The organism is Promicromonospora sp. NPDC050249 (assembly GCF_040656015.1).
In the GTDB taxonomy this organism is placed as follows: domain Bacteria; phylum Actinomycetota; class Actinomycetes; order Actinomycetales; family Cellulomonadaceae; genus Promicromonospora.
This window is the reverse complement of sequence record NZ_JBFAKY010000005.1, coordinates 57,672-173,014: the sequence shown is the minus strand read 5'-3', so window position 1 is coordinate 173,014 and position 115,343 is coordinate 57,672. Positions and strand designations below refer to the sequence as shown.

Genomic DNA, 115,343 nt, shown 5'->3' with positions numbered 1-115,343 from the left:
TCTCGAACAACCTCGGCGACGCGAAGTCGCTCATCACGCATCCCGCGACGACCACGCACCGCAAGCTCGGTGCGGTGGGGCGCGCCGCCGTCGGCATCGCGGAGACCACGGTGCGGCTCTCGATAGGCCTGGAGGACACGCTTGATCTGATCGAGGACGTGGAGCAGGCGCTGGCTTCGGCGCGCTGAGCTCCGCTGGTCGGGTCAGTCTTCGCGCGCCTCTGTCAGGAGGCGGAGGGCTTGGGCCTCCTTGCCCTCCAGCTCGGCCACGTCGGACTTGGCTATCGCCTTTGCGGCCTGCGGCGGGACGCCGTGGGTCGGGTCCAGGACCGTGTTCTGGAGGGCTTGGCGGTGCTGGTCGAGGGTCGACGTGCGGCCGCCTGTCGAGAGGCCCCAGCCGAACGGGAAGAGCGGGTTGTAGTTCTCGTCGCCCACGTTGACCACCGGGTCGTCCGCCGAACGGGGCCAGGAGAGCGGCAGGCGACCCGTGAATCTGCGCTCGCCGAAGAGCACGTCGGCTACGCCGTCACCCTCGCTGCCCGGCAGCCAGGAGGCGACCAGGGCGTCGATCGAACCGAGCTGCTCGGTGATCACCTGCGGCCTTCCCGACACGATCAGGACCACGCAGGTCTTGATCTCGGCGCAGACCTTCTCGACGATCTCTGCGTCGCCGGGCTGGAGGGACATCGACTTCTCCTCGCGGGGTACGCCGCCGTCGGCCGGGTCCCAGGCCCACTCGGGGCCACCCACGTCGCCGAAACCCTCGGCATACGGGGTCTCGCCTACTACGACGACGCCGACGTCGGCCCCGTCGGTCGGTGCGGACGCGTCCTCGCTGAAGGTGACGTCGTCGGCCGCGGCCTCGATGCCCTCCAGGATCGTGGTGCCCTCGGTGACGTCGCCCGAGAAGCCCTGCCAGGTACCGGTCCAGCCGCCGGCCTGGTTGCCGAGGTCGTCGGCGTTGCGGCCGGCCACGTAGATGCTGTCGTCGTCGTCCAGCGGCAGCGCGCGCCGGCTGTTCTTGAGCAGCACCTGCGACTCCGCCACCGCCTTGCGGGCGATCTCGCGGTGCGCGGCCGAGCCGATGTCGTCCGCGTGGGACCGGTCGGCGAAGGGCTCCTCGAACAGCCCCAGCTCGAACTTGGCGGCGAGGATCCGGGACACGGCGTCGTCGATGCGCTCCGGCGTCACCGCGCCGTCCTGCACCGCCGCGACCAGGCGCGTGTGGAACCGCTCGAACTGCGACGGCTCCATGAACATGTCCACGCCCGCGTTCACGCTGGTGACGATCTGGTGGGTGGTGGGAGAGTCGGTCGCGAGCGGCGGGATCTGGTGGATGCCCTGGTAGTCGCTGATGACGAACCCGTCGAAGCCGTGGTCCTGCTTGAGCCACCCGTTGATCAGCTCGTCGTGGGCGTGCATCTTCACGGGGTTGCCGAGGCCGTCGTCGGTCCAGTCCATGCTGGAGTAGCTGGGCATGACCGAGCCGACGCCGGCCACGATCGCCGTGGCGTACGGCGGCAGGTCCACGGCCTCGACGTGCCTGCGGCTCTGCTCGGTGATGCCCTGGTCCACCGTGTACTCGCCCTCGCCCGTGCCATAGGCGGTGTCGCCGTCGGCCACGAAGTGCTTGGCCGTCGCGAGGACCGACCGGCTGCTGTCCAGGCGCGTGCCCTGGAACCCGAGCACCGCTGCCGCGCCGAGCACGCTCGCCAGCGCCGGGTGCTCCCCGAACGACTCGTAGGTCCGGCCCCAGCGGTCGTCACGCACGACGCACAGGCAGGGCGCGAACGTCCACGGGATGCCCGTGGCCCGCGTCTCGGTGGCGACCATGCGCTCGGCCCTGGCGACGAGCAGCGGGTCGCGCGTAGCGCCGAGCCCGATGTTGTGGGGCAGGATCGTCGCGCCGGCCAGGTTGCCGTGCCCGTGCACGGAGTCGACGCCGTAGAGCAGCGGGATCTGCAGGCGGGTGGCGAGCGCACGCTCCTGGAAGCCGTCTATCGCGTCGGCCCAGCCCTCCGGTGTGTTGTCAGCGGGTGTGGAGCCACCGCCACTGAGGATCGAGCCCAGACCGAGCTCCGTGATCACCGCCGGGGAGCCGGCCACGTTGCCGCGCTCCGCCTGCGTCATCTGCCCGACCTTCTCCTTGAGCGTCATCCGGCTCACGAGGTCGGCGACCCGCTCGTCGACGGGCAGGCGCTCGTTCAGGTAGGGCAGGCCGTGCGCCCGGACGACGACGGTGGGGTCGGTCGAGACCTCCGCGTCACGCGACGCCAGCACCAGGGGGACGGTCTCCGCCGTCTCCCCCGCCTCGGACTCCCTCGTCCGGACGGTGATCGTGCGTTCGGTGCCCGACGGCGTACCCGCCGCGAACTCGAGGGTGCCCGCATCTGCCTCGTAGTCCGCGTCGGCGGTCGCGGTGCCGGAACCCGTGCGCCAGTCGACACTGACCGGCTCGGCGAGGACCGCGCCGTCCGCCTGGACGGTGACGGTGACGGTCGCGGTGTCGCCGTCCTCCACGAAGACGACCGGACCCGCGCTCACGACCACCTCGGCGTTCGCGGCGGCGGACGCCGCACCCGAGACGGGCGTGGGCACGAGCAGGGGCGTCACGGCGAGTGCCGTCACTGCGAGGAGTGCCGTTGCTGCGCGGAGCACCGTTGTGCGGGCGCTGGGGTGCTGCGCTGTGGCGTGGATGGCGAACATCCTGGGGTTCCTCTCGACCTTGGGAGGTGATTTACCGATCTCACACCGGAGTCCGTCCTCGCACAACCCCTGTTGACCACTGGATAAGGTGATGCGGTGGACTCCGTTGCCCCCTTCGTGTGGATGCTGCGCGCCGACAACCCCGGCCCGATGACCCTCGACGGCACCCGGTCGTACGTGCTGCGTGCGCCCGGCGCGTCGGGCTGTGTGGTGGTGGACCCCGGCCCGCTGCTGGAGCCGCACCTGGCCGCGCTGGCCGGGTCCGGCCCGGTGGAGCTGGCGCTCGTGACCCACCGGCATCCGGACCACACGGGTGGACTGGCCAGGTTCCGGGAGCTGACGGGGGCGCCGTCGCGGGGTGGGCTGCCCGAGTTCAGCGTCGGTGGCGGCGCGGGTGTCGACTCCCTGGCCGACGGCGAGGTGCTGGACATCGCCGGCCTGCGCATCGAGGCGCTGGCCACGCCCGGCCACACTGCGGACTCGGTGTGCTTCGTGGTGTCGGACGGGTCGTCGTCAGTGGTGCTCACCGGCGACACGGTGCTGGGCCGCGGGACCACGGTGCTGGCCGAGCCGGACGGCTCGCTGCGCGACTACCTGGCCTCGCTCGACCGGCTGAGCGCGCTGGACCTGCCGGGTCCGGTCCTAGGCCTGCCCGGGCACGGGCCGGTGATCCAGGACCTCGGCTCGGCGGTGCACGCGTACCGCGAGCACCGCCTGGAGCGGCTGGGTCAGGTGCGCTCAGCGCTCATGGGCCTCGGGGCGGAGCTGCCCGACGCCGGGTCACCGCTCCCGGACACGCTCCTGGACGTGGTGACGGGTGCCGTCTACGCCGACGTCGACCCGTCCGTCCTGATCGCGGCCCGCTCGTCGGTGCGAGCGCAGCTGGAGTACCTGCGGGGGCGGTGAGCCCGCTGACGAGTCGGCACCGGGGAAACAGGGACACCCCGAGCCGTGTTGCTGACAGTAGACAGCGTCTACTGTCAGCAACACAGCTCCGGAGTGTGGTCTCTCCCTGACACACTCCGTCCGAGCCGACCGTCACTTACACGAGCTTCTTGCCCAGGAAGAGGAGCAGCGGGTCGCCCGGGGCGTCGTGCGGCGGGAACGGCAGCACCGGCCGGTAGCCGAGCCGCACGTAGAGCCGCAGCGCCTCGGGCTGCCGGACGCCCGTCACGAGGTACAGCGCGAGCCCGCCCCGGCGTCGGGCACTCTCCTCGACCTGCCGGACCAGGGCCTTCGCGACACCTGCCCGCCTGGCGGACGGGTCGACGAACACGCTGCGCATCTCGAAGCCGTGCGGGTCCTCGGCGCCGAGTGCGTCGCCCGACTGCGCGAGCCCGGCATAACCGATCAGCGGGTCGGTCGTGAGGTGCGCGGGCCCCACCTGCGCCGTAGCGAGCGTCGCGCAGCCCGCCGGCTGCCCGTCGAGCGTCGCCAGGAAGGTCGCCCGCGCGTCGCGCCCTCGCTCGGCATCAAAGATGTCGTACCCGCCGCGCGCCTCGACGTCGCGTACGAGCTCTGGATAGCGCTCCTGGTGGAAGGCCCACATGCCGCGGCGCAGCGCTGCGGCGGCGGGGTCGTCCCAGGGCACCTCGCGAATCTCCGGGGTCCCGACAGGCTCGGGCAGCGACGAGGGCTCGACCGACGAGCGCGAGGGATCCGGCACCAGCCACTTGCCGAAGCACCGCGAGTCGGGCTCGTCCGCGAACACGCCGAACGGCTCGACGGGGTCGTAGCCCAGCCGCAGGTACAGCCCCAGCGACTCGGGCTGCATGAGCCCGCTCTCCAGGATCAGGTGCCGCACGCCCGCGGCGCGGGCCACGTCCTCCGCCGCCGTCATCAGGGTGCGGGACAACCCGCGACCGCGGAAGCCCGGCGCCACGTACACGCGCTTGACCTCGGCGGTCCCGTCGGGGTGCAGGCCGCCCTGGTGGTCGTCGCGGCCCGACAGGTCGCGCATCGCGGCATGCCCGGCAGGTTCGCCGTCGACGCGCAGCAGCAGGGTCGCGAACACGATCGAGGGATCCACCTGGTCGCGCGGGTCCGGTCCGGACGCCACCGGAGGCATGCCCGGCTGCGCGTACCGTGCGTCGATCTCACGCTGCTGCTCGGCACGCAGCCGGACGGCTTCGCCGTGGTCCCAGCCGACACTCTCGATGCTGATCCCCGCGAGGACCTCAGCGGCCATGCACGCCTGCCCGGACCGGACCGACGGTCACGCGTGGACCAGCGAGGACAGCACCGACGTGAAGAACGTCAGCCCGTCGACGCCGGCGCGCGGCCCTTCGACGGACGCCGGACCGAAGCCGGCCTCGACCGCGTGCTCCGGGTGCGGCATGAGCCCCACCACGTTGCCGCGGTCGTTGGTGATGCCCGCGATGTCGCGGCGGGAGCCGTTCGGGTTCGAGCCGTCGTAGCGGAACACGACGCGGCCCTCACCCTCGAGCTCGTCGAGCGTGCGCTCGTCCGCGACGAACTGGCCGTCCTGGTTCTTCAGCGGGATCTTGATCTGCTGCCCGCGGCGGAACTCGTTGGTCCAGGCCGTGCGCGCGTTCTCGACGATCAGCGACTGCTCCCGGCACACGAAGTGCAGGTGGTCGTTCTTGACCATCGAGCCGGGCAGCAGGTGCGCCTCGGTCAGGACCTGGAAGCCGTTGCAGATGCCGAGCACCGGCATACCGCCGTTGGCGGCGTCGACCACAGCGGCCATCGCCGGCGCGAACCGGCTGATCGCACCGGCGCGCAGGTAGTCGCCGTACGAGAAGCCACCGGGCAGCACCACGGCGTCGACGTCCTGCAGCGACGCGTCGGCGTGCCACAGCGACACGGCCTCGGCACCGGCCAGGCGGATGGCGCGCGCCGCGTCACGGTCGTCGAGCGTGCCGGGGAACGTGATGACGCCGATGCGGGCGTCCTCGATCCCGGGCATCGGCGTGGCGGCCGACGTCGGCTCGGTCGCCGACATCAGGCGTTCACCGGCGCGCCGCTCGCCTCACCGGCGACGTCGGCGTCCTCCGTGGCCTCGGTGACGGAGACCACGTCCTCGATCACCGGGTTGGACAGCAGGGTGGCTGCGGCTTCCTGAGCGGCCGCGAGGATCTCGGGCGTCACTTCACCGTCCACCTCGAGCTCGAACCGCTTGCCCTGACGCACACCGGAGAACTGGGTGAAGCCGAGGCGCGGCAGCGCTCCGACCACAGCCTTGCCCTGGGGGTCCAGGATCTCGGGCTTGGGCATGACCTCGACGACAACGCGTCCCACGAAAGCTCCTAGCTGACTGGCGAAAGGCGATGGGGATTCCGGGAAGAGTCTACGTGTGCGCCGGAGCGCCCCGCTGCCCAGGAGCAGTGACCTGCGCCGCGCCGTCAGAGCGTCAGGTACTGGTCCGCCCAGGCGCTGATGATGCGGGCCGCGCGCTTGGCCTGACCCGGCGCGGTGAGCAGGTGGTCCGCGCCCTCCAGCGACACGAACGAGCGCGGGTGCCGCGCCTCCCGGAAGATCTCTCCCGCGTTCGAGATGTCGACCGTGCTGTCGGTGGGCGAGTGCATGACCAGCAGCGGTGAGCCCATCTCGCGGATCTTCGAGCGCAGCTCGGCCCGCCGGACGTCCTCGACGAAGTGCCGCTTGAGCGTCAGCGCCCGCCCGCCCACCATCCACTGGGCGTGCCCGTCGTCGAAGACACGGCCCAGGACGGCGTCGTAGTTGTGCTCGGCGTGCCGCGGCTGGACCGGTGCGCCGATCGTCGCGACCGCCTGCACGCCCGGGACCTCCCCGGCGGCCGCGATCACGGCCGCGCCGCCGAACGAGTGCCCCACCAGGAGGTGGACCGGCCGCCCCTGGTCGGCCATGAACCGGCACGCCTGCACGGTGTCGGCGACCTTGTGCGTGAACGAGCCGTCACCCCAGTCGCCCTCGGAGTCGCCCAGGCCCAGGTTGTCGAACCGGAGCATCCCGATGCCCTCGACCGCGAGCTGCTTGCAGATCCTTGCGGCAGCCGGCGAGTCCTTGCCCAGCGTGAACCCGTGGGAGAACACTCCCCAGCCGCGGACCTCGCCCTCGGGCAGATCGACGATGCCCGCGAGGCGCGGCCCCGTGGTGCTCTCGAACGTGACGCGCTCAGCCACGACAACTCCCCTGTCGACAGGCGGCGATATTAACGTCACCCGAGTTTCGTGGAGATGACTCCGACACGCAGCGAGACGGTCTCGGCAGGCTCGACCACCGTTGGTCGAGCCTGCCGAGACCGCTTGTCAGCGAACGTCCCGCGTCAGCAGGCGCCCAGGTCCTGCCACACACCCCACTCGGACGGCGCGGGCGCCTGGCCCTGCGTCCACCACTTGGCGCGCCACTCGTGGCCGTTGTGCGAGACGGTGTTCCCGCCCACGTAGACGGCCGACGCGCTCCAGGCCGCCGCCGTGCACTCCTCGACCGGCGGGTCGGTCGGGTCGGTCGGGTCCGTCGGGTCCGTCGGGTCCGTCGGGTCCGTGGGATCGGTCGGGTTGATGGCCGGGTACGCGTTGGCGACCAGCATCTCGAACTGTGCCTGGAACCAGTGGCCCGACAGGGGCGCGCCCGCCAGTGCGCCCGTGAGCTTCCCGCCCAGCTCGCTGGACTGGTACGTCGGGTCGCACATCCGGTCGAGGCGCTTGCCCTCGTCGTTCGGGATCTCGGTCGAGGCGCCGTCCGACTCACCCGGGGGCTTCACCCAGACGTAGGCGTCGAGGTGGGACTCGGGGTGACCCGACGGCGTGACGGTGGGCCGCTCGCCGATTCCCGCGCCCGACGGGTTGCACCAGGCGCCACGGTGGTTCCGGCGGTCCACCTTGGACTGGTTCACGTAGGTGTTGAGGTCGGTGGAGGTGCTGGCCGCCGTCGGACGGGCCGAGCCGCCCCAGCCGTTGCGGCCGGTGTCGATGAGCATGCCGATGCTGGAGGGTGCGCCCTGCGCGACCATCAGGTCGTAGAGGTGCGCCGTCCAGTCGGTCTCGTCGAAGTCCGGGTTCCACTCGAACCAGCCGGCCGACTTGATCGGGCTGCCGCCGACCTGGAGCTCGGGGTTGGGCAGGAATGGCTCCTCGAGCGGCGTGGTGTTCGCCGTGTTGGTGATGAAGCCGGACACCGCGGACCACCCGTAGGTGCCGCCCTCGATGACGTTGGCGAACTCCTGCGCGGCGCCGCTGGAGTTGTTCGGCCAGCCGAGCCAGCCCGAGTGGCCGGCGTCGATGTAGGAGTACACGTTGCCGACCTCGTACAGCTCGGTCAGCGCGTACCGCACGCCCTCGCGGTAGTACGGCGCCGAGGCCGCGCAGTCGGCGTCGGACTGGTTGGTCACGAGGTTGGGGAGGGAGTCCGGCTCGATCGTGGCGACGATCCGCAGGTTCTCGTACTCCGGCTGGTTCAGCAGCGCGGCGATCGGGTCGATGTACTCGGTCTTGTACCGCTGCATCCCTGCCGCGGTGGCCGGCAGCTCTCCGTTCGAGGCGAGGGCGTGGCAGTCGCGGCCCGGCAGGTCGTAGATGACCACGTTGAACACGAAGGGCGAGCCACCGGACTGGGCATCCGCCTGGTCGAGGTGCCACTCCAGGCCGTGCTGGCGTTCCGTGCCCGCGATCGCCGCTATCCGGTCCATCCAGACCGACGTCGGCTCGTCGGCGATCGCCAGCATGTCGGCGGCGACGCCCGCGTTGCCGACCTGACCGGCGGCCGTCTCGACCAGGTCCGCCCAGTCCGGGTTGACGTACTGCCCAGCCCCGACGAACGGGTTGTCCTCGAGCGCGACGGCCGGCGCACTCCCGGCGACCAGTGCTGGCGCTGCGAGGAGTGCACCCACTGCTGCCGCCGCCACGGTGCGGGACCTGCGTGGGGATGTGCCGCGCGTGCGGCGTTGTGCTGTGGACACGGTGACCTCCGTTGGCCGTACCGAGCGCGTCCGCACCGGCACAGGAGGCCGTTGGCGACACGCGCACCGCGGCGGCTCGTTCCGCCGTGGCATGTCGCTACTTTGCCTACCGTTTGGCTGCGGCAGAACCGCCTTAAACGATTAGTCTCCGGCCGGAGGCGCGGTCGAGCCGCGCACGACGAGCCTGCCGACCGGCACGGTGCCCGACGGCGGCGCCTCGCCCTCCGTCGGGTCCACCCCCACCGCACGCCGGGACACGGCGGTACCGAGCGCCGCGCGCAGGGCCCAGCCGGTGGCCCGGCCGAGCTCCTCGACGGGGTACGGCACCGCGGTGAGCGACGGCGTCGTCAGGTAGCACGCCGGCGAGTCGGTCCCTGCCACCACCGACAGGTCCCACGGCACGCCGAGGCCCAGCCGTCGGGCGACGTCCAGGACCAGCCCGGCGGTGGCGTCGTCGTCGGTCACGATCGCCGTGGGGCGGTCGCTCGCCGAGAGCAGCGGGCGCAGCGCCGCCGACGCCCGCTCGGGGCCATCACCCGCGACCGTGCGCAGCTCTATGCCGTACCGCACGAGGGACGCCTCCAGGGCGGCGGCGCGGCGGACCGGTGCGAGGAGATGCTCCGACCCGGCGACCATCGCGATCCGCCGGTGCCCCAGCTCGGCGAGGAAGACACCCACCTGCGCGAACGCGTCGCCGTCGTCCAGGACCACGTGCTGCCAGGTGGCGGGGGCGCCGTCGGCGACAGCACCCACCACCACGGTCGGCGCAGGGAGGGTGCGCAGGGCGGCGAGCCGGGCGTCGTCCCTCCGGACACCGGTGACGACGAAGGCCGCGTAGCGGCGCTCGGTCCACCAGCGGTCCATGAGCTGGGCGGCGTCCGCCGGCGACTCCGCGACGTGCACGGCGAGCGTGAGCGTGTCCGGCCCGAGGGTCTGGAGCGCCCCCGCCACGAGGTCGAGCGGGAACGCCGCACGCGTGCCGAACGGCTGGTCGTGCACGACGACGAGGGCCGCCGCCGCCGGGCCGCTGCGGAGCGACCGGGCGGCCGTCGCAGGACGCCAGCCCAGCTCGTCCGCGACCCGGAGCACCCGTTCACGGGTCGTCGGCGAGACCCCGCTGCGCCCGTTCAGGGTGTACGAGACGACCGCCGTGGACACGCCGGCAGCCCTGGCGACGTCAACAATTGTCGGCCGGCGCCGATGAGTTGAAAATTCTGACAGTTCAGGATCATTCGGTCGCGACGTTGGGACCATAACCACGTAGCATGCACCCTCGGGTGAATTTTGCACAGCGTCAACGAAGACGGGTGTATTTGCATGTTCATTGGAAAGCGCAGGTATGTGATCGGGGTGCTGTCCCCGGTGGTCGGCGGCTACTACTTCGGCCGGGTGCTCGCCGGGATCGCACGCACCGTCCGGCCGGACGGGCACCGCGTGGTAGCGGTGCAGACCTACCCGGCGGACCTGGAACGCGAGCAGTTCCCGGACCGGCCACCGGGCACGGCGTCCGTGAGCCTCGGGCAGGTCGACGGCGTCATCGTCATCACCTCGGCAGTGAACGAGGCGACGCTGCTCCGGATCGAGGAGGACGGCACGCCGGTCGTGCTGATCAGCGGGCGTACGACGAGCATCGACGCCCCGGTGGTGACCCCGGACAACGAGGGCGGCACACGCGCCGCCGTCGAACACCTCATCGCGCACGGACACCGGCAGATCGGGTTCCTCGGCAGCCTGCGGCAGGCCGACATCGTCCAGCGCCACGAGGCCTACCTCGCCACGCTGCTCGCGCACGGCATCACGCCACGGCCCGAGTGGCTCTACCGCACCGCCGACAACCAGGAGGCGAGCGCCGCCACCGTCGCGCAGGCCGTCGTGGGCGGTCCGGGGCTGCCGACGACGGCGACGTTCGCCGCGACGGACCGCAACGCGATCGGGTTCTCCCGTGCGCTGCAGGCCCAGGGCCTGTCGCTCCCGGGTGACCAGGCGATCGTCGGGTTCGACCACTCCGAGGCGGGCGCCCGCGTGCGGCCCCGGCTCGCGTCGGTGGACCCGCACCACGACCAGGTCGGGGAGCTCGCCGTCTCGCTGCTGCTCGCCCGGATCCGGGGCGAGCGCGTAGCGGGCCAGCACCTGTCGCGCTCGACCCTCGTGACGCGCGAGTCGTGCGGCTGTCTCGACGCGCGCACGGGCGCGCTCCTCGAAGGGCCGCCCGCGCAGGAGGGTTCGACGGCGTGGCGGCGGCTCGGCGAGGTGGCGCGCGCGACCTTCGACGGCGCGGAGGCCCGCCTCGGGCCCGGCGCCGACCTCGACTCGTGGCTGCGCGGCGTGCAGCGCGTGTTCCGCAGCGCGGCAGCGCTGGGCCAGCCGCCCACGCAGGCCACGCTCACCAGTCTCGCCGAGAGCACACGTGCGCTACGGCCCCATCCAGAGGCGATCGAGCAGCTCATCCCCGCGCTGCGGTCGGTGGAGGAGGAGTTCCGCCAGCAGGTCAGACGGGGCGAGGTGCCGGCGGTCCCCGGCGAGCGGACGAGCGCGGTCGGCGGGAGCGGCGAGCGGACGAGCGCCGTCGGCGGGAGCGGCGACCCCGCGGCCAAGGCACCCCGCGCCCCCAGCCGCGCCGCCCGCGCCCGCGCGGTCACGCAGACCGGGACCGACGTGCTGGTCGCCTTCAGCGCCGGGTGCACGCAGACCCTGCTGGCCCGGTCCGGCCGGCTCGAGCGCACGATCACCGACCAGTACGAGCTCGACCTCGACCTGCTGCACGCCGACGGCCGGGCGATCCGCGCGCTCACCTGGCTCCCGCGCGGGCACACCGGTCCAGCCACGCTGGCCCTGTGGACAAGCTCCGAGGGTGCGCCGGCACCCGGCGCGTCGCCGGCGTCCGGACCCGTGAACGGGGCACGGACGCTCGAGATCGTCGGCACCACCGCGGCCTCCCGGAAGGCGACCGCCCTGGTGGGCACGCACGTGCCGGTGAGCAAGTTCCCGCCCCCCGCTCTGGCCGGCGAGGGCGTGGTGTTCGTCGTGCCGGTGACGTTCGACCAGAGCGACTGGGGGATGCTCGCGATCGGGGGCGGCGTGGACATCCATGCCACCAGCTCCCGCGACAAGTTCGACCACTGGGCGGCGATGGTCGCCGTCGCGCTCGACCGGGAGGACCGCCTCACCTCGCTGCAGCGGCAGCAGGCGGCGCTCGCGGAGGCCGCGTACCGGGAACGGGCGCTCGTGCTCGACCTGCGCACCGAGGTCGAGCGCAACGCGCTGGTCCAGGACGTGGCGCTGGAGGGCACCTGGGACTGGGACATCGCCACCGGCCAGGTCTTCTACTCCCGCACCTGGCGTGCCCTGGTCGGCCTGCCCGACGACACCGCGTGCACCGGCATCGAGGAGTGGACCGGACGGGTGCACCCCCAGGACGTACGGACCGTGCAGACGGCCATCGCCCGGCAGCTCGCCGGAGCCGCCGAGCCGCTCGACCTGGAGCACCGGCTGCTCGCCGCCGACGGCCGCGAGATGTGGGTGCGCTGCCGCGCCACCACCGTCACCGATGACGCGGGCGTCCGCGCCCGCATGATCGGCGTCCTGATGGACGTCACGGGCATGCCGGCGCGGGAACGCCGGGGGGTGGCGCGCTAGGGCCGCACGACCCGCAGAACTGCCGCGCAAGGGAACCGGGACGGAGGCAGGTCCTTGCGCAACTGCGGATCGGCGTGCGATGTTTGCGCCAACATAGGCATCGGGCCGGCACAGTCGCCCCGAGGCCTCGGACGGCGGCGCAGCGACGCGTCCCCAGATCGGAGTCCCCATGACACGAGCAATCCGGACCGGCGCCCTTGCGGTCGCCGGCCTCCTCATAGCGGCGGTGGCGGTGGTTCCCACTGCGGCTGTCGCCGCCCCCTCGGTCGGGCCGTCCGGCACCGGTGAGTTCCGCGGGGTCAACTGGGCGGACCCGCGCGACAACTACGCGGACGACGAGGTCGTGCCCTCCGGCCTGAGCACGGAGGACGACTACGACACGACGTACGCCAAGGCGACCGACATCCTTCTCGAGTTCCGGCACGAGACGCGCGCCAACACGGTGCGGCTGCCGATCAACCCGTCGAGCGTCGGCACCGACTGGTGGGACTCGTACCAGGGCGCCATCGACTCCGCCACGGACCACGGGTTCAAGGTCATCCTCAGCTACTGGGAGGCGGACAGCGCCAAGGACGGCCTGGCCGACGACCCCGCCGCCTTCGACGCGATGTGGGACACGGTCGTGACGGAGTACCGGCGCAACCCGAAGGTGTACTTCGAGCCCATGAACGAGCCGTTCGGCTACACCCTCGACGCGTGGGTGGACCTGACCGCCGGGTGGCTGGACGACCACGACGACGTGCCCCGCCGTCGCGTGATCGTCTCGGGGACCGGCTACAACGACGACGTCACCGGTGTCGGCGCGGCCAGGGAGCTGAAGGGGACGCTGCTCTCGCTGCACTTCTACGGGTTCTGGGCCGACCACACGACCGAGGACGAGTGGAAGGCGAACCTGCTCCCGCGTATCGGCGAGTACGGGTGGCGCACGGTCGTCAGCGAGGCCGGCTCACCGATGACGACAGGCCTCAACTACGGCAACCACGAGGGCGACGTCTACACGTCGTACCTCGGCGCGCTGACCGAGGTCGCACGGGACCAGGGCATCGGGATCGTCTACTGGCCCGGCCTTCGGACGGGGGACGCGTACACGCTGACGGAGGTCGTCGGCGACGGCGACCTCGAGGTCACCAACGCCTCGGGGCTGGCCCAGATCCAGTGGGGCTGGCGGCTGCTCAAGAAGGAGGCCCTGAACGACCTGCCGCCCGCACCGCCGGGTGAGCCGCTCGTCAGCGTCCAGCACGGCGTGTGCGTCGACGTGCCGGGCTTCTCGACGACGGCCGGCACGCAGCTCGGCCTGTGGAACTGCAACGGGGGCGGCAACCAGTCGTTCGACTGGACCGCGGACCGGCAGCTCACGGTCTACGGCGACATGTGCGTCGCGCCGGGCGGCGCACTCGCCGCCGGTGGCAAGCTGGTCATCGCCGACTGCACGGGCACGCCCGAGCAGCAGTGGGAGCTGGGCGCCGACGCGACGATCAGCAGCGTCGTCGACCCGACCCTGTGCCTCGCCACCCCGGCGGACTCCTGGGATCTCGCGCTCGCGACCTGTGACGCCGCGGCCGCCACCCAGCAGTGGCGGCGCACGGCGTAGCGGAGCCTGACGCGGGCGGCTGCGCCGGACCTCCGGCGTGGCCGCCCGGCCCTGCGGCCCTGCTACGGAACCGTGACCTCGCCGCGCTCCGCCTTCAGCGCGATGTCGGTGCGGTGGTGCGAGCCCTTGAGCTCGATCTTCGCGACGCCCTCGTAGGCCCGACGTCGGGCGTCGGCGAGGTCGGTGCCCAGGGCCACGACGGACAGCACGCGTCCACCGGCGCTGACCAGCTCGCCGGTCTCGGAGAGGCCGGTACCGGCGTGCAGCACGTGCACGCCGGAGAGCGCCTCGGCGTCCTCGATGCCCGTGATCGGGTCACCCGACCGGGCGAGCTCGGGATAGCCCTCGGACGCGACGACGACCGTCACCGAGGCCTCCCGGCGCCAGCGGAGCGGCTCCAGCTCGGCGAGCCTGCCGAGGGCCGCCGCGAGCATGACCTCCGAGAGCGGCGTCAGGAGCCGGGCCAGCACGGACTGGGTCTCCGGGTCACCGAAGCGCGCGTTGAACTCGACCACGCGCGTGCCCCGGCTGGTGAGCGCCAGCCCCACGTACAGGACGCCGGAGAACGGCGTGCCGCGCCGTGCCATCTCGTCGACGGTCGGCTGGGCGACGCGCGCCATCACCTCGTCCACGAGGCCCTGCGGCGCCCAGTCCAGCGGGCTGTAGGCCCCCATGCCACCGGTGTTGGGGCCTTCGTCCTCGTTCCCGACGCGCTTGAAGTCCTGCGCGGGGACCAGGGGGACGACCTTCGAGCCGTCGGAGATGCAGAACAGGGAGACCTCGGGTCCGTCGAGGTACTCCTCGACCACCACGGTGCCCCCGCCGGCGAGGCACGCCTCGCCGTGGGCCAGTGCGGCCGCGCGGTCGTCGGTGACCACCACGCCCTTGCCCGCCGCCAGGCCGTCGTCCTTGACCACGTACGGGACACCGAACGCGTCCAGGGCGGCGGCAAGCTCCGTGACGTCGGTGCACACGTGCGCCATGGCGGTCGGGACGCCCGCGGCGGCCATGACCTCCTTGGCGAACGACTTGGAGCCCTCGAGCCGGGCGGCCTCGCCGGACGGCCCGAACACCGGGATGCCGGCCGCCCGGACCCCGTCCGCGACACCCGCCACCAGCGGCGCCTCGGGGCCGACGACGACCAGCTCGGCGCCCACCTGCTCGGCGAGCGCCGCCACTGCCGTCCCGTCCAGCGGGTCGACCTCGTGGAGCGTGGCCAGCCCTGCGATGCCAGGGTTCCCGGGCGCCGCGTGCAGCTCGTGGGCAGCGGACCCGGACGCGGTCTCCCGGTGCAGGGAGTGGATGATGGCGTGCTCGCGGGCGCCGGTCCCGATGACGAGGATCTTCACGTGGCAGAAGGCTCTCTTGGTGGGTTCTCTGAGTGGGTTCTCTGAGGGGGATACGGACTCAGCGGCTGTGGATGAGGTCGTGCACAGGGATGATCTCGTCGCGCTTGGGGCCGACGCCGATCGCGGAGATCCGCGTGCCCGACATCTCCTCGAGCGCCTTCACGTAGGCCTGGGCGTTCGGCGGCAGGTCCTCGAAGGCGCGGGCCTTGGAGATGTCCTCCCACCAGCCGTCGAACTCCTCGTAGATCGGCTTCGCGTGGTGGAACGCCGTCTGGTCGGTGGGCATCTCATCGTGGCGGACGCCGTCGACGTCGTACGCCACGCAGACGGGCACTTTCTCCATGCCGGTGAGCACGTCGAGCTTGGTGAGCACGATGTCGGTGAGCCCGTTGATGCGGGTCGCGTAGCGGGCGATGACGGCGTCGTACCAGCCGGTGCGCCGCGCACGGCCCGTGGTGACGCCGTACTCGCCGCCGGTCTTGCGCAGGAACTCGCCCTTGTCGTCGAACAGCTCCGTGGGGAACGGGCCCTCGCCGACGCGGGTCGTGTAGGCCTTGATGACACCGATCACGGAGTCGATCCGCGTGGGTCCGACGCCGGAACCGGTCACCGCGCCGCCCGCCGTCGCGCTGGACGACGTGACGAACGGGTAGGTGCCGTGGTCGATGTCGAGCATGGTCGCCTGACCGGCCTCGAACAGGACCGTCTTGCCCGCCTGGATGGCCCGGTCCAGCTCGACGGCGGTGTCCGTGACCATGGGCCGCAGGCGCTCGGCGTACTGGAGCAGCTCGTCGAGCGTCTCGTCCACCGTGATGGCGCGCCGGTTGTAGATCTTCACGAGCAGGTGGTTCTTCTGGTCGAGCGAGCCCTCGATCTTGGCGCGCAGGATCTTCTCGTCGAACAGGTCCCACATGCGGATGCCGACGCGGTTGATCTTGTCGGCGTACGCCGGACCGATCCCCCGCCCGGTGGTGCCGATGCGGCGCTTGCCGAGGAACCGCTCGGTCACCTTGTCGATGGTGCGGTGGTACGGGGCGATGATGTGCGCGCTGCCCGACACGAGCAGCCTTGACACGTCCACACCGCGCGCGATCAGCGCGTCGAGCTCCTGGAACAGGACCTCGATGTCGACCACCACGCCGTTGGCGATGACCGGCACGACGCCCGGCGACAGGATCCCGGACGGCAGGAGGTGCAGCGCATACTTCTCGTCGTCGATGACGACCGTGTGCCCCGCGTTGTTCCCACCGTTGAACTTGACCACGTAATCGACGCGGGAGCCCAGGAGGTCCGTCGCCTTTCCCTTGCCCTCATCGCCCCACTGGGCCCCGACGAGCACGACGCCTGGCATGGATCTCCACCTTCTCGGATTGCTCGGGTTGCCCGCGTCGTGCGCCACGGTGGCGCCCGCGGGCCGCGCCCGAGTCTACTTCGTGGTGAGCGTGAGGGCGCGTACCTCGTCCACGGACGTGCCGGAGTCGACCAGGAACTTCGCGCAGCGCTCCGCCTCGTCCTCCTCGCCGATGAGGTGGGCCGCCTCGGAGAGCGCGAGGAGCGCGCGGAGAAATCCCTGGTTCGGCACGTGGCTCGCCGGGATCGGGCCCTGCCCGCGCCAGCCGGCACGACGCAGCACGTCGAGGCCGCGGTGGTAGCCCGTCCGGGCGTAGGCATAGGCCTCGACGTTGCCGGAGGCGCTGCCCGTCGCGAGCGCGCCCTCTGCCAGGACCGCCCAGACGAGGGACGACGCCGGAGCCCCCGCAGCCACGTCGACCGGGTCGTCACCGCTGCTCAGGCGCTCTCGGGCGGCCGGGAAGTCGTCGGGGAGCAGGGTGGGGGCCGGACCCTGCAGGAGATTGTCGTGGGTGCTCATGCTCAGATCCTCACACTTCCGGACCCTTCTGGGGCGCAGATGGACAAACCAGGCCGCACCGGATTGCCCGCGGCGGCGGTGCAGACGGTGAATTTTGCCTTTCATCCGGTGCGATCGGGCAACAGTCGTTACGCTCGACACATGATCGAGATCGCGACGTCTCCCACGACGACGACGCTCGTGATCGCCGGCGACCTCGACCTCGCCGAACGAGACCAGTTCCCGGAGATCGCAGCGCGCGTCGTCGGCCTGCGCCGACAGCTGCTCGTGATCGACATGTGCCGGGTCACGTTCATGGACTCGACCGGCGCCGCGTTCCTCATCTCGCTGGCCGACGCCGGCCGCAAGCGGGGCGGCGCGACGGTGATCCGCGGGGCCGACGAGCGCGACCTGTTCGTGCTCGAGGTGTGCGGAGCGATGGAGCTCTTCCGCATCGACGACGAGCACTCGTGCGAGCCCTCTGCTCCCGACTCGGGTTTTGCGGTGATGACATCGCGGGACGACGACGGCTCCCCGTTGTCCCACCGCGACGTGTCCACCGCGTAAAACGTTATCCACCACGGTAGGTCCGCGAGGTAGAGCGCCTGGCCGAGTCTCGCTCGTGTCACCGAGGGAGACTCGGACAGGCGCTCTGCCTCGCGGACCTACCTACTTCGGCGGGGTGGGCTGGCGGCGGAGCTTCGCCCAGACCAGCTTGCCGCTGCCCGACGGGCGCCAGCCCCACTCGGCCAGCCGGTCCACGATCTGCATGCCGAACCCGCCCAGGCGGTTCGGGTGCCCGTCGGTCGCCACGGGCGGCGCCGGGTTGTTGTCCTCGACCTCGATCCGCAGGCCGTCGCCCGTGTCGTACAGGCGCAGGGCGATGTGCCCCCAGCCGTGCAGCACGCCGTTGGCCACCAGCTCGGACACCACGAGCTCTGCCTGCGCCGACTCCTCGATGCCCCACGCCTGGCAGGTGCGCAGCACCGCGTGCCGGGCCCGGCCGATCGACGACGGCTCGCTGGGCAGCATCCAGCGCCGCCACCGCGGCGACAGCGCCGTCTCGCCGGCGTCGCCGGTCGGGTCGGGGATCCGCACCACGACGATCGCGACGTCGTCCTCCGGCGCGTCGGCCAGGCGGGAGAGCAGCTCCTCGCCCACGCCGGCGGCGTCGCGCGCCGTGATGGCCGACGCCGTCTCCAGCAGCGCCTCCAGGCCCAGCCGCAGGGACCGGTCGCGCCGCTCGATCAGGCCGTCCGTGTAGAACAGCAGCGTGTCGCCGGGCTGGAGACGGGCCTCGCCGGTGGTCCGCTCGCGCGACCCGAAGCCGACGAGCGCGCCACCGCCCTCGTCCAGCTTGATCACCTGCCCTGCACGCAGCAGGAGGGGCGGCAGGTGCCCCGCACGCGAGTAGCCGATGGTCCAGACGTCCGGCTCGTCCTCGCGCTTCAGAGAGGCGTACACCATGCTCGCCGAGCGCGGTATGCCCATGCCCGCCACGAGCTGGTCCACGCGTTCGAGCACGCGGCTCGGCGTCGACAGCTCGAACGCGTACGAGCGCACCACGGAGCGCAGCTGGCCCATGGTGGCGGCCGCCTCGACGTCGTGCCCGACGACGTCGCCGATCACCAGGCCAACGAGCTCGGGCGAGATCTGCAGCACGTCGTACCAGTCGCCGCCCACCTGGGCGTGCTCCGCGTTGGGGGCGTAGTACGTCCACACGTCGAGGCCCGCGACGTCCGCCTGCTCCGGGAGCATGGCGCGCTGCAGGGTCTCGGCGAGGCGGTGCTCACGCGCGTACATGCGGGCGTTGTCGATGGCACTGCCCGCGCGGCGGGCCACGACCTCCACCACGGTGCGCAGCGTGTCCGGCTCGTCGGCCTCGACGTAGTCGCCGGGCTCGTCCTCGTCCGGGACGATGACGACCAGCCCGAGCACGTCCCGCCGTCCGGCAACAGGGTGCACGACCACCGAGTCGGGTGCCTTGCCGAGCTCGTCGGCGAGGCGCAGCGTGAGGTCGCGCTGCAGCCACCCCGACGCCGAGTGCGGCGCGTGCGGGATGTCGAGGTGCAGCATGACGGGGCCGTCGAGCACGCCGTCGAGCACGTCCTGCACCGAGTCCACCACCTCGAGGATCGGCATGGGACCGGTGGTCACGGAGTCGCCGAGCGCGTCGACGGACGGGCGGCGGCGCAGGGACTTGTCCGCGATGTTGTCGCCCTCGATGTACCGCGCGTGCCGGCGTCCGCGGCCGCTGGGAGGCGCCGCGACGTCGATGCCCGCTGCGTGCTTGAGGCCGTCGTCGTTCACGTAGAAGCCCGCCCAGCGCACCATCGACTGGAGCAGCTCCGCGATGTCGCGCAGGGCGTACGGGTACTCGAGGTCGGTGAGGATCTCTGTGGTCTGCGCGATGAGGTCGAGGTCCTCGCGCTGCTGCCGCTCGACCTCGAGGCTCGCGAGCTGGGCCGCGTGCCGCTCCATGTGGTCGGAGACGTCCACGCTGAACCCGATCCAGTGGGTGATGCGGTCGCTGTGCCCCGCGCGGGCAGGGGTGAGCGTCAGCTGGGCCCAGCCGTGCGTGCCGCCACGCAGGTGGGACTTCACGGTCGCGTGCACCTCCTGGCCCGCGTTCACCAGCTCGGTCATGCGCTCGAGGTCCTGCGGCTCGACGAGCATCTCGCCGAGGCGACGCACCGTGTACCCGGCGAAGTCGCTGAACCGCACGCCCGCGTAGTGCTCGAAGGCGCTGTTCGCCCACAGCATCGGCATGCCGTCCTCTGTGGGCCCGGTGAGGAACACGGGAATGCCCACGTTCACCGCGGCACGCAGGACCACGTCGCCGACCGACGGCGGCAGGGTGCGTGGGATGCCGGTGCTCGCAGCGTGCCTGCGCGGTTCCGCGGCGGCCGTCCGGTAGGCGCCGAACGGCGGGTTCGACGGGGCGCTCGGGGGCACGCTCGCGGCGGCGGGAGTCGCGGGCAGGCCGGCGTCGAAGCCGTTTCCGTCAGACGTTCCGTTCGACACGCCGTTGCTTCTACCGTTCGTTGTCCCGTCCGGAGTCGGACCGAGGCCGAATACGGAAAGGCCGGGGTGCCGCGGCGGCGGAGAGGACGGTGTTAGACCGGATGAATCGGTCAAAATGCCCTCCCAACGGTATCTCTTGCTCGAGGTGCTGTTCCAGCAGGACATTCAACCGTAGATTGGGACGGTCCGAGATCTGAACCTCAACCTCTATCATCGGACCGACACAGCGCCACGACCACTGCTCCCGGAAGGAGAACCGTGCAGGACGGAACTTACGACCCCCCGCGCGGTCCGCAGGGCGGGAGCCCCCAGGACCCCGGCCATAAGACCCCCGAGATCGGCGATCCCGCGAGTATCCACGTCATCGTGGGCCGCTCGCGTGCGCGGATCGTTCTCTCCGGGGAGATCGACGCCGATATCGGCGGCGATCTGCACGAGGCCACTGCCGCGGCCGAGGAGTCACGGCTCCCGGTCGAGATCGACGCGCACCATGTGACCTTCATGGACTCGTCAGGCGTCGCGTTCCTCGCGCGCCTCGCGAGCCGCAGCCCGCACCGGGTACGCGTGCTGCGCGCGCCGCCGACGGTGCGCTTCCTGCTGGAGGTGACCCGGATCGGCGACCTCCTCGACATCGTTGACGAGGACCCGGGCTTCGAGCTGGACGACGACGGCCCGTCCGGCCCGCCGTCGGGCGGCGCGCCGACCCCGGCAGGTGTAGGCGGCCCGCCCGCCTCGTAGCGCCGAACTCATCGCGCCGAAGTAGAACCGTGGCGAGATAGAACGGGGGCGGAAATGCCGGTCAGCATTTCCGCCCCAGTTCTATCTCGCCACGGTTCTATCTCGGCGAGACGTGATCACATCTTGTGGCCGGCCGAACGAAGCTGCTGGCAGGCCTCGACGATACGAGCGGCCATGCCGGCCTCCGCCGCCTTGCCCCACGCACGCGGGTCGTAGGCCTTCTTGTTGCCGACCTCGCCGTCGATCTTCAGGACGCCGTCGTAGTTCTTGAACATGTGCTCGACGACAGGGCGCGTGTACGCGTACTGCGTGTCGGTGTCGATGTTCATCTTGATGACGCCGTTGTCGACGGCCGCGGAGATCTCCTCCGCCGTCGAACCCGAACCACCGTGGAACACGAGGTCGAACGGGTTCTCCTTGCCGATCTCCGCGCCGACGGCCTTCTGGATGTCGAGCAGGATCTCCGGGCGGAGCTTGACGGCACCCGGCTTGTACACACCGTGCACGTTGCCGAAGGTGAGGGCCGTCAGGTAGCGGCCCTTCTCGCCCGAGCCGAGCGCCTTGACCGTGGCCAGGCCGTCCTCGACCGTCGTGTACAGCTTGTCGTTGATCTCGGCCATGTGGCCGTCCTCCTCGCCACCGACGACGCCGATCTCGATCTCGAGGATCGTGCGCGCCGCCTGCGACAGCTCGAGCAGCTCTGCCGCGATCACGAGGTTCTCCTCGATCGGCACGGTGGAACCGTCGAACATGTGCGACTGGAACGTCGGCAGGCCGCCGTTCTTGACCTGCTCCGCCTCGATCGCGAGCAGCGGCTTGACCCAGGAGTCGAGCTTGTCGGCCGTGCAGTGGTCCGTGTGGATGGCGATGTTGACGCCGTAGCCCTTGGCGACCTCGGTCGCGTAGGCCGCGAGCGCGAGCGAGCCCGAGACTCGGTCCTTCACCGTCGAGCCCGACGCGTACTCGCCGCCGCCGACGGAGACCTGGATGATGCCGTCGGACTCCGCCTCGGCAAAGCCCTGAAGTGCGGCAGTGATGGTCTGCGACGAGGTGATGTTGACGGCGGGGTAGGCAAACTTGCCGGCCTTCGCCCGGTCGATCATCTCGGCGTAGACCTCAGGGGTTGCGATGGGCATCTGCGAAACTCCAAATGAGCTGGTGAGATGGGCGGTCGCACAGAGTGTCCAAGGCCGCCCGGGTATGCACCTTCGATCTTGCCACGATCCACCGGCAGCTGTGTGCGGTCGTTCGACAGCCGAACGGCCGAATCACTGTGGTCTTCGTCTGCCCGCCGCCCGCGGACGCCTTCGGAACCCGCTCTGACCTCACCTGACGGGGAGGTCCTCCGGGTTGCGTCCACGGATCGGGGTGAAGACCGCCACGCCGACCACCGCCAGGTAGACGACGGCCACCGCGAGCAGCGGCCCGGGCGCGCCGAAGCGGTCGGCGGCCGCCGTGAGGGCTGCGGCGCCGAGCGGCGCCAGGCTGTAGTGGATGGTCCAGAACGCCGCGGTGACCCGCCCGAGCAGGGCGTCGGGCGTGACCAGCTGGCGCAGCGACATCGAGCAGACCGCTGCGAGCATCAGCCCGAACCAGAACACGAGGACCGCCGCCCCCATGACCACCGCGTCACGGTTCAGCGCGAGCGCCACGCCCGCCAGGCCGCACAGGGTCATGGCGGAGATCCAGCAGGCGCCGAAGCCGAACGTCCGGCGCAGGCGGGCCGACAGGACCGCCGCCAGGCACGTGCCGACCCCTGCGGCGGCCATCACGTAACCGACGACGTCCTCGCTCTCCCCGAGGCCGTGCCGCACCTGGTAGATGATCACGTCGGTCAGGCCGTACGTGACGAAGGTGGTGATCGTCAGGGAGATGGTCAGCACACGCAGCACCGGGTGGCGCCACAGGAACCGCGCGCCGGTGACGAAGCCGGTCCGGAGGTCACGTCCGAGACCGGGGCGGTCCACCGAAGCGGCCGGAGCCACCCGCGAGAGGCGGACGGCGAGCAGCCCGAGCGCCGAGGCGCCGAACGTCGCCGCGTCGATGGCGATCGCCGCCGTGACGCCCGCCGTCGCGGCGATCAGCCCGGCGAGCGCCGGTCCACCGATGCTGGCCAGCGAGGCGGTGGCCTGGAGCCTGCTGTTGGCCTCGGCGATCCGTTCGCGCCCGACGATGGACGGCACCGCCGTGATGTAGGTGATCCGGAACAGCTGCCCGAACACCGACGCGACACCCGCGACGGCGAACAGCAGCCACACCTGGGGCTCGAACGCCCAGCAGACGGGTACGGCCGCGAACAGCAGCAGGCGGGCCACGTCGCAGGCGATCAGGAGCCTGCGGCGGTCGAACCGGTCGACGACGGCCCCGCCGACGAGCCCCATCGAGAGCGAACCGACCGCCATGACGCCCGTCAGCAGGCCCATCTGCACCAGCGAGCCGGTGGCCTCCAGCATGAGCAGCGGGAAGGCGATCATCGAGAACGAGTCGCCCAGCACCGAGAGCGTCTGGGTGCCCCAGAAGACCACGAAGTTCCGGTCCCGGGTCAGGGACGCGCTGCTCATTCGTCGCTCCGGCCCACCGGACGATCCTTGCCGAGTCCTCACCCGGAAGCAACGATGTTTCCCGGGCCGACGGCGTCCCGTGCTCGCCCCGGTACGACGGCCTACGAGGCGTGCTGCGTCGCCCAGGCGTGCATCGCTATGGCGGCGGCGGCTCCCGCGTTGATCGACCGGGTCGAGCCGTACTGCGTGATGTGCAGGACGACGTCGCAGGCGGCCTGGGCCTCCGCCGTCAGGCCGGTGGACTCCTGGCCGAACAGCAGGACGCACTCCCGCGGGAGCGTATAGCCCTCGATCGGCACGGAGCCCGGCACGTTGTCGATGCCGACGATCGGCAACCCTCCCGCCCACTCGGCCAGCGCCTCGGCGTCCGGGTGGTGCGTCACGTGCAGGTACCGGTCGGTCACCATCGCGCCGCGGCGGTTCCACCGGCGTCTGCCCACGATGTGCACGCCCGCCGCGTTGAACGCGTTGGCGGTACGGACGACCGAGCCGATGTTGAGGTCGTGCGCCCAGTTCTCGATGGCCACGTGGAACGGGTGCCTGCGCGTGTCCAGGTCGGCGACTATCGCCTCGACGGACCAGTACCGGTAGTGGTCGGCGACGTTCCGGCGGTCGCCCTCGGCGAGGAGCTCCGGGTCGTAGCGCGGGTCGTCGGGCAGCGGTCCGGACCAGGGGCCGACGCCGATCTCGTGCTCGGGGCTGGTTATATCCGTCGTCGTGCCCATCAGACCAGGTCGACGATGTCCGCTATCGAGTTCACCACGTGGCTCGGACGGAACGGGTACGTCTCGACCTCTTCGGCGGACGTCGACCCCGTGAGCACCAGGAACGTCTCCAGGCCGGCCTCCATGCCGCCCAGGATGTCCGTGTCCATGCGGTCCCCGATCATCGTCGTCGACTCCGAGTGCGCGCCGATCAGGTTGAGCGCCGACCGGAACAGCACCGGGTTCGGCTTGCCCACGTAGTAGGGCTGGCGGCCGGTCGCCGCGGTGATCATCGCGGCGACCGACCCGGCGGCGGGCAGCAGCCCCTCCTGCGAGGGCCCCGTCACGTCGGGGTTGGTGCAGATGAACCGCGCACCGCCGGTGATCAGCCGGATCGCCTTGGTGATGGCCTCGAACGAGTAGGTGCGGGTCTCGCCGAGCACCACGTAGTCCGGGTCGGACTCGGTGAGCGTGTAGCCCGCCTGGTGCAGCGCCGTCGTCAGACCCGCCTCGCCGATCGCGTACGCGCTGCCGTTCGGGATCTGGTCAGCGACGAACTGGGCGGTGGCCAGGGCCGACGTCCAGATGTTCTCCTCCGGCACGTCGATGCCGCTGTAGGCGAGCCTGGCGCGCAGGTCACGCGGCGTGAAGATCGAGTTGTTCGTCAGGACGAGGAACGGCAGCTCCTTGTCCCGCAACGCCTTGATGAACTCGGGGCCGCCGGGGAGGGCGGTGCCTTCGTGCACCAGCACGCCGTCCATGTCCGTGAGCCAGGCTTCGGTGGTCCGCTCGATCATGGCCGCCAGCCTAGTGCGTCTCCCACCGGAGCCCTCGCCTGCGGGCTTCGTGGAGCGAGGTCGCGGCCGGTCAGGTCAGGCCGGGGATCCCGAAGCCGTTGATCGTCCCGCCCGACTCGAAGCGCGGCCCGCCCTTCTCCATGGGCAGCACGATCCGCGCGACCTCCGCGACGCGCTTGGCCCGCTCGGTCAGGGTCGTCACGTCGGTGCGGCCGGGCCGCCACAGCATGATCGACGGCCCCTCGATCCGGAGCCGGGACCCGTGGAAGTCGGGCAGCATCACGATGTTCGCGAGGCGTGCGTCGAGGGCCCGGCGCGCGAAGTACTCGTCCGAGGTGCGCACGAGCCACTGGCCGTCGAACGCGGGGTTGTCGATCTGGACGTCCTGCGCACCGAAGAGCTTCTGCCACTTCTCGCGGATGCCCTCTGGCGACAGGTCCACGACCGGCTCGCCCGGCAGCGCGTCGAGCGCCACGACGTGCGCCGTGCGGCGCAGACCCGCGCGGCGCGTGTCGGCGTCGGGCGAGCCCGAGCGCCACGTGTACGTGAAGGAGACGATGTCGTGGCCGTCGACGTGCCCTCGCATCACGTCGCGGGCCTCACGGTCCAGGCCCACGCCGAACGGCCGGCCGCTCCAGCGCTGGGCGAGCATCGGGTCCTTGCCGATGTACTCCCACCCGTTCGCCTCGGCCCACTGCTCGACGTCCTGCGAGCGCCCGCGCTTCATCACCCGCACCGCGGCGATGGTGAACGCCACCAGTCCGATGACGAGCAGGACTAAAGCGACAAATGGCCCCATGAATCTAAAGATACAGTAGGGCTAGGCAAAAGTCTTCGCGGCAAGTGATATCGAGACGACCGGATTACGGTATTGACCTGCTCAGGATCCGTTGATCCCCCGAGCCTGCGGTTCCGCTACGGGCGCGTGCCTCGTTCCTCGGCCCGCACCCTGCGCTGCACCTCCGGCTCAGGCTCAGGCGAGGCCGAGGTCCTGCAGGCCGTAGAGGTAGTGGTACGGCACGCCGAGCGCCTCGATCTTCTCGCCGGCCCCGGTGGCCCGGTCGACGATCGTGGCCACGCCGAGCACCTCGGCGCCGGCGGCGCGCGCCGCCTCGATCGCCGTGATGGGCGAGCCGCCGGTAGTGGTGGTGTCCTCGACCACGACTACCTTGCGGCCCGCGATGTCCGGCCCCTCGATCTGGCGCTGCATGCCGTGCGCCTTCGCGGCCTTGCGCACCACGAACGCGTCCAGGTCCTGGCCGCGTGAGGCCGCCGCGTGCAGGAGCGCGTCCGCGATCGGGTCTGCGCCGAGGGTGAGCCCGCCCACCGCGTCGATCTCGGCGGTGCCCAGCCCTACCTCCTCGAGGTGGTCCAGGAGCACGTGCCCGACGAGCGGGGCCGCCCGGTGGTGCAGCGTGATCCGGCGCAGGTCGACGTAGTAGTCGGCCTCCTTGCCGGAGGACAGGGTCACCTTGCCGTGCACCACGGCGAGCTCCTTGATGAGCTCTGCCAGCTGCTCGCGCGGGGTCGGGGAGAAGTCAGCGTTCACGGTGCAAGGGTACGTCGCGGCGGACGCCGGTCCGGGTTGCCGTGGACCTCTGGGAGGGTTCTGCTGTGAGCATCATGGACAACGCGGTGTACGTGGACGGAAAGCGCACGGCGAACCCGGCGAGCATCGAGGAGACCTGCGAGGTCACCCGCGAGCGGGGCGGAACCGCCTGGGTCGACCTGGCCTGGCCCGAACCCGACGAGATCCGGGCGGTGGCCGAGGAGTTCTCCCTGCACCACCTCGCCGTCGAGGACGCCATCCACGCGCACCAGCGCCCGAAGATCGAGCACTACGACGACGTGCTGTTCGTCGTGCTGCACCCCGCGCGCAGCGTGGACGACGACGGCGACGGGCACATCGACCGGGTCGAGTTCGGCGAGGTGCACGCCTGGGTAGGGCCGGACTTCGTGGTCACCATCCGGCGGTCCGCCGCACCGGACCTTGGCGCCATGCGGGGCCGGCTCGAGCAGGACCCCGACCTGCTGCGGCTGGGACCGGTCGCGATCCTCGCGGCGCTCCTGGACGAGGTAGTGGACACCTATCGCCCCGTGGTCGCGCGGCTGCGCGGCGACATCGACCAGATCGAGGACCAGCTGTTCTCGCGCGACCCGGAGGTGTCGTACCGCATCTACGAGGCGACCCGCGAGGTGATCGGCCTGCAGCGCGCCACCGGCCCGCTGGTGGACATGCTCCAGGAGCTGCACGACGCCAAGCAGCGGTACGTCGGCGGGGAGCCCGGCACGGAGCACCTGGACGCCGACCTCCCGCAGGACCCGCTCTGGGTCGAGCTGCTGCGCAGCCTGCGCAACGTGCTGGACCACGCCGTCAAGCACGCGGAGACGTCGGGCACGTTCCGTGCGCTGCTCACGAACGCGCTGAACGTGCACTCCACCCTGGTGACCCAGGAGCAGAACGAGGAGATGCGGCGCATGTCGGAGATCAGCCTCCAGCAGAGCGAGCAGACCAAGAAGATCTCCGCCTGGGCCGCGATCCTCTTCGCGCCGACGCTGATCGGCACCATCTACGGCATGAACTTCGACCACATGCCCGAGCTGCACTGGGCTCTCGGGTACCCGCTCGCGCTCGCCGGCATGCTCGGCCTGGGCGGGATCTTCTACTGGATCTTCAAGAAGGTCGGCTGGCTCTGACGGCCCGGCGCCAGGAGGCGCCGGGACCGCCCGGCCCGCCGGGCCACGCCGCCGGTCAGCGGTACTTGCCGACGGCGCGCACGGCCCAGCGCGGCGCCGCCCGCAGCGCGGCGGCGGCCACCTTGTACCGCACAGAGGGGGTGGACAGGACGACGCCGCGGCGCACGTCCTCCAGCGCCGCCCGGACGACGTCGGAGGCGTCGAGCCAGGCCCACTCCGGGATCGCCGACTTGGAGATGCCCGCCCGCGCGTGGAACTCGGTGTGCGTGAACCCGGGGGACAACAGGGTCGCGGTGACGCCGGTGCCCTTGAGCTCGACCGCGAGGGCCTCCGTGAAGGTCCGGACGTACGCCTTGGCCGCTGCGTAGGTGCCGCCGGCGGTGAGGGCCGCCACCGAGCCGACGTTGAGGATCGCGCCCTGGTCGCGTTCGAGCATCTGCCCGACGGCGGCGTGGCTGAGCTCCACGACCGCCCTCACCATGACGTCGATCCCACGGTGCTCGGTGCTGATGCGACCCTTGGCGAAGCTCGCGCTCGTGGCGAAGCCCGCGTTGTTGACGAGCAGCCCAACGGGCGGCAGGTCGCCGTCCTCCGGCCTGCCGCCGACGACGGCGAGCCGCTGCGCCACCCGCGCGACGTCGTCGGGCACCGACAGGTCCGCCCGGAGCACCTCGACCGCCACGCCGTGGTCGCCGCGGAGCTCCGCGGCGACCTGGTCGAGCCGCTCCTCGTCGCGGGCCACGAGCACCAGGCCGTGTCCCGCCGCCGCGAGCTGCCGGGCGAACTCGAGTCCGAGGCCGGCGGACCCGCCGGTGATCAGTGCTGTTCCCATGTCCGCAGCCTAGGCCTGGGCCCGCTCCCGGCGCTTCAGCCAGATACCCACGACCACCAGCACGATGATCGCCACGTACGCCGAGGCGGCGAACGGGCTCGTGACCAGGTAGCTCAGGTCGCCCTGGCTGATCGCGAGGGACCTGCGCAGGCGGTCCTCCGCCATCGGGCCGAGGATCATGCCGACCACCAGCGGTGCCACGGGGTACCCGTAGCGCCGCATGAAGAACCCCGCGGCGCCGATGAGCACCAGGAGCAGCACGTCGACCGGCGAGAAGTTCAGCGCGTACGAGCCGAGCGCGCCGAACATGAGGATGCCCGCGTAGAGGTAGTGCCGCGGGATGCGCAGCACCTTCACCCACATGCCCACGAGCGGCAGGTTCAGCACCACGAGCATGAGGTTGCCGATGTACAGGCTGGCGATCAGCGCCCACACCAGCGCGGACTCGTTCAGCATGAGCTGCGGGCCGGGCTGGATGCCGTAGGACTGGAACGCGACGACGATGATCGCAGCGGTCGCCGTCGTGGGCAGGCCGAGGGTGAGCAGCGGGACCAGCACACCCGCCGAGGCCGCGTTGTTCGCGGCTTCCGGACCTGCCACGCCCTCGATGGCGCCCTTGCCGAACTGCTTGCGGCGCTCCTTGCCGGCGAGCCGCTTCTCGGTCGCGTAGGAGAGGAACGTCGCGACGTCGGCCCCGCCTGCCGGGATGGTGCCCACCGGGAAGCCGATGGCCGCGCCACGCAGCCACGGCTTCCAGGAACGACGCCAGTCGTCCGGCTTCATCCAGGAGCGCCAGCCCTTCTCGATCGGGATGACCTTGATCGGCCCGTGGCGCATCCGGGAGCCCACGTACAGGGCCTCGCCGACGGCGAACAGGCCGACGGCGACCACCACGACGTCGATCCCGTCGGCCAGGTTGGGCACGCCGAACGTGAAGCGCTGCTGGCCCGTCAGGGTGTCGGTGCCGACCAGGCCGAGGAACAGGCCGAGGGCCAGCGACGCGAGGCCACGCGGGACCGAGGACCCGATCAGTGCGCCCACGGTGATGAACGCGACCACCATGAGGGCGAAGTAGTCGGGATCACCCAGCTGGACCGCCACGTCGGCGATCACCGGCGCCAGGAACGTGAGGGCGACCGTCGCGATGGTGCCCGCGACGAACGAGCCGATGGCCGCGGTCGCGAGCGCGGCGGCGCCGCGCCCGGCGCGGGCCATCTTGTTGCCCTCGATCGCCGTGACGATCGAGGCCGACTCACCGGGTGTGTTGAGCAGGATCGACGTCGTCGAGCCGCCGTACATGCCGCCGTAGTAGATGCCGGCGAAGGCGATGATCGCCGCCGTCGGCTCCAGGGTGTAGGTCAGCGGGAGGAGCAGCGCGATGGCCATGGCCGGGCCGATGCCCGGCAGCACGCCGACCGCCGTGCCGATGAACACGCCGAACAGCGCCCACAGCAGGTAGACCGGGTGCAGGACGGTGGCGAACCCCTCGAGCAGTGCGGAGAAGTTATCCATGGAGGAACGGCACCCCTTCGAGCAGCGGGCCGGGCGGGAGCGACAGCCCCAGCAGCCCACCGAAGATCAGTTGGACGACCAGGCCCAGCACGAGCCCGGTCAGGGCCGCGCGCCACCACGGGCGCGCGCCCAGGATCATCGCGGCGGCCGCGAACAGGACCGCCGCGGCGAACGGCCAGCCGATGACGTTGATCAGGAACACGTGGACGACCAGGGCCACCACGAGCAGGACCACCGTCAGCCAGTCGGTGCGGACGGTGGGGTCGACGTCCTCGCCGCCCTCCTCCTCACCGCCCCGGCCGCTCAGGACCAGGAGGACCAGCACCACGCCGACGACGGCGAGCATCCCGCCCACCAGGTAGGGGAAGGCGCGCGGGCCCAGCGTGTTGGTCGAGCTGGGCACGGTGATGCTCCCCGCGGCGACCAGCACGTACACGCCGAGCGCTGTGGTGGCCAGGGCCAGGACGAGCTCGCCCCACCGACGGCGCGGCGGCTCTGCGGCCCGCGGCTCGAGGTTGTCCGACGGCGGAGGGCCGGCCTCCGCCGTCGGCTCACCCGGTGCTGTGGGCGCCAGGGGCGCCGCGTCGTCGGGCCTCACTTGACGAGACCGATGTCCTGGAGCACCACCTGGATCTCCGTGATGTTGCCCTCGAGGTACGTGTCGAACTCGTCGCCCGCGAGGAAGGCGTCGTCCCAGCCCTTCTCCTCGAGCGTGGCCTTCCACGCGTCCGACCCGGCGAGCTCGGTGACGGCAGTGGTCAGCGCCTCCTTGTCGGCGTCCTCGATGTTGCCCGGGGCGACCACGCCGCGCCAGTTGGTGAGGACGACGTCGTACCCGGCCTCGGTGAGGGTCGGGGTGTCGGGCAGGGCGTCGACGCGCTCCTCGCCGGACACCGCGAGCGCACGGAGCTCGCCGGCCGCCACCTGCTCGGCGTACTCGCTGACACCCGAGATGCCCGCGCTCACGTTGTTGCCGAGGAGAGCCGCCAGCGACTCACCGCCGCCCGAGTAGGCGATGTAGTTCAGCTTGTTCTGGATGTGCTCCGACGGCATGCCCGAGGCCTGGAGCAGCATCCCCGCGAGGATGTGGTCCGTGCCGCCGGCGGACCCGCCGGTGATCGACACGTCCTTGCCGTTCTCCGTGATGTCCTCGACGAGGTCGTCGACGGTCTCGTACGGCGACTCCGCCGGGACCACGATGACCTCCTGCTCCTCCGTGAGGCGCGCGATCGGGGTGGTGTGCTCGATCCGGGCCTGCGACTCGTTGGTCTCGACAGCCCCCACCATGACCAGGCCCATCACGAGCAGGGTGTTCGGGTCCGTGGCGTTGGCGATGTTCGCCAGGCCCACCGTGCCGCCCGCGCCGTCGACGTTGGTCACCGTCGCGTTGCCGACGAGCCCCGCCTCCTGCATGTCGGCCTGCATGGCACGGCCCGTCTGGTCCCAGCCACCGCCCGGACCTGCCGGGACCACGATGCTGAGCTCGTCGATGGCCGCGTCGCCGCCACCGCCGCCGCCTGCCTCCAGGGCCGAGCAGCCCGCGAGGGTCAGGGCCAGGACTATCCCGACCGGGGCAGCCCCGGTTCGCATGACGCGCATGTCTTCTCCTTTGAGTGGATGCGGCTGAGTGAAAGTCGCGAGATCGTGGACCGGTCCCCGGCCACCTCGCCGGTACTCGCTCCACCTCGGCGTGAGCGTAGGGAGCACCCCCGCAAGCGGCCGGGTTGTGGTCGCAACGAAGGTTGTGGTCGTTTTGGTCACGGCCGCTCGGCTACCGCGCCCGCCGCCAACCGGTGCACACTGGCGTCCGTGAGAAGAGCGATGACGCTCCGAGCACAACTGCTGATGCTGCAGGTCGTCATAGTGCTCGTGCTCGTCTGCACTACCGGTTTCGTGGCGTCCGCCCTGCAGGAGCGCCAGCTCCGTGATGCCTACGTCGACCGGATGACCGGGGTGGCGCAGTCCGTCGCGCGCCTGCCCGCCATCCTCGAGGCGTACGACGACGAGGACCCGTCCGCCACGATCCAGCCGATCGCCGAGGTGATCCGCGAGGCCTCAGAGGTCACCTACGTGGTCGTCACCGACGAGAACGGCGTCCGCTACTCCCACCCCGACCCCGAGCAGATCGGGCGGCGCGTCTCGACCGACCCCTCCGTACCGCTGTCCGGGCACGTGTGGACCGGCACCCAGACCGGGACGCTCGGCACGTCCTGGCGCGTCAAGGTGCCGGTCTTCGGCCACGCCGCCGACGACGCCGCCCCCGCCCCCGTCATCGGCACCGCCAGCGTCGGCATCCTCGAGTCCGAGCTGCGCGCGGACCTGACCGACGACCGCGGCTGGCTGCTCGGGGCGCTCGCGATCGCCGCTGCGGTCGGCGTGCTGTGCGCGGCCTGGGTGACCCGCCTCGTCCGCCGCCGGATCTACCTGCTCGAGCCCGAGGACATCGCCGGCCTCCTGGAGACCCGCGGCCTCACCGACGCGCTGCGCTCCCAGTCGCACGAGTTCGCCAACACCGTGCACGTGATCTCCGGGCTGCTGGAGCTGGGCCGCACCGAGGAGGCGGTCGCGTTCATCGAGCGGTCGGGCTACGGCGGGCTGCTCACCTCGTCCGCCGTGGCGCCGGGCGTGCGGTCCCCCGAGCTCGCGGCGCTGCTCCTGGTCAAGGCGATCACGGCGCGGGAGCGTGGGGTGATCCTCGACGTCGACGACGCCTCCGCGCTCGACCCGCCCACCACGCCGGAGGCCTCGTCCCTGCACACGGACGCGCTCGTCGTGCTCGGGAACCTCATCGACAACGCGGTCGACGCCGTCGGCCCGGAGGGCCGGGTCCGCGTGCTGCTGCACGTCGACGGCGCGCTCCTGCGCCTCCAGGTGGACGACGACGGTCCAGGGATCCCCGCCAACCTGCACCACCAGGTGTTCAAGGCAGGGTTCTCCACGAAGGTGCCCGGCAACCGCGAGCACAGCCGTGGCATCGGCCTGGCGCTGGTCCGGCGCGTGGTGGACCGGCGCGACGGCGAGGCGGCCATCGACACCGGCGACCTCGGCGGGGCGCGGATCACCGTCGAGCTGCCGCTGCCCGCGACGGCGGCGTCCACGGCGGCAGCGCCGGCCGAGCGCACCCCGGCCACCGCCGGAGCCAGGGAGACGACATCATGACCGAGCAGGCACGGACGCTCGTCGTCGAGGACGACCCGGCAGTCGCCGTCGTGCACCGGGGGTTCGTGGAGAGCCACCCGCGGTTCGTGGTGGTGGGTGAGGCCCGGAACGGCGCCGACGCGCTGCAGCTCGCGTCCGCGCTGCGCCCCGACCTGGTGCTGCTCGACCTGCACCTGCCGGACATCGGCGGGCTCGACGTGCTCCGGCGGCTGCGGCTGCTCCCCGGCCCGCCCGTCGACGTCGTCGCCACCACCGCCGCACGCGAGCTGGACAGCGTGCGGCAGGCGATGGCTGGCGGCGTCGTCGCCTACCTGGTCAAGCCGTTCACGTCCGCCGCGCTGCGTGAGCGGCTCGACGACGTGTGGCAGCGGCGCGAGGACGTGCGCCGCGCCCAGACCACTCTCGACCAGGACGAGGTGGACCAGCTCCTGGCCGGGCCGCGGACCGCGACCACCCTGCCGCCCAAGGGGCTCTCCGAGCGGAGCCGAACCCTGGTCCAGGAGGCTCTCGGCCGGCTGTGCGGCACCGCGGAGGACGCGTCGGCGGCAGAGGTCGCCGAGTCGGTAGGGATGTCGCGGGTCAGCGCCCGCCGCTACCTGGAGCACCTGGTCGCGGAGGGACACGCGCAGGTCAGCCCCCGGTACGGCTCGACGGGCCGCCCGGAGAACCGCTACCGTCCGGCGTGACCTCTGCGAGCCGTCAGACCGGGGCGGTCAGCGGGTCCGCGTCCGGCTGGACCGGACCGTTCGACGTGTCGTACGCGAAGCCCTCGCGGACCCAGTACTCGAACCCACCGATCATCTCCTTGACGTCGTAGCCGAGCTTCGCGAACTCGAGCGCGGCCTTGGTCGCCCCGTTGCAGGCCGGGCCCCAGCAGTACACGACCACGGGCTTCCCCCGATCGATGGACTGCTCCGCGCGCAGGCGGACCTTGCCTCCGGGCAGGTGCACCGCGCCGGGGACGTGGCCCTGGTTCCAGGACTCCGGCGACCGGACGTCGACCAGGGTGAACGGTGTGCCTGCGGCCAGCGCCGAGTGGACGTCGCTGACGTCGGACTCGAAGGCGAGCCGCCCGGCGAAGTGCGCGACGGCGGCGGAGGTGTCCTGGGAGGTCGTCATAGCCGAAGTGTGCGGATCCCCGGGTGTCGGCGACAAGGGGGTGCGGCCCCACACTCTCTGAAGCGTCCGTAAGCCGCGCTACTCCGAGCCCAGGGAAAGCCCACGCACCCGGACTGTGTTGCTGAGAGTAGACATTGTCCACTCTCAGCAACACAGTCCCAGGGGTACCTGTCTCCCTGAGGCCCGTCAGGCGTTCTGCAGCAGGTGCGGGTGCTGCGCCTCCACGACGTTCGGGTGCGCGCGCAGCCGGCTCTTGAGCCAGTTGTCGCCGAACACCGCGTGCAGCGGGTTCGCCGGGTCCCTCGTCACGCCGGGCGCGTCGGCGGCGAGCGCGGGCGGCAGGTCGATCGTCGGGATCGACGCGTCGAGCGCGGGCCCGTGGAAGTACGGGATCGAGATGCGGTCCGTGCCGGGCGCCGGGGAGACGACGCGGTGCAGGGTCGCCTTCAGGTAGCCGTCGGTGGCGATCTCGAGCAGCTCGCCGATGTTCACGACGAACGCGCCCACGGGCGGGACGACGTCGAGCCACTCGCCGTCCTTCTCCACCTGCAGGCCGGCCTTGCCGTCCTCGACGGAGAGGAGCGTGAGAACGCCCAGGTCCTTGTGCGCACCGACGCCCTGTGCGGGCGCCTCCGCCTCGATCCCCGGATAGCGGGCGATCTTCAGGGCCGGCGAGGGTCGCTCGAACACGGCGTCGAACGTGTCGGACGGCGCCCCGAGCGCCTCCGCCCACGCCCGCAGCAGACGCGTGGCGACGCCGTCGAGCCGGCGCAGCCACTCCTCGGCGACCTCGCGCAGCGCCGGCAGGGACTCGGGCCACAGGTTCGGGCCCTCCAGGACCCAGTAGTCGGGCTTCCCGGGTGCGGCAGGAACCGCCGGGCGCTCGGCGCCGATGTCGATCTGCTCGCGCTGGTCGACGCGGCCGAGGGTGCGTTCGCCGCCCATGCGGGTCCAGCCGCGGAAGTGCGGGCTGTTGACGTTCTCGATCGCACGCTTCTGCTCCTCGGGCAGCGCGAAGAACTCCTTCGCCGTGGCGTAGGCGCGGTCGATCAGCTCGCGCGGGACGCCGTGCCCGACCAGGGAGAAGAAGCCGACCTCGTGGGTGGCACGCCGCAGCTCGTCGCGGAAGCGCGCCTGGTCGTCGGGGCTGCCGTCGAGCAGCGAGAGGTCCAGTACGGGGATGCCGGGCACAGGAAGGTCCTTTCGAAGGGTGCGTGGGTGCGCCGACGGCGGCGGTCCCGGCATCCGTCGATGGCTCCGCCCCGGTCTCCTGGCCGCCCGGGAAGGCGAACGCCGGAGTCGGCACGTGCGGGTGGATGCGGTGTGAGCGCGGACTGCTGTCGGCGGCGCGAGGAATCGCGCCAGGGGGTCGCCTTGTCGGCAACCGCTCAGCGGCGACAGCAGGAACAGGTAAAGATGCTCACGATGTGAGGCACATTAGCACTCGCCCCGTGGGGACGGCAGGGATCGTGACGCGTCAGTCCGTCATGGCCTCACGCAGGAACCGGACGACCCGGCGGGCCCGGAACATCAGCGCGTAACCGATGGCGATCACGTGGCCCACGACGCGCATGGTCTCGTTGACGGCGCCCTCGAGCAGCGTGTCCTCGTCGTCGACCACGCCGTCCCTGGCCGACCGCAGGCTGAGGATCTTCGCCCGGTCGTCCGGGCCCAGCTCCTCCAGGAGCTTCGGCACCGTCGAGAGCGACTGCGCGAAGGGCGCGTTGCGCAGGAGGACCGGCTTGATGATGTCCTCGGGTTCGAGGAACTTCCCGGCGATGATGATGACGGCGACCACCGAACGGCGTCGGGCGAAGGCCGCGAGAACCGCGCCCGCACCGGCGGACGCGCCCATGAGGGCCACGCGCTCGCCGCGCTGCTCGTAACGCTCGATCATCTCGTCCAGGCGGTCCAGGCGGTCCTGGAACGAGGCGTCAGAGGACCAGCGGACGCGGAACATGGTGGTGCGCACGCCGAGCGCCCGCCAGGTGCGCAGCGCCTCGCGCTGGAGGTGCACCAGGGGCGGCAGCCGGTCGCCGAGCCCGGGCACGAAGATCACGCGGATCGGTGCCTTCCCGGTCGACCCGATCACGCGGCGCGCGGCATCGTCGAGCCCCGGGAGGTCGCCGTCACCGCTGGTCGTCTGCTCGCTCATGTCGCGCAGAGGCTACACGGCACAGGTACCTGTCAGACCCACAGGTCACCGGAGTGACCTGCAGGTCTGACACTGAGGACTCAGCGGTTGAGGAAGGGCCGCAGCTCCGGGCTGTCGAGGTCGATCGGCCGGACGGAACGTGCTCGCGCCTTGAGCGTCTCCAGGTCCGCCCCGGAGTCCGAGAGCCAGTAGCGAACGCCGTCCTTCTCCCACCGGAGGCTCGGGGGGTTGGCCGACAGACCCGGTATGCCTCCGCTGTACAGCGCAGTGCCCCCGTCGAACGCGACCGCCCTGTAGTCACGCCCGTCGGCGATCGCAGCCTCGATGGGAGTCGTGACGGGCCACCACGCCCACAGGTACGGCGAGCTCTCGTCGTGCCACATCCTCCAGAGATACAGCGTCGTCCCTGGCTCGGTCTCCGGAGACTCCACCTTCTCGAACCCGTCGGGCACCGGACCCGTCACCGAACCGTCCTCGCCGTAGTCGAGACTGTTCAGGATGGCCCGGAAGTCCTCGACCGAGATCCCGCCGGCCTTGGCGTACCACGGGTAGCCGCTCTCGTCGGTCCACGTCACCTGGTGGTCCCCGGAGCCGGTGGTCCCCACCTCTGCTTCGACCAGAGACGTGCCGGGAACAGGCGGAAGCGCGCCCGGCAGCCTCTCGTACACGACGACGGCTCGATCGTCGGCCGGGTCGGCAAAGACCGCGGCTGCGACAGCTCCCGCACACTCCGCCGGCGCGCCCTGCAGCGTCGGCGTTGCGGTCACCGGAACGTCAGGCAGGGTCCAGCCGGAATCTATGAGGCCTCGCCATTTCGACGAAGGGATGTTCTCGGTCGAGTCGGTGCTCATGTTGAGGTCGTCACAGTGCACGGTCGACTCGTCCCCGGGCCGTACCAACGGTGACGCCTGCAGCGTGCCGGGGCCGGGTGCGCCGACCGGCTGAGCGACATCCCTGATCAGGACCGCGCCGACCACGCCGGCCACGACCAGCAGCACCCCAGCCGTCAGCGCGACGAGGGCCCTTCCCCCGCCCCCAGCGCGGCGCGGACGCGACGTGTCGGGACGTGTCCCGCTGTACAGCGGGAACGCGAGGGCCGTCCGCTCGGTGCGCAGGCCTCTCTCAAGGGCCGCCCGCGCGACCTCCAGCCCTGCGGCATCTACCGGACCTGTCGGTGCCAGCTCGCGCAGTTCGTCGTCCGACGTGCGGTTCATCGGGTCCTCCTCACGATTCGGTCAGTCGTTGTGTCGATCGGCCCGGGCGAGACCTCTTCCCCGCGCGGCATCGCCAGGTCGGGAAGGATGGCGCTCGCCGCATCGAGCCGACGACGTGCCCGCGACAGCCGCATCTTGAAGGCGGCCACGGAGCAACCGGCCACCCGTGCCGCATCCTTCGGCGCGAGCCCGTCCCACCCCGTGAGCAGCAGCGCCTCGCGGTCCTTCGGTGGGAGCCCGTGAAGTGCCGAGATCAGCGCGTCGCGCCGGCTCACCGTCAGCACGGTGTCCTCTGTCGCGCGTGCGACACGCTCCAGCCGGACGAGCTGTTCCTCGACTGCGCTCCGCCGTCGGGCAGCACGGCGCTGGTTGCGCACCATGTTGCGCGCCACGACCAGGAGCCAGGGCAGGGGGTCATCGGGCACGCCGGCCAGGCGACGCCACGCGACGAGGAAGGTCTCGGACACCACCTCCTGCGCGTCGTGCGGATCCACGTGCCGCAGGGCATATGCCTGGACGCGCCATGCGTAGGAGCGCCAGAGCTCGCTGATCCGGTCCTCGTCCGACGGGGGATCGCCGTCGGACAGACTTCGTATGGTCGTCACGTCTCTGCAATGTCCGCTCGAGCGCCGGAGTAACAAGAACCTGACGATCTCACCCTCGGCCCGCGACATGTCAGACCCACAGGTCACCGGAGTGACCTGTGGGTCTGACACGTGGGCCTATGTCAGCGGACGCCGTACGCCCGGATCACCGTCTGCTGGACGGTGCCGCCCGACTTGTCCTTGGCGCTGACGCGGACCGAGACGTGCTCGGTGCCGGCCGGCACGTCGAGGCCCGCGGTGTAGACGCCGGCGGCGGTCCGGCGGAGCGTGGCCTTGTGCCAGGTGGCGCCGTCGTCGGCCGACCACCACAGGCTCGCCCCGGTGACCGGGCTACCGGTGCTGCCCGCCTGGTGACCGACGGTCACCGTGGCGGTGGTCCGGCGCGGTGCCTCGTTCCTCAGGTCCAGGCCCTTGACCGCATAGGCGACGTCGAGGGCCGGCAGCTGTACGGGCTCGGCCACGGAGCCGCCTGGCTCGGTGTGGAAGTTCCACTCCGTGCGCACCTGCGTGGACCTGTCCCACCAGGACCCTTCCTGCGCCGCGCCGAGCACCACACGGTAGTCGGCACCCCCGGCGGGGATGCGCACCTGCGCCGACGGGTACGTGTTGTCGGCGACGGCAGCGCCGTCCTGCCAGACGCGGAGCCGCGTGGTGTCCCCGCCGAACGACTCGAACGGATGCCCGCCCGCGTCGCTCCAGGGGACGAGGCCGAGGTCGAGCGTGCGCCCCGAGGTGGTGATCGACCCCTCGTCGAGGCGGGTGCTCAGCACCGCGCCACCCACGGTCGCCCGCGCCTTCTCCCGCGGCGCGTACTCCCGGGGCTCACTCTTGAAGTAACCCTGGTCGGCCTCCTCCGCACCCGCGTACACCTCGTGGCCCCATGCGACGCCGTTCGCGCTCACGTACTCCGTGCGCCGGCCAGGAGTCGTGACCGGGCTGGACACCGCCGAGCCCCAGAGATGACCGGCCGCGAAGCCGACCCGCGCGCTCGCGTTCCGGTGGTCCGCGCCGAGCGCCGCGTAACCGGTGGTGATCGCCGCGGTGTTCCGCTCCGTCGCCCGGAACTTGAATGTGTCCACCACCTCCTGCGCGTACAGGAGGTCATAGGTGTACGACGGCGCACGGCTCGCGCTCGAAGGTCCGGTCAGGACGAAGTGCGTCTGCAGGTCGTGCGTACCGGAGGTGACCGCCGCAGTGGTGGGCGTCGCGTAGGCCCTTGCTCCGGCGGTGACCACGAGCCCGAAACCGTAGGGCTCGCCGTCGGCCGCGGTCCGGGTGTCGTCCAGCGCGAGCCAGGTGAGGTCAGCGGGCCGCTCGGTGGTCGCCGTCAGCTCCCGCGCCGTCCGCGCGTCGAGAACCAGCGCCGTGTCGTCGGCCACCTCGATCTCGGGGTGCAGCACGGCGATCGCCTCGGACACCACGAACTCCTCGTCCGCCGTCCACAGGAAGCCCGTGACCGAGTACTTGCCCGGCGGGACCCGCAGGTCGACGCCCTCCGCGCCGATCTCCAGGTGCTCGCTGAACAGGGCGGGGTCGTCGACGTTCACGATCCGGACGGTGGACGAGCCGGCATGCGGCTTGCCGTCGCGCCCGACCGCGTCAATGTTGAGATCCGCCAGGTCGGGCTCCTTGTAGTAGCCGAGCGGGGTACGGATCTCCTGGCCGCCCGGCCCGGTGGCGGTGACGGCGCCCGAGTAACGGCGCTCGACGGCGCCGACCGTCGTGTCCACCCGGACGTCGACGGTCGCGGTGCCCTGCGCCGGGACGGTCAGCGTGGTCGCGCTGAGCCGCACGGCCCGGGCCGGCAGGGGCTTGCCGTCCTGGCGGGTCGCCGTGACCGCGAGGTCGAGGGTGACCGCGGCGTCGGTGTCGTTCTCGTAGGTGAGCGTCCGCGTCACCCTGCCCTGCTGCGGAAACTCCAGCGCACCGAAGGACAGCGAGGCGGGAGACGCCATGACCGGCAGCTCCAGGGCGGCGGGCAGGTAGATGCGCCCGGCGCCCTCGTCGAACACGCCGCCGCTCGTGTGCTGGGCAGAGCCCATGAGCACCGCCTTGAGCTGCTGTGCGGACAGGTCGGGGCGCGCCTGCTTGAGGACCGCCGCCGCACCCGCCACGTGCGGAGCGGCCATCGAGGTGCCGCTCCAGGCGACGTACTCGCCCGTCCCCGATTCCGGCTTCGTGCCGACGGCGCGGGCCGCGACGATCTCGACTCCCGGCGCTGTGACGTCCGGCTTGATCGCCTGGTCGAGCGCTCGCGGGCCGCGGCTGGAGAAGGAGGCGACATCGTCGGCGTCGTCCACGGCGCCCACGGTCAGGGCGGAGCTCGCGGCCCCCGGGGTGGCCACCGTCCCGTACGCGCCGTCGTTGCCCGCCGCGACGACGAAGAGCGTCCCGTGCCGGGCACTCAGCGTGTCGAGGGCCACGGAGGTCGGATCGGTGCCGTCCGTGTAGTTCTCGAACTCGCCGAGGCTCATGTTCACGACGTCGGCGCCCTCGCCGGCGGCCCACTCCATGCCGTCGACGACCGACGACATCTCGCCGCCGCCGAACTCGTCGAGCACCTTCCCGACGAGCAGGTCGGCCCCCGGTGCGACGCCGCGGTTCGTGCCGTCCGACGCGTCGCCGGAGCCCAGCGTGATCGAGGCGACGTGCGTGCCGTGACCGTAGAGGTCGTCTGTGTTCCCGGAACCGGTGAAGTCCTTGGCCCCGACCACGACGTCGTCCAGATCCGGGTGGGTGCGGTCGAGGCCCGAGTCGAGCACCGCCACCGTCACACCCTCACCGGTGTAGCCGGCTTCCCAGGCCGCGGGGGCGCCGATCTGCGGCATCGAGTCCTCGTCGAGCGCCTGGACGGGGGCGTCCAGCCACACCTTGACCTCGGGTGCGGCCGACCGGGCAGCCGACGTGTCGCGCCGGAGACCCGCGAGCAGGTCGGCCGCCGCCGCGCGGTCCAGGTCCGCCGAGATCGCCCCGGCCGACTCGAGCGTCCGCTCGGGCTCCAGGCCGAGTGCCGCCCAGTCAGGCTGCGGCCGGTCCTGTGCCCTGCGCTCGCCCGCCGGCTGCTGGTCGCCCCGAAGAGACGCGTCGCGCCCCGCGACCGCTTCGTGCGCCACGGCGGCGTCCTGCACGATGACCGGGACGGTGTCCCGGTGCGCGTCGTCGTACCCGGCCGCGACCAGGCCCGAGACGTTGAACAGCGCACGGTCCATCCGGTCGGGCACGAGGCCGGCGACGTCCGAGGGGATCACGTACAGCCGGTCGCCCTCGGTGATCCGCTGGAAGGCGATGCCCTCGCGTCCCGTACCCGGCGTGACGGCCGCCGAGCTGCGGCCATCGGCATACCGGGTGAGCGTCACCCGGTCACCGGTGATCAGGGTGACGGACGCGGTGGTCGGGGCGCCCTGCCCCGTCAGTGCGGCGGGCTCGACGGCGGCGCCGTCACCGTCCGCTCCCGCGGCGACGGCGCCGAGCGTCCACGCCGGTACCCCCGCCCCCATCGCGACCGCTACGGCGAACGCCACCGCTGCTGCGCCTGTTCTGGCACGCATCTGCTGTCTCCTTCGTGAGAAGCCGGCGGCATGAGTGCCACCTCACGGGGGATGACGCGCGAGGAGCGCAGATGGTTGGGCGGCGGATCTGGCGTCATGCCTGCTCAGCGCACCAACGCGCCACGTGGAGCTTCCGCAGCAGCAGGCGTGCCGCACGACGCCGAGGCCGTGCGGCACGCCTGCCACAGCATCTGGTGTCAGCGGACGCCGTAGGCCCGGATCACCGTCTGCTTGATGGTGGTGCCCGCCTTGTCCTTCGCCTCGACGCGGAGCGAGACGTGCTCCGTGCCCTTCGGGACCCGGAGGTCGGCGGTGTAGACGCCCGGACCGGTCCGGCGCAGCGTGGCCTTGCGCCACGTGGCACCGTCGTCGGGCGACCACGAGAGGCGGGCCCCTGTGACCGTGCCGCCCGTGCTGCCGGCTTGGTGGCCGACGGTCACCGTGGCGGTGGTCCGCCGCGGAGCCTTGTTGGCCAGGTCCATGCCTGCGACGTCGTAGGCGACGTCGAGCGCCGGCAGTTTGACGAACGGGGGCTCGCCGTCGGGGTCGGGCTCTCCGGGCGCGGCGTGGAAGGTCCACTCCGTGCTCACTCTCGTGGACCGGTTCCACCAGGAGGCGGTCCGTTCGCCGTCCAGGACGACGCGGTAGTCGGCGCCCTCAGCGGGGATGGGGACGCCGAAGAAGATCTCCTCCTCGTCCTCGACCTCGGTGCCGTCCTGCCACACCCGGAGCTTTTCCGGGTCCTCGAACGAGTTGATGCGGTGTCCGTCGGAGTCGGTGAACGCCTCAAGGCCCAGACGGAGCAGGTCGCCCCAGGTGCCGATGTGGTTGTCGTCCGTGAGCCGGGTGCTGATCACCGCCCCACCCAGCGTGTCCGCCGAGGCACCCAGCGGATAGACGTGGTCGATACCGTTGATGTGCACGCCGTCCGAGCCGTCGGGCACACTGACCTCCGCGGAGTTCAACCAGGTCACGTCGTTCGCGGTGACATATTCGGTGCGGCTGGCACCCGGAGCGACCGGGCGGGAGTACCCACGCAGGTGGACCCCCTCGTCGTCGACCAGCACGCCGTACCGCGCGCTCGACACGTCGACACCGGGACCAAGATCTGCGTAGCCGACAGAGACCGCCGCGGTGTTCTCGGGCGTCGCCGCGAACGCGAGCGTCTCCACCACCTCCTGGTGGTACGCGAGGTCGTAGGTGTACTCGGGCGCCTCGTCGGCGGTGCTGGTGGGCGCCGCCAGATTGAACGCCGCGGTGAACCCGAAGGTGCCCTCGGTTACCGGCTCGGTCGGCGTCGCGTACACGTCGGCGTCGCCGGGGACGGTGGCGCCGAACCCGCTGAACCACTCCGCAGGCTCATCCACCCGTCCGACGTCGAGAAAGACCCGGTCCCGGTCCGCCGGCCGCTCGGTCGTCACCGACACCGGCTCGCCCGCGGTCGCGTCGAGGACCACCGTGCTGTCGCCCGTGACCTCGATCTGCGGCTCCATGACGGCCGTGAGCTCAGTGATCGCGCCCTCGGCGTCCTCGTCCCACAGCTTGCCGGACACCGAGTAGGTGCCGGCCGGGACCCGTCCGGTCCACGTGCCGTCCTCGAGCTCGACGAACTCGCTGTACCGGGTGCCGTCGTCGACGTTCGTCACGTGCACGAGGGATCCGCCGTCATGCCGCTCGCCGTCCCGCCCGATGCCTTCGACAGTCACCTCGTAACGCTCGGACTCCTTGGCCCAGCCGAGGGTCGTGCGGATGTCGCTGCCGTCGGGAGCTGTAGCGACCACCGCGCCGGAGAAGCGCCCGAAGTCACCGGTGGTGCGGTCCACGGTGACGTCCACGGTGACGCTGCCCTGTGCGGGCACGGTCACCGACGCCGCCGAGAGCGCGGCCGCACCGGCGGGCAACGCTTCGCCGTCCGGTCCGGTCACGTCGAGAGCGAGGTCGAGCGTGACCTCCAGGTCCGTCGGATTCTCATAGGTGAGGGTTCGCGTCGCCGCGCCCGTCTGCGGGAACAGGAAGGTGCCGAGGGAGAGCGACGACGGCGAAGCCACTACCTGCTGGTCCAGAGCGTCCGGCAGGTAGATGCGCCCGGCGCCCTCGTCCCACACCGCCCCGGAGGTGTGCTGGGCCGAGCCCATGAGGACCGCCTTGAGCTCCTGGCCCGTGAGCTCCGGCCGGGCCTGCTTGAGCACCGCGGCGGCGCCCGCGACGTGCGGGGCGGCCATCGACGTGCCGGAGGCGGCGACGTGCTGGTCGTCCACGACAGTGCCCATCCCCGTACCGGCCCCGCGGGCCGCGACGATCTCGTCGCCCGGGGCGGTCACGTCGGGTTTGAGGGCGTTGTCCCCGCCGCGCGGGCCACGGCTCGAGAACGAGGTGACCTCGTCGGCGTCGTTCACCGCGCCGACGGTCAGCGCGGCGTCCGCCGCCCCGGGGGCGGGCACCGTCCCGTTGCCGTCCTCCCCGCGTTGCCCGCCGAGATGACGAAGAGGGTGCCGTACTGCGCGCTCAGCGCGTTCACGGCCAGGGACCCCGGGTCCGTGCCGTCGCTGTGGTTGCCGCGCTCGCCGAGGCTCATGTTCACGACGTCGGCGCCCTCCGACGCCGCCCACTCCATCCCTTCGATCACCCAGGAGGTCGCGCCGCCGTCCTCGCCCAGAACCTTGCCGACCAGCAGGTCCGCGCCAGGTGCGACGCCGCGGTTCACGCCGTCGGACGCATCGCCCGAGCCGAGCGCGATGGAGGCGACGTGCGTGCCGTGCCCGTGGTGGTCGGCAGTGCTTCCCATGCCGGTGAAGTCCCGCGACCCGATCAGCACGTCGTCCAGGTCGGGGTGGGTGGTGTCCACGCCGGTGTCGAGGACCGCGACGGTGACGCCCTCACCCGTGTATCCCGCCTCCCAGGCTGCGGGCGCGCCGATCTGCGGCGACGAGTCGACGTCGAGCGTCTCGACCGGGGCGTCGAGCCAGACCTTGAGGTCGGGCGGCGCCGCAGCTGCCGTCCGGGCTCCCGCCGCCGGCTCCTGGAGGGCAGCCAGCAGGTCGGACGCCGCGGCGCGATCGAGTTCCGCGGAGACTGCGTCGACGGACTCCAGCCTGCGCTCAGGCTCGATGCCCAGGCCTGCCCAGTCGGGCTCGACCGGCGCGGCTCGCCGAGTGTCCTTCGCCGCCGCCCCACCGGTAGCGGTGGCCTGCACGATGACAGGGACGGTGCCGGGTGGGACGTGTCGTAGCCGGACTCGGCGAGGCCGGCCACGTCGAAGAGCGCACGGTCGAGGCGGTCAGGGACCAGGCCGGCGACGTCCGTCGGGATGACGTGCAGGCGGCCGTTCTCGATCTGGTGGAGGAAGCCGACCCCCTCGCGGCCCGCTCCGGGTTCGGTCCCGAGGATCCGGGGGTGGCCGTCCGACTGCGTGAGCGTGACCCGGTCACCCGTGATCAGCGTGACCGTCGAGGTGGCGGTACCTGGTGTGCCGGACCGGGTGGCGGCCGTGCCGGACGTCGTGCCGGACGTCGTGGCGGCGGGCGGATCGCCGGGCCCAGCGGCCGAGGCCACCGTTCCCCCGCCCACCAGGACCGCGGCGAGCATCGCTGCTGCACCTGCTCTGACGCGCATCTGCTGTCTCCTTCGTGAGGAATGGGCGGCATGTGCCGCCCGCACGAGGGCAGACGAACGAAAAGGTTGGTGGGTTGGGGGCCGCGGCGGAGCGCGAGAACGGGGTTGTGTTCGTTTCCGGGCCCGTCTGGAACACAACCCCGTTCTCGTTGCGGCCGAGGCTCCTAGCGGCGGAGGAGGGGAGTCGCGTCGCGGAGGGCGCGCGTGTACTCGTGGTGGGGCGTGTCGTAGACGTCGGCGGTGGGGCCCTGCTCGACGATCAGGCCGTCGCGCATCACCGCCACGTGGTCGCAGACGTGCCGCACCACACCCAGGTCGTGCGACACGAGCAGCAGCGTCAGGGCGTGCTCGTCCGCGAGCCGCGCGAGCAGGTCCAGCACCTGCCGCCGGACGGAGACGTCGAGCGCGCTGACCGGTTCGTCCGCCACGAGGATGCGCGGCCTGCACACGAGCGCCCGCGCGATGGCGATGCGCTGGCGCTGCCCGCCCGAGAACTGGTGCGGGTACCGCTCGGTCGCGTCGAGCAGCAGGCCGACGGCGTCCAGCATCTCCCGCACCGTGTCCCGGCGGGCCGATGCCGTCCGCGGGCCGCCGGCCCGGACGTTCGCGGGGTTGAGGAGCGGCTCCGCCACGATGTCGCCCACCGTCATGCGGGGGTCGAGCGAGCTGTACGGGTCCTGGAACACGACCTGCAGGGCGGCGCGCAGGTCGCCCAGCCCGGGGGTACCCGCACCGCTCGTCGAGTCTGTCGATACCCTGTCCGCCGCACCGCTGGTCGAGCCTGTCGAGACCGCGTCCGCACCGATCCGCACCCCGGCGCTCGTCACGTGCCCCGACGTCGGCCGGTCCAGCCCCGCCACGATCCGCAGCAGGGTCGACTTGCCCGACCCCGACTCGCCCACGATCCCGAACCGCTGCCCCTCCTGGACCTCCAGCGAGACGCCCCGCAGCGCGTGCACCACCTCGCCGCGGCTCGGATAGGTGCGGGTCACGTCCTCGACGCGGATGAGGGCCGGCCGCGGGGTCACGGGGGTCTCGGCAGGCTCGACCCGGGGCTCCAGGGTCGACGCCGCCAGCAGCCGCTTCGTGTACTCGTGCCGCGGGTGCGCGAACACCTCGGCCACGGGGCCTTCCTCGACCACCACACCCTCGAGCAGCACCACCACCCGCTCGCAGACCTGGGACACCACCGCCAGATCGTGCGTGATGAACAGCAGCCCCGCACCCCGGTCCTCGACGAGCCGGACCATCAGGTCCAGCACCTGGCGCTGCACCGTGACGTCGAGGGCCGTCGTCGGCTCGTCCGCCACCAGTACGGCCGGGTCGTTGGCCAGCGCCATCGCCAGCCCCACCCGCTGGCGCTGCCCGCCGGACAGCTCGTGCGGGTAGCGGCGGGCGGCGCCATCGGGCAGGCCTACCTCGGCCAGCAGCTCGGCGGCGCGCCGCGTCGCCGTCCGGCTCGGCATCCCGTGCAGCGTCATCGCCTCGGCGACCTGGCGGCCCACGCGCATCAGCGGGTTCAGCGCTGTCATCGGCTCCTGGAAGACCATCGACATCGCCTCGCCGCGCAGCCGGGCCATGGCTTGCTCGCCCCGGTCCAGGAGGTTCCCGGGCACGCCGGCGAGCCGCACCTGGCCGGTGGCCGCGACGCCGTCGGGCAGCAGGCCGAGCGCCGCGAGCGCCGTCATGGTCTTGCCCGAGCCGGACTCGCCGATCAGGCCAACGCGCTCGCCGGGGGCGACCCGGAGGGAGACGTCGGACAGGAGCGGGCGGCCGCTGCCGGTGCGGACGGTGAGGTCGCTGATGTCGAGGGCGGCAGGCGGTCGGGGGGTCTCGACGGGCGCGGCCAACGTCCCGGGCTCGGCCTGCACGTTCGGCTCGACGGCCCGGGCCTGGGGGTCGACGGCGGAGAGGCGGGGGTCGAAGACGTCGCGCAGGCCGTCACCCAGCAGGTTGAACCCGAGCACCGCCACCGCGATCGCGACGCCGGGCACTATCGCGAGGTGGTCGGCGACACCGAGGAACTGCTGCGACTCCTGCAGCATGCGGCCCCACGACGGCGTCGGCGGGGGTGTGCCCAGGCCGAGGAAGGACAGTCCGGCCTCGGCGAGCACGGCGATCGCGAAGTTCACGGAGCACTGCACCATCACCATGCCGCCGATGTTGGGCAGCACGTGCCGTGCGGCGATCGCGAGCTCGCCGCGGTTCGCGGCCCGGGCGGCGAGCACGTAGTCGGACCGCACGACCTGCAGCGTCCCGCCGCGTGCGACGCGGGCGAAGGCGGGGATCGAGCCGATGCCGAGCGCGACCATCGCCGTCACGGTGCCCGCGCCGTAGACGGCGCCCAGCACTATCGCGAGCAGCAGACCGGGGAACGCGAGGAGGATGTCGCTGCCCCGCATCAGGAGGGCGCCGAGCCGTCCGCCGCGCATCCCCGCGAGCACGCCGAGCGGCACACCGACCACCGCCGCGATGCCCACCGCCACGAGGCCGACCAGCAGCGTGATCTGCGCGCCCGCCATGACCTGGGAGAGCACGTCGCGGCCGAACCGGTCGGTGCCGAGCCAGTGCTCGGCCCCGGGCGGGAGGAGGCGTTCGACGCCCGCGTGCTCGGGGTCGTACGGCGTCCAGACGAGCGAGACCAGGGCCGTGACGACGACCAGCCCGACCAGCACCGCGCCGATCGCGAGCTGGGGGTGCACGCGTGCGCGGTGGGCCGGGCCGGTCATGACGCCCTCCTGAGCCGGGGGTCCAGAAGGGTGTAGGCGAGGTCGACCAGGAAGTTCAGCAGCACGACGAGCACCACGAGCACCGCCACTATCGACTGCACGGCGAGCAGGTCACGGTTGCCCACCGAGTCCAGCAGCAGACTGCCGAGGCCGGGTACGGCGAACACCCGCTCGATGACCACCGCGCCGATCAGCATCGACGCGATCTGCACCCCCACGACGGTCACGACCGGCACGCCGGCGTTGCGCAGCCCGTGCCGCACCAGCGCCCCGGTGAACGTGAGCCCCTTGGCGCGGGCGGTCCGCAGGAAGTCCTCGCGCATGATCTCCAGCACGGCGCTGCGTACGTACCGCGTGATGATCGCGGCCTGCACGGAGCCCAGCGCGACGGCGGGCAGCAGCACGTGCCGCCAGAACTCTCCGAACCCGTCCACGGGCGCCGTCCACCCGCCCGACGGCAGCCAGCCGAGCCGCACCGCGAACAGCGCCACGAGCAGCACGCCCACGAGGAAGTTCGGCACCGCCACGCCCACCTGGCTCACCGCGGACAGCGTCACGCCGCCGGCGTTCCGGTGCCAGACGGCGGCCAGCGTGCCCACCGGTATCGCCACCACCAGGGCGATCAGCATGCCGAGCAGCACGAGGATGCCCGTCACCTGCACCCGGTCGGCGACCAGGAGCGTGAGGTCCTGCGACGTCACGTAGCTCGTGCCGAGGTTCCCCGTGAGCAGGCCGCCCATCCACTCGAGGTACTGGGACACGAGCGGCCCGTCGGTGCCGTGCTCTGCCCGCCAGGCCGCGAGGGCCTCGGGCGACGTCTCGATCCCGAGCGCGACGACGGCGGGATCACCGGGCAGCACCCGCAGCAGCACGAAGATCGCCGCCGTCGCCACCAGGAGCGTGGCGACGAGCTGGGCGACGTGCGAGGCGAGTTGTCTGGCCACGTGCGGTGTCGGGCGGCGGCCGGGTCAGCTGTCGGACCAGCGCAGGCCGGTCAGGTCCATCGACTCGGTGGTCGCGTTGGCGGCGATGCCCGCCAGTCCGGCGTCGGCCACCACGGTGTTGGGGAAGAGGAACAGCGGGTCGCTCGCGGCGTCGTCGACGATCATCCGGGCGACCTCCTGCATACCCGCGACGTACTGGTCCGGGCTGCTGCGGTCGGCCTCCTCCGCGACCTGGGCGACCCGCGGGTTGTCGTAGCCGATGTAGTAGTCCGGGTCGCCGAAGATCGTCAGCATGTCCCGGGCCTCGGTGTGGAGGATCACGGACATCTGGTAGTCGTGCTCGGTGAACACCTTGTCCAGCCAGACCGCCGGGAACTCCGCGGGGACGATCTTCGCGTCGATGCCGACGTCCTTGAGCTGTGACACCACGACCTGGGCGACCGCCTCGGCGTAGGGACGGGTCGGGACGTCGAACGTGATGCTCAGGTCCTCGGCGCCGGCTTCCGCCAGCAGCTCCTTGGCGCGCTCCGGGTCGTACGGGTAGGCGTCCGTCAGGTCCTGGTAGTACGGGTCGGTGGGCGGCACCATCGAGCCGATGAGCTCGCCGTGCCCCGCCCACGCGGTGTCGAGCACCGCCTTGCGGTCGATCGCGTGCATGACCGCGCGGCGCACCAGCAGGTCGTCGAAGGGCGGTTCGGTGTTGTTCAGCGCGAGCAGGACCTCGCCCGTCGACGTGCCGTCGAGGACCTGCAGGTCCTCGTCCCGCTCGAGGCCGGCCAGCAGGTCGGGGGCCTGCAGGTTGTACGCCAGGTCGATGTCACCGGCGCGGACGGCGTTGGCCTGGGCGTTCGCGTCGGCGAAGTAGCGGACGGTGACGTCCTGGATCGCCGGCGCCTCGCCCCAGTAGTCGTCGCGGGCGGCGAGCGTGATCCGGTCGCCGGTGGCGACGTCCTCGACCGTGTAGGGGCCGGTGCCGACCGCCTCGGTCGCCAGGTCCGCGGACAGGTCGTCGGGGAACATGGCGCCCACCGACGTGCCCATGTCGAACAGCCAGGAGTTGCTCGGGTGCCGCAGGGTGACGGCGACCTCGGTGTCGCTCGTCGCCTCCGCCTTCCGCACGACGTCCATCTTGGACCTGAGGCTCAGCGTCCAGTCGTCCTGCACCCGCTCGATCGAGGAGACGACGTCGTCCGCGGTGAAGGGCGAGCCGTCCGAGAACGTCACGCCCTCGTGCAGCGTGAACGTGTAGACGGTGCGGTCCCCGTTGACCTCCCACGACTCGGCCAGCTGCGGCTGCACCTCGCCCTCCTGGTCGATGGTCACCAGGCCCTCGTACACGTTGTTCATCAGCAGCTGCGGGATCGCCGAGCCCGACGTCGTGGTGAAGTCGAGGTTGGTGGGTTCCCCGGTCAGGCCGACGACGACGTCCGTGCGCGCTCCTCCGGTGCCCTCGCCGGAGCCGGCCGAGCAGGCCGCGACCAGGGCCGCGGTGGTGAGGGCGACGACGACGCCGACGGCGCGGCGCCTGGTGAGGATCTGCACATCACCAGCGTAGTCGGGTGAACATAGGGTGGGACCGTGCGCCTCGTCACCTGGAACGTCAACTCCATCCGCACGCGCGTCGACCGCGTGCTCGCCTTCCTCGACCGGTCCCAGGCCGACGTCCTGGCCGTCCAGGAGACCAAGTGCCGGGACGACCAGTTCCCGACCGCGGCGTTCGAGGCCGCCGGCTACGAGGTGGCGCACTTCGGGCTGTCGCAGTGGAACGGTGTCGCGATCGTGTCGCGGGTCGGCCTGACCGACGTCGCCACCCAGTTCCCCGGTCAGCCGGGCTTCGCCAAGGCGACCATCGAGGACGGCCAGGACCCGCTGCTCGACGTCGTCCCGCCGCTCGAGGCGCGAGCGATCGGTGCGACCTGCGGCGGCGTCCGCGTCTGGAGCCTGTACGTGCCCCACGGCCGCGCGCTCGGCGACCCCCACTACGCCTACAAGCTGGCGTGGCTGGAAGCGCTGCGCACCTCGGCGCAGACCTGGGCGGACGCCGGGGACGCCGTCGCGCTCCTGGGCGACTGGAACGTGATCCCGCTCGACACCGACGTGTACAACCCGGCTGACTTCGCCGGGAAGACCCACGTGTCGCCGCCCGAGCGGGCGGCGTTCGAGGCCTTCGGCAAGGCCGGGTACACGGAGCTGACGCGGCAGTTCATCCCCGAGGAGCACGCGTACACCTACTGGGACTATCAGCAGCTCGCGTTCCCGCGGAACAAGGGGCTGCGGATCGATTTCTGCTGGGCGTCGCCCGCCCTCGCCGGCCGCGCATCGGGTGCCGTCATCGACCGGGACGAGCGCAAGGGCAAGGGCGCCTCCGACCACGTCCCCGTGATCGTCGACCTGGCCGACTGACGCTCGCGCCCACGGCGCAGGAGGCGCCGAGGTTCCACCGGCGATGGGGAAATCAGCGGGTGAAACTGTCCACAAACAGGGTGCACCCCCAGCGGGGATCCTCCTGGTGACAAGGTCGTTGCCGAATGTCGGTAAGTTAACCGCATGACGTCGACGCCCGACCAGTTCCCGGCCGCCACCGAAGTCGCCAAGGTCCCTGCCACGGATCCTGTCGAGACGGCGTCCGCGGACGAGGCGGAGCGGGATCCCGCGACCGACAGCGCGGCCGTCGACAGCCCTTCCGAGGACGACGACGCCGCGCCCGGGCAGGCGGACGACGGGTCCGACGCCGCTGGTGCGCAGGCCACGAACGGCGAGCCCCAGGGCGACGGGGCCCAGGGCGCGGTAGCGGTGGCTGAGTCCGGTGCTGCCTTGTCCGGGGAAGCTGAGCGTGCGGGGGCCGGCTCGGCGAAGGCCGGGACCGCGGAGGAGTCCACCGACGGGCCGACGGCGGTCGCTGCGCCCGCCGCGGAGCCTCCGGCTGATGCGGAGAGCGCATCGGACGCCGTCGCCCAGCCGGCCGCGAAGGCGGATCCTGTCGCGGAGGTCGAGTCGGCAGCGGACGTCGCGCCTGTCGCGCCCGCTACTGAGCCCACGGCGAAGCTCGCGGATCGTGAGCCCGTAGCGGTCGCTGAGCCCAGCGAGAGCGTTGAGCCCCTCGGAGACGCGGCGGACGCGGAGCCTGCCGCACAGGAGGAGCCCGTCGCGGACGTCAAGCCCGCTCCGCGACCTGCCCGTAAGCCTGCGGCGGGTGCCGGTTCGAAGCTGACAGCCCCCACCGAGGAGATCAGCGTCGTGCCCGCCGCCGCACTGCCGAAGCGGGTGCCGGCGGCTCCCCCCGCCTCCCCCGTCGAGCAGGCGCAGGCGCCCACGCCCACCAACAAGAACACCGACCCTGCAACCACAGCGCAGGCTGAGGAGCCGGCCCGTGCTGAGGCCGGCAGCGCCGCTGACGCCGCCGTCGGCACCAGCGTCGCTGCCGACGCGGGCGTCGACAGCGGCCTCTCCGGCGATGCCGCTGCCTCGGACGACTCGACAGATGCGCCTGCCTCGGTGGAGGCGCCCGACGCGGCCAGCACACCCGCCTCGCCCACCGCATCTGGTTCGCCCACCGCTGCCGACAGCAAGCCGGCCACGTCGAAGGCCGCCGGTACGGACAAGGCCGAGCCCGCGACGTCGTCCGACAGTGTGGCGGCACCGGCCGTCGACGAGACCTTCGACTTCAAGGCGCTCTCCTTCGCCGCGATCGCCGCTGCGCACAAGAAGGAGCTCGGACCGCGCACCGTCGCCGGGGAGGCCGGGGCGCCCGAGGAGCAGAAGGCCGCGGAGCAGACCACCGCGGACGCGCCGGACGTGGACCCGAACGAGGTCCCGCGCGAGACGGAGACACCCGCAGAGGAGTGGCCCGCCGCCGCGGACGACGCTCCCACCGAGGAGCTCTTCGCACCGCCCGCCACGCGTATCCCGCCGGCCGTCGCGCCGCCGAGCCCGTTCCCGACGCCCGCGGCCCCGCCGCAGCATCAGCCCGGCGCGCCGCGCCAGGACCAGGGCGCCGGCCCGCAGCAGCCGCCGTCGCCGTTCCCCTCCCCGCGTGGCGGTTCCGCGCACCCGTTCCCCGCCGTGCACGGCTATGCGCCCGAGGCCTCCTATGCCGGCTGGCGCCCGCCGACCGCGGCTGATGACGCTGCCAAGCGACGCCGGTTCGCGATGATCGGCGGTGCCGCCGTCGCAGTGGTCGCCCTGGTGGTGGTGATCGTCCTCGTCGTGAACATGGTCAGCAAGCAGCAGTGGGAGCCGATCGAAGCGATGATCGCGGAGCCGCGCGAGGTACATCCGCTGCAGCTCGTGCTCGGTTCGTGCGTGGAGACCGTCCCCGAGGACGGCGAGGTCTCCGAGGTGCTCGCCGTTCCCTGCGACGCCTCGCACACCGCGCAGGTCGTGGGCCGCACCGACTTCGCCGACGCCGCCGTCTGGCCGGGCCGTGACGAGGTGGACAAGCGCGTGGCCCTGGTGTGCGGCACCAAGCAGCTCGGTCCGATCGCCCGTACCAGCCAGCTCGCCAACTCCGTGAGCTACGTGGTCTGGGGCCCCAGCGAGGAGTCGTGGAGCGACGGCGACCGGGTCGGCCTGTGCCTCGCGACCACCGCCGAGCCGATCACACAGGATCTCCTGCAGTAGCGGGCTGTATCGCCGCCGGGCCCTGTCCGGTGCAGCCGTCGAGCAGGGTCTGGCCCAGCGGGGTCAGCGCGTGGATCACGGTGTTGCGCTCGCGCCCGCTGGCGATCAGGCCGGCGTTGCGCAGCACCGTCGCATGCTCCGACGCCGACGCCGGGGAGATCGCCAGACGATTCGCGATCTCGCTGGTCGTCGCCCCGGTGCCGAGCACTCGCAGCACCGCCGCCCGGGTCCGGCCGAGAAGCGCGGTGAGCTGCCGTCCGCTGTCGGACCGGACCTCGAAGCTGCGGTCCAGCCCGGCAGGCTCGTGCACGATCGGGTAGAGCAGCACCGGCGGCAGGTCAGCATCCGCAAGCGTGATCGGGGCACGGACGCAGAAGTAGGACGGGATGATCAACAGACCACGACCCGCCAGATGGATGTCCCGCTCGGCAGCCGTCGACACCGACAGGACCGGATGCTCCCAACGCACCGACGGGTGCAGCGTCCGCAACGCGTTCTCGGTCCCGCCCTCCACCCAGGCACGGGTGCGCGCCGCGCGGTCGACGTCCACGGCGGCCCGGATCCCGCTCCAGTACGGCCCCACCGCGTGCTCGTAGTAGGAGCGCACGGCGACGCCGAGCCCGCGCACGGCGGGTGCGGAGCCTGCGGCGAGATCACGCATCCAGAGGTGCGGCCTGTGCGCGCCCGCCAGCATCTCGATGTCCTTGCGAAGCCGGGCCTTGGGGGTGGACAGCATCGCGTCCAGCCCGGTCTCGAAGGTCTCGGAGCCAGTGACCGGCGTGAGGAAGTCCGGCGAGTAGCCCCGCGGCGGAGCCAGCCGTAACAGCATGCGAGCTGCCGGCGGCAAGCCGGAGAGCGCTCGCTGCCGCCAGCGCCCGAACAGCACCGGGCCCGAAGGCTGATTCACCACATGTGCGCTGAGCAGCACCTCCCACATAGGGTCCGGGCCCGGAGCGATCCGAACCCGGGCAAGATCATCCGAAGTGAAATGGAACCGCAGCACCAGGCCTCCCTGACCGTCTGCCCTCTCCCGTGGCCCCCGCCGACTCGCCCCCGCGCGCCCTGACCGTGCGGGAGTATGTGTGGCATCCCGCACACGGCTTTCACCCCCGCGCAGAGAGGGACGTCCGAGCATCCGAGTTCTGGGCGAGCAGACACTCACCTTCACAACACCAACACACATGGTGCTGCTCAGACACCGCTCACCCCGCCTGCCCCAGGATCGTGCGACCGCTCCTCCCGGCACCAGGATGGCAGGCGGGTCCTCCCCGCACATCGACAGATAGTCGTAGTCCGATGTACGCCGATCGGCGTATACAGGGCCTGTTGGTCCTCGTGAGGCGGTCAGCTCGACGTCTTGGTCGGGTGGCGAGCGGCGTGCTCGTCAGGCGGTCAGCACCCTGCGCTCGAGAGCCAGGCCCTCACCGTCCGCGCGGTCCACGACCACGGTGTCCCCGTCGGACACCTCGCCCGCGAGCAGCAGCCGTGCCAGACGGTCGCCGATCTCCCGCTGCACGAGGCGGCGCAACGGCCGGGCGCCGTACGCCGGGTCGAACCCCTCCAGCGCGAGCCACTCGCGTGCCGCCTCCGTCACGTCGAGGGTGATGCGGCGGTCCTCCAGCCGCTTCGCGAAGGCCCCTACCTGCAGCTCAACGATGCTGCCGAGCTCGGCCAGCGTCAGTGCGTCGAAGACGACCACGTCGTCCAGACGGTTGAGGAACTCCGGCTTGAACGCGGCCCGCACGGCAGTCATCACGGACTCGCGCCGTTCCTCGTCCGACAGCATCGGTTCCACGAGGAACTGCGAGCCGAGGTTCGAGGTCAGCACCAGGATCGTGTTGCGGAAGTCGACGGTACGACCCTGGCCGTCCGTGAGCCGGCCGTCGTCGAGCACCTGAAGCAGGACGTCGAAGACTTCCGGGTGCGCCTTCTCCACCTCGTCCAGCAGCACCACCGAATAGGGCCGCCGCCGGACCGCCTCGGTGAGCTGACCGCCCTCCTCGTACCCGACGTAGCCCGGGGGCGCGCCGACGAGCCGGGCCACGGAGTGCTTCTCGCCGTACTCGGACATGTCGATACGCACCATCGCGCGCTCGTCGTCGAACAGGAAGTCGGCCAACGCCTTGGCGAGCTCGGTCTTGCCGACACCCGTGGGGCCGAGGAACAGGAAGGAACCGGTGGGCCGGTCGGGGTCGGAGACGCCGGCCCTCGTCCGGCGCACCGCGTCGGACACCGCGGCCACGGCAGTTTTCTGGCCGATGAGGCGCTGCCCGAGGACGTCCTCCATGTGCAGGAGCTTCTCGGACTCGCCCTGCAGCAGCCGCCCGGCGGGGATGCCGGTCCACGCCGCGACCACCTCGGCGATCTCGTCGGCGCCCACCTTGTCGGCGATCATCGGGGCCTCGACGGGGGCCAGCGACGGGTCGGCGGTCGAGCCTGCCGAGACCTGGCTCGTCGCCTCCGCCTCCTCTGCCGCCACGAGCTCCCGCTCGACCACGGGGATCTCGCCGTACTGGATGCGTGCCGCGCCCTCCAGGTCACCCTCGCGGAGCTTGCGCTCGGCGTCGGTGCGCAGCTCGTCGAGGCGGGCACGCAGGTCACCGACGCGGTTGTGGCCCGCCTTCTCGGACTCCCAGCGCGCGGTGAGCGCCGCGAGGGCCTCGCGACGGTCCGCCAGGTCGGCGCGGAGACGCTGCAGACGCTCCTTGGAGCCGGCGTCCTCCGACTCGGAGAGCACCACCTCCTCCATCTCGAGGCGTGTGACCGCACGCTGCAGCTCGTCGACCTCCACCGGGGAGGAGTCGAGCTCCATGCGCAGCCGCGACGCGGCCTCGTCGACGAGGTCGATCGCCTTGTCGGGCAGCTGCCGCCCGGAGATGTAGCGGTCGGAGAGCGACGCGGCGGCCACGAGGGCGGAGTCCGCGATCGTCACCTTGTGGTGCGCCTCGTAGCGCTCCTTGAGCCCGCGCAGGATCGCCACCGTGTCCTCGACCGACGGCTCGCCCACGAAGACCTGCTGGAACCGGCGCTCCAGCGCGGGGTCCTTCTCGATGTGCTCGCGGTACTCGTCGAGCGTGGTGGCGCCCACCATGCGCAGCTCACCGCGCGCGAGCATGGGCTTGAGCATGTTGCCCGCGTCCATGGCACCCTCGCCCCCGGCACCCGCGCCGACCACGGTGTGCAGCTCGTCGATGAAGGTGACCACCTCGCCGTCCGACGCCGTGATCTCCTCCAGGACCGCCTTGAGGCGCTCCTCGAACTCACCGCGGTACTTCGCCCCGGCCACCATCGAGGCCAGGTCCAGCGCCACGAGGCGCTTGCCCTTGAGGGACTCGGGCACGTCGCCCGCCACGACCCGCTGTGCCAGCCCTTCGACGACCGCGGTCTTGCCGACACCCGGCTCGCCGATGAGCACCGGGTTGTTCTTGGTGCGCCGGCTCAGCACCTGGATCACGCGGCGGATCTCCGAGTCACGGCCGATGACCGGGTCGAGCTTTCCGTCGCGGGCGCGCTGCGTCAGGTCGGTGCCGTACTGCTCCAGCGCTTTGTACGTGCCCTCCGGGTTGGGGCTCGTGACCCTGCCGGCCCCACGGACGGCGGGCAGCGCGGCGCGCAGGGCGTCGGCGGTGGCTCCGGCGTCGGACAGGATCTGGGCCGCGGGAGACTGCCCGGCCGCGACGGCGATCAGCAGGTGCTCGGTGGAGACGTACTCGTCGCCCAGCCCCTGTGCTTCCTTGGACGCCAGGTCGAGGACCGTGGCCATGGCCCGGCTGGCGCTCGGCTGGGCGGTGCTCGCGCCGCTGGCCTGGGGCAGCGCGACCAGAGCCGCGCGCACGCGCTGGCCGATGGTCTGCGCGTTGGCCCCGACCGCATCGAGCAGGCCGACGGCCACGCCGCGCTCCTGCTGGAGCAGCGACGCCAGCAGGTGGACCGGCTCGAGCTGCGGGTTGCCGGCAGCCGACGCCGACTGGATCGCGTCGCCGATCGCCTGCTGCGACATGGTCGTGAACTTGGTGTCCATGAGGCCTCCCAGGATGGTGCTGAAGTCTGCGCGGCAGGGCCGCTCTCAAAGTTGAGTCTACTCCGCTCAACCCTGGAATTCACTGTAGCGTGCGCCACCCACACTCGTACCGTTGCCACATGAACATCCAGGTCATCGTCCTCAACGGCGGTTCGAGCTCCGGGAAGTCCGGCATCGCGCGCAACCTGCAGGCGGTCCTGCCCGACGCCTGGTTGTCCCTCAGCATCGACACCCTCGTCGACGCGATGCCCGCCCGGCTGACCACCGGCGGGGACGGGATCGGCTTCGCGGACGACGGCGGCGTCGACGTCGGGCAGGAGTTCATGGCACTGCAGGACGCCTGGATCGCCGGCCTGGTCGCCATGGCGCGCGCCGGCGCGCACATCGTCGTCGACGACGTGTTCCTCGGGGGCGCCGCGTCCCAGCGGCGCTGGCTCGACGCCCTGGGCGACGTCCCGACGCTGTGGGTGGGCGTGCGCTGCGACGCGCCGGTCGCGGAGGCGCGCGAGGCCGCCCGCGGCGACCGCGTCGCGGGCATGGCCGCCAAGCAGGCAGACGTCGTCCACGACGGGGTCACCTACGACCTCGAGGTCGACACCACGCACACCGGGTCGATGGACTGCGCACGGACCATCGCGACACACCTGAGATCATCGCGGGGTGACCGAACAGACTGACGAGTCCCTGACACCTCCTCGCGCCGTCCTCGTCGGGGTCGTCGGCGGCACCTTCTCCGGGCTGTTCGGTCTGGGCGGCGGAATCGTCATGGTGCCGCTCCTGACGTCGCTCGGTGGCCTCACGCAGCGCCGGGCCAGCGCATACTCGCTCGCGGCGATCCTGCCGGCGGCGATCGTCGGGTCGATCCCGTACCTGACCCACGACGCCGTCGACCTGATCGCCGCCGGGCTGCTCGTCGTGGGCGCGGTGATCGGCGCCGTCGTCGGGGCGCGGCTGCTCGCCCGCGTCCCGGAGACCCTGCTGCGCTGGCTCTTCGTCGGCGTGCTGGTCGCGGGGATCGTGCGGTCCGTGATGGACGCGTTCGGGGAGCCGCCGTCCGTCGACACCGCCGAGGGGCTGCCCAGCGTGCTCGACGGCGCGGGGATGATCGGCCTCGGCCTCGTCATGGGTGTCGCGTCCGGCCTGCTCGGTATCGGCGGCGGCCAGCTCGCCGTCCCCGGCCTGTCCGCGCTGTTCGACTTCGCACCCGCGCTGGCCAAGGGCACGTCACTGGTCGCGATGATCCCGACCGCCATCTCGGGAACCTGGGTCAACGCTCGTAACCGGCTGGTCCACCTGAAGATGGCCGCGCTCATCGGCCTCGTGGCGTCGGGCTTCTCGTTCGGCGGCGCGAGCCTGTCGGTAGTCATGCCCGACGACGTCGCGTCGATCGCCTTCGCCGCGCTCCTCGTCTTCGCCCTCGTCCAGCAGATCCGCAAGGCCCTGGAGAAGCAGCGGCACTAGAGGCTGCGGGCGGCCACTACCAGTCGATCTCCTGGCCGTCGTGAAACAGCCGACCAGTCGGGCCTCCGTCGGGGAGCGTCGCCAGGTGGACAAAGTCGCCGGCGGCGTCCGCGGGCGGCCGGTCGGTCTTGCCGTAGGCAAGACGGGTGTCCACAAGCCCAGGCGCCGCTTCCCGCAGCAATCCGGCCTGTGATGGACGTGCTGCTGGTGGCGTTGACGATCCGCCCGTACCCGTCACGCACTCCACCGCGACCGCCACGAACACATCCCACGCCATGTCCCCCTCGCGCTCTAAAACCACCCGCTGGATCGCACCCTCGGCGAGCAGGTGGTCTATCAGTCAACAGCCGACTGTGGCCCCTGGCGGTGGGCCTGAATCAGGAGCGGCAGGCTGCTCGCGAGGGCGACCATCCGGAGCGTCCCTGCGATCGGATAGGCGGCCCGGACGTCCATCTCATAGGCGATGAGGCCTCCGGCGAGCGCACCGAGCGGGATGAGCCCCCAGCCGAGCAGGCGGTACACGCTGTTGACCCGGCCGAGCAGGTCAAGCGGGACCAGCTCTTGCCGCAGGGTGACCGTGACAACGTTCCACATCGCGGTGACGAGACCGCTGAGGGCGAGCAGGGCGGCGAGAGCCCAGGCGTTCGGGCTGAGTCCCAGCAGAACAAAGGCGACGGCGTTGATCGCCAGCGCAACGACGAGCACGGGGATCTGCCCGAGCGCTCGGGTGAGCCGCGCGGTGAGTAGCCCGCCGAGAACACTGCCGACGGCGGCTACCGCAAGGAGTAGCCCGTACCTGGCCGGGGTGACACCGAGCTCGCGGGTGGCCAGGAGCACGAGCGTGACGCTGCCGAGCTGGAAGCAGAACGTGTTGATGCCGAGCAGCAGGGCCAGGGTCCGGAGCAATCGGTGCCGGACGAGCCAGCGCAGACCCTCGACGATCGCGTGACGTTGCGGCGCTCCGGTCTCGCCTAGCCGTGGCCGGGACGTGCTGCGCAGCGTCGTCAGCAGCAGCGCGGATACGACGAGGGTCGTCACGTCGAGGCCGAACGGCAGCGCGACCGCCAGACCGAACAGGAGACTCCCCACTGGCGGGCCCAGGAAGCCCTGCCCGATGGTCGTCGCCAGGTACTGGCGGGCGTTGGCGAGTCCCAGCAACCGGGTGTCGACGATCTCCGGCAGGACGGACTGGCTCGCGATGCCGAAGACGACCTGTCCGACGCCGATCGCAAAGGCCCCGGCGGTCAGGTACCCGATCTTCATCGCGCCGGCCGCGACCAGGACCACCATCCCTGCGACGATCACCGCCTGGAACAGCTGCGCGCCGCGCATCAGGGCGATCCGGCTGTGCCGGTCAACGAGCGCACCGACCGGGAGCGAGAACAGCAGCCAGGGCACGAAGCTCGCCGCGGCGACCATCGAGATCAGCCGCGGATCTGGGGTGAGCGTGACGGCGAGCAGCGGCACGACCGTGACGAACGCGCCGTTGCCAACGTTGTCGATGGCCCCGGCCCACCACAGCCGCCAGTACCGGGCGGGCAGCCTGTCCTCGGATGTCATGTCGGGAGCCTGCGGGCACCGCCGGACGGCCGGCCATGATTGAGCGCTGCGCTACATAATCGGCCTGTGTCCCTCAGTATCAACATCAGCGCAGCCGACCTCGCGGGCACCCGATTCGCGATCTCGCCGCTCGCCGAGACGATCTCCGGACTGCAGCAGCTCGCGAGGTCCGGCGCGGACCCGCGTACCCGGTGGTGGGTCGAGTGGGCTCGTGAACGGCTGGCGGTACAGCCGTTGCGCCTCGCGACGGCGTGGCCGCTGCTGGTCACCGACCGGCTTGCCTGGCCCCAGTTCCTTCTCCCGGCACCCGCGACAACGAACACCAGCATCGAGGACGACCTGGCGGCGATGCAGCGGACCACACCGCGGGAGGTGGGCGAGAGCCTGAATCGGGTCTTCGGAGACGACCTCCCGCCGGCGGCGCGAGAGCTGGCCGAGGCACCGGAGGAGCAGCTCGCCATGATCGCGGCCGAGCTCCGCGATGCCCACGACCACCTCGTGCGCCCGCACTGGCCGCGGATCCGCGCACTGCTGGAGACCGATATCGCGCACCGGGCCACCCAGCTCGCTTCCGGCGGCGCCGTCCGGCTGTTCGAGGACCTGCACTCCGACCTTGTCTGGTCGGACGGGCGACTGACCGTCCTGACGGATCAGCGCGGCGGCAGTGCCGCCGCGGCGCGCGGAGGACTGGTGCTGCTCCCCGTCACGCTGGGCCCGGACCGGGTGATCGTCAAGCGCAACACCACAACCCAGACCACCGTGCGCTACCCGTGCCGGGGCGTTGGCCGCCTCGCCCTGTCGCTCGACCGGTCACCTGTCCCGCGCGACACCGCCCGGCTCCTCGGCCGCAGCAAGGCGGGCCTGCTCCGGGCGCTGCTCTCCCCCGCCACGACCACGGATCTCGCCCGTGAGCTCGGTACGACGCCGAGCGCCGTCGCCCAGCATCTGGGGGTCCTGCGCGCCAACGGGCTGGTCAGGGGCCGGCGCCACGGCCGCCGTGTCCTCTACGAGACGACGGCGCTCGGCCGCGCGCTCCTCGCCGGCACAACCCCCACCTGAGGTCGTGTTACCCCGCGTAGACGATGTCTACGCAGCGCAACCGACCCCCACTTCGTAGGGTCGTCCGGCGGCGATCGCGCCGGCCTACAGCTCGGCGCGGCCCGTGAGCAGCCGGCCTGAGTCCATCTCCCGTAGCACCGCCGCGCACTCCGCCGCGACAGCCACGGCCACGTCCCGCGCTGTGTCGCCGTCGTACTCCGGGACCACACGCTGCACCGCACCCTCGGCGAGCAGGTCGACGGCCAGGATGTGCTGGGCCTCCGCCATCTGCGCCGCGTGCGTAGTGTCCCCGTGCACGATGACGCTCGCCCCCTCGGGCGGCAGCGGCGACAGCCAGGCGTGCTCCGCGGCGATCACCACCTGCGCGGGCAGCAGCGCGAGCGCCCCGCCGCCGCAGCCCTGGCCGAGGATCACCGACAGCGTCGGCACCGTCATCCGGGTGAGCGCCGCCATGCAGCGCGCGATCTCGCCGGCGAGCGCACCCTCCTCGGCGGCTTGCGAGAGCTCGGCCCCCGGGGTGTCGATCACCGCGACCAGCGGCAGCCGCAGCTCCTCGGCCAGCCCCATCGCGCGCCGCGCCACGCGCAGCGCGGCGGGGCCCATCGGGGTGCTCTCGGTCTGCCGGGTCCGGTCCTGCCCGACGACGAGACACGGCCGGCCGTCCAGCCGGGTCAGCGCCACCAGCATCGACTCGTCGCGCTCGCCCTCCTCCGTGCCGGAGAGCCGCACGGTCCCCGAGGCCCCGTAGCGCAGCAGGTCCCGCACCCCCACGCGGCCCTCGGCCCGGGTCAGGAGCACGGAATCCCATGCAGATGCATTCACAACGGCCGCACCGGACCGACGGGGCAGGGACGGCGCCGACGGCGGGTCGACCAGCACCGCGAGCGTCCGCTCCACGAGCGCGGGCAGGTTCTCCGGCGCGACGACGCCGTCGAGCACGCCCTTGGCGGCTAGGTTCTCGGCGGACTGGACGCCGTCGGGCAGGGCCTCGCCCGTCAGTGCCTCGACCACCCGCGGCCCGAGGAACCCGATGAGCGCCCCCGGCTCGGCCACGGTGAGGTGCGCGAGCGAGCCCCACGAGGCGTACACGCCGCCGGTCGTGGGGTGCCGCAGGTACACGAGGTACGGCAATCCGGCGTCGCGGTGGTCCATGACGGCGCGGGAGATCTCGACCATCCGGAGGAACGCGGGGGTGCCCTCCTGCATGCGGGTGCCGCCCGACGCCGTCGTCGCCAGGAGGGGCAGGCGCTCCGCCGTCGCGCGCCGGATCGCGGCGGCGATCCGCTGCGCCGCCGCCCGGCCGATGGACCCGCCGAGGAACCGGAACTCGTTGACGACGACCACCACTGGCCGCCCCCGGACCCGGCCGCGACCGGTGAGCACCGACTCGTCAGTGCCCGCCTTCTCCGCGGCCGCCACCAGGACGGCGCGGTACTCCGCCGAGTGCCCGGATGTGTCGACCGGCTCGTCCCAGGACTCGAAGCTGTCCGCGTCGAGGACCAGGTCGAGCAGCTCGCGCGCCGTCCAGCGGCGGGTCACCGGCCGGCCTCCGTGCCGGGCCCCTCAGGCCGGGGCGTGTCCAGCCAGGCCCGGATCCCTGCGGCGTGCTCGTCGAGCACCGGCGGCGCCTGGTGGTCACGCCGGGTCACCTCGGCGCCGTCGGGGTCGAAGAACCGCAGCGGCGGGCCGGGCAGCGTCACCGTGCCGAGGCTCGTGTGCTCCACGTCGACGAGCAGGCCCTGGCTCGCCGTCTGCTCCCATGCGTACACCTCGTCGAGGGTACGCACCCGGCCCGCCGGGATGCCCGCGTCCGCGAGCCTGGTCAGCAACCGGTCCGCGTCGAGGTCGGCGAAGACCGTCTCGACCAGCTCGATCACCTCGTCGCGGCGGGCGACCCGCTCGGGGTTGCTCCGCATGCCCTCAGCGGAGGCGTCGAGCCCGAAGGCCAGGCAGAACTTCTGCCACAGCACCTCGGACCCGACTGCGATCTGGACAGCGCCGTCACGGCAGCGGAACAGGCCGTACGGCGCTATGGAAGGGTGGTGGTTGCCCTGCGCGTGCCCCACCTCCCCTGCGACGGTCCACCGCGTGCCCTGGAACGCGTGCACACCCGTGACCGCCGCGAGCAGGGACGTCCGGACCACCTGTCCGACGCCGGTGGTGTGCCGCTCGTGCAGCGCCGCGAGCACGCCGTACGCGCCGTAGATCCCGGCGAGCAGGTCGCCGATCGGGACGCCGACGCGCTGCGGGTCGTCCGGGCCGGAGCCGGTCAGGGACATCAGGCCCGCCTCGCCCTGGGCGATCTGGTCGTACCCGGCACGACCCCCCTCCGGGCCGTCGTGCCCGAACCCGGTGATCGAGAGCACCACCAGGCGCGGGTTGCGCTCGAGCAGCATGTCGACGCCGATCCCGAGCCGGTCGAGCACCCCCGGCCGGAAGTTCTCCACGAGCACGTCGGCGCGGTCGACGAGCGCGAGGAGGGTGGCCCGGCCCTCATCCGCCTTGAGGTCGAGCGCTATCGACTCCTTGTTGCGGTTCGCGGACAGGAAGTACGTCGACTCGCGCGCACCCTCCTCCCCGACGAACGGCGGGCCCCAGCCGCGCGTGTCGTCGCCCCGCTCGGGGACCTCCACCTTGACGACGCGCGCACCCAGGTCGCCGAGCATCATCGTGGCGTGCGGCCCGGCGAGGGCCCGGGACAGGTCGACGACGACGACGTCGTCCAGCGGTCCGGTCATGGCGCTCACCAGCCCGGCAGCACGAGGATGGCCCAGACGAGCAGCGGCCCCGCGAGGGTGACGATGATGGCGTAGTTGAGGATCTGCTTGTAGTACGCCTGCTCCGAGATCGTGTCCGGGCGGTTGGCGAGCATCAGGGCTCCGTTCGTGGAGAAGGGGCTCACGTCGACGATGGTCGAGGAGACCGCGAGGGCCGCAGCCATGGCCCAGGGGCTCACGCCGCCGGCCGCGATGAGGGGCACGGCGATCGGGATGATGACCGGCAGGAGCGCCGTCGACGACGCGAAGGCCGAGACGATGCCGCCGACGTAGCAGAGGACGAGCGCGCCGATCGCTGCGATGCCCAGGCCCGCGGCCCAGGTGCCGATGTACTCGGGCGACCCGGCCTCGTTGAGGATCGTCGCGTAGGTGCTGACACCCGCCACCAGCAGCACGGTGGGCCACGCGATCTGCTTGACGGCGTCCTTGTGCTGCTGCGGGGACAGCATCGCGAGGACGACGGCGGCGGTGATCGAGACGAAGCCGATGTTCTGGTCGAACGCGAGGGCGGTGGTGGCGACCGCGGCGAAGGCGACGAGGGTCAGCACGTGGTCGCGGCGCACGCCCAGCGCCTGGGTGGTGGTCGAGACGCCGGCGCCCTGGCCGCTGACGGTCACGGACTTCCCGCCGGCGTGCAGGTCGTCGGCGATGTGGCCGGCCGCCTCGGCAGGGTCGACCCGCTCGCGCATGAGCTGGCGGCCGCCGAGGGCGAGGAACAGGATCACGGCCATCGCCGTGTTGATGGCGAGCGACGCGACGAAGACGGCGATCTCGGTGCCCTCGTAGCCGACGTCGGTCATCACCGAGTTGGTGATCGTGCCGTAGATGCTGATCGGCGAGAATCCGCCACCCTGGGCGCCGTGCACCACGAACATGCCCATCATCAGCGGGTTGATCCTGTAGCGGCGGGCGAAGCCGAGGGCCACCGGGCCGATGATCGCGCAGGCCGCCGGACTGGCCGCGCCCATGGCGGTGAGCAGCGCGGTCACGGCGAACATGACCCACGGGATCAGCGCCACCCGGCCCCCGACCGCCTGCACGGCTTTGGAGACGATGAGGTCGACGGTGCCGTTGTTCTTGGCGATGGAGAACAGATAGGTGACGCCGATCAGCGTGAGCACCAGGTCGGCGCTGATGCCGCCCAGTACTTCCTTCTCGTCCATGTTCAGCGCGAAGACGCCGACGAACCAGGCGGCGACGTAAGCCAGCGCCCCCATGTTGATCGGCAGTACCGTCCCGGCGACGAACAACGCGACGAGCGCGATGATCGCGATCCACTCAGGACCCATGACAACTCCTCTTCCCATCGCTGCGGACACCTTTGACCGACGAGACACGATGGATCAGTGGCCTAGCCAATAGTCCAATGCGACTTCTGTCAAGTATTCTCGGGTGGTGACTCCCAAGGCTTCCGCCGAACTGCCGACACCGCTGGCCCGCACCCGCCTCTACGAGCAGGTCGCGGAGCAGATCACCGCCTGGATCCGACAGAACGGCCTGCAGGCCGGCGACCGGCTGCCGCCCGAGCGGGAGCTCGCGGCACGCCTCGGCGTCAGCCGCGCGACCCTCAGCCAGGCGCTGGTCGCGATGGAGGTCGTCGGCGTCGTCGTGGTGCGGCACGGGGATGGCACCGTGCTGACGGGCAAGCACACCGAGAGCCGCATCGTCGAGGCCATCCGCGCACACGCCGACCGGATGCCCGAGATCATCGACATCCGGGACGCGCTGGAGACCAAGATCGCCGCGCTGGCCGCGCAGCGCCGCACGGAGGACGACCTCGTGGCGATCGACGCGGCGCTGGACATGATGGAGGACGCCATCACGCACGGCGACCGCGGCGTCGAGGCCGACGAGCACTTCCACGCGGCGGTGACCGCCGCCGCGCACTCGGACCTCCTGGCCCAGACCATGCGGGAGATCGCCAGCCTGATCCGGGAGAGCCGGATCGAGTCGCTCTCGCAGCCGGGCCGGCCGCGCAACTCCCTCAACGGGCACCGGGCCATCGCCGACGCCATCCGGGGCCGCGACCCGGAGGCCGCGGCAGCCGCCATGCACGCGCACGTCGAGATGGTGAGCGACGTCGCCCTCCTGCGTGACCAGGGGCGGGACCGATGACCGGCTGGGAACAGCTCGCGATCCTCGGCGCCGGGCTCGGCGCAGGAATCCTCTCCTCGACGGTCGGCGTCGCATCGCTGCTGAGCTTCCCGGTCCTGCTCGCCGTCGGGCTGCCGCCCGTCGTCGCGAACGCGTCGAACACGGCGGGCCTGGTGGCAGCGGGGGTGAGCGGCTCGTTCGGCTACCGCCAGGAGCTGCGCGCGCATCCCGCCGTCACCCTCGCCGTCCTCGTGACCTGCGCGGTCGGCTCGGTGGGCGGGGCGATCCTGCTGCTCGCGCTCCCGCCGGGCGTGTTCGAGGCAGTGGTGCCCTGGCTGATCCTGGTCTCCTGCCTGCTGGTCGGCGCGCAGCCGTGGATCAGCAGGTGGCTCCGCCGCAGCCGCGACGAGCCGGCCCGGCTGCGCCACCACATGTCCCCGGCGACCGTCGTCTTCTCGGTGCTGACGGGCGCGTACGGCGGCTACTTCGGAGCGGGGGCCGGCGTCATGATGGCCGCGGTGCTCGGGCTCGGCACCGACCTGCCGGTGCACGTCGTGAACGCGCTGCGGACCGTGTCGCTGCTCGCCGCGAACGTCGTTGCCACGCTCATCTTCGTGTTCGTCGCCGACGTCGACTGGCTCGCGATCGGCCTGCTCGCCGCCGGCTCGGTGGTGGGCGGCTACGTCGGCGCCCGCATCGGCCGCAAGATGCCGCCGACGGTGTTCCGCGTGCTGGTGGTCATCGCGGGCGTGGTCACCGCCGTCGTCATGCTGTTCTTCTGACGACCTGAGTACGTGCACAATTTTTGTGCATCGGTCTTGTGCACAGAGTTTGTGCATGGGTATTGTGCACGCATGCCCGATGCCCACGATGACTTCCGCCTCACCCCCGAGGCCGTCAAGGTCCTCGCCCACCCGCTCCGCTCGCGCCTGCTCGGCACCCTGCGGCGCGGCGGTCCGGCGACGGCGACCACGCTCGCGACGACGCTGAGCACCAACTCGGGCGCCACCAGCTACCACCTGCGCAAGCTCGAGTCCGTCGGCCTGGTCGCGGACACCGGCGAGGGCGCGGGCAAGCAGCGCCTCTGGCGCGCCGCCACGAGCTCCCACAGCTGGGAGCGCACGGAGCTTGCCCAGGACGAGGACGCCGCCACCGCGCTCGGCTGGCTGGAACGGGACTACCTGCGCCTGTTCAGCAACGACTTCGGCCACTGGCTCGACGTCGCCGAGGCGTGGCCCGGCGAGTGGCAGGACGCGGCGGGCATGGGAGACACGTGGGTCACCGTGAACCCGGAGCAGCTCCGGAAGCTGCGCCGAGAGCTGGACGAGGTCCTCGAGCGGTACCGCTCCGCTGAGCCCGCCCCCGGCGCACGCCGGGTGACCTTCTGGCAGGCGGCCTACCCCCTGGATCCGGACGAGCTTCCCGACGACGCGCGGGATGCCGCCGAAGACGATGAGACGGAGCCGTCATGACGCCGCTGACGCCGGCCCGGGCGCGGCAGGTGTTCCTGCTGCTGACCCTTACTCGCTGGTTCCCGGTCGGGCTGATCGTCACGGTGACCACGCTGCTGCCCATCGAACGCGGCCTCTCCGTGACCGAGGCGCTCACGGCGCTGTCCCTCACCGGGTTCACGGTGTTCGTGCTGGAGCTGCCGACCAGTGGTCTCGCCGACTCCCTCGGCCGCCGTCCGATGCTCATCGCGGCAGCTGTGCTGCAGGTGGTGTCGGCCGTCCTGTTCCTCAGCGCGGAGACGTTCTGGGCGTTCGCGCTCGCTGCGGCGGCCACCGGCGTCTTCCGGGCGCTCGACTCGGGTCCGCTGGAGGCATGGTTCGTGGACACGGTGCACGCCACCGAGCCAGGGGCCGACGTCGACCGGCCGCTGGCCGCGCACAGCACCGTGCTGGGTGCCTCGATCGCCGCCGGAGCCCTCCTCTCGGGCGTGCTCGTCTGGTGGCATCCCTTCGACGCCTGGTCAGCGCTCGCCTTCCCCTACGCGGTGTACGCGGTGCTCTCGGCGGTCCACCTGGTCGCCGTCACGATCCTTGTCCGCGAGGTGCCGCGCACCGTCGCTCCGTCGGGCGGCCGGACCACCGGGGTGGCCGGCCGGGTGCTGGAGTCCGCGCGCCAGGCGCCCGGCGTGATCCGTGACGGCCTGCGGCTGGCGCGCGACAACCGGGTGCTGCGCTGGCTGCTGCTGGTCGAGGTGTTCTGGAGCGTCGGGATGGTGGTGTACGAGACGTTCCAGCCCATCCGCCTGGCCGAGCTGCTCGGCGGAACGGCCGCCGGTGCCGCCGTGGCGGGCCCTGCCGCGGCGGCCGGATGGGCGGTGTTCGCCGGCGGGGCAGCGCTCTGCGGGCTTGCCACGCCCCGCATCGGGGTAGCGCGCACCGCGATCATCGCGCGTGTCCTCAACGGGCTCGGGGCGGTCTGGATGGGTCTTGCGCTCGGCCCGGTCGGCCTGGTCGCCGCCTACCTCGTGACCTACGGGCTGCACGGTGCGAACGGGCCCGCCTACCAGGCACTGCTGCACCGCGAGGCGGAGTCCCGGAACCGTTCGACGGTGCTCTCGATGGCGTCGATGCTGTCGTTCGCGGCGTACTCCCTGGGCGCCCCCGCGCTCGGCTGGGCGGCGGGGGTCCTGTCCATCCAGGCCGCCATGGTGATCGGCGGCGTGTTCAGCACCCTGGGTGCGGTCTGCTTCCTCCCCGCGCTGCGCCGGGAACGAACGCTCGCCACCGCCGCTGCTGCGTCCGCCTCCGCTCCCCTGTAGGGGCCCGGTTACCTATATCGTCAGCCGACGGCAGCACACACGGCAGACCACACGGTGAGCCGGCCAGGCGCACGCATGACGCACGGGAGCGACATGGACGACAGCGGGAACGACTGGACAGAGGACGTACTGGGCGCGGGCTTCGAGGCGCGCACGCTACGGCTGCCGGGTGGCGCCGAGGCGACGCTGGTCCGCTACACGCCCGAGGACGGGCCAGACGTCGGCCGACCGCCCGTGCTGTACGTGCACGGATTCACCGACTACTTCTTCCAGCGCCACCTCGCCGAGGCGGTCGCGGGGCGGGGCTACCCGTTCTACGCGATCGACCTGCGCGCCCACGGGCGCTCCATCGACGCGTGGACGACGGCGGGCGGTGCCCCCAACATGGTGAACGACCTGCGGCTCTACGAGCAGGACCTGGACGCGGCGGCGGACGTCGTCGCCGCCGACGGGCACGCCGGGCTGGTGCTCCTGGGGCACTCGACGGGCGGGCTGATCATCTCGTTGTACGCGGACGCGCGCCCCGACCGGGTAACAGCCCTCGTGCTGAACAGCCCGTGGTTCGACCTGCGGGGAAACTGGTCGGACCGGACGCTGCTCACCCAGGCCCTGTACGTGCTCGGGCGGATCGCGCCCCGGACCCTCGTGAACAAGCGGCCGAGCGAGGACTACGGCCGGGCCCTGCACCAGGCCACGAACGGCGAGTGGGACTACGACCTGCGCTGGAAGCCGCACGGTGGGTTCCCCGTCCACGCGGGCTGGAGCGCCGCGATCCGGCGCGGTCACCGCCAGGTCGGCCGGGGGCTGGGGGTGCGCTGCCCGGTGCTCGTGTGCACCAGCGGCACGACCGGGCCCGACGGCGGCGAGGCGGACGTGATGCTCAGCACCGACGCGGTCCTCGACGTCGCGCACATGCACGCTCGCGCCCCGAAGCTGGGGACCGCGGTGGACATCGCCGTCATCGAGGGCGGCGCCCACGACCTGGTCCTGTCCCCGAAGCCGGCCCGCGAGAAGTACCTGTCGACCGTTCTGGACTGGCTCGACGCGACGGTCTGACCTCGTGGTGGGATGACCGCATGCAGCACGATCTCCACCTCGCGGCCCACGGCGTCCGTCTCGAACCGCTCTCCCACGACCACGCCCCGGCGCTGGCCGGCCTCGTCGACGCGCAGCTCTGGGCGGGTATGACCAGCGCCCTCCCGGACACCGTCCCGGCGGTGGAGGCGTACGTGGACGCCGCTCTCGCGGCGCAGGACCATCTCGCCTTCGCCGTGCTCGGGCCCGACGGCGAGGTGCGCGGCTCCACCCGGTTCTACGAGCTCAGCACGGGGCAGCGCCGGGTCGAGATCGGGTCGACGTTCTACGGCCGGGACTGGTGGGCCGGGGTGACGAACCCCGCGTGCAAGCTGATGCTGCTGCGGCACGCCTTCGACGAGCTCGGACTGCGCCGCGTCGCCCTGCGCTGCGACGCGCGGAACCACCGGTCACGCGCCGCGATCCTGAAGCTCGGCGCCCGGGAGGAGGGCAGGCTGCGAGCGCACCGCATCGCGCCCGACGGCTCCGAGGGCGACACGCTGTACTTCTCGATCCTCTCGGACGAGTGGCCGGACGTGCGCGACCGTCTCGAGGCACGCCTCACCGCCCGCGCCGCCGTGCCCGAGCCTCGCTGACCCCGCCGACGCGTACGGCGGCGGGGTCGCACCTGGCGGCGTCAGCGCAGGTCGCGCAGATAGGCCGCAGTGCCCCCGGAGGCCGCCGTCCTGCGCTCGTCGAGCGTCGCGATGATGAGCAGCACGACAGCGGCGGGGACGAGGGTGAGGATCCACGGGAGCGGTGAGACGCCGACGCCCAGCTTCGCGAACACGATGACGACCTCGACCGCCAGCGTCCACACGCCGAGCCAGAACGGCGCCGACAGGCGCAGACGTGACCCGACGAGGACCGACGCCAGGGCGGCCAGCACCACCCAGGACGCCCGGACCGTCAGCGGGTCGGTTGCGGTGGACAGCACGGACGGGCCGACGAGAGCCGCGATGCCGAGGCCGACGGTGCGCCAGGAACCGCCGTGACCGAGTGGCCAGGTCATGAGGCCGACCGACACGTCCTTCGGTTCTCCCGCCGCCACCCAGCGACGCAGCGCCGTCGCGCCCGACCAGATCAGGCCGGCGCCCAGCATCACCGAGAACGCCTCGACGCGCAGCTCGCGCGGCGCCCAGGCAGCGATCGCGACGGCAACGGCGCACAGCCAGACCAGCCACGGTGGTGCGCCGACTCCCGGTCGGCCCGCCCGCCGCGTGACCAGCACGAGCAGCGCGAGCAGCCCGAGCTCCACCACCAGCAGCGACACGATCGAACCCCATACCGGGCGGGTGTTCACCACCGCGCCGAGCGTTCCGAGCACCAGGCCCGGCGCCATGCCCCAGCGGTCGAGCCACGACGCCGTCCGGCCGTGTGCCGACCGGTGAGCAAGGAGGGCCGCCGCTACCAGGAGCGCGCCCGACAGGAGCGCCCACCCGAGACCTGCGGCGAACACCCAGCCGGCCCCGACCGGCGTCCCGAACGGGGAACCGTCGTACCAGGTCAGCGGGGGCAGGCCGGCCAGCGGTCCACCGGCGGACCCGATCCAGTACACCGGCTCGCCCGCGACGTGCAGCGACTCGACCACTCCGCTCAGCGCGGCCAGGGCGCCAACGGCCACCAGCCCGCGCCGCACCGGACGCGTCCACGAGTCGCGCAGGAAGGCGAGCCGCTCGCGTACGGGCCGCAGGCCCAGGGCGTACGCCGTCGCCAGGGCGATCATCGCGCCGCCCACCAGGGCGAACGGCCGCCAGTCGGCGGGTTCGGTGCGGGTCAGGTGCACCACGAGGCTCGGCACCACAGCGAGCCCCGCGCCGACGGCGGCGAGCCGCCAGGCGTGCGTCGTGGCAGTGACCGGCGCGGCGGCGGCCCCGGCCGTCGTCGCAGCGCCCACGGCATCGGGCTCAGCATCGGGCTCAGCATCGGGCTCAGCATCGGGCTCGGCGTCGGGCTCGGAACGTCCCCTCCGCCAGGCGACGAGTGCGCCGACCGCGACGGCGGCCAGTGCCGGCGGGAGCGTGTAGGCCTCGACCAGCCGCACCTCGCCGCCACCCAGCGCCGTCCAGAGGGCGGCAAGTCCCAGCGCTGCGACCAGCAGCCAGACGCGTCGCCGCCCGGGCTCGCGGGCGACGAGCACGGCACCCGCCATGAGCAGCAGCAGCACGGCGACCGCGACGTCCGGCCCTGCCGCCGGCCGTGCGTAGGCGAGGAAGACGGTGATGGCACCCGTGAGAAGTACCGACCGCTCCAGGCTCCGGCGTACCGCGGCCGCGAGCAGCGGCCCGCCGTCGGGCACCCGGGTCGCTATCCGCTCCGCGATGCGAGCCGCACCGCCCGCGACCGCCGACACGAACAGCGCGACGGCAGGCAGGACGTACGGGGATCCGGAGACCTCCAGGACCATGGCCCCCACGCTGGTGACCATGACGGACGCCGTGGGAAGCAGCAGGAAGGCGGCTCCGGCCCGGACGGCGTGCGCCAGGCCCACGCGGGCGGTGAGCAGCAGCACGAGCTCGAGCGCCAGCATCGCCGCCGCGGCGCCCGCCGACCACCAGGTGCGTTCGAGCACCACCGTGACGACACCCGCCGCGAACGGCCCGGCAGTGACGCCGAGCACGACGTACCACTCGTTGCGCGAGGTGCGTCCGCCGAGGGTCACCGCGATGGCCACCAGCGAGGCGACCGCCGAGACGGTGCAGATCGCCGCCACGATGGACAGCTCGAGCCAGCTCAGCACGACGCCGAGCACGGCCAGCGGGTACGCGTACCCGGCGCCGACCAGCCACGGGTGCGTCGTCGGCCGCAGCACGGCACGCAGGGAGAGCAGCAGTGCGCAGACGACGAGCGCGCCGGCGGCCACCGTAGGGCGCGACACCCAGGAGAAGGCGAGCAGCATGCCGGTCGCGACGAACGCTCCGGTGAGTGCGGTGGCACGGGCGAGGCGCAGGTCGGCGCCGGTGACGCCGGTCCCGCCGATCGAACGCAGCCGCCCCGACGTGCGGACCAGCGCCCGGACCGCCCCCTGCACGGCGATGACGGCCGGACGCAGCGTGCGCCAGGCCGCCGACCGGTCGGCCGTCGCCGCGACGAGCGCGAACGCGAGCACCGCCACGGCGGTGAGCGAGAAGGCGATCGCGAGCCGGGGGTCGAGCGCGAGGCCGAACGCGGCCAGCAGCACGGCCACCGGAGCGACCACTGCCTCGACCCGCCGCCCACGCCGCGCGAGCCTGGCGGCCAGCAGCGTGACGACCACGAGCGCAACGGTCCCCAGGTGCGCCCACGGGAGGTTCAGGCTCACGAGGCTCTCGACGGCCCTGCGCGCCGGGTCGGTCGATGCCGGGGGAATCAGCGCGCCGGTGGGCAGCGACCAGCTGGTGTCCCGCACCGACCATGCCGCCACCCACGCGTCCGTCACACGGACCAGGACCAGCCCGACGGCCGGAGCCGCGGCGGCCGCCGTGACGATCCAGCCGCTGAGCAGCAGGTCGTCCCGGGTGGCAGGGGCCAGCGCCCCGCGGACGGAGCCGAGACCGGCCGGCCTGAGCAGACGCGGTGCGGTCAGGAGCGCGAGCGCCGTCCACACACAGGCCGCCCCGAACGGGACCCAGCCGGCTCCTGACCACTGGCCGATCCCGCCCAGCAGGCCACCCGCAGCGACCGCGAGCACACCGCCGAAGACGGTCCAGTGCCGGTGGTGGGTGGCCCGCCGCATGATCGCGACCGTCACCGCCGCCAGGGCGACGAGCAGCGCGGTGCCGCCGAGGCCCGGCAGCGCCTCCGGCTGGTCGACGAAGAACGACAGGAGCACGGCGATCGGGACCGTCACGAGCGCGGCGACGTCGAGCACAGCGATCTCGGCCCGTAGCCGGGACCTGATGCGCGGCCCGGAGACGAGGCGGGCGGCACGCCCGAGGAGCGTGGAGAGCGCGACAGCGAGGACGGCCACAGCGGGCAGCCACGAGCCGTCGGCCGGGTCGACGACGCCGAGCAGCAGCAGCGGGACGACCGGCACCGCGAGGACCCCGACGGACGTCCATGCCCGGACCCGGAGCACATGGCCGAGCACCGTCCCCGTGAGGACCACCGCGGACCACAGAACCGCTGTGGTGCCCAGCCTGGTCAGGGGTGCGACCGGCACCGTGAGCACCGCAAGGAGCGAGGCGGCGAGAGCGGCGGGCAGCCCGGTAGCGCGTGCCACCCGCAGGACCCGCGACTCCACGACGAACAGCGACCCACCAGGCGCGTCGAGGTGCCGGGAGAGCGCCGGAAGCAGCCGCATCGCCGTCCACGCCACCACGGCGACCAGCACCAGGGCGAGCACCCACCACCAGACGGACCACGCCGACCCCACGGCGCCGGGCAGGCTCAGCGCCACGAGCACCGGCACCACCGGCGCGGCGAGGACCGCCGTCGACAGCCAGGACCGGACGCGGAGCCGGTAGCCCAGCGCGACCGCGAGCAGCACCACACCGGACCACAGCACGGTGGTCGCGCCCAGCCTCGTCAGGGACGGCAGGGCTTCCACAGCGAAGGACGCCGCCAGCGCGAGCGGGAAGGCCGCCGCGCGCATCACCCGGAGCGTCGTCGCCTCGATGGCGAAGGTCGCACCATGGCGCTCCGTGAGCCCCGGCAGCGCCCGGCCGGCCGCCCAGCCGACGAGCCCGACCAGCACCAGGGCGAGCACCCACCACCACATCGACCACACGGAGGCGGGCAGGCTCAGCGCCACGAGCACCGGCACCAGCGGCGCGGTGACCAGTGCTGTCGTCGTCCAGGAACGGACGCGCAGCCAGTACCCGAGCACCGCGGAGAGGACGACCACGGCGGACCACAGGACGGCCGTCGAGCCCGGCCCCGTGAGCGGCGGTAACGCCTCGGCCCCGCGCGCGGCAAGCAGGGCGAGCGCCGGACCGGCACCTCGGAGGATGCGCAGCACGCCCTCCTCGAGCTCGAACATCACGGCACCGCCGAGCCGCCGGCCGAACTTCGGGAGCTGCCGCATCGCCGCCCAGGCGAGCACCGCGACGAGGACGAACGCGAGCACCCACCACCACGCGGACGCCTCCGGACCAGGGAAGGCGAGCAGGACCAGCACCGGTACGAGCGGTGCCGACACCAGACCTACCGATGCCCAGGAGCGCACCCGCAGCCAGGCCCCGAGCACCAGGGAGAACAGCACGACGCCGGACCACAGGATCGCCGTCGTGCCCGGCACGGCATCCGGTGTCACCAGCTCGGCTCCGAGGGCGGCCAGCAGGGCGAGCGGCGGACCGGCGGCCCGGACGACCCGCAGCACCCACGTCTCGGCGGCCAGCCGGGCGCCGGACCGCTCGCCGGCCAGCGGCGCCACGCGCATCGCTGCCCACGCCACGACGCCGACCAGCAGCAGCCCGAGCGCCCACCACCACATCGACCACAGGGAGAACGGCAGGCCGGCGGCGACCAGTATCGGAACCACCGGCGCCGACACCAGTCCCGCCGACACCCACGAACGCACCCTCAGCCATGCGCCGAGCGCGACGAACCCGGGGGCCAGCAGCGCGAGCACGGTGGCCCGGGCGAGCGCCGGATCGACCTGTCCGAGCAGACCCGCCTGCATGCCCAGCTCGACGTCCACCCAGGCGAGCACCACCGCGAGCGCGGCGACCGCCTCGCTGGTCGTGCGCAGCCCCGCCCGGCGCAGCAGTGCGCCGACCGTGACGGCAGTGGCCGTGACGATCCCCGTGACGACGGCCCGCAGCAGCAGGTTGTCGCCGAACGTGAAGAACACGAAGACGACCGCGGAGACCGCGAGCAGTGCGGCTCCCGCGCCTGCGAGGATCGGCTGCAGCGAGATGCCCGGGCCGGACGGGCGCGGCGGGGCCGCTTCCCGACCAGCGGCGACGGGTGTTGCTGCGGGCTGCTGCGGGCTGGTCACTGCCGGAGGCGCGACCTCCGCCGGGCGCACCGGCGGCACGGACGACACGGGCAGCACCGGCAGCGGTGGGGCGGGCGCCGGCGCGCGGGGGGTCAACGGTGCGGGCACAGGTGGCGCGAACGCTGCGGGCGCGGTCGGTGCCGGTGGTGCGGGGATCGGCGCTGGAACAGGCACGGCACCGACGACGGGCGCCGAGCGCGCCGCGCCGTCCGCGGCCCGCGTGCCAGAGCCGACCTCGCTCGTCCTGAGGCCCTGCGCCCGCCGCATCGCGTCGAGCACCGCCTCCCGGTCCTGGAGGCTGTCCGCCGCGGCGACCGACAAGCGCCACACCTCCTGCGCCTGCCTGCCCGAGACGTTCAGCCCGCAGGAAGCACAGACGACGGATGCGAGGTGTTCCCCGCAGGCGGGACACCGCGTGGTGTCGGTGAGGCGGGCGACGACGTCGCCGGCCCAGGTCGGAGGCATGCCGGACATCCTGTCGGAGTTGTCAGCAAACGCGCCATCTATCCACAGGGTGAGTCGACCGGGGTGATCGTCACCCGCGATCGGTGCGAGCACCGCCGTGTCCGAAACCCGCTAGCCGGGAGGTCCGGAGGCGGCGCAGGATGGTGGCCATGACCGACGTCGAGCTCCGCGATCCAGCGTTCACCGAGCGCTACCGCGCCATCGCCGCGCGTGACTCCCGCTTCGACGGGCAGTTCTACACGGCCGTCCGCACCACGGGCATCTACTGCCGGCCGTCCTGCCCGGCACGCACGCCGAAGGCGGAGAACGTCGCGTTCTACCTGACGTCGGCCGCCGCGCACGAGGCCGGGTTCCGCGCCTGCAAGCGCTGCCTCCCCGAGGCCGCCCCCGGGACCCCCGCGTGGGACCTGCGCCGCGACCTCACGGGCCGCGCCATGCGCCTCGTGGCCGACGGCGTCGTGGACCGCGAGGGAGTCTCGGGACTGGCCACGCGGCTGGGCTACTCCGAGCGACAGCTGCACCGCCTCCTGGTCGGTGAGCTGGGGGCCGGGCCGCTGGCGCTGGCCCGGGCCCAGCGAGCGCAGACCGCGCGTGCGCTCCTGGTCGGCACGTCCCTGCGGCTCGCCGACGTCGCCTTCGCCGCCGGCTTCGGCTCGATCCGGCAGTTCAACGACACGGTCGCCGAGGTCTTCGGCGCGACACCGTCCGAGGTCCGTGCGCGGGCCCGGCGTTCAGGGCGTGGCGCGGCCGGCGCCGGCGGTCGCGCCCGTCCGGGTGGCGCCGAGGTGGGCAGCTCGCACCGAGGTCGGCCCAGGCCTGTGCCGACCTCGGTGCCGGGTGCCGACCTCGCGGACTCGGCTCAGGAGACCGCGGACGAACCCGTACGGATCTCGCTCACCCTGCCCGTCCGGGAACCGTTCGACGCGCAGGGGGTGCTGGAGTTTCTCGCCGTCCGCTCGATCGAGGGCGTGGAGACGTCGGACGTGAGCGCCCTGCGGTACGCCCGGACCTTCGCCCTGCCGCACGGTCCCGGCGCGTTCGAGGTGCGCGTGCCGCGCCCGGGCAGCGGCCGGGTCGACCTGGACCTCGAGCTCGCCGACCTGGCCGACGCTCCGGTCGCCGTCGCGCGCGTGCGGCGCCTGCTGGACCTCGACGCCGACCCGGTCGCCGTCGACCTGGCACTCGCCTCCGACCCGGTGCTCGCGCCGTCGGTCGCCGCGGTGCCGGGCATCCGGGTACCCGGGACCCTCGACCCGGCCGAGCTGCTGGTCCGCGCCATCGTGGGCCAGCAGATCAGCGTCGCCGCGGCCCGCACGCACCTGTCCCGCCTCGCGCGCGGTGTCGGCACGCCGTACGCCTCCGCGTTCGAGGGCCTCACCCGCCTCTTCCCCAGCCCTGCCCAGGTGGCGGACGGCGCCCCCACGCACCTCCGCCTGCCCGCCCGGACCCTGGCGACGGTGGTCGGCGCCGGCCGCGACCTCGCGGACGGCACCCTCGCCCTCAGCGTCGGCGACGACCCCGAGGACCTGCGCCGGCGCCTGGTCGCCCGGCCCGGCATCGGCCCGTGGACGGCCGGCTACGTGGCCCTGCGGGTGCTCGGCGACCCCGACGTCCTCATGGACGGCGACGTCGCGCTGCTCGCCGGCGCGCGCAACCTCGGCCTGGTCTCCGCGGAGGCGCCCCGGCCCCACCAGTTCAAGGAGCTCGCACGACGCGGCGCGGCGTGGGCGCCCTGGCGCTCGTACGCGGCCATGCACCTCTGGCGCTCCGCCTGACGTGTCGGTGGGTCACCTTCAGTGGCCCGCGCGTCCGACAGCTCATCCCACGGAAGGAACACCATGTACGCAAGCACCCTCATCACCCCGGACGGCCCGTTCAGCATCCTCGTCGGGGCGGCGACCGATGCGGCCGCCCCTGCGGACGGTCCCGCTCAGGAGGCGGTCCTGGCCGGCGGCTGGACCGACGACATCGACTCGCTGCTCGCCCTCGTCCACCCCACCCTGCGGCTGGACACGGGTCCGGGGCAGGTCGCCCTGCCGTCGTCGCCGGACGGGATGCTCGCCGAGGCCGCTGACGCCGTCCGCGCCTACTACGACGGCGACCACGGGGCGCCCGGACGCGTGCCCGTGCGGCAGGCGAGCGGACCGTTCCGGACGCACGCATGGGACGTGCTGCGCGAGGTGAAGGCGGGCGAGCGCCTGACCTACACCGAGTACGCCACCCGCGCGGGCCGGCCCGCTGCGGTGCGGGCGGCCGCCGGGGCCTGCGCGATGAACGCGGCGGCACTCTTCGTGCCGTGCCACCGCATCCTGCGTACCGACGGCACCCTCGGTGGGTTTCGCTACGGCCTGCCGATCAAGGAGAGCCTGCTCGCCCGCGAGACCAGTTTCGCGAAGTAGAGCGCCTGTCCGCCCGACGCCGGGATGTCCCGGCGCCGGGCGGACAGGCGCTCTATCTCGCGGAGCTGAGGGGTCAGCCCTTGACCGAACCCGCCAGCAGGCCGCGCACGAAGTAGCGCTGCAGCGAGAGGAACACGATCAGCGGCACCACGATCGAGATGAACGCGCCGGCGGACAGCACATGCCAGTCACCGCCACGCGAGCCCGCCATCTCGGCCACGCGCACCGTCAGCGGGAACGTGTCCGTTCCGCCCATGACCAGGGCGACGAGCAGGTCGTTCCACACCCAGAGGAACTGGAAGATGCCGAACGCCGCGATCGCCGGTGTGAGCAGGGGAAGCATCACCGAGAAGAAGATCTTCACGTGCCCCGCCCCGTCTACCCGCGCTGCCTCGACGAGCGAGGCCGGGATGTCCTTCATGAAGTTGTGCAGCAGGAAGATCGCCAGCGGCAGCGCGAACATCGAGTGCGACAGCCAGATGGGCCAGAACGTGCCGTTGACGTTGATGTCCACGTAGGCGGACAGCAGCGGGATGAGCGTGATCTGGATGGGCACGATCTGCAGCGCGAACACCGAGACGAACAGGATGTTGCGGCCCTTGAAGTCGATCCACGCGAACGCGTAGGCCGCGAGCAGCGCGACGGTGATCGGGATGAACACCGCGGGCAGCGTGATCACCAGCGAGTTGACGAAGTAGCTGATCAGGTTGGTCGAGCTGTCGAACAGCGCCGACTCGTAGTTGCGCAGCGAGAAGACGCCCTCGCCCGCGAACGCGTCACCGAAGACCGTCCACCAGCCGCTGCGCCGGATGTCCAGCTCGGGCCGGAACGACGTCACCAGCAGCCCGAAGGTCGGCACCGTCCAGAGGATCGCGATGACGATTGCGATCCCGCTCGCCCACGGCGAGGTGAGCGCCTTCTTCGCCTTGCGCGCCCGCTCGTTGAGGTCGGTCGGCGGCTGGACCGCCTTGGGCGCCACGGCCGGCTGTGTGGTACTCATCGGACCTCCTCGGCGAGGCGCATCTGGCGCACGTTGTAGATGATCACCGGGATGACGATGATGAACAGCAGCACCGCGAGGGCGGCGCCCAGGCCGGCGTTGTTCTGCCGGAAGCTCTGCTCGTAGAACTCGTTCGCCACCACAGAGGTGCCGTACCGGCCGGCGGTCATGGTGCGGACGATGTCGAAGACCTTCAGGGTCGTCATCGCGATGGTGGTCAGCACGACGACGAGCGCCGGGCGGATGCTCGGGATGGTGATCCGCCAGAACATCCCGAAGCCGGACAGGCCGTCCAGGCGGGCCGCCTCGACGATGTCGGTCGGGATCGCGCGGATAGACGCCGAGAGCAGCGTCATCGAGAAGCCGGTCTGGATCCAGATCAGCACCACCATGAGCAGGAAGGTGTTGGCCGGCCGCTCCAGCAGGAACTGGACCGGCTGGCCGCCCAGCCACACGATGACCTGGTTCAGGAGCCCGGTCTGCTCGATGCCCGGCTGATCGGGCTTGTACTCGTAGACGAACCGCCAGATGATGCTCGCGCCGACCATCGAGATGGCCATGGGCAGGAACACGAGGGCCTTGGCGAACTTCTCGAAGCGGCTGTGGTCGACCACCACCGCGTAGACGAGGCCGATGAACGTGGCCAGGGCCGGTGCCACCAGCACCCACAGGGCGGTGTTCCCCAGGACGAGCAGGAACGCCGGCTCGCTGAACGCCCTGACGTAGTTGTCGAAACCGATGAACTCGGAGCTCGTGCGGCGCTGGAACGAGTTGACGATGGTCCCGAAGGCCGGGTAGAGCAGCCCCGCCGCCAACAGGATCAGCGCAGGCCCTACGAACCCGGCCGCCACGAACCACTTCGACGGGTTTCGTCGCCTGTCCACCACGAAGAGGATGAGCGCCATCACCACGATGAACAGCGCGATCGCGATGATCATCAGCAAGAACTTGTGTACCGGGTCGTCCCCGGCTCTCAGAAGCCAGTCCATGGATCCTCCAGATCCTGGTTGTCGGGTCCGGTCGTCGTCGCCCGGGCCGCGTGCCTGGCCCCAGGGCCCACGGAGGCGCGGGACGTGATGTCCCGCGCCTCCGCGCGTCACTCAGGACCGAGAGCTGTCTGTCAGTTCTTGGGCCAGGATTCCTCGATGGTGTCGGTGACCTCCTGGCTGCTGGCGTCCGAGGCGAACCACTCGGTGATACCGGCCCAGAAGGAACCGGTACCGACCTCGGACGGCATCAGGTCGGACGCGTCGAAGCGGGCGACCGTAGCGGGGTCCGCCAGGATCTCGGCGGACAGCCTGTCGAACTCCGTCGCGAGCAGCTCAGGGTCGAGGCCGTTGTTCGCGCTCACCCAGCCGCCGGCCGGCGTCGCCGCCGCCTTGGCGTTGGCCCAGTCGTCGCTCGAGAGATAGGTCTGGAAGGCCTTCACCTCAGGACGGTCGTTGAACGCCGCGATGAACTCGCCGGCGACCAGCGTCGGGCGCTCCTCGGCGTTCATCGAGGGCAGGTAGAACGCGTAGACGTCGCCGTCCGGTGCGACCTCGGTGCCCTCGGGCCACTGCGTCTGGTAGAAGTTCGCGGCCCGGTGCATCCAGCAGGAGCCGTCGAGGATCGGGTATCCGGCGTCCGTCCAGGGCGCCGTCGCGATGGAGTCGACGCCGCCGAGCCCACCGTTCACGTAGTCCGGGTTCTTGAGGATGCCACCGGCAGTGTCGAAGGCTTCGACGATCTGCGGGTCGTTGAACGGGATCTCGTGGGTGTACCACTGGTCGTAGACCTCAGGGCCGGCCGAGCGCAGCACGACGTCCTCGATCCAGTCGGTGCCCGGCCAGCCGGTGGCGTCACCGGACTCGACACCTGCGCACCACGGGATGGCGTCGGTCGCCGCGATCTCCTCGGTGAGCGCCATCATGTCGTCCCAGGTCTCCGGTACCTCGTACCCGGCGTCCTCGAACATCGCGGGTGAGTACCAGACATACGACTTCACGTTCGAGCCGAGCGGCGCGGCGTAGAACGTGCCGTCGACGGTGCCGTACTCCTTCCAGTCCTCGGACCAGAACTCGTCGACGTTGGCCTCGACCTCCTCGGGGGCGGGCAGTACGGCGTCGTACTGCTTCACCAGAGTGTTCAGCAGGCCCGGCTGCGGCAGGATCGCGATGTCCGGCGGGTTGCCGGCCTGGACGCGCACGGGAAGCTGGGCCTCCATCTCGCGCGTGGCCTCGTACTCGATGGTGATGCCTGTGCACTCCTCGAACGGCTTGTAGGAGTTCTGCTGCGTCTCCGCCTCGGGCTCGACGATCGTGGTGTAGACGGAGACCGCCGTGCCGTCGAGGTCACCGAATTCCTTGTAGGCGTCGCAGTCGATCGGCGGGGCCGCTGTGCTACCGCCGCCGCCGTCACCACCGTCGCCTCCTCCACCGTCACCTGTGTCGGCGCAGGCCGACAGGATCAGGGCCAGGCTCGCGCCGGTCGCCGCAAGGGCGACCGCTCGGCGCTTGGAAGCCATCCGAATAGCCATCTCGTGCTCCTCCACTGCTTCGTGGGCTGAGAACCCTCTGACGTGCGGGTACGGCCAGGCAGACTGCCAGGTTGCCCTTCCTCCACGCAACCGTGGTTCACGATCCAATGCAAGCCCATACAGCACCGCCTTGCATTACGAAACCGTTGCAATCGCCCGTTCGGCCCAAGGCGGGTGAAACCCGCGGTCGCCTTCACGCAAGGCGACGAACCCCCAGCGGATCGACGCTTCCCGGTGGGACGTAGGCTTGTGCCGCCAGATCCCTGGTGCACCTACGGAAGGACGGACATGATCGAGCTGAGGACGCCGCGGGAGATCGAGGAGATGCGCCCGGCGGGACGCTTCGTCGCGGACGTGCTGCTCGCCGTCCGCGAGGCAGCGGGGGTGGGTGTGAACCTGCTCGAGCTGGACGAGGTCGCGCACAAGATGATCCGCGACCAGGGCGCGGAGTCGTGCTACATCGACTACCACCCGTCCTTCGGCGCCATGCCGTTCGGCAAGACCATCTGCACCTCGGTGAACGACGCCGTGCTGCACGGCCTGCCGTTCGACTACACGCTCCAGGACGGCGACCTGCTGTCCATCGACTTCGCCGCGTCCGTGAACGGCTGGGTCTCCGACTCCGCGCTGTCGATCGTGGTGGGCACGCCGGCCCCCGGCCGCGCCGAGGCCGACGCGAAGCTGATCCGCACCACAGAGGTCGCCCTGGACGCGGGCATCGCAGCCGCGCAGCCGGGCAAGAAGATCGGTGACATCTCCGCGGCGATCGCGGAGGTCGCGCACGCCGCCGGCTACTCGATCAACACCGACTTCGGCGGGCACGGCGTGGGCCGCACCATGCACGGCGACCCGCACGTGCCGAACAACGGGCGCGCCGGCCGCGGCTTCCCGCTCAAGCCGGGCCTCGTCATCGCCGTCGAGCCGTGGTTCCTCGAGACGACCGACGAGATCTTCACCGACCCCGACGGCTGGACGCTGCGGTCGAAGGACGGGTCACGCGGGGCGCACTCGGAGCACACGATCGCGATCACGGAGGACGGCCCGCTGATCCTGACGGCGCGCGACTGACGTCGCGTTCGCCGAAGTAGAGCGCCTGTCCAGACCTCCCTGGTGACACGGGGAGACTCGGACAGGCGCTCTACTTCGGCGAACGTGACGTCAGAGCAGGGTCTTGAGGGCCTGGATCACGCCGTGCTGCGAGATGTCGCCCACCGTCTCGTGGGCGATCGCCTTCACCGCGTCGGGGGCGTGCCCCATCGCCACGGCGCGCGCGGCCCAGGTCAGCATCTCGATGTCGTTGATGCCGTCTCCGACGGCGAACGTGTTGTGCTGCGGGACGCCGAGCGTGGCGCGAATCGTCTCCAGCGACGTCGCCTTGCTCAGGTGCCGAGGTGTCACGTCGATCCAGTCCGGGCCGGCCTGCGTGGCGGTGACGCCGTGCCGGCGCAGCGGGTCGAGCAGGTCCAGCACGTCCGGGCCGCGCAGGATCGCGCGCGACGCGGGCAGCCCGCCCAGCTCGTCCACCGGCACCACTCGTTGCGCGCCGTTGACCTCGTGCGGCTCGAAGGTCCGGTTGACGCGGTAGCCGACGCCGATCTCCTCGACGCCGATCTGCACGTCCGGGAACCGGCTCAGCGCCATCTGCGCCACCGGTCCGACGTCGAACGTGAGCACGTCCTCGAGCATGTAGCCACCGGCGCAGGTGTCGCACAGGCGTGCCGTGACGGCTCCGTTGGAGGCGACCACCCACCCGTCGGTGATCCCCAGCTGCTTGGCCACGGGCAGGATCCCCGTCAACGACCGACCCGACGCCAGGACCACGTGATGCTTCCGGCCACGCACGAGCTGCACGGCCAGAACCGTCGGTTCGGGCACCAGCTGCCCGGTGACCAACAGGGTCCCGTCGATGTCGAGAGCGACCAGGTGAGGCGCGTCGTTACGCACTCGCATGGACACCGGCTGGTCGTCCAGGATCATCACGTACCCCCATGGCACCGTGAGCGCCGTCACCCCTCGACGGATCGCGCCCAAATGTACAGGCTTTCGGCCAGTGATCCATACCTTTGCACGGATACCTTTCACCCGTGGCACTAGCAGTTGGCTATTTTTACCATCAAAGTAGGGATCTGAGCACTTTCACAACACCGTCGTCCTCGATCGATGCCGTCACTTCGTTCGCCGCGGCCTGGACCGTGTCCGCCGCATGACCCATGGCCACGCCTCGAGCGGCCCAGCGCAGCATGTCGATGTCGTTGCTGCCGTCGCCCACGGCGACGGTGTTCTCGGGCGCCACGCCGAGCGCCTTGCGTACCTCCTCCAGGGCGGACGCCTTGGTCACTCCCTGGGGTGCGATGTCCATCCACGCGGACCAACCGACGGCGTAGGTCACGTCGTCGAACCCGAGGCGCGCGGCGATCTCGTGGAACTCCGCGCTGGTCTCCCCAGGACTGCGCACGACCACCCTGGTGACGTGCCCCGCCCAGAGCTCCTCGAAGTCGACGACGCGGTGCTCACCGTTGAGCTCCCCGTCGGGGAAGAGCTCGGTCATCCGGAAGCCCACGCCGACGTCCTCGACCGCGTAGCGGGCGTGCGGGAGCTCCTCCTTGAGCATGCGGAGCACCGGCTGCGGGTCGAACGTCTCCACGCGCTCCAGGGTGTAGCCCATGTCGGCGGACGGGTCGAGACGCGCGGTCACGGCGCCGTTCGACGCGACGATCCAGGACTCCTCGATCTTCAGCTCCGCCGCGATGGGCGTCATGGCGATGAGCGACCGTCCCGAGGCGAGCACCACGTGGTGCCCCGCCGCGCGGACGGCGGCGACGGCGTCCCGCGCGGCGTCGGACAGCACCTCGTCATAGGTGACGAGCGTGCCGTCGATGTCGAGGGCTACGAGCTTTCGGTCGATGTCGCGGGGCACACCCGCAGCCTACCGACCCGCACATGAACACCAACCGACCAGAGACAGAAGACCTCTCCGGTTCCTTGGTGGTTACTCGGCGGGTTACTTGGCGGGTTACTTGGGGGGTTACTTGGTCGGCTCCAGGAGCTCCAGGCCGCCCAGGTACGGACGCAGGGCCTCCGGGACGTAGACCGAGCCGTCCGGCTGCTGGTGGTTCTCCAGGATGGCGACGATCCAGCGCGTGGTGCCGAGCGTGCCGTTCAGCGTGGCCACGTTCCGGGTGGAGCCGTCCTCGGTGCGCTCGCGCACGCCCAGACGGCGGGCCTGGAACGTCGTGCAGTTGGACGTCGACGTGAGCTCCAGCCAGCGCTCCTGGGTGGGCAGCCATGCCTCGCAGTCGAACTTGCGGGCCGCCGACGAGCCGAGGTCGCCCGCCGCCGTGTCGATGACGCGGTAGGGCAGCTCGACCTTGGCCATCATGGCCTCTTCCCAGCCCAGCAGGCGCTGGTGCTCGGCCTCCGCGTCCTCCGGGGCGCAGTAGCTGAACATCTCGACCTTGTGGAACTGGTGCACGCGGATGATCCCGCGCGTGTCACGGCCCGCCGAACCCGCCTCGCGCCGATAGCAGGCGCTCCAGCCGGCGTACCGCATCGGCCCGTCGGACAGGTCGACGATCTCGTCGCTGTGATAGCCGGCGAGGGCCACCTCCGAGGTGCCCACCAGGTACAGGTCGTCCTTCTCCAGGCGGTAGATCTCGTCGGCGTGCGCCCCGAGGAACCCGGTGCCCTGCATGGTCTCGGGCTTGACGAGGGTCGGCGTGATCATGGGCGTGAAGCCCTCCTGCACCGCCTGGTCCATCGCCATGTTCAGCAGCGCCAGCTCCAGGCGCGCACCGATGCCGGTGAGGAAGTAGAACCGCGCACCGGACACCTTGGCCCCGCGCTTGGTGTCGATCGCGCGCAGACCCTCGCCCAGCTCCAGGTGGTCCTTGGGCTCGAAGCCCTCGGCCGCGAAGTCGCGACGCCGGCCCACCTGCTTGAGCTCGACGAAGTCCTCCTCGCCGCCGGCCGGCGCACCCTCGATCACGTTGGCGATGGAGTACAGCACGCGGTCGAGCTCCTGCTCGGCCTCCGTGGCCGTCGCCTGGTGCTGCTTGACGTCCTGGGCGAGCTGCTTGGTGCGCGCCAGCAGGGCCTGCTTCTCGTCGCCCTGGGCCTGGGCCACCTGCTTGCCCAGGGACTTCTGCTCGGCGCGCAGGTTCTCGAACTCCGACAGGGACGAGCGGCGGCGCGCGTCGGCGTCGAGCGCCACGTCCACGAGGTCGGGGTCGTCGCCGCGGGCCACCTGGCTCGCGCGGACTACGTCGGGGTTGTCGCGCAGAAGTCGGAGATCGATCACAGGGGTGAGCCTATCGGGGCTGTCCCGCCGATTTCGTCCGCAGCGCGACAAGCGTGAGCAGCGGCACGGCCGGGACGAGCGCGATCATCGCGATCCGCAGGCCGAAGTCGTTGACCAGGGAGCCCAGCACGGCCATCACCCACATCGCCACGAGCGCGGGCCGCAGGAACTCCCAGCGCTCCTGTGCGCGCTGGAACCAGGCGGGAGTCAGCCGCTTCCGCCAGGCCGCCGGACCGTACAGGGCGAGCCCGACCAGCAAGAGCACGATCACCGTCACCCAGACCGCCGGCCCGCCGGTGACAGAGCTCAGCGCGTACAGGGCCTTGCGCAGCACCGTGGAGACCGCCTCGCCGTCGAGCACCTGGCCCACGAACCTGCCGAGGTGCGAACGGGACTCGGGCGGCCGCAGCCAGTCCAGCAGACCGACGAGCGCCACGACACCGACTCCGGCCGCACCCACCCAGACGAACCGCCACAGGGTGAGGCGTAGCCCGGAGGCGGCGGTGCCGATCACCACGAATGCCGGGACGAGGACCAGCCCGCCGCCGAGGTCCGCGCCGAGCGTCGGCCACACGTCGACCGCCATCGCGATCACTCCCACGACGGTCACGGCCAGGGTGGCCAGCACCCGCCGTCCGCGGGTGACGAACAGCTGGGCCAGGGCCGCCGCCAGCACTATCGCCGCCACCGCGTACACGGAGAAGGTGGGGTTGCCGAAGCCGTAGAACCGCGCGCCGAACGTCGGGGCCGAGCCGAGCGGGGCCGCGCGGTTCAGCGGCGTGCCGAACAGCGCGTCCACGGTCAGCGCGACGAACGTGATGCCTGCGACCACCCCAGGGGCCGCCCACAACGGCCTGCGCGGGGCGAGCAGGCTGAGCCCTGCCACTGCCGCCGTCACGAGCGCGGTGGCGCCCAGCATCGCGAGCACCGGCAGGTCGAACCGCCACCAGCCCGTCAGCGAGACGAGGAACCCGCCCGCAGGAAGTGCGGCCAGCGCGGTCGCGGCGACCTCGGCCACGCGCTGCCACCTGCCCGGGCCCGCGGCGGACCCGCGCGGCAGCCCCTTCGCAGGGCTCAGGGCGGCCCGCCGCCGCATCGCCCACCAGCACACCCCGGCCAGCGCGAGGCCCAGCCAGAACGGCACGTCCACGAGCCAGAGGTACGCGTCGCGGCGCACGTGGTCGCGGGCCGTCATGTCCGCCAGCTCGTCGGCGGTGAGCCAGGCCGAGGCGGGACGCTCGCCGCCACGCAGCAGCGGCGTCGGGTCGACGTCGGCGGGCAGGTCGACGCCGACGGCGCCGAGCACGGCCGCCGGGACGTCCATCAGGCGCGCCACACCCTCCGTACGGGTGGCCGTGCTGGCCAGGTAGCGCGGGAGGCCCTCGTTCGCCGCGGACGGGCGCATCATCGCCAGGCCGAGCTCCAGCGGGTGCTCCGGCACGGTCGCGACGTCGATCACCAGCACCGTCGTGTCCGCCGGAGCGGCGTCGAGGATGCGCCATACCGCGAGGTCGACGTCGGAGACCAGGCCGGCGCGGAGCGCCGCCACCTGCTCGCGGCCGTCCGGCTCCCGCTCCAGCTCCGCACGCTGCGCGACGTCGAGCAGCGCGGACCCGGCGTCCACGAAGGTGACCGGGCAGTCCCAGGCGCCGGACCCCTCGGCCATCGCCGTCTCGAAGTCGAAGTACCTGCCGACGGTGCCGTCCCGTCGGGCGAGCGCCACCGCGGCGCCCGTGCCGACCGCTGTCGTGCACTCGCCCGCCAGGGCCTCGCCGAGCGTGCCGGGGTGCGCCGCGTAGCCGGACCCGCGCTGCAGTTCCAGGAACCGGTCCCACTGATCGACGACGGCGGGGCTGTCGCCCCGCGCCGGGGTCACCGAGACGTCGTCGCAGATCCAGTGCCTGTCGGCGTCGCGCTCGTCGGCCACCTCGGCGAGCCGGCCCGCCGACAGGCTGAGCCAGCCGCTGTCCGGGCAGCGTGCCGCGCGCCCGTTGGGCAGGGTGAGACCCGCGGCGTCCGCGCCGTCGGTCAGGAGGCCGTACAGGGTCGGCGCGGGCGCCTGGCCGGTGTCGAGGGACGGCTGGACGTCGGTCCAACGCAGGCCCTGGGTGCCGATCACGACGACGCTGCCGCCGGGCGGCACGACGGGCGCCGCGGTGCTGAGCGAGCCGGACTCCTCGCCCGCGGCGTCGGCGCCGGGTACCGGCAGCACGGCCGCGGCGAACAGCAGGCTGAGCAGCAGCGCGCCGGACAGGCCGAGGACCGCGGACGGCACGTGGCGCACCGGCTCGGTGTGCCTGCCGGAGGGCAGCCAGCCGCGCGCGTCGAGGAACCGGGTGAGCAGGTCGGACCGCACGGCGAGCAGCGCGACGAGCGCGAACGGTACGAGCAGGAACAGCCCGCGCAGACGGTCACCGAGGAAGGGTGCGGCGTCCACCCCGACGGTCACCAGCGCAACCACGGTCACGGCGCCTACCGCACGCCACGCCGGCCGGGACGGCCGCTCGCCGGTGCTGCGCCGAACACCGTCGCCCAGCACAGCTTCGGCACGAGGCCGGGTGCGACCGCGCACCGCGTAGGCCGCGAGGCCGCCGGCGAGCACGAGGCCGGCCGCCGCGTAGACCACGAACGCCACGTCGGAGAACCCGTAGAACCGGTCGGCGGTGGCGAGCGACGAGCCCAGCAGCGAACCCTGCAGCAGCGTGAAGCCGGTGCTGCCGTCGACGGTGAGCACCAGCCAGGTGATCCCCGCCGCGGCCACCGCGTTGCGCCACGGAGCGGGCGGGAGCAGGCGGGACACGGCACGGACGGTGAGCGCCACGAGGACGGTCGCCGCGGTCAGCGAGAGGGCAAGGCCGAACTCGGGCGCCGGCCACACCCACCAGCGGGTGAGGGTCGCGAGGGCGGCGGCGGCCGGGGCGGACACGGCGAGCAGCACGGCCCCGAGCGCGAGGCGTTGCCGGTAGGGACCGGGCTCGCGGCGCGGCCGCCCCGTCCGGCGGGGCAGCACCAGCACCAGCACGGCGATGAGCAGGAACAGGACGATCGCGCCGGCGAACGCCGGGACCTGTGCCGGGATCGTGTCGGCCAGCACGTTGATGTACTGCCGGTTCTCGACCGTGCGGGCGACGGTGGTGCGGCGCGGCTCGCCCACCACGACGGGCATGCCGTCGATCTCCGGCTCCTCGACCACCAGGCCAGGAGCGGGCTCCGCCTCGGGGTCGGGGAGCGCGTCGCCGGCCTCGGCGGCGGTCGCCGTCAGGTCGGTGAGCTGGACGAAGCCGGTGCTGCGCGAGGCGTCCGACGTCAGCCAGCGCACACGCGGCACGTCGACGACCCAGTCGACGACGACCTGCAGCCCCTGCTGCGTGAGCGGGGTGTCCGCGATACCCGCCACGAGCACACGCGTACCGGTCGGCAGGCCGGTCCGCAGCGTGCTGAGCGTGTCGTCCAGCGCGTCGAGCGCCGCTGCCCGCTCCGGGCCCTCGGGAAGGCTGCCCGCGTCGATGACGGTCACCGGGCACTCGGCGAGGACGTCGCTCCAGGCGGGGTTCCCCGTGCCCGCGCCGCCCGGCTCCGCTGTATCCGAGGCGGTGTCAGGGGCGGTGTCCGGGGTCGCGGCCAACAGCGCGTCCAGCGAGGGGACGTACCGGCTCACCCTCCCGTCCTCGCGGGCGAGCATCACGGCGGCGCCCGGCCCGACCGCCGTCGAGCAGGCGTCCGCGTCGGCGAGCAGCTCGCCGAGGAGGCCGGGTGCCGGGGTCTCGGCGGTCTCGGCCGGCTCCTCGTCGGAGGTGCCCTCCTCCTGCTCGGGAAGCTCGTCCCAGCCGTCGACCGTCGCGGCGGCCGGCTCGGCGTCGCCTCCGCCGATGGCCTGCGGTACGGGCGTGCACGACGTCGCCCCGCGCGCCTCCGGCGTCCGGCCGTCCTGCTGTTCGCGGGTGGGCTCCTCCGCCCGTTCCGCGCTGCCCGCCGAGACCGTCCGGCTGCCCGCGGAGAGGGTGAGCCACGCGTCCAGGGGGCACGTGGCGGGGTCAGCGGTGCGGACGTTGATCGAGGCGACCGAGCCGCCGCCGATCATGTGCCACAGGTTCGGGGTGGTGCTGCGGGACACGTCGGTCCAGCGCAGGCCGGCCACCCCGACCACCACCACCGGCGCGACGGGTCTCGGGGTGCTGGAGGCGGCCGCGGACCCTCCCGCGGCGCCGCCCCCGGGCGCGGCAGAGGCAGCAGCCGGGCTCAGCAGACCGAGCAGGACCGCCACGAGCATGACCAGGACTGCGGGCACGGCCAGAGCTCGCGTGGAACTGGGATTCACCCGCCCAGGGTAGATGGACCGGGCGGTCACGGTGCCCGGACCAGCAGGGCGCCCGCCTGGACGTGGACGTCGATCTCGACCGCCCGCCCGAGCGGGTCGCCGTCGACCTGGGCCTCCTCGCCCGCCGACACGCGGATCCGCGCCCGGCGTGCCTTGGTGTGGTCGATGCGGCCCAGCTTCTCCGGCAGGTCGTTGCGCACCCCGACACCCTGCATGGCGATCTCGAGCGTCAGCTGGGCCCACCCGAACACCCCGCCACGGACGTCGACGGCGGCCACGTCGAGCACCCCGTCGTCGAGCACGGCGTCCGGCAGCAGGGTGACGCCGCCGGGGAGCAGGCCGCAGTTGCCGACCATGATCGACCGGGCGCGGGCCTCGACGGGCGGGCTGTCGTCGAGCTGCAGGGTGGCGCGCATGCGCCGGGCCTGCAGGTGCGAGAGCCCCGCCACGAAGTAGGCGACCCAGCCCACCCGCTTCTTCAGGTCCGCGTCCGCCGTCGCGACCATCGCCGCGTCGAACCCCAGGCCGGCGATCACCAGGAAGATGTGCTCGCGCTCCGTGTCGGGCTCGTGGTCGGGCTGGTTGGGATGGTCCCCGTTGCGCGGCGCCTCCGCGAACTCGGTCACCCGCAGCCAGCCGACGTCGATCGGGCGCGTGCGGCCGTGCACGATCACATCGAGCGCGTGGTCCACGTTCGTCAGCGGCAGCTCGAGGTTCCGGGCCAGGAGGTTGCCGGTGCCAACGGGCAGCACGCCCATCGGCTTGTCGGAGGCGACCATGGTCTCGGCGACGGCCCGGACCGTCCCGTCACCGCCCGCGGCGATGACTATGTCGGCGCCGTCGTCGAGCGCCTGCCGGGCCTGGCCCTTGCCCGGGTCCTCCACCGTCGTCTCGTACCAGAGTGGTTCCGGGAGACCCTGGGCCCTGCAGTGGGCGCGGACCTCGAGTGCCAGGCCGCTCGCGCCCTGCTTGGAGGGGTTCACGATCACCGCGAGCTGCGGTGCGGCCTGCACGCTCTGCGGCGTCGCCCGGTGCGGGTCGCGGCGCCGCATCCGCGCCTGCTGCGTCCAGACCCCGACGGCGACGGCAAGTGCCAGCACGGCGACGCCGATCGCGGCAATCCCTAGCCAGACCTGCCACCCCATGTGATCAGCGTACGGGGCACGCGCGGTGGCGCCCGCGCATCAGCTGCGGACGTTCGAGCCCGCGTGCCGCACCGCGTCCACCGCGCCGCGCATCTTGCGCGCGTTCACGGCCAGCAGGACGTCGCGGTACTGCGCGGCGCGGTGGATCTGTCCCTTGAGGTCGTTCGTCGAGGCGCGGTGCTTGAGGTCGCAGGGCACCTCGACGGCGACGTACCCCTTGCGCAGCAGGTCGATGGTCATGCCCGTCTCGACACCCCAGCCACGCGCCAGCGGGGTGGCCGCCTCGAAGGCCTCACGGGTGAGGCAGCGCATGCCGGACAGCGGCTGCGACGGGCTCCAGCCCGTCATCGCCTCGATCGCCCGGCGGGCCGCGCCGACCACCATGCCCCGCCCGCCCGCGCCCGCCTGCTTGGGCAGCAGGGCGATCGCGAGATCGGCCACGCCCTCGCGGACCGGACGGACCAGCGGTGCCGTGTTCACGGCGGTGTCGCCGAGGTCGCCGTCGATGAACATGAGCAGGCGCGGCGGGCGACCGTCCGCGTCGCGCATCGCGACGACTGCCGCACCCGTCTCCATCGCGGCGGCCTTGCCGCGATTGTGCGAGTGGCGCACGACGACGGCACCGGCGGCACGCGCGACGTGCTGCGTGTCGTCCTCGGAGCCGTCGTCGACCACGAGCACGAGGTCGACATGAGGGATCGCGCGCGCAGAGCGCACGGTCGCGGCGATGCGTTCGGCCTCGTCCTTGGCGGGGATGACCGCCGCCACCCGCTGGACATTCTTGCCTGCCTGAGCATTGCCGGGACGCGTGGTCTTCGCGACCGGGAGAGCGTTCACACCTGTCCTGCCTGAAGCGTCGATTTGCCTTGGTGGGTGACCGGATAGTCCTTTGCTTGGTGAGTGCAAAGGTTTACCCCTGGAATCCTACTCCCTTGGTCCGCTAGTTGCCGAAACCTGGACCGCTCGTGACGATCTTCGGTGACTGCCGACGCGTTCCGGGCCGCTCGCGAACGACCGGCCAGGGGGTCCGGACTAACGCAGGGTGACCTGCCGGGAGACGATACCTGCTCTGGCGCGTCGCTCGTTCGCATCAAGCGGCTCCTTGATGGAAAGTGCTTTCGCGAGCCTCTCGCCGAGCTCCGTCGCCGGGCCCTCGAGATCGGTCGCCTCGGTGCCCTTCGGCAGCTCCCATACGGGTACGACCAGGCCTGACGCCCGAAACGCTCCCACGAACTTCCCACCCGCCAGCCCTGACTCCCGCTTTGCGTGCAGACGAGAGAGCGCGTCGATCAGGTCGTCCTCCGGTTCGGGACGTGCCCAGCGCAGGAACTCACGCGTCATGCTGCACCAGTAGGCCGACTCGACGGAGGACACCTTGACCGTGGGGATCGCGCCGTCGGCGGCGTCCTCCAGGCTCTCCTTGAGCTCCGGCGTGATCTCGGCGCTCGGGTCGAGCCAGAAGTCGAACGTCTCGTGCACGGTGACCTCGAACGGGACGCTCAGGTCGAGCACGTCCTGCAGGCGCGGGCCCTCACCGGGCAGCTCACCCGACTCGACCGCCGTACCCGGCTCCAGCTCCAGCGCCTCGAGGAGGGCCGCCGCGAGGTCGCGGCTGACGTCGCCGGTGCTCAGGATTCCCTGCACGGCGAGCAGGATCGCGCCGTCGGCGCGGTGCAGAGCGGTCCATGCCCCCGGCAGCAGCGTCACGATCGTGACGTCGCGCGAGCCGTACTCGGCGGTGGTGCGAGCCGTCGCGGTCGCTGACGGGACGATCTCACGCATCGCCACCCAGTCGGTCTCCCCGGGGAGACCTTCAAAGGGCCGGAGCACGAAGTCGGAGGAGGGGTTCTTGGCCATGCGGCGAGTGTATCCGCGCGCATGCTCCCAGATCTGTCCGGCCGGTGATGTTTTCGGAAACTGGTCGAGCGCGGCTGATGATGGAGCGGTGGAACCCTGGCTCGCCGCACACCTGCCCGTGCTCGACCTCGCGCTCGACGCCGTCCGAGCCGTCCAGCGCGCGTCCGCCCGGACCGATCCTGTCGTCCACCCTGATCCAGCAAGAGTCGCCACGGCCTTCGCCTCCGACCGGGTCTTCGCGCTCGACGGACGACCCATGGAGGCGTTCGCCCCGCTCTCCGGCTTCTTCCGCACCTCGGACGGCTGGGTCCGCACCCACGCGAACTATCCGCACCACCGGTCACGTCTGACCGCCCTCGTCGGCCTGCCCGACGACGTCGGGCGCCCCGCCTTCGCCCAGCGGCTCGCCGAGCTCGCGGGGCAGGAGCTGGAGGACCGTGCGGCCGGCCCTGCGACGGGCTCGGAACCAGGCGGCGGCGCGATAGTGGCGCGCGTGCGGACCGAGCAGGAGTGGCGGGCGTCAGCGCAGGGACGCGCGGCGGCGTCGGGCCCCCTGGTGCGGACCGCGCAGCGATCCGCGCCAACGGGTGCCCGACGGCGCCGCGTGGCGCAGGTCCCGCTGAGCGGCGGGGCGCCTCTCTCCGGTGTCCGGGTGCTCGACCTCACGCGCGTGGTCGCGGGCCCCGTCGCCACGCGGACGCTCGCCCTGCTCGGCGCCGACGTGCTGCGGGTCGACCCGCCCGCGCCCGCGGAGATCGAGTGGCAGCACCTCGACTCGGGGCAGGGCAAGCGCAGCACCGTCCTGGACCTCCGGGACGGTAGTGACCGCCGTACCGCTCAGGAGCTGCTGGACGCGGCTGACGTGCTGGTCACCGGCTATCGGCCAGGTGCGATCGAGGGGCTCGGTCTCGAGGCACCGCGTGGCGTCGTGACGGGCAGGGTCTCCGCATGGGGCGACACCGGACCGTGGGCCGGCCGCCGGGGGTTCGACTCGATAGTGCAGGCGGCGAGCGGTATAGCCCTGCTGGAGGGCCGGGACGGGGTGCCGGGGGCGCTGCCCGCCCAGGCTCTCGACCACGCCTCCGGCTACCTGCTCGCGGCGGGGATCGTGGAAGCGCTCGTCCGCGAGGACGACGGGCCGGGCGTCGACGTGTCAGTGTCGCTCGCGCGCACCGCGACCTGGCTGCTGGACCGGCCGGGGCGAGACCCGCTGCACCCGGCCGCCGCGCCGCCACCGGCGAGCGCGACCGTCACCCACGCCGGGGTCACGACGGCGCGCCCGGCCCTTCCGGAGCACGACGACTACCCGCACCCCGCACACCGGTGGGGCACCGACGCCCCGACCTGGCACCCCGGCTCACCGAGGTAGAACCCCCGGCGAGCCGGGACGACGAAGCAGGTCAGACGCGGACGTGGCTGCGGCGCGCGACCAGGAGCGAACCCGCGCCGCCGATCACCAGGGCGCCGGCGGCCGCCGTCAGCGCGGCCGCCTCGGCGCCGGTGGTGGAGAGCCGGGCCGGGGCGTCCAGCGTGACCTCGGCGAGGGTCGTCGCCTCCTGCTCACTCTCGGACGGGACATAGGCGGTGAGCTCGGCCCCCGCGGTGTCGGCCGCCGTCGGCCTGCCCTGCCACTGCTGGCCGGGGGCCTGGACTGCCGCCGGCTCCAGGCTCTCTGACACGTCGGGCGCGGCGTCCTGCACGGGGGCGGCGACCTCGGCCACCACCGGTTCCGCCTTCTCGACGGGGGCGGCCTCAGGAGCGGCGGGCCGCGGGGCGACGTCCTCCGGCTTCGGCGCGGGCGCCGCGGCCTCGTTCAGGTGCTCCCGGATCGCCTCGCGCACCTGCTCGCGGTCCTGATCGTCCCAGCCGCCCTGCCAGTCGTCCTGGCCCTGCCAGTCGTCCTGGCCCTGCGAGTCGGTCTGGCTCATCGTCTCGGCACCACGGTCGCAGCCGCCCCGCTGGGACCCGTACTGCGGCACGTCGTAGTTCGGCTCCGAGTAGCTGGAGGGCTCGTACGAGCGCGGGGCTCCGGCGTCCTGCCCGTGGCCGCGGTCGTAGCCACGGTGCTGACCCCCGTCATAGCCACGGCCGTCGTCGGCGGAGTGGCCGCGGTGACCGTCGTGGCCACCGCCGTCGTGCGCCATCGCGGGGCTGGCGACGGCGGTCGCCGCGGTGGCGAGCGCGATCGTCGCCACGACGCGGGAGGCCGTGGTCTTGGCGACGGACGAAGGCTTGACGGCGGCGTGCTTCATGAGAGCTGCTCCAGCTGGTCGACTACAACTGCCCGGAACCCGGGGACGCGACGACGTTACCGGATGGGAATAGCAGGAAAAAGGGGTGCATCGGAAAAACCAGTAGGCAAGGTAACGATCCGGTAACAACGGACAGAAGAATGGAACCTTGGTAAAGCCCCGGAAAACGTAAACAGGGTGGAGCGCCAATGGCGCTCCACCCTGCTACGTCAAGGTCGAAGAGGCTGGGGTCCTCTTGTTCTCAGCTCAGGAGTTGCCTCCCAGCAGGCCACCGGTCAGGCCGCCCACGAGACCGCCGGTCAGGCCGTCCACCGTGTCCGTGACGCCACCGACGGTGTCCGTCACGGCGCCGCCGGCGACACCCTCCACGGTGTCCGTGACGGGCTTGGCGACGCTGCCCACGGTGTCCACGACGGGCTTGGCGACGCCGTCCACGACGACGTCCTTGACGATCGGCTTGGCGACGCCGTCGACGACCGTGTCCTTGACGACGGGCTCCACCACGTTGCCGACCACGTTGTCCTTGACGACACCCTCGACCACACCGCCGAGGACGACGTCCCCGACGACCGGCTTCGCGACGTCGTTCACGACGCCCGGAACCACGTCGCCCGTCACGGCGCCCACGGCGCCAGGGACGACGGAGCCGGCGACGTCGCCGACGGCCGCCGTGGCGCCCGGGACGACGCTGCCCTGCACGGAACCGACCGCGCCCGGGACGACCTCTGTGGTGACCGGCCGGACGATGCCGTCGACCGCGACGTCGCCCACGACGCTCTCGAACACACCGGCGGCGGGGGTGGTGACCTTGGCCACGACGCCCGGGACGCCGGCGACCACGCCGGGAACCTGCGACACGACGCTGTTCACCACGCCGCCCACGCCACCGAGCACGCCCGGCAGGTTGGCGGTGAGACCGGCGATCGGAGCGGTCACGCCGCCCAGGACGTTCGGCAGGTTGCGGATCACGTCGGCGACGGTGGACGGCACGCCGTCGACCGTGCCGGTGGCGGTGTCGACGGCCCCGCCGGCGACACCGGTAGCCGTGCTGACCACGCTGCCGGCCGCACCCGTCGCGGTACCCGCGACGCCGTGCACGACGTCACCCTGCAGTGCGCCGCCCGCGACTCCACCGACGACGCCGGTGGCGGTGCCCACGGCACCCGTGGCGGTGCCGACGACGTTGCCGCCGAGCACGTTCGAGAGAGCCGACCGGGCGGTTCCGGTCACGCCGGAGACGGCCGAGCCGTTGGTCACGCCGGAGACGGCGGAGCCGTTGGTCACGCCACCCACGACGCTCGAGACGACCTGGGGTGCGGCGCCCTTGAGGGCACCCGACACGTACTGGGCCGGCTTGTAGTTCGGCGCGAGGGCGGTGGTGGGGGCGATGGAGGCGGGCAGCTCCTTGACCACGGCCTCGGCCTCGGCCACGGGCGCGGCCTTCGTGAGCTCGCTCAGGTCGATCGACGTCGACGAGAGGGCGGGAAGGTTCGACTTGAGGCCCTCGGTGGTGGTCCCGAGGTCACCGAGCGAGTCGAGCGGCGAGGCCTCTGCGGCCATTGCCGGGGCGGCCATGCTCGTGGCCGCCGTTGCGATGGCGACGGTCGCGATGGTCCGCGCGCCCGCCGATACGGTCTTCTTCTTGTGTGCTGCGTGCTTCAAGAGTTGCTCCAGCATCTCGTTGCGCATGAGCGCGTTCGGTCCTTGAGCCACCGAACTTAGCCCTCACCCCCGGGTGAATAAAATCACCCTCGTTACGGTTTGGTAACGATGGCCGAATTGGACCCTAGAAACCGGTCCGTCCCGCTTGTTCCGCCAGTGAACGCCTGAAGCGTTATCGGCGGCGCGAGGGATCGGCGTCTCGGTGGGCGGACGCTTCCATCGTCAGCGCCTCCGCACCCTGCACCAGAGCGGCCTCGGCGGCCCGCGCCTCGGCGGTGGCCTTCGCCCGGACGTCGACGATCTTGTCGTGCAGCTCGGCGTGCACGCGCTTGCGCACCTCGCGGGCGATGACCTCGACGTCGGCCTCGTCCGGGGCGGGCTCCCCGTGTGCGGCCAGCTCGGCGGTGAGCCGGGCGACGGAGTCGGTGATCTCGGCGGCCACCCGGACCTCCGCCTCGTCCAGGAGGGCGACCACCGCGGCGTCGGCCTCCCGGCCCAGCCGGGTCTCCTCGAAGCGCCGGGCGGCCGTGTCCACTATCCGCTGCGCCTGCGCGACGACGTCGTGCGCCACAGCGGGCGCGTGCGCCTTCAGGGTGGCGAGGTCGAAGAGCAGCACGCCCTCGACGTCGGCAACGCCCGGGTCGACGTCGCGGTGCAGCGCGAGGTCCAGGATCACCAGCGGCCGGGGCTCCGGTTCGTCGCCGGCCCGGTCGGCGGCGCGCTCCCGCGCGCGGACCAGCGCGGCGGCGTCCAGGACGTGACCGAGGCTCGCCTCGGGGCCGTTCTCGGTCACCAGGCCGGGGAGCACCGTCGAGCCACCGAGGTTCCCGGCCACCATGGCGCTGAGCCGCTCGTCCGGGGACTCCGCCTGCGCGGCGGCCGCACGGCCGCGAGCGCCGCTGCAGCTGACCACGAGGTCGGCGTCGGCGAGCGCCTCGACGAGCGAGTCCACGGGCTGCACGCCGTGCGACTCGGCGAACGCCTCGGCGCGACCCGACTGCGAGTAGACGCGGATGTCGTCACAGCCGCGTGCCCGGAGGGCGGCGACGGACGCGCCCGCATAGGAGCCGGTGCCGATGAGCACGGCGCGCGCGCCGTCCCACGGCGGCAGCTCACGCTCGGCGAGATCCAGCGCGAGGGCGACGACGGACCGGCCCGCCGCACCCAGCTCGGTGTCGGTGCCCACCCGCTTGGACGTGCGTGACGCCGTCTGGAAGAGCAGCTCAAGGGTCTTGGACGTGGTCTCCTGCTCGCGGGCCTCCGCGAGCGAGCGCTTCACCTGGCCGGCGATCTCCCGCTCGCCCACGACCATCGCGTCCAGGCCTGATGCCACAGCGAACAGGTGCTCGGTGACCTCGGGCCCGGTGCGGACCGTGAAGCTGCGCGCGGCGACGTCGCCCGTCACACCCGATGAGCGCGCCACCAGCTCGGCCACGTGGCGCGTCGCGTGCCGCACGCTGTCGCCGCTCAGCGGCGCGTCGACGTCGAGGTAGAGCTCGAAGCGGTTGCACGTCGAGATCACCACGGCGCCCGCGACGGGGCCGCAGGAACCCACGACGACGCGACCCACTGACGACGAGCCCGTGGACAGGCGTTCCAGCGCGTCGAGGTCGAGCTCGCGGTGGCTGGCGGTGAGGGAGAGGAGAACCACAGTGCTCCAACTTTATGCACCCCGGCGCGGCAGGGCAGAATCGGTCAGCGTGAAGTCCACCACGATTGCCCCTGCTCATCCGCTCGCCGACGGGCGGACCTCTGCCGCACCCCTGGTGCAGGCCCTCCGGGGTGATCGTCCTGGCCGTACGCCCGTCTGGTTCATGCGCCAGGCCGGCCGGTCCCTCCCCGAGTACCGCGAGGTGCGCAAGGGCACGGGCATGCTCGAGTCGTGCCTGCGGCCGGAGCTCGCGTCGGAGATCACGCTGCAGCCCGTCCGCCGGCACGGGGTGGACGCCGCCGTCTTCTTCTCGGACATCGTGGTGCCGCTCAAGCTCGCCGGGGTCGGCGTGGACATCAAGGCGGGGGTGGGCCCCGTCATGGACCAGCCCTACCGCACGGCGGACGACGTCGCCCGCCTCACCTCCCGCACGCTCGACGACGCAGCCCTGGACCCGATCCGGGAGGCGGTCGCGCTGACCGTCGCCGAGCTGGGCACCACGCCGCTCCTCGGTTTCGGCGGGGCACCGTTCACGCTCGCCGCGTACCTCGTCGAAGGCCGGCCGTCGCGCGACCACCTGGCCGCGCGCACCCTGATGCACGCCGACCCCGCGACCTGGGACGCGCTCGTGACCTGGACCGCAGACCTCACCGGGGCGTTCCTCCGGGCACAGGTCGAGGCGGGAGCGAGCGCCGTGCAGCTCTTCGACTCCTGGGCGGGTTCGCTCTCGCTCGCGGACTACACGTCGCGCGTCGCACCGTCGTCGGCCCGGGCGCTCGCCTACGTGGCGGACGCGGGCGTGCCCGCCATCCACTTCGGGACCGGCACCGGGCACCTGCTGCCCGCCATGCGCGACGTCCTGGTCGCCGCGGGGATCACCGACCACGCCGTCGGCATCGACTACCGGACGCCGCTCGACGAGGCCGCCGCCCTGCTGCCCGGCGTGCCCCTGCAGGGCAACATCGATCCCGCCCTGCTGGCCGCGCCCTGGGACGTGCTGGAGGCGCACGTGCGCGACGTGGTCGCCCGCGGGGCGGCGGCGCCCGGGCACGTGGTCAACCTCGGGCACGGTGTGCCGCCCGAGACGGACCCGACGGTGCTGACCCGCGTGGTCGAGCTGGTGCACTCGTTGTGACCGGGGCGGCCGACCCGGCCGATCCGATGGTCGAACGAACCGACGCCGTCGTCGTCGGCGCCGGGATCGGCGGGCTCGTCGCCGCGCACACGCTCGCGGCGCGCGGGCTGCGCGTCGTCGTGCTGGAGGCGGCCGACCGGGCCGGCGGGCCCATCCGGGGCGGGGCCTTCGCCTCGCTGCCGGACGTCCCGCTGGACCTCGGCGCCGAGTCGTTCGCGGTGCGGGGCGGCCTTGTCGAGCAGCTGGCGGAGGAGCTGGGGCTCACCGTCGAGGCGCCCGCAAGGCTCACCGCCTGGGGTTACGCCGCCGGACGGGCATTCCCGCTGCCCGCCGCCGGGGTGCTCGGGATCCCCTCGCGGCCGTGGGCCGCGGACGTGCGGCGCGCGATCGGCTGGCCGGGCGTGCTGCGTGGGACCCTGGACCGGGTGCTGCCCGCCCGGTTCGTGGACACGACCAACCTCGGGACGTTCGCCCGGTCGCGGCTCGGGTCCCGGGTCACGGACCGGCTCGTGACGCCGGTCGCGGCCGGGGTGCACTCGGCGCCGCTCGACCGGCTCGACGTCGCCGCCGTCGCGCCCGGGCTGCTGGACGCGTACGCGCGGACCGGGTCCCTCTCGCGGGCGGTGGCGTCGCTGCGGGCTGCCGCACCCCCTGGTTCGGCGGTGCGTGGGATCGACGGCGGTGTCCACGCGCTGGTGGACGCCCTGGTGGAGCGGCTGGACGTGCGGCTCGGGGCGCGAGTGGTCAGCGTGCAGTGGGCGGACGTCGACTGGCTGGCCCGCACCGAGGACGGCCGGGTGCTGCGCGCGCCGCGTCTGGTGCTCGCGACCCGTCCCGAGTTCGAGGCCCGGTCCGGCGGGCTCGCCCTGCCGCCCGCGCCCGAGCGCGGCGCCGACATCCGCCTGGTCACGCTCCTTCTGGAGGCGTCGGAGCTGGACGCCGCCCCGCGCGGCTCCGGGATGCTCGTGGCCCCCGGCACGGCGCCGGGCGCCGTCCGCGCCAAGGCGCTGACCCATGCGACGGCGAAGTGGCCGTGGCTGGCCCGGCGGGTACACGACGCCGCCGGGCCGGGACGGCACGTGGTGCGGCTCAGCTACGGCCGCATCGGCGAGCCGACGCCGGAGCCCACCGCCGGGGAGGCCGCCCGCGACGCATCGGCGCTGCTCGGCGTCGACCTGACCGGCCGCGTGCGGGACGTCCTCCACCAGCACTGGGACGGCGCGCTCCCCCCGCCGACGCCGCCCTACCGGGCCGCGGTCAAACAGTTCGAGGAGACCGTGCTGGCCGAGCCCGGCCTCGACGCCACGGGCGGCTGGATCGCCGGCACGGGTCTGGCGGCGATCGTCGGGCATGCGCGGCGCACTGCCGAGCGGCTCGGCGAGCCCGGAACTGCGCCGGACAGCGCGTTCTGACAGAACGTTCTGACAGTCCGCCAGCAAGGCTGTGAGATAGGCCGCCGCGTTTCCTCCAGGCGGGGGTTCGGGTGGAGACTGGGATAGTGACCCCGACCCCCCTCGTCGTCAGCACACCAGGAAGCGTCCCGGAAGACGCCACGCCGATCCGTCTCGGTACGCGTGCGAGCGCCCTCGCCACCACCCAGAGCGGCCTGGTGGCCAAGCGCCTGGAGGAGCTGACCGGCCGAACGGTCGAGCTGGTGCACATCCGGACCGAGGGTGACGTGAAGACCGGCAGCCTGGCCAGCCTCGGCGGCACCGGCGTCTTCGTGACTGCCCTGCGGGAGGCGCTGCTCGACGGCCGCTGCGACGTCGCCGTCCACTCCCTCAAGGACCTGCCGACCACCCCAGCGCCCGACCTCACCTACGTGACGCCCGAGCGTGCCGACCCGCGCGACGCCCTGTGCGCCCGCGACGGCCTCACCCTCGCGACGCTCCCCCACGGGGCGCGCGTGGGCACCGGATCGCCCCGGCGCGCCGCGCAGATCCGCGCCGCCCGGCCGGACCTGGAGGTCGTCGACATCCGCGGCAACGTCGGTACCCGGCTCAACCGCGCGCTCGGCCCCGACGCCGACCTCGACGCCGTCGTCCTCGCCTACGCGGGCCTGGCCCGGCTGGGCCGCACGGAGGTGATCAGCGAGGTGCTCGACGTCGACGTCGTGGCCCCGGCACCCGGCCAGGGCGCGCTCGCCGTCGAGGTCCGCACGGCGGACCTGGTGTCCCCGTCGCACGAGGCCCGTCGTGTGGCCGACTCCTCGACCGGCTCGGGACACACCCTGGCCGAGGCGATCCACCTGCTCGACCACCGCCCGACCCGGCTGGCGGTCCTCGCCGAGCGTTCGGTGCTGGCGCGGCTGGAGGCCGGCTGCGCCGCGCCCGTCGGGGCCTACGCGACCGTGGAAGGCACCGTGCTCCGGCTGCGGTCCGTGGTCGCCGCCGTCGACGGCACCGAGCAGATGTCCCGCGGCGGGGAGGCGCAGCTGTCCCAGGACGTCGCCCCCGAGGACCTCGACGACGCCGCCCGCGCGCTCGGCGTCTCCGTGGCCGAGCACCTGCTGGCCGACGGCGCGGAGCGGCTCGCACCGCTGAGCGCGACCGTCCCGGAGAAGGCGTGACCGGGGCGGTCCTCCCCACCGAGCCGGCCGACTCCGCCGGACACGCCGCGGTGCTGGTCGCGCGCGCGCCGGCACGGGCCGCCGGGCTGCTCGCGCTGCTGCGCGAGCGAGGGCTCGACGCCGTGGCGGCGCCCGTGATCGAGCGGGCACCCGTCGAGGACCACGCGGAGCTCGACGACGCCCGCGAGCGTCTCGCCCGGGGCGCGTACGACTGGGTGGCGGTCACGAGCGTGAACGCGGTGGACGCGCTGCTCGGACCCACGGGCGAAGAGGCCGAGGAGGCGCGGGGCGACACCACGTCCCCGGGGTCCGTTGCGGAGAGTAGACAACGTCTACTCAGGGCAACACACTCCACAGTCACTAGCTCTCCCCCGGACGACACGCCGTCCGCAGCCCTTCCGGCCGGCACGCCGGACGCGGCCGACCGGACCCCTGCCTGCCCCGTCCGGTGGGCCGCCGTCGGACCGGCCACGCGGCAGGCGCTGATCGCCCACGGGCTGGTCGTCGACCTGGTACCCGAGGTCGCGACCGGCGCCGGGCTCGCCGACGCGTTCCCCGTTGCGGCCGTCGCAGACGCCACGACCGCCGGGAACGCGGCCCGCGCCGGCGGCCACGTGCCCCGCGTGCTGCTCCCGCTCGGGAACCTCGCCTCCGACACGATGCGCGCAGGGCTCGAGGCCAAGGGCTGGACCGTCGACGTCGTGACGGTCTACCGGACGGTCACGCGCGAGCTCCCCCCGGAGCTCCGACGGCCGTACGACGTCGTCGTGGTCGCCTCGGGTTCGGCCGCCCGCCAGGTCGCGGCCCAGCTGGGCCCGCAGCGCGTGGTCGCGATCGGCGAGCCGTCGGCTCGCGCAGCGGGCGCCGTCGGGCACACGGTGCTCGCGACCGCCGCCGAGCCCACGGACGAGGCCCTGGCCGTGGCCGTGGCCGAGGCACTTGTCAGCATCTGATGCACACAGCCGGCCCCATCGTCATCCGCCTCATCCTCAGAACAGAGAGAAGGACACCTTGAGCTCCACCGGGATCGTGTACCGACCGCGTCGCCTGCGTGCCACACCCGGCATGCGCCGCCTGGTCGCGGAGATTCGGCTGCACCCGGCCGACCTGGTGCTGCCGCTCTTCGTCAAGGAGGGGCTGACCGAGCCCGCGCCGCTGACGAGCATGCCAGGGCAGGTGCAGCACACGGAGGAGTCCCTGGTGGACGCGGTGCGGGCCGCACGGGACGCGGGGCTGGGCGGCGTCATGCTGTTCGGCATCCCGACGGTCAAGGACGCGACCGGCTCGCAGGCCGACGCCGAGGACGGGATCCTGCAGCGGGCACTGCGGGCGTCGCGCAAGGTGCTGGACGAGGTTCCGGCGGGTACGGCTACCCCCGTCCTCATGGCGGACACCTGCCTGGACGAGTTCACCGACCACGGCCACTGCGGCGTCCTGACGTCCACAGGGGCTGTGGACAACGACACGACGCTCGCCCGCTACGCCTCCATGGCGGTGGCGCAGGCGAGGGCGGGCGCGGACGTCATCTCGCCGTCGGGCATGATGGACGGCCAGGTCGCGATGATCCGCGACGCCCTGGACGACGCGGACTTCCTCGACACGAGCATCCTTGCCTACAGCGCCAAGTACGCGAGCGCCTACTACGGCCCGTTCCGCGAGGCCGTGGACTCGGAGCTCAAGGGCGACCGCAAGACGTACCAGATGGACTACGCCAACGCCCGCGAGGGCCTGCGCGAGGCCGACCTGGACCTCGCCGAGGGCGCCGACATCGTCATGGTGAAGCCCGCCGGGTCGTACCTGGACGTGCTGCGCGCGGTCGCCGACCGGAGCGACGTGCCGGTGGCGGCGTACCAGGTGTCGGGCGAGTACGCGATGATCGAGGCGGCGGGCGCGAACGGCTGGATCGACCGCGACCGGGCCGTCCTGGAGTCGGTGACGAGCATCAAGCGCGCGGGCGCTGACGTGATCCTCACGTACTGGGCCCTGGAGATTGCGGAGTGGATCAAGTGAGCGAAGTGATCGAGACCCAGGCCCTGCGTCGGGCGCCCGAGGCGAACCACGCGGCGTTCCTGCGTGCGCAGGGCGCGATCCCGGGCGGTGTGAACTCGCCCGTGCGCGCCTACGGCAGCGTGGGTGGCGACCCGCGGTTCCTCGCGTCCGCCAGCGGTCCGTACGTCACGGACGTCGCAGGGCGCGAGTACGTGGACCTGGTCTGCTCGTGGGGTCCGGCGCTGCTGGGGCACGCACGCCCCGAGGTCGTCGCCGCCGTGCAGGACGCCGCCGCGCGCGGCCTGTCGTTCGGCGCGCCCACGGTCGCGGAGGTCGACCTCGCGGAGGAGGTCCGACGGCGGGTGCCGCCGGCCGAGCGCGTCCGCCTCGTCTCCACGGGTACGGAGGCGACGATGACGGCCATCCGCCTCGCGCGCGGGGTCACGGGCCGGCCGCTCGTCGTGAAGTTCGCCGGGTGCTACCACGGGCACATGGACGCCCTGCTGGCCGAGGCCGGCTCCGGCGTCGCGACGCTCGCGCTGCCGGGTTCGGCGGGCGTGACAGAGGCCACCGCCGCCGAGACGCTGGTGCTGCCCTACAACGACCTCGCGGCCGTCGAGGCGGCGTTCGCGCAGCGCGGCTCGGAGATCGCCGCCGTCATCACAGAGGCGTCGCCCGCGAACATGGGTGTGGTGCCGCCCGCCGAGGGGTTCAACGAGGGGCTGCGGCGGATCACGGCGACGCACGGCGCGCTGTTCATCATGGACGAGGTGCTCACGGGGTTCCGCGTGGGCCCGTCCGGCTGGTGGGGGCTCGAGAACGAGGCCATCCGTGCCGCGGGGGGCGAGGGCTACACGCCCGACCTGTTCACGTTCGGCAAGGTGGTCGGCGGCGGCATGCCGGTGGCCGCGCTGGGCGGGCCGGCGTCGATCATGGATCACCTGGCGCCCCTCGGACCCGTCTACCAGGCGGGCACGCTGTCGGGTAACCCCGTGGCGGTCGCCTCTGGTCTGGCAACCTTGCGGCTGGCCGACGACGCCGTGTACGCCCACGTGAACGAGGTGTCGCGGGTGCTGTCGGACGCCGTCGGCGCGGCCCTGTCCGCCGCGGGCGTGGAGCACCGCGTGCAGCGCGCGGGCTCCCTGTTCTCGGTGTTCTTCGGCCCGCTGGCCGCGGCGTCGGGCGTGCGCGACTACGCGCAGGCCCAGGCCGCCGAGACGTACCGGTACACGCCGTTCTTCCACTCGATGCTGGAGTCCGGGGTCAACCTGCCGCCGTCGGTCTTCGAGGCCTGGTTCGTCTCCGCCGCGCACGACGACACCGCGGTGTCGCGCATCCTCGATGCCCTGCCGGCGGCGGCACGCGCGGCGGCGACAGCGTCCGCCTGATCCCTGCGGGCTCCGCACCGGGATCCTCGACGGGGACTGTCCGTGGGGAGGTCTACCCACTGACCGCTATGCCAGGTTCTGTCACAATCTGCGAGCCCTGCGCACCGTGCGCAGGGTTCGAGATGAGGGAACGAACATGGTCTTCTTCGGCTGGGGCAGCAAGAGCAAGACTGCGCCGCTCGACGCGGGGCGAGCCCTGGTGCTGCGCTACTCGTACTTCCACCTGTTCTGGCTGCTGCGGGTCTCGTGGGGCCTGAAGTACAGCCTGGCGACAGCCACCGAGGCCGGGTGGGCGACGCGGCCGCTCTCGGACGAGGAGGCCATGCAGCTCGACGCGCCCAACAAGCTCACGCTCAACCTCTGGTGGCGCTGGGGCCTGGTGCTCTGGGCAGCGGTGGCGCTCGTCGCCATCATCATCGGCAACCTGACGCGCTGACCCCTCTGGTCGCCATCGGGACGTTCTCGTCGAGACGCCCACCTCCTGCTCGGCGAGGACCCCGGTGGCGAGCGGGCCCAGGCGCGAGCTCGCAGCCTGGGCGTTTGACTGTCTACCCCCTCGGGGTATCTGATGGAGGGATGACCGAGGCGACGGAGACCACCGAGGCGGCACTGGTCGCCGTCGGGCAGCATGACCACCACGAGCCGGACCACGGCTCGGCCGGTTCGCACGACGAACCGCACGGCTACGCGTCCGACAAGCCCGCTTACCTCAAGCGGATGCGCCGTATCGAGGGACAGGTGCGCGGCATCGCGCGCATGATCGACGAGGACGCGTACTGCATCGACGTGCTCACCCAGGTGAGCGCCGTGACGAAGGCCCTGCAGGCGGTGAGCCTCGCTCTGGTCGAGGATCACCTGGGGCACTGCGTGGTGGACGCGGCCAAGGCGTCCGACGACGATGGTGCCGCCAAGGTCAAGGAAGCCGCCGAGGCGATCGCTCGCCTCGTCCGCATGTGAATGCCAACCAGCCGCGTGCCGATCAGCCCGCCATCCGAGGAGACGATATGACCACCGTGACCAAGCTTGCCGTGACCGGTATGACCTGCGGGCACTGCGTGTCCGCCGTGACCAACGAGCTCAAGGGCGTCCCGGACGTCCAGGACGTCAGTGTCGAGCTGCACGCCGGCGACACCTCGCTGGTGCGCGTGATCTCCAAGCTGCCCCTTGCCGAGGCACCGCTGCGGGACGCGGTGGACGAGGCAGGCTACGACGTGACCGACGTCGAGGTGCTCGAGAACGCGGTAGCCGCCGAGTCGGCGGCGCAGGCCCCGGCCCGCCAGGCGAACCGGTCGCTGCCGATCATCTCGTCCTGAGCAGCCCAGGCCTCGAGGACGACCGCGTCCGACGCCCCACTCACAGGAGAACCGTGACTGTCGTTGAAGCGCCGCATCTCGTCGGCGAGGTCGAGCTCGCCGTGTCCGGGATGACCTGCGCCTCGTGCGTTGCCCGGGTCGAGCGCAAGCTCAACCGGCTCGACGGGGTCGCCGCCACCGTGAACCTGCCGCTGGAGTCGGCGCACGTCGTGCTATCGGAGGCGGTTACCGACCAGGACCTGGTCGACGCCGTCGAGTCCGCCGGGTACGAGGCACGGGTGACACGGCGCCGGACGTCGTCGGGCGCCGTAGCTGGGACGGGCGCCGTCGACGGGTCAGAGTCCGCCGACGGTTCGGACGAGACCCCGGGGGCGGTCGGCGCCGAGTACCGCGGCGCCGACCTCCTCCGCCGGCTGCGCGTCTCGGCGGCGCTGACGGCCCCTGTGCTGCTGCTGTCGATGGTTCCGGCGCTGGCGTTCCCTGGCAGCGAGTGGGCGGTCGCCGCCCTGGCTCTGCCCGTGGTCGCGTGGGGTGCCTGGCCGTTCCACACCGCCGCCGTGCGAGCCGCCCGGCACACGAGCTCCACCATGGACACGCTCGTGTCCATCGGTGTCCTCGCGGCGACCCTGTGGTCGCTGTGGGTGCTGGTCGCCGACACGCTCAGGCCGGCGGGTGAAGGTGCGGGCCCCGGACTGTACTTCGAGGTCGGCGCGGTGGTCACCACGTTCCTCCTGGCCGGGCGGTACGCCGAGCACCGGTCGCGGCGCCGCGCCGGAGACGCCCTGCGCGCCCTGCTGAGCCTGGGCGCCAAGGACGCGGAGCGCATCACGCTCGGCCCGGACGGCACGCCCCTGCGCCTCGCCGACGGCGGCTGGCGCACCGCTGCAGTGCCCGTCGCCGCCCTGCAGGTCGGAGACGTGTTCGCGGTCCGCCCCGGCGGAACCGTGGCCACGGACGGGACAGTGGTGGAGGGCACCTCAGCCCTCGACACCTCCCTGGTCACCGGCGAACCGGTGCCCGTCGACGTGACGCCCGGCGACGACGTCGTCGGCGGAACGGTGAGCACCTCGGGACACCTGCTCGTGCGCGCGACCCGCGTGGGTGAGGACACGATGCTGGCCCGTATCGGGCGGCTCGTCGCCCAGGCGCAGACGGGCAAGGCCCCTGTGGCGCGGCTCGCGGACCGCATCTCCGCGGTGTTCGTGCCGGTGGTGCTCGTGGTGGCCGTGCTGACGCTGGTCGGCTGGCTGGCCACGACCCGCGACGTCGAGGCGGCGTTCACCGCCGCCGTCGCGGTGCTGATCATCGCGTGCCCCTGCGCCCTCGGGCTGGCAACGCCGACGGCGATCCTGGTCGGCACCGGCCGCGGCGCCCAGCTCGGCGTGCTGATCCGCGGCCCGGAGATCCTGGAGAGCACGCGCCGCGTGGACACTGTGGTGCTCGACAAGACCGGCACCGTCACCGAGGGCCGCATGCGGGTGGTCGACGTGTGGGGCGCCGGACGGCAGCCCGCTGCGGCCGAGACCGTCGAGACCGACGCCAACCACCTCACCGACGCCCCGGACGTCCTGCGCTACGCGGCCGCCGTCGAGTCCCTGAGCGAGCACCCCATCGCGCAGGCGATCACCGCCGCCGGACGCTCGGCCGGCGAGCCGGAGACCGGGACGCCGCTCGAGGTCACGGGCTTCATCGCCCACCCGGGCGGCGGTGTCGAAGGTCTCGTCCGGCGTGCGCACTCCGGCCTGGCCCTCGGCGGGGCGCTGAACACCCGCCGTGTCCTGGTGGGCCGCCCCGCCTGGCTCGTCGAGCAGGGGGTGACCGTCCCGGAGGAGGTGCGGACCGCCGTCCGGCAGCAGGAGGAGTCTGGGGCCACCGCGGTGGCCGTGGCCTGGAACGGGGCCGCCCGCGGCGTGATCGCGCTGCGCGACCCGGCCAAGCCGACGTCGGCGCAGGCAGTCGCCGAGCTCCGGGAGCTGGGCCTGCGACCGTACCTGCTGACCGGCGACTCGGAGGGCGCCGCCCTCGTCGCCGCGCGGGCCGTCGGCATCCCCGACGCTGACGTCATAGCCCGCGTGCTGCCGGCGGACAAGGCCACGGTGGTGGCCCGGCTCCGGGCCGAGGGCCGCACGGTGGCGATGGTGGGCGACGGCGTGAACGACGCCGCCGCGCTCGCCACCGCCGACCTCGGTCTCGCCATGGGCACCGGGACCGACGTGGCGATCGAGGCGAGCGACATCACGCTGGTCCGCGGCGACCTGCGGGCCGCCGCGAGCGCCGTACGCCTGTCCCGGAAGACTCTGCGGGTCATCAAGCAGAACCTGTTCTGGGCGTTCGCGTACAACGTCGCGGCGATCCCGCTGGCGGCGGCGGGCCTGCTCAGCCCGATGATCGCGGGCGGAGCGATGGCGGCGAGCTCGGTACTGGTGGTGCTGAACTCCCTGCGGCTCCGCCGCGCGGAGTAGGGCGACCACCGGCTCAGCGGAAGCGACGGCCCTCGTCGTTGCGGTAGGCGACGATCGCGAGCACGACGAACAGCAGCGTCCACCCGGCCAGGACCGGGAGTGCCAGGGCGTAGGCCTCCGCGCCCGTCGTGGCCTGCACCAGCAGGTCGCGACCGGCCCGGGTGGGCGTTGCCATCGAGATCGCGTCGAGCCAGCCGGGGAACATCTGCGGCGGCAGGAAGAGCCCGCCCGCGAAGGCCAGCGGGAACAGGATGATCTGCACGACGGGCAGCGCCGCCTTGGCCGAGAGCGCGTACCCGATCGCCATACCCAGCAGCACGAACGGCACGGAGACGGCCAGGATGGTCCCGATACCGACGAGCAGCTGCCCGGGTGTCACGGTGGCCGCCGTGAAGAGCCAGCCGATGATGATCAGCGGCAGCACGCCGAACAGCGAGAAGATCCCGCCGTTCAGCACACGCGCCACCATCTGCGGGCCGGCCCCGGTCGGCAGCGACCGCAGGAACGGGTAGAACGGCAGCTGCCGGTCCTCGGCCACCCCGAGGCCGTAGGTGAACAGGCTCGCCGAGCAGACCGCGAAGAGCGCGAGACTGGCGACGGCGGTCGTCGCGAACAGGGGGTTGCCCGCGACCGCCGTCTGCGGCACGACGAAGAAGAACATCGACAGCGAAGGGAACAGCACGTTCCCGAGCACCGCGATGGGGATCCGGACGGTCTCCAGGAACTGGTACTTCAGGTGCAGCCAGGACAGCTTCAGGAAGGGCTGGGTGTGCCCGCTGCCTGTCCCGCTGCCCGACGTCGTCGTGCTCACCGCCGCGCTCATCGCACCGCTCCTTCTGTCGCCTCGTGGTTGACCAGCTGGCCGAACGCTTCCTCCAGGGACGCCCCGCGGATCTCCAGGTCGCGGAACTCCGCGCCGGAGGCGACCAGGTCCCGCACGAAGGCGTCCGAGTCGGGGACGAGGTGCTCCTGCCGCGTCCCGGCGGCGTCGGTGAACTGCACGCGGCGGGCGCCGACCCGGGAGAGGATCGTCTCGAGGGAGTCGTCGGCCAGCACCTTGCCGTGGTCGATCACGACCACGCGTTCCGCGAGCGCCTGCACCTCCTCCAGGTAGTGGGAGGTGAGCAGCACCGTCCCACCCTTGGCGTGGTACTCCCGGATGGCGTCCCAGAGCGCGGTGCGGCCGGAGACGTCGAGCCCGGTGGTCGGCTCGTCGAGCAGCACGACGCTCGGGCGGCCCACCAGGGACATGGCGACGGCGAGCCGCCGCTTCTGCCCGCCGGACAGCGAACCGGTCTGGCGCTTGCCCAGGTCGGCGAGCCCGAACTGCTCCAGCAGCTCGTCCGTCGCCACGGGGTCGGGGTAGTGGCCGCCCACGAAGTCGACGACCTCGCGGACCCGCAGCGTCGCGGGCAGGCCCGTCTCCTGCGGGGTCAGGCCGAGCACGGTGCGCGCCCGGGCGTCCCGCGGGTCGCGGCCGGTCAGGCGCACCACCCCGGCGTCGGGCCGCCGCTGGCCGCTGACCAGCGACAGCAGCGTGGACTTGCCGGCCCCGTTGGGGCCGAGCATGCCCACCAGCTCCCCGTGCCCCACCTCCAGCGAGACATCGTCGAGGGCGACGACGTCGCCGAAGCTCCGCGTCACACCCCTCACCTCAACCGCACTCATCCCTGTGCTCCCTTCAGAAGGTCCATCAGTGCCGCCTGGTAGTCCGCGAACGCGGTGCGGCCGGTATCGGTGAGGGCCAGGTAGGTCGCAGGCACCCTGCCCTCGTGGGTCTTGGTGACCCGCACGTACCCGGCGTCCTCCAGCTTGCGCAGGTGGGTCGACAGGTTCCCGGCGGTCATGTCGAGCAGCTTCCGCAGCTTGGGGAAGGCGACCTCGTCCCCGCGGCCCAGGGCCGCGAGCGAGGCCACCACCCGCAGGCGCGCGGGGGCGTGGATCACGGGATCGAGCTCCTCAGGCATCCCGCCCACCGCCCTCCGTCCACTCTCCGGTCCCGGGTGATCGACGCCGCGCGCGGATCACCTGCTCCACCGCGACCATGGCCAGGAACCCGCCACCACCCGCGACGGCCATCACGAGGTAGGTGTTCGGCATCCCGGCGAACGCGGCGAGCACCGCCGTGACCAGCATCCAGCCGCCGATGGCGTACATCCGGGTCTCCTCGAAGAGCATGCCGCCGGCGAGGTACAGGAGGCCGACGATCACGCACGCGAACCCGTTCGCGGCGATCGCCTGGACCTCGGTCGACGCACCCGCGTCTCCCATGGCGCCCAGCAGGACACCGAAGGCCGTGAACGCGAGGAACCAGGTCCAGCCGTACATCGCGCCGACCCGGGCGCTCGCACCGCGCGTGCCGGAGGTCCGGGTGACGCTGTGCACGACGGTGAGTCCCGTCGCGCCGACGATGCACCCGGCGAGCACCCAGCCGGCCCAGGCCGCTGGCACGCCCGTGTCGCGGGCCGTGGACCACATGGCCAGGTAGCCGATCAGCCACGCGAGGCCCCAGGCGCCGAACAGCACGCGACCGTCCGGTTCGGTAGCGTCCCGTGCCGCCTCCTGCTGCTGCCGGATCATCCGCAGCATCTCGGCGGGGTCGAGCCCCGCGGGGTCGCCCGGTTCCGCTGGTCTGTCCGACGTCGGGTCGCTCGCCATGGTGGGCTCCTCGCCTCTCAAACTGGTTTGTACTGCAAACCAGTTTGCCAGAGGGCCGATGTTGAGCGCAAGGGAGATCGGAGCTGCTGGCGGAGGCGGCACGGCACGCGGGCTGCCCCGCCGTGCTCGCGACCGAGGATTAAGCCTGGAGACCGCCCGTCCCGCGCGATAGGTTCCCGGCGTGACGGATGACGAGAAGAAGACCACCCAGCCCGGCGACACGACGGACACCCCGAAGAAGCCCGAACCCACCGACGACCTCGTCACCACGCGGCACACCCTGCACACCCCGCAGGGCGACCTGGCCTACAGCGCGACGACCGGCCGCGTGGTGCTGCGCCAGGAGGTCCACAAGGACGAGAAGTACGACGGCCGCAAGCCCAAGGCCGAGGTCTCGATCACGTACTACACGCTCGACGACGCCGACGTGACGCGCCGCCCGGTGACGTTCGCGTTCAACGGCGGCCCGGGCTCGTCGTCGGTCTGGCTGCACCTGGGGCTGCTCGGCCCGCGCCGGGTCGACTCGGGCGACGTCGGCAACCTGACCGCACCGCCGTACGGGCTGGTCGACAACCTGGAGACCCTGCTGCACGTCTCCGACCTCGTGTTCATCGACCCGGTCTCCACCGGCTACTCGCGGGCGACCGAGGGCGAGCAGGCCAAGCCGTTCCACGGGTTCACGGGTGACCTGGAGTCCGTGGGAGAGATCATCCGCCTGTGGACGAGCCGCAACGACCGGTGGATGAGCCCCAAGTTCCTCATCGGCGAGTCGTACGGCGGCACCCGCGGGGCGGCGCTGGCCGAGTACCTGCAGCAGCGCTTCGGGATGTTCTTCAACGGCGTCATGCTGGTGGCTCCGGCGCTGAACATGGAGGCCCTGTTCGACGGCGAGCACTCCAACCTGCCGCACCCCCTGTTCCTGCCGCTCTACGCCGCGACGGCGCAGTACCACGGCCTCCTCGGCGACCGCACGATGGACGACGTCGTCGCCGAGGCGCGGGACTGGGCGGAGACGTACGCCTCGGTCCTGGCCCGCGGGGCGCGCGTGCCCGACGACGAGCGTGCCGCCGCCGTCACGAAGATCGCCTCCCTGACCGGGCTCAGCGAGGACTACGTCGACCGCGCCAACCTGCGGCTCGAGCACACCCGCGTCTACGCGGAGCTGCTGCGCTCGCGCCGCCTGGTCACGGGCCGCCTCGACACCCGGTTCACCGGGCCGGCCGACCACTACATCCACGAGCAGATGCCGTACGACCCGTTCATGTCCGCCACGTCCGGGCCGTACACCGCGGCGCTGCACCACTACCTGCGGGGCGAGCTCGAGTACGAGAACGACGCGATCTACGAGGTGCTGTCCCGCCAGGTGCACCCCTGGTCGTACAAGGAGTTCGAGGGCCAGGCCGTCGACGTCGCCGACAAGCTCGCGACGGCGATGATCATCAACCCGCACCTCCAGGTGCACATCGCCATGGGCCGGTACGACGGCGGCGTCCCGGTCGAGGCCATCGAGTACAGCCTCGACCAGATGGCGATCCCGGCGTCCTACCGCGACCGCATCGAGACCCGGGTGTACCCGGCCGGCCACATGATGTACATCCACCAGGAGTCCCGGGTGGCGCAGGCGGCGGACCTCGCGGACTTCGTCAGGCGCGCCTCGAACCGGGCCTGAGCCAGGACCAGCGGGCCCGACGGCGACCGCCGCTGGGCGTGGGCACGGCCCGCGCCCAGCGGCGGCTGCTATAAACGGGCCGTGTCCTCCAACCGTCGTGTCGCCGCCGAGGTCTGGATAGTGCTCGGGCTCAGCCTGGGCCAGTCGGCGGTCTACGCGCTCGTCAACATCGCGGCCCGCCTCACCGCAGGCCCGCCGCTCGGCGAGCAGACCGCCACGCTCAACGCGAGCCAGTCCGAGCGCCCCTACCTCGACCTCGTC

General features: G+C 72.3%; 92 protein-coding genes (2 of these 92 cut by a window edge). 36 read left to right on the top strand and 56 right to left on the bottom strand.

What is annotated here, in order from left to right:
* Nucleotides 1-188: the end of an O-succinylhomoserine sulfhydrylase gene (locus AB0I32_RS05785; protein WP_357503802.1), read on the top strand. Its footprint begins 1,078 nt before the window's first position; 188 of the gene's 1,266 nt are visible here — the last part of the coding sequence; the start codon falls outside the window, past its left edge; the stop codon is at nt 186-188.
* A gap of 15 nt (nt 189-203) precedes the next feature.
* Here the strand turns inward: AB0I32_RS05785 and AB0I32_RS05780 are convergent, their stop codons facing one another.
* Nucleotides 204-2,705 carry a glycoside hydrolase family 3 N-terminal domain-containing protein gene (locus AB0I32_RS05780; protein ID WP_357503800.1) on the bottom strand — a complete coding sequence of 834 codons (2,502 nt, stop codon included), beginning with the start codon at nt 2,703-2,705 and terminating at the stop codon, nt 204-206.
* A gap of 123 nt (nt 2,706-2,828) precedes the next feature.
* On the opposite strand from AB0I32_RS05780, the gene AB0I32_RS05775 reads away from it, so the two are divergent.
* Nucleotides 2,829-3,611 (top strand): MBL fold metallo-hydrolase, encoded by a 783-nt coding sequence (locus tag AB0I32_RS05775; RefSeq protein ID WP_357503919.1) that lies wholly within the window; start codon nt 2,829-2,831, stop codon nt 3,609-3,611.
* Between the two features lie 136 nt (nt 3,612-3,747).
* On the opposite strand, the gene AB0I32_RS05770 is transcribed toward AB0I32_RS05775, so the two are convergent.
* From AB0I32_RS05770 to AB0I32_RS05745, 6 genes are all read right to left on the bottom strand, one after another.
* Nucleotides 3,748-4,893: a GNAT family N-acetyltransferase gene (locus tag AB0I32_RS05770; RefSeq protein ID WP_357503798.1), complete on the bottom strand. Its 1,146-nt coding sequence runs from the start codon at nt 4,891-4,893 to the stop codon at nt 3,748-3,750.
* A gap of 27 nt (nt 4,894-4,920) precedes the next feature.
* On the bottom strand, nt 4,921-5,670 hold the full coding sequence (gene purQ / locus AB0I32_RS05765; RefSeq protein WP_357503796.1) for a phosphoribosylformylglycinamidine synthase subunit PurQ: 750 nt from the start codon (nt 5,668-5,670) through the stop codon (nt 4,921-4,923).
* Nucleotides 5,670-5,966 carry a phosphoribosylformylglycinamidine synthase subunit PurS gene (gene purS, locus AB0I32_RS05760; RefSeq protein WP_357503794.1) on the bottom strand — a complete coding sequence of 99 codons (297 nt, stop codon included), beginning with the start codon at nt 5,964-5,966 and terminating at the stop codon, nt 5,670-5,672. Before purS ends, purQ begins: the two co-directional genes overlap by 1 nt.
* Before the next feature lie 104 nt (nt 5,967-6,070).
* Nucleotides 6,071-6,829 carry an alpha/beta hydrolase gene (locus AB0I32_RS05755; protein ID WP_357503792.1) on the bottom strand — a complete coding sequence of 253 codons (759 nt, stop codon included), beginning with the start codon at nt 6,827-6,829 and terminating at the stop codon, nt 6,071-6,073.
* 143 nt (nt 6,830-6,972) lie between these two features.
* Nucleotides 6,973-8,604, bottom strand: coding sequence for a glycoside hydrolase family 6 protein (locus AB0I32_RS05750; protein ID WP_357503790.1), 1,632 nt, complete (start codon nt 8,602-8,604; stop codon nt 6,973-6,975).
* A 141-nt stretch (nt 8,605-8,745) separates the two neighbouring features.
* Nucleotides 8,746-9,858 (bottom strand): LacI family DNA-binding transcriptional regulator, encoded by a 1,113-nt coding sequence (locus AB0I32_RS05745; RefSeq protein ID WP_357503788.1) that lies wholly within the window; start codon nt 9,856-9,858, stop codon nt 8,746-8,748.
* A 63-nt stretch (nt 9,859-9,921) separates the two neighbouring features.
* Here AB0I32_RS05745 and AB0I32_RS05740 point away from each other — a divergent pair, with 63 nt between their 5' ends.
* Together AB0I32_RS05740 and AB0I32_RS05735 are read left to right on the top strand one after the other, a co-directional pair.
* On the top strand, nt 9,922-12,240 hold the full coding sequence (locus tag AB0I32_RS05740; protein ID WP_357503786.1) for a substrate-binding domain-containing protein: 2,319 nt from the start codon (nt 9,922-9,924) through the stop codon (nt 12,238-12,240).
* A 169-nt stretch (nt 12,241-12,409) separates the two neighbouring features.
* Nucleotides 12,410-13,831, top strand: coding sequence for a ricin-type beta-trefoil lectin domain protein (locus tag AB0I32_RS05735; RefSeq protein WP_357503784.1), 1,422 nt, complete (start codon nt 12,410-12,412; stop codon nt 13,829-13,831).
* A 62-nt stretch (nt 13,832-13,893) separates the two neighbouring features.
* Here AB0I32_RS05735 and purD read toward each other — a convergent pair whose 3' ends face one another.
* The 3 genes from purD to AB0I32_RS05720 form a co-directional block, all read right to left on the bottom strand.
* Complete coding sequence (gene purD / locus AB0I32_RS05730; protein ID WP_357503782.1) at nt 13,894-15,180, bottom strand: phosphoribosylamine--glycine ligase; 1,287 nt, start codon at nt 15,178-15,180, stop codon at nt 13,894-13,896.
* A 58-nt stretch (nt 15,181-15,238) separates the two neighbouring features.
* The gene (locus tag AB0I32_RS05725) at nt 15,239-16,531 is read right to left on the bottom strand and encodes an adenylosuccinate synthase (protein ID WP_357503780.1); all 1,293 of its coding nucleotides are present in this window, start codon (nt 16,529-16,531) and stop codon (nt 15,239-15,241) included.
* A gap of 75 nt (nt 16,532-16,606) precedes the next feature.
* Nucleotides 16,607-17,050 carry a DUF3151 domain-containing protein gene (locus tag AB0I32_RS05720; protein ID WP_357503778.1) on the bottom strand — a complete coding sequence of 148 codons (444 nt, stop codon included), beginning with the start codon at nt 17,048-17,050 and terminating at the stop codon, nt 16,607-16,609.
* A gap of 141 nt (nt 17,051-17,191) precedes the next feature.
* Between AB0I32_RS05720 and AB0I32_RS05715 the strand changes: the two genes are divergently transcribed.
* Nucleotides 17,192-17,596 carry an STAS domain-containing protein gene (locus AB0I32_RS05715; protein WP_357503776.1) on the top strand — a complete coding sequence of 135 codons (405 nt, stop codon included), beginning with the start codon at nt 17,192-17,194 and terminating at the stop codon, nt 17,594-17,596.
* A gap of 102 nt (nt 17,597-17,698) precedes the next feature.
* Here the strand turns inward: AB0I32_RS05715 and AB0I32_RS05710 are convergent, their stop codons facing one another.
* The gene (locus tag AB0I32_RS05710) at nt 17,699-20,053 is read right to left on the bottom strand and encodes a SpoIIE family protein phosphatase (RefSeq protein WP_357503774.1); all 2,355 of its coding nucleotides are present in this window, start codon (nt 20,051-20,053) and stop codon (nt 17,699-17,701) included.
* A 258-nt stretch (nt 20,054-20,311) separates the two neighbouring features.
* On the opposite strand from AB0I32_RS05710, the gene AB0I32_RS05705 reads away from it, so the two are divergent.
* Nucleotides 20,312-20,791 (top strand): STAS domain-containing protein, encoded by a 480-nt coding sequence (locus tag AB0I32_RS05705; RefSeq protein ID WP_357503772.1) that lies wholly within the window; start codon nt 20,312-20,314, stop codon nt 20,789-20,791.
* A 116-nt stretch (nt 20,792-20,907) separates the two neighbouring features.
* On the opposite strand, the gene fbaA is transcribed toward AB0I32_RS05705, so the two are convergent.
* The 6 genes from fbaA to pyrE all read right to left on the bottom strand — a co-directional run bounded on the left by fbaA (nt 20,908) and on the right by pyrE (nt 26,402).
* Nucleotides 20,908-21,927: a class II fructose-bisphosphate aldolase gene (gene fbaA, locus AB0I32_RS05700; protein ID WP_189668681.1), complete on the bottom strand. Its 1,020-nt coding sequence runs from the start codon at nt 21,925-21,927 to the stop codon at nt 20,908-20,910.
* A gap of 189 nt (nt 21,928-22,116) precedes the next feature.
* Entirely contained in the window at nt 22,117-23,352 is a 1,236-nt protein-coding gene (locus AB0I32_RS05695; RefSeq protein WP_357503769.1) for an MFS transporter, read from the bottom strand.
* Nucleotides 23,353-23,453: 101 nt separating this feature from the next.
* Nucleotides 23,454-24,077, bottom strand: coding sequence for a TrmH family RNA methyltransferase (locus AB0I32_RS05690; protein WP_357503767.1), 624 nt, complete (start codon nt 24,075-24,077; stop codon nt 23,454-23,456).
* The gene (locus AB0I32_RS05685; RefSeq protein WP_357503765.1) at nt 24,077-24,853 is read right to left on the bottom strand and encodes an HAD-IIA family hydrolase; all 777 of its coding nucleotides are present in this window, start codon (nt 24,851-24,853) and stop codon (nt 24,077-24,079) included. The genes AB0I32_RS05690 and AB0I32_RS05685 overlap by 1 nt, the downstream gene beginning before the upstream one ends.
* Before the next feature lie 70 nt (nt 24,854-24,923).
* Nucleotides 24,924-25,652 carry a hypothetical protein gene (locus tag AB0I32_RS05680; protein ID WP_357503763.1) on the bottom strand — a complete coding sequence of 243 codons (729 nt, stop codon included), beginning with the start codon at nt 25,650-25,652 and terminating at the stop codon, nt 24,924-24,926.
* Between the two features lie 174 nt (nt 25,653-25,826).
* On the bottom strand, nt 25,827-26,402 hold the full coding sequence (gene pyrE, locus AB0I32_RS05675; protein ID WP_357503761.1) for an orotate phosphoribosyltransferase: 576 nt from the start codon (nt 26,400-26,402) through the stop codon (nt 25,827-25,829).
* Nucleotides 26,403-26,467: 65 nt separating this feature from the next.
* Between pyrE and AB0I32_RS05670 the strand changes: the two genes are divergently transcribed.
* Entirely contained in the window at nt 26,468-27,550 is a 1,083-nt protein-coding gene (locus tag AB0I32_RS05670) for a magnesium and cobalt transport protein CorA (RefSeq protein WP_357503759.1), read from the top strand.
* A 55-nt stretch (nt 27,551-27,605) separates the two neighbouring features.
* On the opposite strand, the gene AB0I32_RS05665 is transcribed toward AB0I32_RS05670, so the two are convergent.
* The 4 genes from AB0I32_RS05665 to AB0I32_RS05650 are packed head-to-tail and all read right to left on the bottom strand — an operon-like array spanning nt 27,606 to nt 31,493.
* Nucleotides 27,606-28,382 carry an SDR family NAD(P)-dependent oxidoreductase gene (locus AB0I32_RS05665; RefSeq protein WP_357503757.1) on the bottom strand — a complete coding sequence of 259 codons (777 nt, stop codon included), beginning with the start codon at nt 28,380-28,382 and terminating at the stop codon, nt 27,606-27,608.
* Between the two features lie 9 nt (nt 28,383-28,391).
* The gene (locus AB0I32_RS05660; RefSeq protein WP_357503755.1) at nt 28,392-29,894 is read right to left on the bottom strand and encodes a tripartite tricarboxylate transporter permease; all 1,503 of its coding nucleotides are present in this window, start codon (nt 29,892-29,894) and stop codon (nt 28,392-28,394) included.
* Nucleotides 29,887-30,492: a tripartite tricarboxylate transporter TctB family protein gene (locus AB0I32_RS05655; protein ID WP_357503753.1), complete on the bottom strand. Its 606-nt coding sequence runs from the start codon at nt 30,490-30,492 to the stop codon at nt 29,887-29,889. Before AB0I32_RS05655 ends, AB0I32_RS05660 begins: the two co-directional genes overlap by 8 nt.
* On the bottom strand, nt 30,489-31,493 hold the full coding sequence (locus AB0I32_RS05650; protein ID WP_357503751.1) for a tripartite tricarboxylate transporter substrate-binding protein: 1,005 nt from the start codon (nt 31,491-31,493) through the stop codon (nt 30,489-30,491). The genes AB0I32_RS05655 and AB0I32_RS05650 overlap by 4 nt, the downstream gene beginning before the upstream one ends.
* Before the next feature lie 210 nt (nt 31,494-31,703).
* Between AB0I32_RS05650 and AB0I32_RS05645 the strand changes: the two genes are divergently transcribed.
* Nucleotides 31,704-33,053: an ATP-binding protein gene (locus AB0I32_RS05645; RefSeq protein WP_357503749.1), complete on the top strand. Its 1,350-nt coding sequence runs from the start codon at nt 31,704-31,706 to the stop codon at nt 33,051-33,053.
* A complete protein-coding gene (locus tag AB0I32_RS05640; RefSeq protein ID WP_357503747.1) occupies nt 33,050-33,739 on the top strand; it encodes a response regulator in 690 nt (229 codons plus the stop codon). Before AB0I32_RS05645 ends, AB0I32_RS05640 begins: the two co-directional genes overlap by 4 nt.
* A gap of 13 nt (nt 33,740-33,752) precedes the next feature.
* On the opposite strand, the gene AB0I32_RS05635 is transcribed toward AB0I32_RS05640, so the two are convergent.
* The 11 genes from AB0I32_RS05635 to AB0I32_RS05585 all read right to left on the bottom strand — a co-directional run bounded on the left by AB0I32_RS05635 (nt 33,753) and on the right by AB0I32_RS05585 (nt 50,521).
* Nucleotides 33,753-34,172 carry a rhodanese-like domain-containing protein gene (locus tag AB0I32_RS05635; protein ID WP_357503745.1) on the bottom strand — a complete coding sequence of 140 codons (420 nt, stop codon included), beginning with the start codon at nt 34,170-34,172 and terminating at the stop codon, nt 33,753-33,755.
* Between the two features lie 186 nt (nt 34,173-34,358).
* Nucleotides 34,359-35,363 carry a 2-oxoglutarate and iron-dependent oxygenase domain-containing protein gene (locus tag AB0I32_RS05630; RefSeq protein WP_357503743.1) on the bottom strand — a complete coding sequence of 335 codons (1,005 nt, stop codon included), beginning with the start codon at nt 35,361-35,363 and terminating at the stop codon, nt 34,359-34,361.
* A 286-nt stretch (nt 35,364-35,649) separates the two neighbouring features.
* Nucleotides 35,650-36,327, bottom strand: a complete 678-nt coding sequence (locus tag AB0I32_RS05625; protein WP_357503741.1) for a hypothetical protein — start codon at nt 36,325-36,327, stop codon at nt 35,650-35,652.
* 80 nt (nt 36,328-36,407) lie between these two features.
* Complete coding sequence (locus tag AB0I32_RS05620; protein WP_357503739.1) at nt 36,408-37,541, bottom strand: hypothetical protein; 1,134 nt, start codon at nt 37,539-37,541, stop codon at nt 36,408-36,410.
* The gene (locus tag AB0I32_RS05615; RefSeq protein ID WP_357503737.1) at nt 37,538-38,146 is read right to left on the bottom strand and encodes a sigma-70 family RNA polymerase sigma factor; all 609 of its coding nucleotides are present in this window, start codon (nt 38,144-38,146) and stop codon (nt 37,538-37,540) included. Before AB0I32_RS05615 ends, AB0I32_RS05620 begins: the two co-directional genes overlap by 4 nt.
* 122 nt (nt 38,147-38,268) lie before the next feature.
* Complete coding sequence (locus tag AB0I32_RS05610) at nt 38,269-41,694, bottom strand: S8 family serine peptidase (RefSeq protein WP_357503735.1); 3,426 nt, start codon at nt 41,692-41,694, stop codon at nt 38,269-38,271.
* Nucleotides 41,695-41,891: 197 nt separating this feature from the next.
* Nucleotides 41,892-44,135 (bottom strand): S8 family serine peptidase, encoded by a 2,244-nt coding sequence (locus tag AB0I32_RS05605; RefSeq protein WP_357503734.1) that lies wholly within the window; start codon nt 44,133-44,135, stop codon nt 41,892-41,894.
* On the bottom strand, nt 44,102-44,887 hold the full coding sequence (locus AB0I32_RS05600) for a S8 family serine peptidase (protein WP_357503733.1): 786 nt from the start codon (nt 44,885-44,887) through the stop codon (nt 44,102-44,104). The genes AB0I32_RS05605 and AB0I32_RS05600 overlap by 34 nt, the downstream gene beginning before the upstream one ends.
* A gap of 583 nt (nt 44,888-45,470) precedes the next feature.
* Nucleotides 45,471-48,035, bottom strand: coding sequence for a dipeptide ABC transporter ATP-binding protein (locus tag AB0I32_RS05595; RefSeq protein WP_357503731.1), 2,565 nt, complete (start codon nt 48,033-48,035; stop codon nt 45,471-45,473).
* Nucleotides 48,032-48,979 carry an ABC transporter permease gene (locus AB0I32_RS05590; RefSeq protein WP_357503729.1) on the bottom strand — a complete coding sequence of 316 codons (948 nt, stop codon included), beginning with the start codon at nt 48,977-48,979 and terminating at the stop codon, nt 48,032-48,034. Before AB0I32_RS05590 ends, AB0I32_RS05595 begins: the two co-directional genes overlap by 4 nt.
* A gap of 24 nt (nt 48,980-49,003) precedes the next feature.
* Complete coding sequence (locus AB0I32_RS05585; RefSeq protein WP_357503727.1) at nt 49,004-50,521, bottom strand: ABC transporter substrate-binding protein; 1,518 nt, start codon at nt 50,519-50,521, stop codon at nt 49,004-49,006.
* 36 nt (nt 50,522-50,557) lie between these two features.
* On the opposite strand from AB0I32_RS05585, the gene AB0I32_RS05580 reads away from it, so the two are divergent.
* Together AB0I32_RS05580 and AB0I32_RS05575 are read left to right on the top strand one after the other, a co-directional pair.
* Nucleotides 50,558-51,382 (top strand): exodeoxyribonuclease III, encoded by an 825-nt coding sequence (locus AB0I32_RS05580; RefSeq protein ID WP_357503724.1) that lies wholly within the window; start codon nt 50,558-50,560, stop codon nt 51,380-51,382.
* A 144-nt stretch (nt 51,383-51,526) separates the two neighbouring features.
* Nucleotides 51,527-53,599: a septum formation family protein gene (locus tag AB0I32_RS05575; protein ID WP_357503722.1), complete on the top strand. Its 2,073-nt coding sequence runs from the start codon at nt 51,527-51,529 to the stop codon at nt 53,597-53,599.
* Here the strand turns inward: AB0I32_RS05575 and AB0I32_RS05570 are convergent.
* Both AB0I32_RS05570 and clpB read right to left on the bottom strand, forming a co-directional pair.
* The gene (locus AB0I32_RS05570; RefSeq protein WP_357503720.1) at nt 53,577-54,428 is read right to left on the bottom strand and encodes a winged helix-turn-helix domain-containing protein; all 852 of its coding nucleotides are present in this window, start codon (nt 54,426-54,428) and stop codon (nt 53,577-53,579) included. The two genes, AB0I32_RS05575 and AB0I32_RS05570, sit on opposite strands and share 23 nt — an antisense overlap.
* A 555-nt stretch (nt 54,429-54,983) precedes the next feature.
* Complete coding sequence (gene clpB / locus AB0I32_RS05565; RefSeq protein WP_357503718.1) at nt 54,984-57,620, bottom strand: ATP-dependent chaperone ClpB; 2,637 nt, start codon at nt 57,618-57,620, stop codon at nt 54,984-54,986.
* Between the two features lie 119 nt (nt 57,621-57,739).
* On the opposite strand from clpB, the gene cpt reads away from it, so the two are divergent.
* Both cpt and AB0I32_RS05555 read left to right on the top strand, forming a co-directional pair.
* Nucleotides 57,740-58,297 carry a chloramphenicol phosphotransferase CPT gene (gene cpt / locus AB0I32_RS05560; RefSeq protein WP_357503715.1) on the top strand — a complete coding sequence of 186 codons (558 nt, stop codon included), beginning with the start codon at nt 57,740-57,742 and terminating at the stop codon, nt 58,295-58,297.
* The gene (locus tag AB0I32_RS05555) at nt 58,281-59,081 is read left to right on the top strand and encodes a sulfite exporter TauE/SafE family protein (protein ID WP_357503713.1); all 801 of its coding nucleotides are present in this window, start codon (nt 58,281-58,283) and stop codon (nt 59,079-59,081) included. Before cpt ends, AB0I32_RS05555 begins: the two co-directional genes overlap by 17 nt.
* A 336-nt stretch (nt 59,082-59,417) precedes the next feature.
* On the opposite strand, the gene AB0I32_RS05550 is transcribed toward AB0I32_RS05555, so the two are convergent.
* Complete coding sequence (locus tag AB0I32_RS05550; RefSeq protein WP_357503711.1) at nt 59,418-60,641, bottom strand: MFS transporter; 1,224 nt, start codon at nt 60,639-60,641, stop codon at nt 59,418-59,420.
* 66 nt (nt 60,642-60,707) lie between these two features.
* Here AB0I32_RS05550 and AB0I32_RS05545 point away from each other — a divergent pair, with 66 nt between their 5' ends.
* Nucleotides 60,708-61,700 carry a helix-turn-helix domain-containing protein gene (locus AB0I32_RS05545; RefSeq protein ID WP_357503709.1) on the top strand — a complete coding sequence of 331 codons (993 nt, stop codon included), beginning with the start codon at nt 60,708-60,710 and terminating at the stop codon, nt 61,698-61,700.
* Nucleotides 61,701-61,784: 84 nt separating this feature from the next.
* On the opposite strand, the gene AB0I32_RS05540 is transcribed toward AB0I32_RS05545, so the two are convergent.
* Genes AB0I32_RS05540 through AB0I32_RS05530 form a run of 3 tightly spaced genes read right to left on the bottom strand, consistent with a single transcriptional unit; the run spans nt 61,785 to nt 65,766 of the window.
* Complete coding sequence (locus tag AB0I32_RS05540) at nt 61,785-63,239, bottom strand: carboxyl transferase domain-containing protein (protein ID WP_357503707.1); 1,455 nt, start codon at nt 63,237-63,239, stop codon at nt 61,785-61,787.
* Nucleotides 63,236-64,438 (bottom strand): CoA transferase, encoded by a 1,203-nt coding sequence (locus AB0I32_RS05535; protein ID WP_357503705.1) that lies wholly within the window; start codon nt 64,436-64,438, stop codon nt 63,236-63,238. The genes AB0I32_RS05540 and AB0I32_RS05535 overlap by 4 nt, the downstream gene beginning before the upstream one ends.
* Before the next feature lie 5 nt (nt 64,439-64,443).
* Complete coding sequence (locus AB0I32_RS05530; protein ID WP_357503703.1) at nt 64,444-65,766, bottom strand: SLC13 family permease; 1,323 nt, start codon at nt 65,764-65,766, stop codon at nt 64,444-64,446.
* A 103-nt stretch (nt 65,767-65,869) separates the two neighbouring features.
* Between AB0I32_RS05530 and AB0I32_RS05525 the strand changes: the two genes are divergently transcribed.
* The 6 genes from AB0I32_RS05525 to AB0I32_RS05500 all read left to right on the top strand — a co-directional run bounded on the left by AB0I32_RS05525 (nt 65,870) and on the right by AB0I32_RS05500 (nt 71,011).
* On the top strand, nt 65,870-66,592 hold the full coding sequence (locus tag AB0I32_RS05525; RefSeq protein ID WP_357503701.1) for an FCD domain-containing protein: 723 nt from the start codon (nt 65,870-65,872) through the stop codon (nt 66,590-66,592).
* The gene (locus tag AB0I32_RS05520) at nt 66,589-67,353 is read left to right on the top strand and encodes a sulfite exporter TauE/SafE family protein (protein ID WP_357503699.1); all 765 of its coding nucleotides are present in this window, start codon (nt 66,589-66,591) and stop codon (nt 67,351-67,353) included. The genes AB0I32_RS05525 and AB0I32_RS05520 overlap by 4 nt, the downstream gene beginning before the upstream one ends.
* 72 nt (nt 67,354-67,425) lie before the next feature.
* Complete coding sequence (locus tag AB0I32_RS05515) at nt 67,426-68,043, top strand: helix-turn-helix domain-containing protein (RefSeq protein WP_357503697.1); 618 nt, start codon at nt 67,426-67,428, stop codon at nt 68,041-68,043.
* On the top strand, nt 68,040-69,341 hold the full coding sequence (locus AB0I32_RS05510) for an MFS transporter (RefSeq protein ID WP_357503695.1): 1,302 nt from the start codon (nt 68,040-68,042) through the stop codon (nt 69,339-69,341). Before AB0I32_RS05515 ends, AB0I32_RS05510 begins: the two co-directional genes overlap by 4 nt.
* A gap of 75 nt (nt 69,342-69,416) precedes the next feature.
* Nucleotides 69,417-70,397, top strand: coding sequence for an alpha/beta hydrolase (locus AB0I32_RS05505; protein WP_357503693.1), 981 nt, complete (start codon nt 69,417-69,419; stop codon nt 70,395-70,397).
* 20 nt (nt 70,398-70,417) lie between these two features.
* On the top strand, nt 70,418-71,011 hold the full coding sequence (locus AB0I32_RS05500; protein WP_357503690.1) for a GNAT family protein: 594 nt from the start codon (nt 70,418-70,420) through the stop codon (nt 71,009-71,011).
* Nucleotides 71,012-71,052: 41 nt separating this feature from the next.
* On the opposite strand, the gene AB0I32_RS05495 is transcribed toward AB0I32_RS05500, so the two are convergent.
* Nucleotides 71,053-76,800, bottom strand: a complete 5,748-nt coding sequence (locus AB0I32_RS05495) for a hypothetical protein (RefSeq protein WP_357503688.1) — start codon at nt 76,798-76,800, stop codon at nt 71,053-71,055.
* A gap of 149 nt (nt 76,801-76,949) precedes the next feature.
* Here AB0I32_RS05495 and AB0I32_RS05490 point away from each other — a divergent pair, with 149 nt between their 5' ends.
* Entirely contained in the window at nt 76,950-78,575 is a 1,626-nt protein-coding gene (locus tag AB0I32_RS05490) for an AlkA N-terminal domain-containing protein (protein WP_357503686.1), read from the top strand.
* A gap of 63 nt (nt 78,576-78,638) precedes the next feature.
* Entirely contained in the window at nt 78,639-79,199 is a 561-nt protein-coding gene (locus AB0I32_RS05485) for a methylated-DNA--[protein]-cysteine S-methyltransferase (RefSeq protein ID WP_357503684.1), read from the top strand.
* A 73-nt stretch (nt 79,200-79,272) separates the two neighbouring features.
* Here AB0I32_RS05485 and AB0I32_RS05480 read toward each other — a convergent pair whose 3' ends face one another.
* From AB0I32_RS05480 to AB0I32_RS05470, 3 genes are all read right to left on the bottom strand, one after another.
* Nucleotides 79,273-80,199 (bottom strand): carbohydrate ABC transporter permease, encoded by a 927-nt coding sequence (locus AB0I32_RS05480; RefSeq protein ID WP_357503682.1) that lies wholly within the window; start codon nt 80,197-80,199, stop codon nt 79,273-79,275.
* Nucleotides 80,196-81,188 (bottom strand): sugar ABC transporter permease, encoded by a 993-nt coding sequence (locus AB0I32_RS05475; protein WP_357503680.1) that lies wholly within the window; start codon nt 81,186-81,188, stop codon nt 80,196-80,198. Before AB0I32_RS05475 ends, AB0I32_RS05480 begins: the two co-directional genes overlap by 4 nt.
* A 131-nt stretch (nt 81,189-81,319) precedes the next feature.
* On the bottom strand, nt 81,320-82,717 hold the full coding sequence (locus AB0I32_RS05470; RefSeq protein WP_357503678.1) for an ABC transporter substrate-binding protein: 1,398 nt from the start codon (nt 82,715-82,717) through the stop codon (nt 81,320-81,322).
* A 288-nt stretch (nt 82,718-83,005) separates the two neighbouring features.
* On the opposite strand from AB0I32_RS05470, the gene map reads away from it, so the two are divergent.
* Complete coding sequence (gene map, locus AB0I32_RS05465; protein WP_357503676.1) at nt 83,006-83,785, top strand: type I methionyl aminopeptidase; 780 nt, start codon at nt 83,006-83,008, stop codon at nt 83,783-83,785.
* A 90-nt stretch (nt 83,786-83,875) separates the two neighbouring features.
* Here map and AB0I32_RS05460 read toward each other — a convergent pair whose 3' ends face one another.
* From AB0I32_RS05460 to AB0I32_RS05430, 7 genes are all read right to left on the bottom strand, one after another.
* Entirely contained in the window at nt 83,876-84,727 is an 852-nt protein-coding gene (locus tag AB0I32_RS05460) for an HAD family hydrolase (protein WP_357503674.1), read from the bottom strand.
* A 103-nt stretch (nt 84,728-84,830) separates the two neighbouring features.
* A complete protein-coding gene (locus AB0I32_RS05455) occupies nt 84,831-85,634 on the bottom strand; it encodes an HAD hydrolase family protein (RefSeq protein ID WP_357503671.1) in 804 nt (267 codons plus the stop codon).
* 108 nt (nt 85,635-85,742) lie between these two features.
* A complete protein-coding gene (serS, locus tag AB0I32_RS05450; RefSeq protein WP_357503669.1) occupies nt 85,743-87,014 on the bottom strand; it encodes a serine--tRNA ligase in 1,272 nt (423 codons plus the stop codon).
* 10 nt (nt 87,015-87,024) lie between these two features.
* On the bottom strand, nt 87,025-91,332 hold the full coding sequence (locus tag AB0I32_RS05445; RefSeq protein WP_357503667.1) for a hypothetical protein: 4,308 nt from the start codon (nt 91,330-91,332) through the stop codon (nt 87,025-87,027).
* 26 nt (nt 91,333-91,358) lie between these two features.
* Nucleotides 91,359-92,477, bottom strand: coding sequence for a diacylglycerol kinase family protein (locus AB0I32_RS05440; RefSeq protein ID WP_357503665.1), 1,119 nt, complete (start codon nt 92,475-92,477; stop codon nt 91,359-91,361).
* 39 nt (nt 92,478-92,516) lie between these two features.
* Nucleotides 92,517-93,245 (bottom strand): glycosyltransferase, encoded by a 729-nt coding sequence (locus AB0I32_RS05435; protein WP_357444731.1) that lies wholly within the window; start codon nt 93,243-93,245, stop codon nt 92,517-92,519.
* A 264-nt stretch (nt 93,246-93,509) separates the two neighbouring features.
* Nucleotides 93,510-94,334 carry a DUF5926 family protein gene (locus tag AB0I32_RS05430; RefSeq protein ID WP_357503663.1) on the bottom strand — a complete coding sequence of 275 codons (825 nt, stop codon included), beginning with the start codon at nt 94,332-94,334 and terminating at the stop codon, nt 93,510-93,512.
* 88 nt (nt 94,335-94,422) lie between these two features.
* On the opposite strand from AB0I32_RS05430, the gene AB0I32_RS05425 reads away from it, so the two are divergent.
* Nucleotides 94,423-95,703, top strand: coding sequence for a CoA transferase (locus AB0I32_RS05425; protein WP_357503660.1), 1,281 nt, complete (start codon nt 94,423-94,425; stop codon nt 95,701-95,703).
* A 31-nt stretch (nt 95,704-95,734) separates the two neighbouring features.
* Here the strand turns inward: AB0I32_RS05425 and AB0I32_RS05420 are convergent, their stop codons facing one another.
* The 3 genes from AB0I32_RS05420 to AB0I32_RS05410 all read right to left on the bottom strand — a co-directional run bounded on the left by AB0I32_RS05420 (nt 95,735) and on the right by AB0I32_RS05410 (nt 99,899).
* Nucleotides 95,735-96,586 (bottom strand): hypothetical protein, encoded by an 852-nt coding sequence (locus AB0I32_RS05420; RefSeq protein ID WP_357503658.1) that lies wholly within the window; start codon nt 96,584-96,586, stop codon nt 95,735-95,737.
* Nucleotides 96,587-96,832: 246 nt separating this feature from the next.
* The gene (locus AB0I32_RS05415; RefSeq protein WP_357503656.1) at nt 96,833-98,248 is read right to left on the bottom strand and encodes a hypothetical protein; all 1,416 of its coding nucleotides are present in this window, start codon (nt 98,246-98,248) and stop codon (nt 96,833-96,835) included.
* A 172-nt stretch (nt 98,249-98,420) separates the two neighbouring features.
* Entirely contained in the window at nt 98,421-99,899 is a 1,479-nt protein-coding gene (locus AB0I32_RS05410) for a glutamyl-tRNA reductase (RefSeq protein ID WP_357503654.1), read from the bottom strand.
* Nucleotides 99,900-99,948: 49 nt separating this feature from the next.
* Between AB0I32_RS05410 and hemE the strand changes: the two genes are divergently transcribed.
* The 10 genes from hemE to AB0I32_RS05360 all read left to right on the top strand — a co-directional run bounded on the left by hemE (nt 99,949) and on the right by AB0I32_RS05360 (nt 110,755).
* The gene (gene hemE, locus AB0I32_RS05405) at nt 99,949-101,034 is read left to right on the top strand and encodes a uroporphyrinogen decarboxylase (protein WP_357503652.1); all 1,086 of its coding nucleotides are present in this window, start codon (nt 99,949-99,951) and stop codon (nt 101,032-101,034) included.
* A 26-nt stretch (nt 101,035-101,060) separates the two neighbouring features.
* Complete coding sequence (locus tag AB0I32_RS05400) at nt 101,061-102,446, top strand: FAD-dependent oxidoreductase (RefSeq protein WP_357503650.1); 1,386 nt, start codon at nt 101,061-101,063, stop codon at nt 102,444-102,446.
* Nucleotides 102,447-102,532: 86 nt separating this feature from the next.
* Entirely contained in the window at nt 102,533-103,603 is a 1,071-nt protein-coding gene (hemC, locus tag AB0I32_RS05395; RefSeq protein ID WP_357503648.1) for a hydroxymethylbilane synthase, read from the top strand.
* Nucleotides 103,600-104,556 (top strand): uroporphyrinogen-III synthase, encoded by a 957-nt coding sequence (locus AB0I32_RS05390; protein WP_357503646.1) that lies wholly within the window; start codon nt 103,600-103,602, stop codon nt 104,554-104,556. Before hemC ends, AB0I32_RS05390 begins: the two co-directional genes overlap by 4 nt.
* A gap of 58 nt (nt 104,557-104,614) precedes the next feature.
* Complete coding sequence (hemB, locus tag AB0I32_RS05385) at nt 104,615-105,613, top strand: porphobilinogen synthase (RefSeq protein ID WP_357503644.1); 999 nt, start codon at nt 104,615-104,617, stop codon at nt 105,611-105,613.
* 5 nt (nt 105,614-105,618) lie between these two features.
* Entirely contained in the window at nt 105,619-106,980 is a 1,362-nt protein-coding gene (gene hemL / locus AB0I32_RS05380) for a glutamate-1-semialdehyde 2,1-aminomutase (RefSeq protein ID WP_357503917.1), read from the top strand.
* A 136-nt stretch (nt 106,981-107,116) separates the two neighbouring features.
* Nucleotides 107,117-107,416: a hypothetical protein gene (locus tag AB0I32_RS05375; protein ID WP_357503642.1), complete on the top strand. Its 300-nt coding sequence runs from the start codon at nt 107,117-107,119 to the stop codon at nt 107,414-107,416.
* 140 nt (nt 107,417-107,556) lie between these two features.
* A complete protein-coding gene (locus AB0I32_RS05370; protein WP_357503640.1) occupies nt 107,557-107,937 on the top strand; it encodes a metal-sensitive transcriptional regulator in 381 nt (126 codons plus the stop codon).
* A gap of 47 nt (nt 107,938-107,984) precedes the next feature.
* The gene (locus AB0I32_RS05365; RefSeq protein WP_116673181.1) at nt 107,985-108,293 is read left to right on the top strand and encodes a cation transporter; all 309 of its coding nucleotides are present in this window, start codon (nt 107,985-107,987) and stop codon (nt 108,291-108,293) included.
* A gap of 110 nt (nt 108,294-108,403) precedes the next feature.
* Nucleotides 108,404-110,755 (top strand): heavy metal translocating P-type ATPase, encoded by a 2,352-nt coding sequence (locus AB0I32_RS05360; protein WP_357503915.1) that lies wholly within the window; start codon nt 108,404-108,406, stop codon nt 110,753-110,755.
* 13 nt (nt 110,756-110,768) lie between these two features.
* On the opposite strand, the gene AB0I32_RS05355 is transcribed toward AB0I32_RS05360, so the two are convergent.
* From AB0I32_RS05355 to AB0I32_RS05340, 4 genes are read right to left on the bottom strand one after another with little or no spacing between them, the layout of a single operon-like run.
* Entirely contained in the window at nt 110,769-111,578 is an 810-nt protein-coding gene (locus tag AB0I32_RS05355; RefSeq protein WP_357503638.1) for an ABC transporter permease, read from the bottom strand.
* Entirely contained in the window at nt 111,575-112,423 is an 849-nt protein-coding gene (locus AB0I32_RS05350; protein ID WP_357503636.1) for an ABC transporter ATP-binding protein, read from the bottom strand. The genes AB0I32_RS05355 and AB0I32_RS05350 overlap by 4 nt, the downstream gene beginning before the upstream one ends.
* On the bottom strand, nt 112,420-112,722 hold the full coding sequence (locus AB0I32_RS05345; RefSeq protein ID WP_357503634.1) for a transcriptional regulator: 303 nt from the start codon (nt 112,720-112,722) through the stop codon (nt 112,420-112,422). The genes AB0I32_RS05350 and AB0I32_RS05345 overlap by 4 nt, the downstream gene beginning before the upstream one ends.
* Entirely contained in the window at nt 112,715-113,413 is a 699-nt protein-coding gene (locus tag AB0I32_RS05340) for a hypothetical protein (protein ID WP_357503632.1), read from the bottom strand. Before AB0I32_RS05340 ends, AB0I32_RS05345 begins: the two co-directional genes overlap by 8 nt.
* Before the next feature lie 181 nt (nt 113,414-113,594).
* On the opposite strand from AB0I32_RS05340, the gene AB0I32_RS05335 reads away from it, so the two are divergent.
* Both AB0I32_RS05335 and AB0I32_RS05330 read left to right on the top strand, forming a co-directional pair.
* Complete coding sequence (locus tag AB0I32_RS05335) at nt 113,595-115,082, top strand: peptidase S10 (RefSeq protein WP_357503630.1); 1,488 nt, start codon at nt 113,595-113,597, stop codon at nt 115,080-115,082.
* Between the two features lie 81 nt (nt 115,083-115,163).
* On the top strand, nt 115,164-115,343 hold the 5' portion of the coding sequence (locus AB0I32_RS05330) for a CPBP family intramembrane glutamic endopeptidase (RefSeq protein WP_357503628.1). 600 nt of this gene lie beyond the right edge of the window; 180 of the gene's 780 nt are visible here — the first part of the coding sequence; the start codon lies at nt 115,164-115,166; its stop codon lies off the right edge, out of view.

Bases quoted from the DNA above. Each gene is read 5' to 3' on its own strand.
- AB0I32_RS05775 (WP_357503919.1), top strand. From the start codon at position 2,829: ATGCTGCGCGCCGACAACCCCGGCCCGATGACCCTCGACGGCACCCGG.
- AB0I32_RS05505 (WP_357503693.1), top strand. From the start codon at position 69,417: ATGACGCACGGGAGCGACATGGACGACAGCGGGAACGACTGGACAGAG.
- AB0I32_RS05610 (WP_357503735.1), bottom strand. From the start codon at position 41,694: ATGCGTGCCAGAACAGGCGCAGCAGCGGTGGCGTTCGCCGTAGCGGTC.
- purQ (WP_357503796.1), bottom strand. From the start codon at position 5,670: ATGTCGGCGACCGAGCCGACGTCGGCCGCCACGCCGATGCCCGGGATC.
- AB0I32_RS05340 (WP_357503632.1), bottom strand. From the start codon at position 113,413: ATGGCGAGCGACCCGACGTCGGACAGACCAGCGGAACCGGGCGACCCC.
- AB0I32_RS05345 (WP_357503634.1), bottom strand. From the start codon at position 112,722: ATGCCTGAGGAGCTCGATCCCGTGATCCACGCCCCCGCGCGCCTGCGG.
- AB0I32_RS05440 (WP_357503665.1), bottom strand. From the start codon at position 92,477: ATGGGGTGGCAGGTCTGGCTAGGGATTGCCGCGATCGGCGTCGCCGTG.
- AB0I32_RS05490 (WP_357503686.1), top strand. From the start codon at position 76,950: ATGACCGACGTCGAGCTCCGCGATCCAGCGTTCACCGAGCGCTACCGC.
- AB0I32_RS05430 (WP_357503663.1), bottom strand. From the start codon at position 94,334: ATGGCCAAGAACCCCTCCTCCGACTTCGTGCTCCGGCCCTTTGAAGGT.
- AB0I32_RS05640 (WP_357503747.1), top strand. From the start codon at position 33,050: ATGACCGAGCAGGCACGGACGCTCGTCGTCGAGGACGACCCGGCAGTC.
- AB0I32_RS05665 (WP_357503757.1), bottom strand. From the start codon at position 28,382: ATGGGAACAGCACTGATCACCGGCGGGTCCGCCGGCCTCGGACTCGAG.
- AB0I32_RS05535 (WP_357503705.1), bottom strand. From the start codon at position 64,438: ATGACCGGACCGCTGGACGACGTCGTCGTCGTCGACCTGTCCCGGGCC.
- AB0I32_RS05660 (WP_357503755.1), bottom strand. From the start codon at position 29,894: ATGGATAACTTCTCCGCACTGCTCGAGGGGTTCGCCACCGTCCTGCAC.
- AB0I32_RS05635 (WP_357503745.1), bottom strand. From the start codon at position 34,172: ATGACGACCTCCCAGGACACCTCCGCCGCCGTCGCGCACTTCGCCGGG.
- AB0I32_RS05740 (WP_357503786.1), top strand. From the start codon at position 9,922: ATGTTCATTGGAAAGCGCAGGTATGTGATCGGGGTGCTGTCCCCGGTG.
- AB0I32_RS05370 (WP_357503640.1), top strand. From the start codon at position 107,557: ATGACCGAGGCGACGGAGACCACCGAGGCGGCACTGGTCGCCGTCGGG.
- AB0I32_RS05720 (WP_357503778.1), bottom strand. From the start codon at position 17,050: ATGAGCACCCACGACAATCTCCTGCAGGGTCCGGCCCCCACCCTGCTC.
- AB0I32_RS05480 (WP_357503682.1), bottom strand. From the start codon at position 80,199: ATGAGTACCACACAGCCGGCCGTGGCGCCCAAGGCGGTCCAGCCGCCG.
- AB0I32_RS05360 (WP_357503915.1), top strand. From the start codon at position 108,404: ATGACCTGCGCCTCGTGCGTTGCCCGGGTCGAGCGCAAGCTCAACCGG.
- AB0I32_RS05575 (WP_357503722.1), top strand. From the start codon at position 51,527: ATGACGTCGACGCCCGACCAGTTCCCGGCCGCCACCGAAGTCGCCAAG.
- AB0I32_RS05625 (WP_357503741.1), bottom strand. From the start codon at position 36,327: ATGAGCGAGCAGACGACCAGCGGTGACGGCGACCTCCCGGGGCTCGAC.
- AB0I32_RS05690 (WP_357503767.1), bottom strand. From the start codon at position 24,077: ATGGGCACGACGACGGATATAACCAGCCCCGAGCACGAGATCGGCGTC.
- AB0I32_RS05400 (WP_357503650.1), top strand. From the start codon at position 101,061: ATGGTCGAACGAACCGACGCCGTCGTCGTCGGCGCCGGGATCGGCGGG.
- AB0I32_RS05780 (WP_357503800.1), bottom strand. From the start codon at position 2,705: ATGTTCGCCATCCACGCCACAGCGCAGCACCCCAGCGCCCGCACAACG.
- AB0I32_RS05595 (WP_357503731.1), bottom strand. From the start codon at position 48,035: ATGACCGGCCCGGCCCACCGCGCACGCGTGCACCCCCAGCTCGCGATC.
- AB0I32_RS05510 (WP_357503695.1), top strand. From the start codon at position 68,040: ATGACGCCGCTGACGCCGGCCCGGGCGCGGCAGGTGTTCCTGCTGCTG.
- AB0I32_RS05735 (WP_357503784.1), top strand. From the start codon at position 12,410: ATGACACGAGCAATCCGGACCGGCGCCCTTGCGGTCGCCGGCCTCCTC.
- AB0I32_RS05685 (WP_357503765.1), bottom strand. From the start codon at position 24,853: ATGATCGAGCGGACCACCGAAGCCTGGCTCACGGACATGGACGGCGTG.
- AB0I32_RS05520 (WP_357503699.1), top strand. From the start codon at position 66,589: ATGACCGGCTGGGAACAGCTCGCGATCCTCGGCGCCGGGCTCGGCGCA.
- AB0I32_RS05485 (WP_357503684.1), top strand. From the start codon at position 78,639: ATGTACGCAAGCACCCTCATCACCCCGGACGGCCCGTTCAGCATCCTC.
- AB0I32_RS05620 (WP_357503739.1), bottom strand. From the start codon at position 37,541: ATGAACCGCACGTCGGACGACGAACTGCGCGAGCTGGCACCGACAGGT.
- AB0I32_RS05350 (WP_357503636.1), bottom strand. From the start codon at position 112,423: ATGAGTGCGGTTGAGGTGAGGGGTGTGACGCGGAGCTTCGGCGACGTC.
- map (WP_357503676.1), top strand. From the start codon at position 83,006: ATGATCGAGCTGAGGACGCCGCGGGAGATCGAGGAGATGCGCCCGGCG.
- clpB (WP_357503718.1), bottom strand. From the start codon at position 57,620: ATGGACACCAAGTTCACGACCATGTCGCAGCAGGCGATCGGCGACGCG.
- AB0I32_RS05570 (WP_357503720.1), bottom strand. From the start codon at position 54,428: ATGCTGTTACGGCTGGCTCCGCCGCGGGGCTACTCGCCGGACTTCCTC.
- fbaA (WP_189668681.1), bottom strand. From the start codon at position 21,927: ATGCCCATCGCAACCCCTGAGGTCTACGCCGAGATGATCGACCGGGCG.
- AB0I32_RS05365 (WP_116673181.1), top strand. From the start codon at position 107,985: ATGACCACCGTGACCAAGCTTGCCGTGACCGGTATGACCTGCGGGCAC.
- AB0I32_RS05680 (WP_357503763.1), bottom strand. From the start codon at position 25,652: ATGGGGCCATTTGTCGCTTTAGTCCTGCTCGTCATCGGACTGGTGGCG.
- AB0I32_RS05745 (WP_357503788.1), bottom strand. From the start codon at position 9,858: ATGGTCCCAACGTCGCGACCGAATGATCCTGAACTGTCAGAATTTTCA.
- AB0I32_RS05650 (WP_357503751.1), bottom strand. From the start codon at position 31,493: ATGCGCGTCATGCGAACCGGGGCTGCCCCGGTCGGGATAGTCCTGGCC.
- AB0I32_RS05530 (WP_357503703.1), bottom strand. From the start codon at position 65,766: ATGGGTCCTGAGTGGATCGCGATCATCGCGCTCGTCGCGTTGTTCGTC.
- AB0I32_RS05695 (WP_357503769.1), bottom strand. From the start codon at position 23,352: ATGAGCAGCGCGTCCCTGACCCGGGACCGGAACTTCGTGGTCTTCTGG.
- AB0I32_RS05420 (WP_357503658.1), bottom strand. From the start codon at position 96,586: ATGAAGCACGCCGCCGTCAAGCCTTCGTCCGTCGCCAAGACCACGGCC.
- AB0I32_RS05715 (WP_357503776.1), top strand. From the start codon at position 17,192: ATGATCGAGATCGCGACGTCTCCCACGACGACGACGCTCGTGATCGCC.
- cpt (WP_357503715.1), top strand. From the start codon at position 57,740: ATGAACATCCAGGTCATCGTCCTCAACGGCGGTTCGAGCTCCGGGAAG.
- AB0I32_RS05770 (WP_357503798.1), bottom strand. From the start codon at position 4,893: ATGGCCGCTGAGGTCCTCGCGGGGATCAGCATCGAGAGTGTCGGCTGG.
- AB0I32_RS05355 (WP_357503638.1), bottom strand. From the start codon at position 111,578: ATGAGCGCGGCGGTGAGCACGACGACGTCGGGCAGCGGGACAGGCAGC.
- AB0I32_RS05500 (WP_357503690.1), top strand. From the start codon at position 70,418: ATGCAGCACGATCTCCACCTCGCGGCCCACGGCGTCCGTCTCGAACCG.
- AB0I32_RS05550 (WP_357503711.1), bottom strand. From the start codon at position 60,641: ATGACATCCGAGGACAGGCTGCCCGCCCGGTACTGGCGGCTGTGGTGG.
- AB0I32_RS05375 (WP_357503642.1), top strand. From the start codon at position 107,117: ATGGTCTTCTTCGGCTGGGGCAGCAAGAGCAAGACTGCGCCGCTCGAC.
- AB0I32_RS05470 (WP_357503678.1), bottom strand. From the start codon at position 82,717: ATGGCTATTCGGATGGCTTCCAAGCGCCGAGCGGTCGCCCTTGCGGCG.
- AB0I32_RS05725 (WP_357503780.1), bottom strand. From the start codon at position 16,531: ATGCCAGGCGTCGTGCTCGTCGGGGCCCAGTGGGGCGATGAGGGCAAG.
- AB0I32_RS05495 (WP_357503688.1), bottom strand. From the start codon at position 76,800: ATGCCTCCGACCTGGGCCGGCGACGTCGTCGCCCGCCTCACCGACACC.
- AB0I32_RS05475 (WP_357503680.1), bottom strand. From the start codon at position 81,188: ATGGACTGGCTTCTGAGAGCCGGGGACGACCCGGTACACAAGTTCTTG.
- AB0I32_RS05515 (WP_357503697.1), top strand. From the start codon at position 67,426: ATGCCCGATGCCCACGATGACTTCCGCCTCACCCCCGAGGCCGTCAAG.